The following is a 115,343-nucleotide window of genomic DNA, read 5'->3' as shown; positions in this document are numbered from 1 at the left end:
ATTTACTATTCGGCCAAGAGGCGCTTGACGACGCTGGCATCGCCCATTGGATATCGCCCGACTCCCAGAAACGCATGTTCAATATGGGGTGCCAGGGGCCTGATTTTCTTTTCTATCATCAATTTCTGCCATGGCAGCGCAATAAAGTAATGAACGAGCTTGGAAGCGCCATGCACAATAAGCAATGCGGTCCATTTCTGCTCGACTTGATCGATTCCGCGCCCAAGGGAGATATGCTATCTCGCGTATACGCCCTCGGATTTCTGCTGCATCATATCCTTGATCGGAACATGCATCCTTATGTATTTGTACGTTCAGGATTCCGCAAATGGGATCATCAGCGGTTCGAGGTGTTGATGGATACCCACGTGCTGCGCGCCAAGCGCAATATCGCCACATGGAATACACCGGTATGGAAAGAAATCGATACGGGCGGACAGTTCCCGAAAGCAATGGTCAGTGCACTGCATGCCTTAACGGGCCGATACTACCCTGAGCTGTCCAACCGAGTGGATACACGCTATTGGAACGACGCCAATCAAGCTATGGTGCGCGCACAGAAGCTATTCCATGACCCGTCCGGGATAAAGCAGCTTCTGACATGTAAACAAATTGAACCGTTTGTTTACAAGCGGACACCACCAGCCTATGATGTGTTGAATGAAGCACGAAGACCATGGCCAGATCCGACGGGCACAGGAGAAATTCGATCCGCGAGTATATGGGATATGTGGGAAGAAGCCCGTGAAGATGCGGCGCGTGCTGTATCGGCTGCCGCCGCCTACTGGAACATCAAGGAGGAAGCGAATCAAGATCCGCGTACAGTTGCTAACGCGTATGAGACTCTTCGAGCAGCAATTGGCAACCGATCTTATGAGACTGGTCTTCCTCTGGAGCAGGATCGACCCATCATCATCGAAGACCCAATTTGGGATGCGTAAATAACAAGGCTCTCTGAAGCAGAACAGCGATGTCCTCTGCCTCAGAGAGCCTTTTCCATTCGTTATCGTGATTGCGTAACATTCGCGACAATGACAAGATCCCGCTTGAAGCGCTTGCGAAATGCCGTGCGAACCGCATAGGCTTCCGATACTTCAAGCAGTGGCGGTGTCGAGGCGCGCACGTGAAATACGACTTCCTGCTCTTCAATATCACAGGCCACCAATTCTACATCTGAGGCTGCTCCGCGATTGAAGCTTATCGCAAGCCGCAGCAATAGGCTAAGTGTACGCACACCTTCTTTGTCTCCGGGAAGGAATAGCGCCTCATATTCACTCCATGCTTCGCCTGCCTTCAGCTTCTGATCAGCTGAGGCGATGAACGCACTGAGCACGAGCTCGCGAGGAGTCAGACCATATAAATCTGAATGGAGCAGCATATATAGCGCATGCCGTTCTCGTTCAAGCGGAGAAATGACGACTCCACAATCATGCAGCATCGCGCTCGTGTGCATGATCTGCGACCAGTCCCCTCCCAGTTCCATTAGTGCTCCCATATCTTCCACCAGTCGATTGAATAGGATATGGACTCGCTTGGCATGATCTCGCTGCAACCGAAACCGCCGCATCATATTCGAGATGGACAAAGACAGAGGATCATCGATCATCAGCCCTTCCCCCTGAAGCAAATCGAATAGAACACCTTCCCGAACACCCTTGGCGCTTACCGTCAATATAGGCATATCCAATCGTTCCATCACATACGTAATGAACGTAAAGGCTCCCATAAAAATGTCCGCCCGATCCTTGGATAACCCTTGAATCTTCTCTCTTTCCTCCAGCGACAACGGTCTCAGCTTCTCATGCCACTGTTCAACGTGTTCCCGGCTCAGCACGTAATGATGGAGCGAAGCAAGTGGAACCTTAGCCTGAGCCTTATCCATCTTCGCAATTGTCCGTATCGTTCCGCCCACACCAATAAGCGGATATCCCTCTGCTTGCTGCAGCCACTCAATCTGCCCCAGAAGCTTCCCCATATCGGCAGCAAGCCGCAGCCCCTCCTCTACTTCAAGCGCCTCTCTGACATGATATTGGCCTGCCAGCGTTAACGCTCCAATCGGAATGCTGATGCTCTCCTTCAAGGCCCGATCCTGAATGAGCACCATCTCCAAGGAGCCGCCTCCGATGTCGACCAGCAGCGCATCCTTGACATTCATGGTCGATACGACTGCCAGATAGTCCAAATAAGCCTCCGACTCTCCGCTAATTACTCGCACAGACAATTGTGTTGCACCTAGAATGCGGCTTAGGATTAATGCCCGGTTCGTCGCTTTGCGCAGTGCAGCCGTGGCAACCGCGATGATCTCACATGACTCATAACGGCTGCACAACTGCTTAAATAATAGGAGCGTTGAAATTAATTTATCAATTTTATATTCCGGAATCGCTCCATCTTCATCGTACTCATCACCAAGACGAACGACTTCCTTCCATTGGTCTACAATTTGAAATGTCAGATCCTCGCGAATTTCCGCAATCATAAGACGTACCGAATTGGAACCGATATCTACAATGCCCTGATGGCGATTCTGAGTCGGAACCTTGGTTTCTAGCGGCTTCTTAGGTCGCATCATATGGCATACTCTCCTTCCTTACTCATCGCAATACGTTGTGTGCACAGCATCCATCATCCACCTACGTCCGCGAAGAACGGCCTGCTGAGCTTATCATTGCTTACATTCCAAAAAAAAGAGTGACATCTCTTGAAATACTTGCAATATCTTTTCATTTTGCCATGCCCTGTATGAAAACTCCATCCGAAAGCGCGTAACATCATGTTAATCTTTTGTAAATCTATGACCTGTACCTGTCAAATCCATTACTCTAGCAGTAGACAGCAATGCCCAGTCTATTGGAAGCAGTATTCACACCATAAGCTGTGTTCATTCCTGCCCGTAAATCGCGAGCGATATAGGTGTGAAGGCATACATGCCGTCTATTTCATTCACTTGTAACGAAAGACAGGGGATATTATGGACAAACCGCTTATTGCCGCAGGCATCGACATTGGTTCGAATGCAATTAAAATGCTTATTGCCGAGCTTGCCGGACCAGGGCAGCTTCGCATTCTTGAGGATGTTAAGCTTACATCCCCGATCGGCGACGATACCTTCACCCATGGTCAGATCCATTCTAAAGCCACGTTCGAAGTATGCCGCGCGATGAAGCAAATGTCGCAGCTCATGAAAGATTACAAAGTGAAAACGTATCGCGCCTGTGCGACGAGCGGGGTTAGAGAGGCAAGCAATCGCGGGTACTTTCTAGATAACCTTCGCCGTTACACGGACATGGACATCGAGCTGGTTGATAGCTCTGTCGAACGATATTTGACCTATGTCGGACTGAATATCGGCGTTGAACAAATGCCGCAGCTGCGTGAGGAAGGATTGCTGGTCGTCGAAATTGGCAGCGCCGGTGTCCAGCTAAGCGTATATGCATCTGGAAGATTGCAATTTTCCGAATATGTTCGCATCGGTATCTTGAAGCTGAAGGAAGTGCTTGAGTCCTTGCGGGGCGAGTCGCTGCATTATTCCAACGTTCTTCAGCAATATATTGAAAGTCAACTGGACATGCTGCGTCGCCGTATGTCTTCCTATACCATCAATCATCTAATTGTCCTCGGGGGAGAAGCCTCCACCTTGGCGAACAAATATGGAGAGCGAGGGACAAGCTCAGTCGGTAGCTTGCCACTGCGATCCATCGCAAGAACAACGCTCCAGCGCCATTTGTTCGAATGGATGCAAGCAGGCACTGCAGAGCTATCGCACAAATTCCATATCGATGAAGAACGCGCCTCTCAGCTCATCCCAACAGCTATTATTATGTCAGAGCTGCTCAAAGCAACGGCAGCAGAGCGACTGCTTCTGCCGGATGTCTCCTTACGGCACGGCGTCCTTCACGAGATGTCACTCTCAGCACATGATCAGTCAGCTTCGCTGCAAGCGTTGTATATCGAAATATGACGGCGTCCGCCTTCCATGCTGCCGAACGCGTTCAGCTTGATACGGAGCACTCCAGACAGGTTCGAAGACTCGCAAGCAAGCTCTTTGATCGCTTGAACAGCTTATTTCGCATGGACCCATCTCACAAATTATGCTTGGAGCTGGCTGCTATCTTGCATGATATCGGCAAGACCATATCCCAGGAGGGCCATGCCGCCAATTCATACCATATGATTAAAGCGATGGACTGGCTAGGTCTGTCTGAGAAGGACAAGGAGCTTGTCGCAAGTATGGCACTATACCATCCGCGCAGTGCTCAAGTGCCTCTGAGACCGGATATGAGTGAACAGGAGCAGTTGGTACTATCCAAGCTCACCTCTATCCTCAAGCTAGCCGATGCGCTCGATATTGCCCACCAACAGAAAGTTAAAGATTTCACCATCCATATTAAAAAAGGCACTTACATTACGATGATTCCTACCTATGAGGGCAGCTTGGAGCTGGAACGGTGGGCCTTCCAACATGAAAGCTCATTCTTCGAGCAAGTGAGCGGGTATCCTGTCCTACTAAAAGGATAGCATCCCTCTCATCTCCCCAATGACCATGTCATGCTGAGCTACAATCGTTCATTGTGCAAAAAAGGAGAGGTTTCATGATGGCTCGAACATTTATTAACCGCGAATGGAGCCTATTGGCTTTTCATCGAAGAGTTCTTGAAGAAGCGTATGACAAAACGAACCCGTTGTTAGAAAGACTGAAGTTCCTAGCCATAAGCAGCTCCAATATGGACGAATTGTTCATGGTGCGTGCTGCGTCCGTCATTGATCAAATGATTGCAGGCTACGACAAACGCGACCGATCAGGCTGCACACCGCATGATACGCTCGAAGGCATCAAGTCTGGTGCTGCCGCAATGGTCGAGAAGCAAGCCTACATATACGGTCAGCTTCGAAGGAAGCTGCGCCAGCACAACATTGTAATCAAGCGGCCGCATCGATTGTCGATGAATGAGAAGCACTATCTTCGCAGCTACTTTATGGAGCAGTTGTTCCCTGTGCTCACTCCGATGGTCGTGGATCAAAGCCGGCCGTTCCCGCTCATCCAGAACAAGAGCTTGAATATTGGATTGATCGTCCGCAATACGGACGAGGAGGAAGATGTGTTCGCGACAGTAGCAGTGCCTGAAGTATTGCCTAGACTCGTAAGGCTACCGACAGGCACGGACAAGCAGGAGTTCATCCTGCTCGAAGACGTCATCAAGCTGCATATGGACATCTTGTTCCATGGCTATGACATTGTCGATATGAAGGCTTACCGCATAACGCGCAATGCGGATCTGGACATAGATGAGGAAGGCGCAGAGGATCTGCTCAAGGAGATTGAGGAATCGCTCAAAATGCGGAAATGGGGGAATGTGGTTCGGATTGAGGCGGAGGAAGGCATTAGTCATGAACTGCTTCAAATGATCACACAGGATGGAGAAGACGAGCCGCTCGGCGGCGTATACGAAATCGCCGGCCCTATCGACTATACATTCCTGTTCAAGCTGATCCAGCTCGTTCAGAAGCCAGGGCTTCTCTATCCAAACCATCAGCCGCATCAGCCCCTTCAGGACGGGGAGGATGTATTCACCTGGATTCGCCATCAAGATCGTCTGCTGCATCATCCCTTCGACAGCTTCGATACTGTCGTTCAGCTTGTAAGAGCAGCCGCACAGGATCAAGACGTATTGGCCATTAAGCAAACGCTGTATCGGGTATCTGGCAATTCTCCGATCATTGAAGCTTTAATCGCAGCTGCAGAGAATAAAAAACAGATTACGGTACTCGTGGAGCTGAAGGCCCGCTTCGATGAGGAGAACAATATTCACTGGGCGAAGCGGTTGGAGCAAGCCGGCTGCCATGTTATCTATGGATTGATAGGATTGAAGACCCACTTGAAAACACTGCTCATCGTTCGACGCGAAGAGGACGGTATCCGCAGATACGTTCATCTGGGTACAGGCAATTATAATGATGTGACAGCCAAGCTGTACACGGATATGGGGCTGCTGACCGTCAATCCCCAGATTGGCAGCGACGCCTCAGTGCTGTTCAATATGCTCTCTGGCTTCACCGTGCCATCCAGCTTAAATCAATTATGCGTTGCTCCTTTGTTTTTGCGCCATAAGCTGGAGCAATATATCGAATATGAGATTGAGGCTGCGCGGAAAGGCCGCAAAGCGCACATCATTCTCAAAATGAATGCGCTGGTGGATGAAAAGCTCATTTCACTGCTGTATAAAGCTTCGAAAGCCAGCGTACGCATTGAGCTCATCGTACGAGGCGTATGCTGCCTCCGCCCAGGTGTGCCGAATATGAGTGAGAATATAACGGTACGAAGCATAGTTGGGCGATTTCTGGAGCATACCCGCATCTTCTACTTCGAGCATGGCGGCAAGAACAAGGTACTGCTGAGCAGTGCGGACTGGATGCCGCGCAACCTCGATCGCCGTGTCGAGGCCATGTTCCCAATTGAGCATTCGGAGCTGAAGCAGCAGATTATTCAAATCCTTCATTGCTATTTGGCAGATCAAGCGAAAAGTCGATTCCTGCAGCCTGACGGCACGTACCGCAAGAAAGCCGCAAAAGGCATGCAGAAAATGCACGCGCAGGAACAACTGCTGAAGCGAGCTGGGGATCGAGCTGAGAAATCAATGAGCCCGGCCACCCTTCCCTTCCAGCCGCGAACACATTCAACAGACGAGCAGGCAATGAATGAAGTAGCCGCAACGTCACAATTCTAGAAAAAAGGGCTATTTGTATTGGAGAGCATCCCACGAGCTTATGTCGGGCGCTCTCCTTTTTTATCGAATGAGCATGCAATTCTATCGAGTTAGGCTGGAGCAGCAATCGGAACATACAATTTGACTTCGCAGTAATGTTCGTTAGCTACTGAGACGTCAATCGATTCGAAGAAGAAGGAATCCGCTCGGACATACCCCGAGTTCGGCAGCCACTCCTCATTGATGTATGACCAGATCTCCAAGTCAAAATTATTGAAGATAACGGGAACAATTTATTGCAGTATTATGAGCCTCATTCTTTCGAAGTCATTTCTTTCCATCATGCGATAAATGATATTATACAAACGATAATTGCAGATATCGAGGGTATCGATACCGTCAACAATAATTGGTGGGATATCGAGCCTCAATTACTTCAAGCTGTGATGAGCTATCACAATCGAGGAGAACTTCGAAAGGCAGCCTTTGAGCCATTCATCAACATTATCGATACCTGCATGAGGCTGTTGAAAAAAGGGGGCTATCTCATTTTTGACAACTGCACCTATGCTGGATATGAGCAAATGGGGTATTCTTCAGAGTTCCACAGTGCATATATTCAATTGGTCAGAGAGTGGATTGCTGAGTCGAACTTGGGACTGAAAGAGGTTGAGTTGGAATCGTATGACAAGCAATGGTGGATGATTATGACAACGTAAGCACGACTCCTTCTATTGGATGTGCTGCTCACGAACACAACAGCCCTATGCCGGCGCGAGATCGGCGTAGGGCTGTTGCTCATAGAAAAACTAATTATGTAATGCTAGGAAGCTTATTTCAGAAAACACACATCCGAAATGTTAATGCACAGGTATCCCCTTGCCCCCAGAAGCATCTGTATTCCAAGTATCCTCCTCCATCGCTGCTTCCTTGCGTCCTTTCTCAATATCTACAAATGCAAGCAAAATAATACCGATAATGAAGAAGACCAGGATAGACAAGATTGCCAGGCGTGTAGAACCGGTCATTAAGCCTACCATGCCAAAGACGGCCGGACCGATGGAAGCAGACACCTTGCTCGATAAACTGAGGAACCCGAAAAATTCAGATGCGCGGCTAATCGGCACCATCTGACTGTAGACAGAACGCGCCACTGCCTGACTTCCCCCTTGCACCATGCCAACAAGGAAGGCCAGGATGTAGAAATGGAGCGCTGTTGTCATAAAATAACCAAAGAACACGATGACGATATACGTACTGAGTGATACGTACAAGGAACGCTTAGAACCTAACCTGCGGGCGAACTTCGCAAACAAGTAGGTGAACGGGATTCCGACGAATTGGGTAATAAGCAGCGCAATAATGAGATGGCTCGTCTGAATGCCCATCCCAGCACCATATATCGCCGCCATTCCGATAATCGTGGAGATGCCGTCATTGAAAAACCAGAAGGACACCATATACTTCAATAGCTCAGGGTAATGCTTCACCCGCTTAATCGTTTGAGCTAGCCGGCCGAAGCCTTGCTTCGTGTAATAAGACACTGATTTCCGATCTGTACGGGCAGGATCATGCAAGTGGCGGAATATTGGCAATGAGAAGAGCAGCCACCATATTCCTACGGACAAAAATACGGTCTGCGTGGCAACGAGCTTATTCGGAAACCCTAGCATCTCCCATTTCTCAAGCATGACAATGTTTACCGCCAGCAGCACACCGCCACCGATGTATCCGTACATGTACCCTTTGGCAGATATTTCGTCCCGCTCATCTGGTGCTGCAATCTCGGGCAAAAGAGAGTCATAAAACGTATTGCCTCCAGAAAAGCCTATCGTCGCCAAAATAAACAGTACTGACACATACAGCCAATCTCCATTTCCCGCGAAGAACAGAAGCATACAAGCCACCGAGCCGCAAATCGCAAAGACGCGCAAAAATGCCATCTTGCGGCGTGATAGATCAGCCATTGCTCCCAATATCGGAGACAACAGTGCGACAAGGATCATGCCGATCGTCTGTGTAAAAGCCCAATAGCTCGTCGCCTCATGATTCGGAAGTCCTGAAGCAGCCACAGACTGATAAAAGATAGGGAGAACTGCCGCCAACATTGTTGTCGCAAAAGCGGAATTCGCCCAATCATACATCATCCAACTGCGAACCTGTTTCGAACGCATTGTTTTCCCCCTAAGCTATAACGTAACGTTGTTGAGAACGTCTTCATTTCATTGTGCGGCATGGCCTGCGCGGCGGTCAACTATTTCAATTATTAAGTTTTCATATAAGCTGCCGCATTGGTAAACATTGCTCATCGGCATAGCTTCCTTAACTAATCTAATGTATAATGAGAAAAACATTTTATTAGTACAACAAAAGCGATAAATTGTATTGAAGCTCCGTTCTCACACCCTATTTCGGATTTTACATATTCACCACCATGTACACATCTCACACCATATTTTAGTCCTATGTCAAAATAGGCAAGAAAGGGGGAAACAGTCATGAATTTAAGCCAGTTGGAAACACTAATTACCATTTCCAAGACGATGAGCTTCCGCAAGGCAGGCGAATTGCTTAACCTGACTCAACCTGCCGTGTCTGCTCAGATCAAAAGCTTGGAGGATGAGTTCAAAACGGTGCTTATTGACCGCAACCAACCTGTCACCCTGACAGACAGCGGCAAAGTATTTTTGGAGCATGCAACGCGCATCTTAGATATCGTCGACGAAGTTAAACAGAAGCTGAGTGATTTGAACCAAATTCCGCAAGGGCATATTGTTCTAGGTACAACGACTTCGATTGCTATTCAAATCCTGCCGCGGATTCTTTCCTATTTTCAGGATCAATTCCCACTCATTAAGACGACCATTATGTCCATGTCATCCTCACAGATCATGGCCCATATCGAGAATGGCACCGTTGATATTGGCATCGGATATTTGAACGAACCGAATCCGAATCTGAATACGTCTGTGCTCTACTACGATTCGTTCGAACTCGTCGTCTGTCCAGACCATCCGCTGGCCAAGCATGAGCATGCAACGGTTGATATGCTGAAGGAAGTTCCGCTCATTCTATTGTCGCCTGATACTGTAGGCCGCAGGTTCGCCGAAGAAACCTTCCGCCAATACAATATCACTCCTCATATCGTTATGGAGTTATCCAGCAGTGAGGAAGTGAAGCGGATGGCCGAGCTGAATCTTGGAGCGGGTATCATTTCCAAGCTATCAGTCAGCAGCGAACTGCGCCGCGGCACGTTGAAGATCGTTCAAATTCATGAACTCGAAACCGCTCATCCTGTTGGGGTTATGTATCGCTCAGGCCGTTACTTGAATTCTGCCATGCAGCAATTCTTAAATGATTTGAAGGGCATGCCTGAAACCCAGTTCATCGGCTCCGAGTAACGATACCGCTCACTTCGTAGATATGACACTACCATTCAATGAACAGGAGGGGAAGCTATGAAATTCGATTTGCACACTCATCATTTTCGCTGCGGTCACGCAGATGGCAACATCCGTGAGTATATTGAGGCAGGGATCGCCCATGGACTTCAAGTTATTGGTATATCCGATCACACGCCCTATTTCGGCCAGGATGAAGATCATCCGCACCCGAATATTACGATGGCCAAAAGTGATTTTCACAACTATGTAGACGAGGTGCTGCGCCTCAAAAAGGAATACGAAGGCCGCATCGACGTGCTGCTGGGCATCGAGTCAGATTATTTCCCTGAACATGCGGAGACCTATCGCAAGACGCTTGCAAAATATCCGTTCGACTACATTATTGGCTCCGTTCACAGCACAAATGGCGTCAGCATTTTCAATAAAAACAGATGGAAGAAGCTAAACGCCGAGCAGCAAATTGCTGAAAAACGGACCTATTATGAGATGATTCGTGATTCTGCTCGCACAGGCATGTTTCAAATTTTAGGCCATATTGACGCCATGAAGGGCAATTACCCCCCGTTCTCGGACATTCAAGCCCCTGACATTATCGACGACACCTTGAAGGTCATTGCAGAATGCGGCGTTGCCATCGAAATCAATACATCTGGGAAAACAAAGCTGAGCGGCGGCTGGTATCCAGCGGACGCCATCTTGGAACGTGCCCTTCATTTCGGAGTCGAAGTTAGCTTCGGCTCGGATGCACATAAGCCTTCCCGCGTCGGCGAAGACTGGGAGGAAGTCCGCTCCCGGCTGAAGGACATCGGATTTACGTACTGGGTGTACTATAAAGAGAAGCAGAAACAGGTCGTACCCATTGATTAACTTGTCAGGAGGCACGACCATAGTTCGATTATTATAGTTATATATCACGCGCTAAAGATGCTTCTGGGGCATAAGGAACTTCATCGGGATACGAAGTTCATGCAGTGCTCTGGCTGCATCTTTCTTTTATGATACGGAGTTAAGGACAAAAAAAAGGGATCTGTATCTCACAGATCCGTCTCAAGGGATATATATTCATCAAAAGGGGGTCTTGTTATTAATATACCCTCTGTACATTAACCAACGTTAACAGGAATATTACCATTGTGTAACAAATCATTAAGCCTGTGTTAAACCGCCCTCTGAACTCCCTTACGAGCAGACTTCTCTGCAGAAGATCGATTCACCACAATGATCCCTGCAACAACAAAGCCAAGTGCTGCCAATGTCCCACCATTCCAAGATTCATTCAACAGCCATGCGGATAATAGTACTCCAAACAACGGAATGAGGAAGAGGAACATCGATACTTTCCCTACCTGATTATATTTCATAATCAAATTCCACAAGCTGAATCCCGCTGCCGACAAGAAGGCCAGATAGAGGAGCAGCAGCAAGGATGAGGCATCCCATTGAAAGGGAGCGAAACCAGCACGCCATGCGCCTACCAGAATAAGCCCAATTCCCCCTAGGGCCATCTGGCGTCCAGTCAGCCACAATACCGGCAAATCACGCGACTCATGGCGCGCCAGCACATTCCCTATCGCACCGAACAATGCCGATAATATCAGGCACACATCACCAATGCCAAATGACATACCTGCGCCGCCTGTATTACTGAAGGTTACAATAATAACGCCCGCGAACCCCAAGCCTAATCCGAGTATCTTGCCGAATGTGAAGCTTTCACTGCGATCAACCATCCGTGCAATGACCATTTGGAAGAAGGAGGTTGCGCCAGTAATAATCGCGCCTTTCATTCCGGTACTTAAACTTAGGCCTATATAGAAGAAAATATACTGCAAAAAAGTCTGTATGACTGCAAGACGTGTGACTCGCCAGCCAACACGCCGAGACTGACCGTAATGAACCCCATCAGCTCGCGTTCCACGATTCATGCAAGCAGTCAATAGAATGAGCATAAGTCCAGCCAAAGCAAATCGATATCCTGCAAATACCCATTGTTCATAAGCCGCGTCCGAGCCAATCTTGAGTGCTTCATACCCAAGCTTAATCGCCGGCATCGCGCTTCCCCACAACAATGTAGCAATGATCGCACTTACGGTCATGCCTACAGGGTGAGTGAACCATTTCTGCGCTGTCACTGATGTATCCACCTTTCGTGCGGCTTCCGCCGCCTCTTGTCCATAATGCTGCGAGTAGATCATGCTCTGATCCGCTACGCTCACATTAAGTTCTAGTTGAATGTGCAACAATAATGCCGCCCTAATTAGGGCGGCATCGTCATTGACCTATTCTATCCTAGCATGAATGTACGCTGACAACAATCATTTCCAGTAATTATTCTTCGTTCTGTTGCAGCCCGCGATATACCCCGGTACGCAGCTCTCGCACGTACGGCTTCACTCCAGGCATATCACTCATTTCCGCAGCTCGAACAGCCTGCTCAATATCATAGGGAACTCGGTGGAAATGTATAGAGAACTCACTTTGCTGAACTTGCCCAAAATAGCCCTCCAGCATCACATAAGAGGCTTGCGTCATGTCCAGCGGGTTGCCAACACTACCGCAATTCACTAACGTATTCCCTCTAAAATGCTGCAAGAATGCATTATGAATGTCCCCATAAATGACCACGTCTGGTGATTGGCATGGATGGAGCGGTTCCGTCAATGATGCAGTGAAATCGAACATGGCCAGACGCTTTTCCGGTGCATCCCATGGTTGCACACGAGTGAACACACTCTGTGGGGAAGCATGGAACAGGCGAATATGACGCCCACTCATATTGAAGTCATAAGAGAAAGGAAGCCGTTCCAGACGGGCTAACCGCTCTGAACCAAGCCGCTGTGCATGCCAGCGGAATTGCTCGTCATCTTCAATCTGCCGAACAAGCTCATCCCAATTCCCTTTGACGATTACATCGCAATATTCAAACAACATATCAACAACTTCTACGGGGTTTGGCCCTTTCCCCACTAAATCGCCTAGGCAGTATATTTTATCAGCGCCTTGTCGCTGAATATCATTAAGCACGGCTTCTAGCGCCTGTAAATTCCCATGTATATCGGAAATGATAGCTATAGACTGCATGTCGCTTCGTCTCCTCCCTAATATCAGCATTATACACCCTAAGGGGATAAGCCGAATACTACTGATCATCACGAATAGCCATGTGACCCTACTCCTACTAATATATCTTTGCTATGCCTCAAACGGGCTACTTATGCATAAACCTTATCCAATTGATCGCAAGGTAAGCAAGGTCCATTCCGGCGGGCACAGCAAGCGAACGGGCAGAAACGTCGTCCCCAATCCTCTGCTCGTATAAATGTGAAGTGGGCGATCCGGTCTATCTACACGCTCTAGCATGTATAATCCATCTGGGTACCGCTCACCTAAAGTTGGAAGGAACAAGGGTCCCACCAGTGGCACACGAACCTGACCTCCATGACTGTGACCAGACAATTGAAGATCAACTTGATAGTTAAGGGCAACCGTTCCCCAATCCGGTTCATGGGCGAGCAGAATACAACACATCTTACCCGATATCCCTTGCATAGCACGCGTCATATCAGGAATCCCTTCCAATGCGTCGTCGATTCCCGCCAGAGCGAGCACTTCATGATTCCGCCTGAGTATCACATTGTCATTCCGCAGCACGCGGATTCCTGCCGTTTGCAGCGCATTCTCCACAGCTTTTGCGCCTCTTCCCCGATAGTCATGATTGCCAAGCACAGCATAGGAACCATATGGTGCACGCAGTTGGCGCAGGATTGGTACAATCTCGGCTGGAACCACATCCCCATTATCAACGATATCTCCTGTAATGCATATCACATCCGGTTGATTGGCTTGTACATCTTGGACAATGCTCGCAAGCTTCGATTCACTTAGATGATGTCCGTAATGGATATCTGATATATGCGCTATGGTCAGCCCATTGAAGGAAGCCGGCAGTCCGTGAATATCCAGCTCAAGCTTACGCTGCCGAATATTATTAGGCTCAATGAATCTGGCATAGCCCCCAACCGCCATAGGCATTGTTATTACTGCCCCTACCATCATGCGCAGTAAACGCCGTCTTCCCGGATTCGCAACTGAATTCGGATTCGTGTCTCTCGTCATTGGAGATTTTATAGCTATCCCCTACCTTTACCTCTTGCATTCAGTAAACGCCGATTCCTATGTATGACTATCCTGTCTCGTCCTTTTATTATGAATCAGCTCGGTATTCAATGCAAATCCTAGTGAGGGTCGATTTATCCATGTTCCCATTCGTTTGGAGTAAAGAGCCTGTTTGGCTATCAGAGCGTATTGTGTCACATCGCACCATTCCTATTTCGCTTCTTCTATACAACAACTGCCGACCACTATAATAGGGCCGGCAGTCCATTGCCTGTATCGCTCTCCACGAATTGATTGCGCTTCCATTATCCTGGTGAATAATACTCCACATACGGCTGAGCTGCATGCTCAATTAGTGAATCTAAACGCTTACAAAACATTGAAACACTCGTTCTCCAACGCTGAAGCCTTTCCCTCTCCATGATGGAAGGCCCAATTCCGAAATGCTCCTCCATGCATTGTTCCAGCGCCTCTTCCGTCATCTTCATGTCCGAGTTGGCAGCACTAAGCTTGACTATGTACGCGGTAAGGCAATCGTATTCATCGTCCGGCGCCCCAAGCGCCCGCAGTCCTAGTGGATCCCACTCGTCCACCAGCAGTTTCACCTTACTGAAGAGGCTGTTCTCGTACCAGCTGTTCGTGTCCTGTATTGGCAAATGGACTATCAACTCGGCACCCCCTAGTCATCTTCACAAGCTTCCAGCGCACATTCAAGTTGTTAACCAATACTATAATCGAAAATTCAGTTGTGGAATACAAATTTTTCTTAAAAATTTTATGCTTCGCTTTGACTTGTTTCACGCTTATAACGCCATACGTGGATATCCGAATTATCTGGTACAAAAAAGCGCCCCTATTCGGGGCGCTCCTACCTTACTTTATTGCATAAACCAGCGTTTGAACATCAGCTTCGTTGTGTCTTTATTCATCTCAGCAATAGATGTCGTAAGCGGAATTTCCTTCGGACAAGAACGGACACAGTTCTGGGAATTGCCGCACCCTTCAATACCGCCGTCCTCAAGCAATTGTTCCAAGCGCTCGTCCTTATTCATTTCTCCTGTCGGATGCGCATTGAACAGTCGAACCTGCGAGATCGGAGCAGGCCCGATGAAGCTCGTCTTCTCATTTACATTCGGACAGGCTTCCAGGCAGACACCACAGGTCATACACTTCGACAATTCATACGCCCATTGTCGCTTCGTCTCTGCCATACGAGGCCCAGGCCCGAGGTCATACGTACCGTCAATCGGAATCCATGCCTTGACTTTCTTCAACGCATCGAACATACGCTGACGGTTGATCACGAGGTCACGAACAACTGGGAACGTCTTCATTGGAGCAATTCGAATCGGCTGTTCGAGCTTATCGATCAACGCGGAGCAAGCCTGTCTCGGCTTGCCGTTAATGACCATAGAACAAGCTCCGCACACTTCTTCAAGACAGTTCGATTCCCAGCATACCGGAGCAGTTGATTTACCGGCTGCATCCACAGGATTTCGTTGGATTTCCATTAGTGCGCTAATGACGTTCATATTCGGGCGATATGGGATCTCGAATTCTTCCGTGTACGGCTGCGCGTCCGGCGCATCCTGACGCGTCACGATCAACTTGACTTTTTTGGATTGTGCCACAGCTTCCGCCATCGTTATTCCCCTTTCTTCTTGTTCGCCGTATAGTCACGCTTGCGCGGTTTGATAAGCGATACATCCACGTCTTCGTATGAAATTTCAGGTCCCTCTGGGGACCATGACGCAATTGTCGTCTTCAGGAACTGCTCATCATTGCGATCCGGGAAATCAGGCTTGTAATGTGCCCCACGGCTTTCGTTGCGAAGCAGCGCACTCTTCGTCATGGCTTCCGACAGCTCCAGCATATTCCACAACTGACGAGTGAAGGCTACCCCTTGGTTGCTCCAGCGAGCCGTATCCGTCATGTTGATTTTGCTGTAACGCTGCTTCAATTCCTTAATCTTGTTGATTGTATCTTCCAGCTTGTTATTGTAGCGAACGACAGTCATATTGTTGGTCATCCATTCGCCCAGTTCCTTATGGATGACGTACGCATTTTCCGTACCGTCCATCTTGAGCAAGTCCTCATACTGGGATGTTCTCAGCTTTGCTTCACGTTCAAATACGCTTGCCGATACATCCTCTGTCGCTTTGCTCAAGCCACGGACATACTCTACTGCTTTAGGTCCGGACACCATGCCGCCGAAGATCGCTGACAACAGCGAGTTCGCTCCAAGACGGTTCGCTCCGTGGTACTGGTATTCACACTCACCTGCTGCGAACAAGCCCTTGATATTTGTCATCTGGTTGTAGTCGACCCACATGCCGCCCATTGAGTAATGCACCGCAGGGAAGATTTTCATTGGTATCTTGCGCGGGTCGTCACCCATGAATTTTTCATAAATTTCAATAATCCCGCCGAGCTTCACGTCCAGCTCCTTCGGATCTTTATGCGACAGATCGAGATAGACCATGTTCTCGCCATTGATGCCCAGCTTCTCATCTACGCACACATGGAAGATTTCGCGAGTCGCAATATCACGCGGAACGAGGTTCCCGTAAGCCGGATATTTCTCTTCAAGGAAGTACCATGGCTTGCCGTCCTTATACGTCCAGATACGACCGCCCTCACCGCGAGCCGATTCAGACATAAGACGGAGCTTGTCATCTCCCGGGATGGCTGTCGGGTGAATTTGAATGAATTCCCCATTCGCATAACGAACGCCTTGTTGATACACTGCGCTGGCCGCAGTCCCGGTATTAATGACCGAGTTCGTTGTTTTGCCGAAGACAATCCCTGGTCCGCCTGTCGCCAAAATAACAGCATCCGCAGCGAAGTGCGTAATGTTCATGCTGCGCAAGTCCTGCGCTGTAATGCCTCGGCATACGCCTTCATCATCCACGATGGCAGAGAGGAATTCCCAGTGCTCATACTTCGTTACAAGTCCCTCTGCTTCCCAGCGTCGCACTTGCTCATCAAGCGCATACAGCAGCTGCTGGCCCGTTGTAGCTCCAGCAAAAGCTGTGCGGTGATATTGCGTCCCGCCGAAGCGGCGGAAGTCAAGCAAGCCCTCTGGCGTACGGCTGAACATAACCCCCATACGATCCATCAAGTGGATGATGCCAGGCGCTGCTTCACACATCGCTTTTACAGGGGGCTGGTTCGCCAGGAAGTCTCCCCCATATACCGTGTCATCGAAGTGCTCCCAAGGGGAATCCCCTTCACCCTTTGTATTTACCGCGCCGTTAATTCCGCCCTGCGCACAGACGGAGTGAGAACGTTTCACAGGAACTAAAGAAAAAAGGTCGACGTGAACGCCTGCTTCCGCTGCTTTGATCGTTGCCATAAGACCAGCAAGTCCTCCGCCAACGACGATAATGTTCTGTTTTGCCATAATGCGTCACCCTCCCTTAACCGATGAATGGAATAATAGATTGAACTGCTTCCGCTGCTTGAAACTCTGCAGAGCGGAATCCGATTAACGACAATGTGAACATGACTGCCATAATAATGAACAAGCCCATGCAGATTTTTGCGGATACATTTTGTGCGCGTGGTCCAACCGTAATGCCCCAGCTTACGAGGAAAGCCCACAATCCGTTCGTAAAATGATAGGATGCAGAAATCGCACCGACCAAATATATGATAAACATAACTGGAGAAGTAATTATGTCATGCATGTATGTGCCTAGCTGCTCATGCGTAATATTGCCAGTCGCAATTTGAACACGCGTTTCGTACACATGCCATGTGACAAATACGAATGTAATGACCCCTGTTATCCGCTGCATCAAGAAAGCTACGTTGCGGCCGTAATTATAATTGCCTACGTTGTTCTTGGATGTGTACGCAATGTACAACCCGTATACGCCGTGATACAGAAGCGGAAGCCAGATGCCGAACAATTCTAGGAAAAATATAAGCGGCAATTCATTCAAAAATTTGACACTGCCCTGAAATGCTTCCTTCCCGCCTTCGAACGCAGCGTAGTTCGTAAGCATGTGCTCGACAATGAAGAATCCGAGCGGAATAATTCCAAGAAGCGAGTGCAGCTTGCGCGAGTAAAAATATCCTCGTTTCATAAGCGTGCCGGTTCCCCTTTCCATTTGTGTCCCAGTAGATTTTGGTAATAAACATCCTCATTTTACCTGTGCATGTCGAAAGCGTCAATAATTTGTCACAACGAAAAACCACTGCCATGACGCGGTTGTTACCGCTTTCGACAACATTCGCGGTTCTTCCTGCAAACCGCTCTTCTGTAGTTATGTGAACAACTTGTGACACTACCATGTTACTCCGAATCCCCTTATAATGGAATTGCAATGTTTTTATATCTTTTATAACTAAAACGCATAAGAAGCCATTCATTTTTACGCTTAGCTCATCATTCATATCGTAGGAGGCTATGAAATATGCTCGATTTGTTAGAATCATTCGCAGCGGTTGTGGAACTGACGAGCTTGAATCAAGCAGCAAAGCGGTTGAATATCTCTCAGCCGGCTCTATCCAGGCAAGTAGCGAAGCTTGAGGAAGAACTGGGTGTAGAGCTGTTTATCCGGAATGGCAAGCGGCTGGAGCTAACTCGCGTTGGCCAGCTCACGTACGAATTTGCAATCGATATTCGCAATCGCCAGCTCGGTTTCTTGAAGTCCATTGCGTCCTTCAAGGCGGAAGGTCAATCGTCCATCACCATTGGGGCCAGCTTAACCACACTGCAGACGACACTGCCGCTGTTCATCTCCTCCTTCGTCGAGAAGCATCCTGACGCAAGACTCAAGGCTGTGACTGGCAAGACGCATGAAATCATCTCGCTTGTCCGCGAACAATCCATTGATCTTGGCATCGTCGCCGATGCGATTCGTGAGCCTGGACTGATGTGCATTCCATTGTTCGCGGATCATCTTCAGCTGGTGCTGCCACGCCGTCATCCACTTGCCAGCATCCGCAATTGGACGATGTCCCGCTTGGACGGTCTGCCTATGCTTCTCTTCTCTAAGGGAACCTGGTATCGCAAGCTCATCGATGATCTATTCCGCCGATATCGCATCATGCCTGATATTCGCATGGAGATCGATTCCTTCGAAGCGATAGTTCGCTTGCTCACGACCTGTCATGCAGCTGCTTTGCTGCCACGCTCCTATCTTCGGTTGGAATGGCTCAAGGATAATGATCTGATTGCCGTTCCCCTGAAGGAATTGAAGCAAACCGAACGTGTAACTTCCATTGTATATGGGGAGCAAGCACTGCTGAGTCCTGTTGCTACGCAGTTTATTGAGGAAATTATGGAAGCAGCATCATTATCACAGCTAGGGAAATAGTCATGGATAGAAAGGAAAAAGAAGGATTACACTCGTTTGCTGTCGAATAAAGTAAGCTTAGACAAAAAACATTCTCAACTAGGGGAGAATAAGGAGGAAATGGAAACCATGGTTGTATGTAATCGTTGTGGCAAGCCAATCAACGACAATGAATCCCATCAATGCAGTACAGGGTCTGTCCCACCGCAGCATGCTGGTTCCGCAGCAGAGGCATCTGTACAGCAAGTATCCGCCACTGCTGAGACAGCGTCTCACAAGACACCAGGCAGCACAGTGCCTGAATGGGCCAAGTCAATTGACAGCAAGAATATCCTTCAACTGCTGAAGAATCCGGCAAGTGCTCGCAATCTTACTGTCTCCGATTGGGTGTATGCGGTCATTGCCGCGTTAGTCTCCGCACTGGGGTTTGCCTTGTTCGGCTACACACTCTTTAGAAGCTTGTTCGCTTCACTAATGAGTCCACTTAGCATATTAGGCGGTTCAAGTTCACTGACCCCGCCATTTAGCTTTTTCATTCAATTGTTTATCTATCAGATTATTGGATTGGCCGCACTCTTTATTAGTATTTGGTTCATTAGCCGCTGGAAGGGCAGCAAGCCGCTTGACTTGAAGACGACATTTGTCCAATTGGCTGCTATGCAAATGCCTTTTGGCTTAGGATTTGTGCTCGCATTCCTTCTCGCGATCATTGGATTCAGTTCTTTATCTGTTGCAGTAGCAGCTTTCACTTGGTTCGTATCCGTTATTCTGGTCACGACCGAAGCAATGGAACAGACTGAAGTAGCACGTCCGAATCGCTTTCTATTCATCACAGCAAGCATGGGTGCCTACTTCTTCCTGACTTATATCGTTTTCAAAATTGTAGTCATGTAGAGCCATTTACATAAGCAATAAGCCTGCAGCTCGCTTCTCTATACAAGCGACAACTGCAGGCTTATTTATGACTTTCTACGGCAAGGAATTCTTTACGATTTTTTATCGTTCCCTTTCAACATAAAAGCTTCTTCAAAATCTTCGATTTGCGTATTCGTACCAATCATTACCATAATATCTTTCTCATCAAGCACATCTTCGGCTGATGGTGCAATAATTATGCCTTTCGGCTTATTCAGCGCCACGATGCTGCACCCGAACTTAGCTCTTGGATTCACATCCTTGAGCGCCATTCCTTGCATGCAGCCAGGCACGCTCAGCTCTGCAATGGTATATTCCTTGGACAATTCAATGTAATCCAGCAAGTTCGGTGATACAAGTTGATGAGCTACGCGAATGCCCATATCCCGCTCCGGGTAAATAACCCTATCCACACCAATCCGCTCCAGAACACGTCCATGCAATTCAGAAAGTGCTTTGGCGACAACCTTCTTCACGCCAAGTTCCTTCATCTGAATACTGACCAGAATGCTCGTCTGAATATCGTCACCAATGGCTACGATTGCGCAATCGAAGTTACGTATGCCGAGTGAGCGCAGCACCTCTTCATCTGATGCGTCCGCTACAACTGCATGGGTTACGAAACCCATAACATCCCCAATTACTTCCTCATCTTTATCAATGCCTAGCACCTGATGTCCAAGCTTGACTAGCTCCTTCGCGAGACTCGAACCGAAACGTCCCATCCCGATCACTGCAAACTGCTGCAACTCCATATCCCTGTATACTCCTTCGTCCGTTACAATCTAACTTGCTTATCCTATCGTTATTTTTCCTTCTGGGTGTCGGTATAATTCCCGCTCATTTTTCGGGCCTAACGCATAAGCCAACGTTAATGGACCAAGACGGCCTGCAAACATCGTCAGGCTCAGCAGCACTTTTCCGATATCTGATAAATCCGCCGTCAATCCCATTGATAACCCTACCGTTCCGAAGGCCGATGTTGTATCAAATAATATCATCAGGAAGCTATGATCTTCTGTTGTCGACAATATCATCGATACGATAATGACCAAGAACAATGACAGCAACGTTAGCGTAACTGCTTTGAAGATACGATCCTTGGCGAGTCGGTACCGGTAAATGACGATATCTTCTTTCCCGCGAATCATGGCAAATACAGCTCCAATGAGAATGGCGAACGTCGTCGTCTTAATACCACCACCAGTGGATCCTGGTGATGCCCCGATGAACATCAAAAGAACCATAAAAAATTGCGAGGCTTGGCGCATGGCTCCGATGTCAATCGTATTCGCTCCAGCGGTACGCGGGCTGACAGATTGGAACATGGATGCCCAGAACTTCTCCCAACCATTCAAACTGCCTAACGTGCGTGCATTGGTAAATTCAAATATAAATATAACGACCGTTCCGATTACAATGAGCAATCCCGTCATCGTTAACACGATCTTCGTATGCAGAGACAACTTGCGAGTACGCTTATATTCCACCAAATCGGACAAGACGATAAATCCAATTCCGCCGAGGATAATAAGCAGCATCGATACCAGGTTAATAATAGGGTCTCCGACATAGCTGGTTAAGCTCGAAAACGGCCCACTGACAGAGCCGAATAAATCAAAGCCTGCGTTATTGAAAAAAGAAACAGCATGGAAGATACCGAAATAAATGGCCTTGCCTAGCGGAAGATCAAATGCCCATCGCACGGAGAACAGTACAGCTGCCGTCCCCTCGATACATACCGCAAACAAGATCACTTTACGGATAAGGCGCACGATGCCTTCCATGCTGCCCTGATTAAGCGCTTCTTGCAATATAAGCCTTTCCTTCAGCGATATCTTCTTCTTCAGTGCTAATGCAAACAGCGTTGCCATTGTCATGAATCCAAGCCCGCCAATTTGGATAAGCAGCATGATGACCACCTGCCCGAATACGGTAAAATGAGTGCCCGTATCCACCACAATGAGCCCCGTCACACAAGTTGCTGACGTTGACGTGAACAATGCATCGAGGAATGGCAGCGGAATCCCATCCGCATTTGATATCGGAAGCATGAGTAGAAATGCGCCCAATAATACAATTGCTGCAAACCCTACAACCAGAATTCGCGGTGGTGTCAGATTGAATCGAATGGCCTTTTTTGTTCCCTCCACGGGAGTCACCTCTTTTTTTCCCCACGAAAAAAAGCACTGGAAATCCAATGCTATCGCTGGTATCCTGACGTACATGCCTACGAGGTTAGCTGTCGGATTCGGGCACGTTCAGGCTGCCCTAATCGCAAGTGGATTCTATGCATCCACAACTGCGATATTCACCCCATTTATCGGGTCCCCCGCTTTCGTTCATTCACGAAACTCGGCTTGTATGCAATTCATAACGAGATTATATACGTTTCCCCTGCAGCATACAAAGTCAAGGAATGAACAAATTAACCAGAATAAGACGAAAAACTTGAAGAAATAGCGCTTACAATCCCCCATTTTCTTCAATTGTATTCAAAACACTCATTTTCGCTAGGTGTTTCTTCATTTTCTCTGCTGGACTTTACAAAGTTGAAGTGGATAAAATGAACAAATAAGCAACCATACGCTAAATGTGTGATGGAATGGAGGTTCCAACATGTCCTATGTATCCAAGCCGCTTCTTCTTTCTTCTGTGGCCGGATTTCTATTATTCCTCATTGTTCAGGTATTCATTCCCTTTCAGCAGACAGAAGCCATGATGGAATCAGCAGCCAGCCAATCCCTCTTAACCAAAGAGAAAGCAGCGCAAAAGGCACTCACATTTGTACAGGACTTAAAACAGTTCCATATTTCAATTACACCTGAAGAAGATACTGCTCCAACCGTCATTTATCGCAGTCAATCAACGGTTTCCGGCTACATGAGCAAGGAGAAGCTGACCGCTTCATTTCAGAAATGGGAACCATCCAGTCCCTATGATACTTTTCAGGTATTATTGAATATGAATCGGGCTGGAAAATCCGGTGTCATGCGCATTGACGTTCACATGACAAGCGGTCGTATTATTGGATTCGAATGGGAGGAAAAGCCTCCTATCCCCTCCGACATAAACGGGGTTACGGGAAATCATGTGGATATGGCGTCAGCAGAAGATGCGGAGACTGCCTTGGATTCAGTGAACCGCAAGAAGCTTGCTGATACACTCTTGAAGCACATGGGATGGAATCCTGCCCAATTAAAACTAATCGCATCATCGGCGGAGCTAGACACGGTAGAGTATAACGTGCCTGAAGCACGACTTGGTGAAGCCGCATTGAACGTGAAGGCCGTCTTCTCCCAAGATCGCATTGTCATGCTGAAGCCCTACTGGGTTATCCCGAACAGCTATCTAGCTGAAGAACTGCATCAAACGAAGACTGCATCGTCCATTTACAATATCGGCTATATGTGGATGACGATCCTACTAAGTACATGTTCACTGATCGCTTGCATCGTCTACCGCCATGGCCTGAAGTTCGGATCGAAGACATTGTTCGCCCTTACTACCGTCTCATGCGGAATTTCTCTGCTGCATCTATGGAACGCGCTTCCGGGTCTCTTCGCTCTGGAACTCCGTACCCCTGTGGACGGGGTGAATATGGGGCTATCCTTTGCCATTCAAGGCGCAATTACAGTAATTCAAGGCGTTATCCTCTACTTCTCTCTCCATGCGGGAAAGCGAGCATGGGAGTTGTCTGCGTACAGAGATGTACTGCCTACATGGAGTGACCGCGCATTTGGCGGCAAGCTCATACAAGCATTATGGATCGGAATCGCGTACACAGGCGTATTGCTCGGCATGCAAACAGTTATATTTTTCATTTTGGAATCAGGGTTTCATGCGTGGTCATCGACCGATGCCTCACAATCACCGCTCAACCTGCGAATTACATCACTGTTCCCTCTTTTAGCTTGGGTTGCAGCTATTTCGGAGGAAGGGATATATCGTTTGTTCGGGGTTGGACTGCTGAACCGATTGTTCCGCAACCCATGGTTAGCCGGGATTATCCCTACCCTTGTATGGGCGTTCGGACATGTCACCTATCCAATCTATCCGTACTACTCTCGGCCGGTAGAGCTCCTGTTTATCGGCATGTTATTCCTGTTCATTATGCTGAAGCATGGCTGGTGGACGGCCATGTTCGCTCACCTTATGCTCGACAACTTCTTAATGTCCCTGTCATTCATGCTTGATGGAACAATAGTCGGTTTCCTAATCGGTCTTGTGTACCTCCTTTCTCCAATTGGGATTGTATATGCGCTCGCGAAGATTCATCGCAACCAAGATCACGCTTGAGCGATCACGACATGGACATAAACATCAACACCGTTGAATGCAGTTTAATCCATTTGTTCGTACAGAAATAGAACGAGTACATAAGCATATCTCCATACCTTATCATTTTGAAAAGCCAAGGGCCGTTCATATCGAAGGACGCATGTACGTAATGCGCCTCATCGAAGGAACGGCCCCGTTTATTTCTCATTATTACTTATTTCTTCTCAATAAATTTTTTCGCTTCCTTCACTGCCGTATCTAGCGCTTTCTGTGCATCTTCACCCAGCATGACTGAATCAACCGCAGTAGACAGGTGGCGGTTCATCTGGTTCCAGTTGCTGTTAAGCAAGAAGGCTGGCGTGTTGTCGGAACGCTCCAGCATGCGATAGAACGGTGCGTACAGCTCAGATGTATCCAGCTTCATTTCTTGCACGACGCTCTTACGAATCGGCAGGTCAGCATCGCTCTTCATCTTGACGGCTTCTTCCGAAATAAAGAACTTCACGAACTCCCATGCCAGATCCTTCTGCTTCGATTGCTTCGCAATCGATACTGCACTTACCGAAATTACGCCTTTCACAGGCTTGCCAGGGAACGCTGGCATTTCAACAGTACCGAAATCAACCTTCGCTTCCTTAAACCCGTCTAGCGGCCATACACCGCTCTCCCACATTCCGATTTTACCAGCTTTGAAGATGTCGTTACCGCCAAGCTGCGTTTTTCCTCCTACGAGGACTCCGTATCCGTCCTTCACCATATTCCCGAACATTTGAACAGCCGCTACCGTATCCGGCCCGTTCATAATGCCTTCAATCGTCTTGCCGTCTTCGCTGATGAAGCTGCCCCCATTACTCCAGATGAATCCTTGCAGGTCATACGGGTCGTTCTCAGCACGGACACCGAATCCATACTGCTTCTTCGATTTATCTGTCAGCTTCGTTGCAATATCCTTGAAGTCATCCCACGTCCAGCCATCTTTCGGATATGGGACTCCCATTGCGTCGAACACTTTCTTGTTGTAATACATAGCCCGTGTCGTGAAGCCCGCAGGCATACCATAGGTCTTGCCATCTACCTTCACATAATTGAACAAGCCATCGTATATATCGTCTAATTTCAGGCTTGCATCTTTCTCCGTAAAGGCATCCAGCGGCTCCAAGTTCGAATGGTATGTTGGGAAATCCCACATCAACATCACATCAGGCGGGTTGCTCGCACCGAACGATGCCGCCAGCTTCTGATCGAAGCCGTCTGCATAAGGTTCAATTTGTACTTTGACGCCTGTATGGGATTTTTCGAACGCCTTCGCGATATTTTCTTGAACCTTCAGCTTCTCTCCAGTATCCCATGTTGCAAAACGCAAAACGGTTTGTTTCCCCTTGTCTTCCCCGGAGGAGGAACCTTGTTCTCCAGATCCTCCGCCACAGCCAGCAAGCATAAGTGCAAAGACCGTTAACAGAATAACCAATCTTGACGTTCTCTTCATCTTGCTCATTCCCCCCAAATGGTTGCATCTCAAACATACCTTCACTTTAAAGACAATAAAGCGTTTTCAAAACGGCGAATTGTTCCGAATATGGGGTGATTTTGTTCGGTGAAAGGGCGTAATATCGTACGCCCTTCGTCATTTTTGAGCAAAATGTTCTCCCTTTTGTCCGCTTCGGTATTGACTCGGTGTCATTCCACAGCAGCGTTTGAACCATTTGCTAACATATTTTCCATCCACCATGCCGATCCGTTCTGCGATATCCTGCAGCGTCATCGTTGTATTCAGAAGCAAATCCTGCGCTGTCTTAAGCCGCATACGGTATAAGAAGGAGACAAAATTCTCTCCGGTTACCTTCTTAAATAAAGTACTGAAATGACTTCGACTCAATCCAACTCGATGTGCTACATCACTGACGGACCAAGGCTCACTCACATTCTCTGCTACCAAGAGCACCGATCGCATCACCGTTTCCGGCCATGAATTGACTCGCAGCTCAAATTTGCGCTCCAACTCCGCCGCTCGGTGCAGCTCCTGAACCGCCTCCAGCCAGCCGTCCATGCCCTTTAACGGGCCACGACTGCTCCAATGCAGCTGCGGACAAGATGCTTTGCTCTCTTTCAACAGCCGTTCCACCTTCAGGCGAGCTGTAGGACGATAGAAATAAAAACATCGATCTACACCGCAGGGAATATAGGCGCACGGGCCTTCCGTTTCTTGCAGCAGCTTATCGCCAAGATACTTCCAGTACTCCCCTCCACGGTTGGATGATTTGATAGCGGCAGGGAGCGATTGCTCGGAACTGTCGAATATTTTAACCAATATAATCTCATGAGGTTCATTCAACCAATACCATTGCGTCTCCCAGCGCAGCTTCAGCTCGCCTTGGAAGTTGTTGCGGAAGCCGCATAACCAGGCATAGAACGCCGCATTCCACTGTGCATCCTCTTCGTTAGAATTTGCAGTGCGAACCGCTGGAGGAGGCTCCGAACTCCCAGCCAGCTCCTCCCCGAACTTTTGAAGATAATAATCCAGTTCCTCATCTTCGAAAGCCGTTTTCAACAAATAGCCGGAAGCCCCAAGCATCATTCCCTTTTGTGCATATTCGAAATCTCGATGACAGCTCAGCAGCAAGACCCGAGTATGCGGCGACTTTTCCTTCACTCGCTTGGCGAGTTCGATTCCATCCATCTCCGGCATCACGATATCCGTAATGACAACCTCCGGCTCATGGAGAAGGAATGCTTCCCATGCCTTCTGACCATTTGGGGCATCGGCTACGACTACCATGTTGAATCTGCTCCAATTTACCGTTGCCATCAAGCCTCTGCGAACAATGCTCTCATCATCCGCGATCAGCACTTTAATAGGGTTGTCTGTCATTGGATTCTTCCTCCTTTTTGGGCCAGCGTATCGCAATCGTTGTACCGCTTCCTAACTGGGATTCTATGCTTAATCCATATTCGGAACCAAAGTGCAGCTTGAACTTCTGATCCACATTGTACATCCCGAGACCATGTCTCTGATTGTGGTCTTTCGGAGCTTGCAGCAGAGAGACTCGACGCTCTTCGCTCATCCCTTTGCCATTGTCCGATAAGGTTAAATGCAGCTCTGACCCAGTATCTACTAGGCGGAGTGTTATTGTGCCATACCCATCCTCGAAGGCGTAGAAAAAGATATTCTCAAACAGCGGCTGCAAGCTCATACGCGGGATGACTGCTGCCAGCGCACTTGGAGCAATTTCAGACTCATATATAAATTCACCTTCATAACGAACCTGCTGGATTTGCAGAAAATGATCAATAAGCTCCAGCTCTTTTGATATCGGAACCAGTTCACGCGTCACGTCTAAGTTGGCTTCTAACACGATTGTTAAGTGTGCGATCATTTTCCTTATATCATCATTGCCCTGCAGCCTAGCCTTCCACTGTATGGAGTTCAATGTATTGAACAATAAATGGGGATTGATCTGATAATGAAATGCTCGCAATTCAGCTTCCTTCTTGAGCTGCTCCTTAGCCGCTATTTCCTTCACAAGCTCTTCGATCTGTCCGATCATCTTATTGAAGCTATTCGCAAGCGTCCCCAGCTCATCCTCATCCTGAACTTGGATTCGGGTCTTCCAGCGACCAGCTCCTGCGGAGTTCATCGATTCCTTGATTCGCTTAATCCTGCCCGTTACACGAGTGGAGAACAAGTAAGCAAGCAGAAGAGCGAGAAAGCCTGACAAGCCTAAACCAAGTAAGGTATAAGACTTGATAACACTTGATGGCTGATTAAAATATTCATAGGGAAGTCTAGCTTCTATTGTCCAATCATTTATTTTCAAGTTCTGCTTCCACACGATATCATTTTCTTGCGCAGTATAATTGCCCGGCGAGTGATAGATCGTCTGACCACTTGCACTTTGCACCGTCACAATCGACTTCGTATCCTGTTCGAACATACGGAACAGTTCGATCAGCTTATCTGCCTTCATTTCAATAAGGATTTTGCTGTCCTGCAAAGGCCCTGCCTGATTGCGGATCGGCACAACCAAGCCAAGCAGCTTCTGATCCGGTGTATCCTTCTCATCGCGATAATGCAGTGGAGGGTAGAATCCTGCCCAATACTCTCCTGCATGATCGGCAGGTATCCGCTTCCACCATGGCTGTTCAACCAGAACATCCACATTCAAGATGCTGTCCCCGTAATAATAGCCAGATTTCGTAATAATGAATATCCCGCGATCATGCAGTCTTTTAAGCGCTTTCAAGAAATCTTCCATGTTGTTCTTATCCTGCACTTGCGAATACGTCTTCGGAATCTCCGCATTGATGACGCTCTTATATGGATTAAGCAAATATGAATAAATATAACCCGCAATCATGCTCATCTGATTTAATTCCGTATCCAGCTGATACTGCAGCTGATTAACACTGTTCTGACCGTATTTGCCGAACTGCTCTTGCAGAAGGCGTGAGGATTGTTGATAGGATAGCACGCCCTGAATCATGAGCGGAAGCAGTGATGCTGCCAAGAAGAACAGCACGAGCTTTAAGCGAAGGCTTCGCCTCGGATTGGGCGGCATATTGGCCATCCATTGCTGTAGCCGATGCAAGACACCCGATTGTGTCACATGGGTTAATCCAGTAAGAGTTTCACGTGGCGGTGCGATAGGAATCATCCCCTGTTGCTTATTGAACTAGTCATGATGCTGCGAAGCGTTGATGTATCAGAAGTGTATCATAACCAATTTTAATCTGACAATGGAGACGGAAGCACCGATTTGTCCTCATCCAGACATCGAATAGGCGGGAAGATGACAAAGATAACAAAACAGCTCCCTTACGCGCTAAGCGGCAGGGAGCCTGTTCCACCTCGTCTATTGAGCTGGCTGCATTACATATTCATTCGCTAGTATGAGGAACACACTCGACGTCCACGTAAATGCCCGATCACGAAGTCCGCACCCTGTCTGTGCATCAAAATTCTCTGCCATGCCGCTGCGAGCAGCCATGCGGCAGAATCGCGTTGCTGCTTCTTGTGCCACTCCACGCTCCCCACTGCGCTGCAATCCGTCGATCAGCAGCATCATGACTGGAGCCCAGATTGGCCCAAGCCAATAGCCGTCCGGTTCATAGAACGGACTGTTCAGGCTTTCTGTGGCGAATCCATTCGGACTGAAGAACCGCTCTTCATCGGCAACTGCCTTCACAAGCGCTTGGCGCACCGATTCCGGCAGACGATCACCTAGCAAGATCGGCATAAACGGAATCAAGCTGTCTCCTTGCGCCGGCTCATGTGTGCCTGAACGAACCGCCTTGAACTGGCCGTCATGCCAGAAATGCTCCAGCATGCGTCCGAGCAGGCTATCCGCAGCATTGCGCCATTCCTGCGCCTCGTATGGCTTGCCCAATTGATCGGCAATCTCCGCAAGAACCTCGAATTGGATAGTTAAATAAGCAGATAAATCCGGACTCTCAATAGGTCCCACACTGCGGAAAATCGTGCTATTATCCCAGCCGCTGTCATTGCCGTGATTGTACTGGGGTATCCCGTCCCGATCATCATCACGGCAATTCATCCACCATTTGCTCCACTGTGCAAGCGGTCCATAGATTTCACGCAAGCGATCGGCATGGCTGAACCACTCATTACGCTCCATCATCCAGCGCAGCGTCCAGCCATGGATAGGCGGCTTGCAGCAATTCCACAAGGCGTACTTGTCATTGACGAAGTCCGGAAGCTGACCAGATTCATCCTGCTTGTCGAACATGATCATGAACTGATCCCAAGCCAGCTCTGGCTGAATCGCCGCGAGCGCCATTGCATTAAAGCAATGATCCCAGCTCCAAATGTTCGTCATCCAATTTTTCGACATGTACATCGCGGGACGAGACAAATGACCGGCCTCAGGCACCACACAGGACCATGTGATGTATGCAGCCAAGATGCGCGCCTGTTCCAACTCTTCCAAGGCAGCAGGCAGACTCTTATCGAGCCATACAGCAAATTCCTTCTCCACGCTGGCAGCAGCCTCGTCGAAGGAAACCAGCGACTCGAATGGACGAATGGATGGCGGCTCTATCCGATACTCTTCAAGCATGAGCTCTGCTTCAGCTGCTTTGTCTTGGTTACCCCCACCTGGGAAGCATTCCACCACCGCATATTTGCATCTGGAACGTTCCCATGGAGCATCGACCGTAAGCCTCCCTTGAAGCGAAGTCAACATAAAGCGCATTTCCGTGGTAAAATGATTCACCTCGTAACGTCCATCCTGACGTGGAAGCACATAATCATAAGTACCCGCAACTAATGTCAGACGGATTCCCGCTTCGCGCACACGTATCCGCATCGCTTCCGGCTCCGACAGGCATAGTTCCGCCTTCCCTTGTCCGCCTTCTCCAATAAGGGTTAAGGAGGATGGCGCGCTATGAACTGAATAAGGTACAACCTCGCCGCCAGCTACCAGCTCTAGGCGGAATACTGCACCGCTCGTCTCGTCACCACCGCGAACGGTGCGCAAATACAAGCCTTCCTCTCGCTTGCCATTCTGCGGCAAATGCGATACCGTCAGAAAAGATCCAAATCGGCTAAATGGAATGTGCTGAATATCAAATGTAATCATTGCCGACATCCTTTACTCCTTATCCGGCAGACCATTCGCCTGTCCCGTCTTCTTCAAGTAAGCTCGCCATGTAATGCACCATTCAGCCGGTTCATCCAGCGATTCCTCGATATTCCGATGTACCGTGCTGTGATGTGGTGCTGACTTGACGATCTCCGGTACGCTGCGAGCTTCTTCTGCAATATGGGCTAACGCTTGAATATATTCATCCAAGTCATCCTTAGAGTATGATTCCGTTGGTTCCAAGGTGAATGGCTGCGGTACAATATAAGGATGATGACTCGTCCAGTAATGTAAGCCGAAATCACACATTCTGCGCTGAATGTCTTCGGTCGTTACTCCTGTCTCACGCGTCAGCTGCTCCCAGCTATAGCGTACCTGCTCAAGCCGTCCCCCTTTGACATATGGAGCGCTTGCGCCAGAAATCTGTAATATTTTATGGTACAAATAGTTATTGTTCAATACCGCAATTTCCGCAACATCCCGCAGTCCTCTTGCCCCCAAGCTGCGAATCCAAGCATACGCCCGAACAATCGTCTGCGCAACGCCATGGAAGCTTCTGACCTTGCCAATGCTCAGCTCTTGATTCGAGCGAAGCACGAATTGATCGCCAACACGTTCAACAATTGGGCCGGGCAAAAATGGCTTTAGCTGCTCAGTAACGCCCAGAGCGCCTGCCGCAGGGCCGCCGCACATATGAGGCGCCGCGAAAGTCTTGTGCAGATTGAAGAAGCACATATCAAATCCCGCTTCCTTCGCACGAGCGATGCCAAGAAGGCCGTTCGCGTTAGCTTGGTCGTAATAGCAAATGCCTCCTGCCGCATGTACAATGTCCGTGAACTCTTTAATGCGTGAATTAAAGATCCCTGTATCTTCAGGATTCGCTACCACGAAGCCTGCTGTTCGATTCGATACCGCCTGCTTGAGCTTCTCAATATCCGGGAATCCATCCTCGTCTGGATGCAGGGTAATGATCTTATATCCCTTCACCGCTGCGGTTGCTGCTTGAGAAGGATGAGAGAAGATCGTTGTAATAATCTCATCACGCTGCTCGCCTTCTCCATTCGCCTCATGATACGCACGTACGATGGAGGCCATTGCGAACAATGCTTGTGTTCCGCTTCCAGGCTGGAAGGAGAAGGAGTCCATGCCCGAAATCTCACGCATTGCCTCATCCAGTCGATAGGTGATTTCCAGCATGCCCTGTACCGTGCTTACATCCTGCAACGGATGCAGCTCCGTCAGCTGTGGATTGCGAACGAGCAGTTCATTAACGCGCGGAATATATTTCATCGTGCAGGTTCCCTGACCGATTTCTACATTTAGATCACTGCCGAGTGTCTCCTGCGACAAGCGCAAGTAATGGCGAAGCACCTTGGCCTGACCGATCTCAGGCAGCTGCGGCGCTTTGGCTCGCTGCATCGAGGCTGGAATGCTTGATACGACATCACCTACAGCTTCGACAAGCTCCTGCTCCGCTTCTGGAACGAGAACGCCTCGCTCTCCTTCTCGATGCAGTTCAAATATTACCGGTTCATCCCATTTCGCTTGATGAAATTGTCTGACTGTACGATCCTTCCGAACGATTTGTTGCATCGCTTGTCACACCCCCTCTGCCATATTCACTGTCTCCGAACTCCCTGCTGCAGCTACTCCTGCAAGCGAACCATTTTCCTGCTCAGCATCCGCACTCAGCACAGCTCGAAGCTCTTCCACCAGATGATCGATCTGTTCCTTCGACATGACCTCAGTGACACAGAACAACGCGCTCTGTCCAAGTTCAGGGAACGTACTGGACAAATCCAGACCGCCAAAGATGTTCTTGGTAAGCAAGTATTCATTGATCTCACTCACCGTCCGGCCTGTTGCGGTAAAGTCAATGACGAACTCCTTGAAGAAGGAATTTTCATAACGCAGATTTACGCCAGGCAATGCGTTCAATGCATTCGCTGCATAGCGGGATTTCTGCATAATCGTCTCGCCAACTTCGCGCATGCCATGTGGGCCAAGCAAGGCCAAATATACGCCTGCCGTAATCCCCCATAGTGCCGTCTGTGTGCCTACAGACTCCTTGCCCTGCTCGCGCTGTGCGAAGGAGGTACGTTCATAGGCAACGTCACCGAAGCCATACTCGCCTTCTACAACGGTCGGCACGATGCCGAACAGGCGGGATGGGTATTCCATGACGAACCGCTCATCATCATGAGTTGCGATAAATCCTGACTGGCCACCTCCGTAGTTCATACGAATACCGAGCGGCTGCAAATCGCCACATACGATATCTGCGCCATAGCCGCTTGGCGGTGTCAGAACCCCAAGTGATATCGGATCAACGCCTACTAAGCTGATAGCCCCATATTCATGAGCTAAGCGGCTAATTTCCTCGCCTTGCTGCTCAATAATACCGAAATAATTCGGGTTTTCTATATAGACAGCTGCTGTCTGATCAGACAGCTTGCTCTTTAGATCGTTCAAATCCAGAAGCCCGCTATCCGACTCGGCTTGAACTGTGATGACGCGGATTTGTGGATGCAAATAATTTTCAATAATCATGCGCTTATCAGGGCAGAGAATCTCCGGCACGAGCACCTCTGTACGCCCTGTCATTCTGGCAGCCATTCGCATTGCGGTCGAAGCAGCCTGCGGCCAGTCGAATGTCGGTACGTTGACGACATCCATATCAACCAGTTCAGCGACAAGACTCTGGTATTCGAACAAGGCCTGGAATCGTCCATGATCCTCGTAAGGCTCTCCCGCGTAGGCTGTTACGAATTCCGATCGTTGATTGATCTCATCGCATACAGCAGGCACGAAATGCTGCCAGCAGCCTCCACCCAAGAAACTCGTTGCCTGCGAAGTACTCACATTCGCCGCAAGCAGTCGTTCAATATGACGCTTCAGCTCATACTCATTCAATGCTGGCGGCATCTCCATCTTTGACTGCATCCGCAAATGCTCCGGAATATCCCGATACAGCTCGTCGATATTTGCAATGCCGATCTCCTGCATCATCTGAGCTTTGACTTCCGGAACCGTGTTCGGAATATAAGGGTGCACATTCGATTGACGTTCCTTCATGACCTACGTTCTCTCCCTTCATAATTCGGATCAAGTGTTACGCCAGTCCTCCGCCATCCACAACCAATACACTGCCGCTAACCCACTGGGACAGATCACTAGCCAAGAACAGCACAGCATTCGCAATATCCTGCGGTGTACCAATGCGCTCCAAAGGTCTTCCTACCGCGGAGGAAGCAAGGAATGCTCCTTCTTCAACAGCCAGCTGAACCGCCTCTTCACGCAGCAGCGGCGTATCTGTATCGCCCGGACATACGCAGTTGACACGAATATTGTCCTTGCCAAAGTCAATCGCCATCGCCTTGGTCAAGTTCACAACCCCTGCCTTCGCAGCACAATACGCCGCAGCTTGGTCGCCGCCCTTCAAGCCCCATCCGGAACCTGTATTAATAATGCTCCCGCCTCCTCCAGCAGCAATTACCGGAATCGCGTATTTAGACAGCAGGTATGCCCCCTTCAGGGACACGTCTATGACCAAATCCCAATCCTGTTCCTCCAGCTCAACGACCGTCTTGCGGCGAATGACGCCTGCATTATTAAACAGAATATCAATGCCTCCATACCATTCCTGCGTCATGCGAACTGCACGCTCACAGTCTTCGGCCTTCGTTACATTGCAGGACGCAAACTGTGCTTCTCCGCCAGCATTCCGAATCTCTTCGACTGTCTCCTGCCCTTGCTTTTCCCCAATATCAGCGATAACTACATTCGCTCCGAAGCGCGCCAAGCATTGTGCCGTAGCACGTCCGATACCGGATGCTCCTCCTGTAATGATCGCTGTCTTGCCTTTCAGGCCAAATACATCTATCTGCTGCGTCATTCATAATCCCTCCGTTATCTGCGTTATGTGCTCAAGTTGTTAGCCCTTCATGCCTGTTGTTGCAATTCCCGTTACGATATAACGCTGTGCTGCGAAGAAAATCGCAAGCGGTGGCAAGCAAATCATGCTTGTTACGGCCATGATCGCATCCATCTTCACCTCATACATCCCTTTGAACTGCGACAAGCCCAGCGTCAGCGTGTACTTGCTCTGATCGTTCAAGAAAATGAGCGGACCCAAATAGTCGTTCCATGTGCCGAGGAAGTTGAACACCGCAACCAGAATCAATGCTGGAGCCATGAGCGGCACAATGAGACGTATGAACGATTGCAGCGGATTAGCGCCATCGATACGGGCTGCTTCCTCTAGTTCCGGCGGAATCGTCATAATGAACTGACGAAGCAGGAAAATATAGAATGCTGAGCCGAAGAAAGAAGGAACAATCAACGGCTTCAACGTATTGATCCAACCAAGTGCGTTAAACTCCATATACAGCGGAATCATCGTCACTTCCCAAGGAATCATCATGGATGCTAGCAAAATAATGAATAATACTTTGCTGCCCTTGAACCGGAATCTGGCGAATCCATAAGCAACCAGTGCTGAGGATACAACCTGACCAATAAGTGACATAACCGATACAATCAATGAATTTTGTAAAAACACGTCAAACGGCTGTGAATTCCATGCTTTTGCAAAGTTGCCGAAATTCAAGGTACTCGGAATCCATTGCGGTGGGAACAAGAACAATTCTTCGGGCGACTTCAATGATGTTGAGAGCATCCAATAGAAGGGCGCCAAGAACAACACGGTAAAAAAGATGAGCAGTGCGTAAGTTATTATTTTTTTCATCAGAATCTCCCCCTCCTCAGCCTTTGCCGCCCTTCATTTCACCTTCGTAATACACCCATGCCGACGAAGAGCGGAACACGAGCATCGTCAGAACAAGCACAATCGCGAACATGAACCATGCATTCGCAGAAGCGTAGCCCATCTTGGAATATTTGAAGGCATTTTCGTACATATACATCGCATAGAAATACGTGGAATTGAGCGGGCCTCCACCCGTCAACACCAATGCGAGCGTCAATTGTTGGAACGCAGAAATAATCGTTGTAATCAAGTTAAATAAGATGGTCGGACTAAGCATAGGCAGCGTAATCCGGAAAAATTGCGATACCGTCCCTGCACCATCAATGGCGGAAGCCTCATACAGCTCACGAGGGATGTTCTTAAGCCCCGCCAAGAAAATGAGCATCATGGAACCCTGTCCCCACAGGCTGGCGAACACCATCGCTACGAGAGACCATTTCGGGTCGTTCAGCCAGTTCGGCCCTTCTACTCCAATCAGCGATAAGGCATAGTTCAAAATTCCATATTCTCCGTCGTACACCCACGACCAAATCATCGCCAGCGCGACACCGGAAATAACGGAAGGTACATAGAACGCTGTACGGAAAAATCCACTGCCCCGCACGTTGCGGTTCAGCAGTATCGCAAGTCCAAGCGCAATTAGAATGTTAACGGGCACAAATATAATGGCGAACTTCACCGTAACCGTCAATGATGTCCAGAATAACGGATCATCCGTGAACATGTTAATAAAGTTATCCAAGCCGACAAACGTCTTCTCCCCAACAATTGGCCAATCAAAGAAGCTGATAATGAAAGAAAAAATGAGTGGACCGAGGGTGAATGCGAGAAAGCCGATTATCCATGGCATGATGAATAAGTAAGGCACGGCAGAATGCATGCGAAGCGAAAACGATCGTTTTTTTCTCATTTCCATAGGGGCTTCGTTCCTTTCTTTGTTGTTCGTGATCATAGGTTGCAGTGCAACAGGCGCTGCCGTACGATAATGTTGAGACTGGATGATCGGCTCTTTCTATAGCACAGCTCGAATTGATGGGCACATCGTAGGTATCATTGTAGATGAGATGTAAGCGTTTTTACACGGAAGGCTGTTTCTCATTGGGGGGGACTTTGTTTGAACATCCTCTCGCTCATCCAGGTATGGGGGTGTATTTGTTCGCCAAGTGACGTCTTTTTGTTCGATTGCAAGAAGATTGGTATGAGGAAGATCAATTCACTCATGTTTCACTATCAACAAGATCACACTTGATCACTTGCGGGAAACGTGCGGGAAGTGCATCATTTAGCTATGTTGAGATAGGGGGTGTAGGTTGTACAATGGAAATTCGATATGAATCGGAACTTCCCACACCAGAGGAGATATATGAGTTGTATGAATATCTTCAATGGAACACTTATTTGGGGCTGTCACAAGAAAAGCTGTTAAAGGCGATGCAGCAAAGCTACTGCGCTATTTACGCCTATCATGAGGATCAGTTGATCGGCACGGGAAGAATTATTTCAGATGGGATAATAAATGCGTACTTGTGTGGGCTGGGCGTTCATCCAGACTATCGAGGCCAAGGGATTGGAACTGCAATCAGTCGGTTGCTAATGGAGCAGTGCAGCAATCATAACCTGCATCTTCAGTTTTTCTGTGAAGAAGAACTCGTTCCATACTATAAAAGATTAGGCTTTACCGTATTTGCCGTAGGGATGAAGCCTGCGAATAAGAGATAATGCGCAGTGGGTGCTTCGTTCGGAGAGCCCTCTACAAAAAAACATGACTGAGGCAGCCAGTGAGCCAAGGCCTCAGTCATGTTCCATACTTCTGATATCGTCGATCTTATTAGAGCATTTCAGCACATACCACCGAGGCTAATCGGCGCTATTGTTCGGTTCATGCTCACGCTCGCTTCCATCCGGCTGATCCTCTGTATCAAGGAGTCCATCAGGTGTAAGCTGAGCACTATCTGATCGCAAGGCATCCAGAATCGTTTGAGCAAGTTTCTCTCCGATCCCTGCCTCGCGCAATTGTTCGATCGAAGCCTCGCGAATCTTCTTCAATGATCCGAAATGCTTCAACAGATGCTTGCGCCGCTTCTCGCCTATACCTGGAATTGAATCGAGCGCTGACGCGACCATAGACTTCGCACGCCGCTCCCGATGGAACGAGATTGCGAAGCGGTGAACTTCCTCCTGAATGCGCTGCAGCATATAGAATTCTTGGCTGTCTCGTCCAAGTGCCACAATTTCAGGCGGATCACCCGCCATCAATTGCGCTGTCTTATGCTTATTGTCCTTCACCAGACCGCACACTGGTATCGTCAATCCAAGCTCGTTCTCCAGCACATCAAGTGCAGCGGACATCTGGCCTTTCCCTCCGTCCACAATAATCAGATCAGGCATGTCGAGCTGTTCTTTCAAGACCCGCTCATACCGTCTGCGGATGACCTCGCGCATCGTTTCATAATCATCCGGCCCTTGCACTGTGCGTACCTTGTACTTCCGGTATTCTTTCTTCGCGGGCTTGCCGTCGATAAAGACCACCATAGCCGATACCGGGTCTGAGCCTTGAATATTCGAGTTGTCAAAAGCCTCAATACGGCGGGCATTGTCGATGCTAAGCGCTGCTCCGAGTCGTTCAGCAGCACGCAACGTACGATCCTCATTGCGTTCCTGCATCTTGAACTTCTCATCGAGCGCAACACGCGCATTTTCCATCGCCATCGAAATCATCTGCTTCTTCAGCCCGCGCTTCGGAATGTGCACTTTGACGTTCAGCCACTGCTGAAGCTCCTCAGCACCCGCTATACTGCCATCAGAGCCGCTATCCGCTTCCTCATCGATAGACTCCGCCTGCATAGGTTCATGCTCATCCTGAATTGCAGCATCTTGCGCGTTCTCACCGGCATCAGGGTCTAAGCTGCCCGAGTCCTTCTCTCCTCCATCTTCCTCGCGAGAGAATAGTCCAAGGCGATCCGAATCAGGGAGCAGTATTTCCTTCGGCAGCGCAGGGTTCTCACTATAATATTGGGTAATGAACGACATAAAGTCTGCATAAGGTTCCCCATAGAATGGGAATTTGGTTGCATGCCGTTCGATCATTTTGCCTTGTCGAACATATAGAATTTGAACGCACATCCAGCCTTTATCTACGGCAAAGCCAAATACGTCGCGGTCAAGCTGATCAGACGTATTAATGTTCTGCTTTTCCATAATGGCACGAATCGCTATCAACTGATCCCGATATTCCTTAGCACGCTCGAATTGCATCTCTTCAGCAGCTTCTTCCATCTTCCGCTGCAGTTCCTTTTTAATCTCCTCATGTCCACCGCTTAAGAACTTCGCGATCTCCTGCACCATCTCTTCATACTGTGCCTCTGTTACCTCGTATACACAAGGCGCAAGGCATTGTCCAATATGGTGGTACAAGCACACTCGATCCGGCAATGTATTGCATTTGCGAAGCGGATATAAGCGATCAAGCAGCTTCTTCGTCTGCGTTGCAGCGAAGGAGTTCGGGTATGGGCCGAAATACTTCGCTTTGTCCTTCAGCACACGACGTGTAACCTCAAGCCGTGGATGGCGCTCATTCGTAATTTTAATATATGGGAACGTCTTATCATCCTTGAGCAGCACATTATATCTAGGATGATGCTGCTTAATTAGATTACATTCCAAAATGAGGGCTTCCATGTTACTGGAAGTGACGATATATTCAAAGTCGCGAATTTCCGAGACCAGCCGCTGCGTCTTGCCGTCATGACTGCCATTGAAATAAGAACGCACTCGGTTCTTCAACACTTTGGCCTTACCAACATAAATAATGGTTCCCTCATGGTTCTTCATAAGATAGCATCCTGGCGAATCAGGAAGCAAAGCCAGCTTATTGCGGATTCGTTCCAATGCCTGTTCCCGTTCTGCAAGTTCCTCTGGCGACAGCTCCTGCTGCTCGTCCGTTGAATAACGTTCGTTCCAACGCTCCTTCCAGCGAACTGCCCGCCAATTGGATTGGTTGTTGTCTATTTCGCTCATCGTCCTCCCCCTTTCTTCTATAATACGAATATATGATCCTATTGTATACGAGCGGAGACATAAGAAAAAGCCCTCCCACAACGGGAAGGGCTGGCAATCTATAGCTTGTGCTTCGACACATCAAGCTCATTCAAGCTGTTCCGCAACAGAACAGACCTTCTATAGGTTGTCCTCTGTGGACAAACTCGATTATTGATGCTTGCTGATCAAGTTCTTCAATGCATCCTTGGAGTTCAAGCCTACAACCTTATCAACAGGTTGGCCGTCCTTGAACACGATGATTGTAGGGATGCTCATTACGCCAAAGCGAGATGCGGATTCAGGATTCTCATCCACGTTCACTTTTGCAACAGTCGCTTGACCGTTTACTTCGCTTTCCAATTCATCAAGAATAGGAGCAAGCATTTTACAAGGGCCGCACCATGGCGCCCAAAAATCGACCAATACAACGCCTTGCTGACCTTCAACTTCAGTCTTGAACGTTTGGTCGGATACGTTAACGATAGCCATATTTGGTTCCTCCTTTATGTGAGAAGCTTACAATTTGAGTCAACATGTAAAGTATACCACAGTTCAAGGTTTTATGTGAAATGTGCACCTCATTTTTGCATCCAATTTGTCACATCCTAAGAGAGCGCTGTCTTTACAGTAACGACGCAGTTCGGTATACTAAAAACGATAAGAAATTGGGTGAAAATACCTGTCGCTGCCATGACATACGTCATTGCAACAGACATGTAAGATAGGAGGCCCCTTGATGGAAGCGAGAGCAATTGATCCGCGTGAGCATGTGAACGAGGAACCGCGCAACGATTTCTCCGATCTGATGTTCGGGTTCGGTGCAATGGCCGGATTTATGACGGTTGTCTTCTTCGGCATGGTTATCGTGAAGTTCATCATCTCCTAACCCTGGCTACGGTGCGTTCCCTTCATGGAACGCACCACAGTGGTATCCACAGCTCGTGAAATAAGCCCGGCTCGCACTAGATGCGGCCGGGCTTTATTGTAATTTGTATGGAGCCACTGAAACAAGGCTCGTATACAACATTCATTGGATATTCAACTTTACTTACCACGCTTGTTCCGACCTTGTACGTGCACCTCTTTGACAAATGGAGCAATCCGATTCATCAGTCGCTCGGCCTTATGGACATCCTCACCTTCACGAGTGAAGCTAAAGTGCTTCTGCAAGGCTTCCATATCATAATTCGACGTATAGAACGTAGGCTTGCGGTTCATCCGATAATTCAAGATCGAGCCAAGCACATGATCCCGAACCCATGGCGTTATATTCTCAGCACCAATATCATCGAACACGAGCAGATCGGTTTCCTTCATCATCTCAATGGTCTCACGCAGCCTTTGCGGCTCCTGGAACATCGACTTGAGCTCTTCCACGAACTCAGGCATATACACGATAACCCCCGTATAGTTGGCACGGGCAAGCTCATACAATACATAGCTCATCAAGAAGGTCTTGCCGGTTCCGAACGATCCTACGAGATACAGTCCCTCTGGCATTAAGCCTTCACTCTTCGTCTTCTCAATATATTCAATGATGCTCAAAACAGCAGGCGTCCGTTCAATATCATTCTCTAGTATTTCGGATGCCGAATACCCCCGCTTCAATGCAGTCTCGTCCACATAGAAGGAGCGTACTCGATTATGAATCGCCTGCTGGCGTTCACTTGCCAGCAGCTTCTTGCAGGGCACCTTCCGATCATAGATAAAATTGTGCCCATTCAAGTTGTCAGCGCTCAACATCGTGTAATGGCCATGGAAGTCATTTGGGCATTGATCCAAGCCCGGACAATGGGAACAATGGCCATATTCCGTTACATACTGATACAGCTTGTTCATATTGATGCGAAGGTCGCGTTCCGTCAGCTCTGGATACTTGGAGCGAAATTGCATGACCTGCGGATCAGTAAGCAGCTTTTCAATTTTTTGTTCCGCTTGAGCTCTGCGGGCATTAACCGGCAATTGCTTCAATATATCTCCGATTGATTCCATACTTCGCACCTCCATTCTGATTTAGCTCAATTATACGCGCCCTTCATCCAAACGTCGCGCTAACTCACGTGCGCGCTCCAGCTCCTCAGGCGACAATCCTGATCCAGCTCCCGCTCCACTAGGCTGCACGACCGGAATCGAAGGCTTGGCGGCTTTGTTATTATAACGGTTGCGCGAACGAGGCTGTCTGCTTGCATCTGCACGAGAGGCTTGTGTTCGGCCTGCTCCATTCACCTGCGTCTGCTCACGCGTATACGTAACTGCTTGTTCATACGTACGAATCTGCTTGACCAGCATATTGGACACAATCGCCTCAACGAAGTTCCGGTTCAATCTGTGCTCCGATCCGCTTACCAGCATCGTCATCAAATAATGAATAAGAACATTGATAACCTCATCAGGCATCTTATAATTCAAGTCCATCTTGGTAAACATATCAAGGAATGAGTCCGGAACAGCACCCGGGAAGAACTTCTCAAGCAGCTGCGTATACGGTGTATTGCGAAGCAGCATATTGTATTGATGAATATCGCATTTATCACGGAATTGCGGCGGCACTTCTACATAGAATTCCATTTGCACCGCGACTTCCTCTTCATGCTCTTCCTTCACTTGCTCCTTCTGCTCAATCCGATGCTGCACTCGCTCGCGATGTTCGCTTCTTCGCTTGTTCTGACGGAAGTGAAGGTGGGCTCGGTGCTGAAGCTCCTCCAGTGCAACTACCCCATCCTGCGAGAAGACACCGTCTTCATCCAGCAAGCGGCACAGCTCCTGCAGAGTCAGCTCGAACTTGCGGACAACGTAATTAATAGTGCCCATACTTTCTTTATTGTATCGAAGTTGTTCTACGAACTTCCGATTAAAGGATTGCTTCGGGAACCGCATAATAATATCTGCATAATTGATATCAACGGATTCTGGATCGGAATCTGAAATTATCGTTCTGCTCGGGGCTACTTCTTGAAGCGCCTGTTCCAGCTCGAAATCAATGACATGCGTATTTAATCGGAACAGTTCATAGAAAGGAACAGATATGTTCTCCCGCTGCATATTGGAGGCGACTCCTTCATAGGGATCATCCGTCGTAAACTGCTGGCGCAAGGATAGCACCGCATATTTGCCGACCTTATCCCGCAAGAGAAGCGTCAAATGCTGTGTCTCAAAAAATTCCTTCGGAGACAGCGGACACTGCATCTCATACTCATACATACAATCGTCCATATCAGGCAGCATCACTCTTGACGTGTTCAACAAACCCACAGCTTCAAGCTTGGAGGCTTGCTCTATAAAATACGTACGCCCCTTCTCACTTGGCTCCAATCCAAGAAGCAGGAACAACCGGCGCTGCGCATCTATTGCTGAATACCCCGTCTTGTCCGATGCTACATGCTGGCAGAGAAGCTGATACATGCCGATCGCAAATGCCCCCACCATTGGCTGATACACATGGGACAGCATCTTCTGATCCAACTCGCTTAAGCTAAATTCCCGGTAAGTCACATAACGATGATGTTCTGTAAAATGGTGCATATTCGACATCCGCATCGTCGTATCTTTCTCTCCTTCCGCTCTTATCAGTCCACCTATTGTAACATAAATGGGGTCTGCCCGTCCGACAAAATCGTGGTAAAAAAGACACGCAATACCGATCGAAAACAGCATCAAAAAAAGCGCAGAGAGCAAGTTATATGCTCATCTGCGCAGGTCGAAATATGAATATATTCTATTCATGATTCATGATTGTCTGCTCAAACAAAATCACGTTAAAAGGCGATCGATCGCTTTCAATGAACTCTCCTGGATTGTGTAATTACTTTATCACTCCGATATCCACTCATCGAAATGATCAGATACAAACTGAATTTCGCTTTCATAATGCGCTAAATGTCCTTCTTCCACCATTTTTTGAAAGGCAGGATTTCCATCAGCGGCACCCGTTCTCAATGTATGGCATAGCGCAGTCAAACGCTCAATAATCCACCGCCGCAAATCGTCAGGCACCGGAATACCATACGCTTCAAAAAACAAATGAATTCGCCGACGGCGCTCTACAGCGTGTATATCTGCTTGGTATGCTACTGTATTACCAATACAATGATCCGGCGCGAAACTGGAAAGCGGAACCGATGTGTATAGAGAATACGCAATGTCCCACATACGCGGACCAGGTCCGGCCATGTCAAAATCAATTAGCGCCACAGGCGCCTCCTGTTGAAAGACTACATTATACAATGCAGCATCATTATGACAGATTACTTCATGCTCTCCTTCATCAGGATAGCTAAGCTGCCATTTTCCCCCTCTTAGGAGAGCGAACCCTTCTGTCGCATCATGGAACCGGCGCTGAAGACGCGCCAAGCCTGCAAGCGTCTCGTCCGACCACATGTATGGTTCAAGGTCAGGGTAGTTGTTCCCTGAAACTTCTCCAGAAATAAATGACAAGATTTCACGATCAGAGTCATCGATTCCGAGAAATCTGGGCGCCCCCTCAAAACCTTGCTGCTCCAAATGTAGCAGCAGTTCATGTACAAACGGACTCCAATAGCCTGTGGGGCGGCGAACCGTGTTCGCCATGCGCACAATATGATTCACATTGCCGCCTGTTAATACTTCCTCCTGCGTCACTTGCTTCTTACCTCATTTCTTGTACGCTGCACATTGATGTGATCCATCCGTTTTAATAGATGGCAATGACCGCTATTCACGTTCTGGGTGTGATGAACTTTCTATAAATACGGTGTCCGCCTCTTCCTTCTCAAAGCAGAGATTGACCGTTCTTACCTTCGAACGTGTGCGATGCACGACGCCTGCTGGAATTTTCACAACCTCATTCGGGTAAACAGCAAGCGTGCTCTCATTCTGCAAGTCGATGAACAGTTCACCTTCTACCACCATGAACACTTCATCGGAGTCCGGATGCATGTGCCAGTCGTATTCTCCCGTAAACACCGCCAATCGGATGCAGTGATCATTCGTACTCTCCAGCAGAACATTCATATATTCCTCTGTTACTGCATTGGTGATCTGAGTAATCTGCTTCTTTTCTATGTTCATATTCACACCGCTTCTTGTTCATGATGTCGCTTCAGGAATTCGACGATGCCTCGATAGACACGCATCTCATTCTCTTTCTTAGAGAATCCATGTCCTTCATCATCCAGTACAATATATTCCACCTCGCGCCCAAGCTGGCGAAGTTTCTCAACAATCTGATCAGACTCTTCCTTCACAACGCGAGGATCATTCGCCCCTTGAATAACCAGCATCGGATTCGTCATGCTCTCCAAGTACGTAATCGGAGAATCCGTGATGAAGCGTTCCTTATCCTGTTCCGGATCCCCTACCCATTGCTTCATAATCGGCTTCCAATGATCCGGTACGGAATGATAGAACGTGAATAAGTTGCTGACACCGAAAATATCGACAGCAGCTCGGAAGTAATCGGCATGTCTTCCAGCAAGCAGAAGCGTCATATAACCTCCATAGCTGCCACCTACCACGAAGAGGCGCTCTTTCGAAGAGATGCCCTGCTCGAACAACCACTCCATCCCTGCCACACAATCGAGACGCGGCCCTTCACCCCAGTCGCCTTCGACAAGCTTGACAAAGGAGCTGCCGTAGCCCGTGCTGCCGCGGAAGTTCGGTGCGAATACATGGTACCCTTGTGCAAGGAAGTATTGGAACATACTGCGGAAAAAGCGGCGTTCCGCGGACTGAGGCCCGCCATGCGGCCAAAAGATCGTATAACCGTTCGCCAGTTCATCCTTTGCACGGAACAACAGAGCCTCAATCTCCATCCCATCGAAGGAGGAATAGGCCACAACCTCAGGATCAACTAATTGCTCAGATGTTAGACCAACCGGCATATTTTGCGTAAGCTGCACCCAAGTTGTGCCTTCTTCCAGCTTATAGATATTGGTCGGCGTAACCGCACCACGATTGAGGATGTACAGGGCTCCCGACTTCGCAACGTGAAGCTGATTCAAGATTGGCGTCGGCATCTCGATTGCCTCTGGCGTGCCTGTATCAAGAGGAATACGGTACAATCTATCCTCTACCCCGACTTCTGTCACGAGATAAAGCGTCCGTGTATCCTTATGCCACTTGAGTTCCATGCCGCTCTCATGATCAATTCGGCACAATTCAGCATATTGCTGGGTAGGAATATGGTAGGTAGCCACATAAGCGAACTCTGCCTTGTAGTCTGTCAAGAAGGCGACCGTATCCTCATCGACAAAGACCGCACTCAAGCTCAGATGCACCTCATCCGCCCCGGCTTGAGGAATAAGAGGGAAATCCCCCTCTTCCGTGCGTACGTAGCAAACTTGATAGGTGTTGCCGTAAGACTTGGCATACACGAACTGCTTCTCACTCGGACTTACTGCCTCCAGCTGATGCAGAGCATCCTGCCCCTCAATAAGCAGCTCATCCTGCTTCGTATGGAGATTGTATACACGAGCATTCAAAAAGGACGGGTTATTCCGGCTCGTGCAATAATAGATACGCTCCCCGTCATCAGACAAATGTGCAAAATAGAACTTATCTTTTTCATCTGCCTCAAGCAACGGCAGCGGATTTCCTCCCTCTGTCGGAAGCGCATACATATGATAGTTCTCATCGCCGTCTCTGTCGAAGCTGCACAGGATATGGCGCTGCTGCGGATCAATCGAGATAAAATTGCTTACTTGATTGTTATAAGTTAATGGATATGGGAAAGATGGCTTGTCTTGGTTCAAATCTATGGCCCACAAGTTGTAATGACCATTCAAGTTACTGCTGAATATAAGCCTTGTCTCGTCCAGGCTCACCGTGAACTGGCGGATGACTGTCGATTGAAAATATTGTTCAACATCAGGTGTTGGAAATTGCAACAACATGCTTCTTCCTCCTTATATGCCCAAACATTGGGTTAAGTGGTATATGAATATCCAAGATGTATAATAGTTCCATCATAACGTGTTCGTAGATCGAGGTAAAGCCCCCTACCTTGCACACCCAAACCGCAGCACCTCCTTGCAAATGCTGCGGCGGTTTGGGTTGTGTATGCTCCGCTGAATTGTTAAGCTCCTTGCTTATAGCTGCTTGCGCCGCTTAAGCAGCTCCGTATATTGCCGCTCCAACTCTTCGATGTTGTCTCCCTTGCGCGGAGCAGACAAACGTCCAATCAAGTCTGCCCATTCCAGATCCAGCTTCAATCGCTCCTCAGCCGACATCGATGTGAGCGATTGTTCATTTTTCAGAGCTTCCTGTGCAAGTACAAATTGTGAAGAGCCTCCTGCCTCAGCAGGTCGAGGGCGGTGTCGCTCACGATATGCTTCAATCGTCATCCATTCCAGCTCGCCGTCACGGAACACAATCGTATGGGTAGCCGTTCGATCCAGCAGCATGCGATCATGCGTCGCGAACAGGATCGTGCCTGGATACTCCAGCAGCACACGTTCCAGTTCCTCGCGCGTGTCGATATCCAAATAGTTCGTTGGCTCATCAAGCAGCAGCATATTCGCTTCGCTCATGAACAGTTTGGCGAGCTGTGTCTTCACCTTCTCGCCCCCACTTAGCTGCCATACCGGCTTCAACGCCTCATCCCGGCGCAGTCTAAGCCTAGCCAATACCGTCCGCACCATCGTCTGATCATAGACGCTCGACTTCAATACATTGTCCAGTACACTGGCCTGCAGATCCAAGGCATACAGCTTCTGATCGAAATATGCCATTCGCGCACTAGGAGAGAAGCGAATTCGCCCTTCCCCCATCGCCACATCTCGCTCTCCTGCAGTTCTCAGCTCATAGGCCCCCACTAATCGACGGAGTAAGGTTGTCTTCCCAGCTCCATTCGAACCGACTAAGGCGACACGCATATTCGGCCGAATGCTGAAGGAACTGCTCTGTAACAGCTCCCGGTCGCCTGCACGCAGCGCAAGCCCTTGAACCTCCAGAGCCTGCTTGCTGCGAATCGGAGCATGGCATTCCGCATTGAACAACACCTGCACCTGCTCAAATGGCTTTTCCACGACCTCCAGCTGATCAAGACGCTTCTCTATCGCCTTAACCGTCTTCTCTACCTTCGCCTGCTTGCGATTGAAGTGTGGACGCGCAAGCCTAATTTCCTTACTGGTCAATCCCTTCTTAGGCCTGCTGACCTTACTTGCCTGTTCCTTCTTCTCTACAATCGCTTCCTGCAATCGGCCTCTCTCCGCGACATAATTGTCATACGAGCGTTGGTGCTCCAGCCGCAGTCTCTCCTTTTCCCTGCGATAGTCCTCATATCCACCAGTAAAGACATGAATCTGTTCGTTCTCCACTTCCCAGATTCTCGTTGCCACATGATTGAGCAGCGTTCGGTCATGCGAAATGAACAATAACGCGCCGGTTCTGGAATATTCGATCATTTGATCCTCCAGCCACTCCATTCCATCCACATCCAAATGGCTTGTCGGTTCATCGAGCATCAACAGTCCTGCACCTGCGTTCATGGCCTCATTCAATCGACGCTTCGTCCGTTCGCCACCGCTTAATGTCACTTCCTCTGCTTCTTCCTCCCGCACATCATCCAACTGTGGCACGAAGGATGTTACCACATTGCAGACTACGTTTCCTTCATCCGGCTCTACCATGCCAGCCAATATGCGCTGCAATGTCGTCTTCCCGACTCCGTTGGCGCCAATAAGTCCGATTCGATCTCCTGCATAAATGCGAAGTGAACCGTCCGTTCGGAACAAGCGGCGATCAGCTACATAGGCTGCCAATTGGTGGGCTTCCAATACAAGATGGCCCGATTTATTTTTGAATTGTGCTATATGGTTGTTAGTCATAAAAAAACCTCCCTGGGTAACCCAGAGAGGATAGTGTGCATACGGCTGCAAGCTTGCGCTTCACTTATGGCATGGAATCGAACAAGTATGCTAAGCACGTGCCTATACACACATATGCCACAGCAAACCGTCCTAAGAAGCGATGCATCTCTCCCCGATTCTCCTCATTCAAAATTGACACTGAGGTAATGAGTACAAGTGCAGCACCGTAAGTTATTCCATTACAAAATAAGTGATGAATGATGCAAGCTAAAATATAACGGCCGATATCAATCTGCGAAAATGGGCAGACCTATCCTCTCTGAACGTACATTTTGAAATATAAAGCTGTCAAAATGACTTCTATCAGATCAGATTAGTTCTCCATCGCAGTAGATACCTTGCCCTTTCATTCGAATAAAATCTTACGCATCGAAAAGTTCTGATGCGATCTGTATCATTGTATGCCAATTTACTCAGATTTATCAAGTACAATTTGACATTAGAACATCTGATATCCGCTCTTGCGCAAGAAATGAATCGTCTTTCCGCTAATATATGCCCCTGCAAGTCCAGCTATCGCCGTTAAATATCCCTGCAAGCCAATGCCCGCCAAATTGTCCATAATCGATACATCCTGCTTCCACAGCATAATGACCATTGCTGGCAGCAATACGACTAAATAGATGCCGATCGGGAACCACGTTGTCTTCATCAGCATGTTCAAAATAAAGCCAATGCCGAACATCATCACGAAGAATAGCACCATTAAAATGAAGACCATTATCCAGCCCAACATGTTGCAACCCGCCTCCTGCTTCGCTTCGTACAATCTATTATTATCCAATTAAATATCCATATTTCGCTAATTCCTGAATAGTCTTAGTGTACTTGTACCAGGGCCAAAAATCAACGAACATTCAGTGACATTTATCACCTCTTAGTTGAATGCACTGCAAATAATAGCTACAATGACTTTAGTATGGCGATTTACACAAAAGTGGTTGTGGTACACAATCTTTTACGATAACGGAGGATAACGCGATATGAATGAAGCAGCTTTAACGCTCGACGGTTGGTATGCACTCCATGATTTCCGCACGATCAACTGGGCTCAATGGAAAAAAGCGGACGATGAAGAGCGTGCGCATGCGCTTGAGGAATTGCAAACGTTATGGTCGGAATGGTCCGAAACGGAAGCAGATAAGAAGGGCAGCACTGTCGTATACAGCATCGTAGGCCAAAAAGCCGACTTTGTCATTTTCCACCTTCGTGAAACACTCGAAGAGCTTAACGCGCTTGAAAATGCGCTGAATAAAACGTCTTTCGCTCAATTTACAACACCAACTTATTCCTATGTCAGCATCGTTGAATTAAGCAATTATATGACGAAGCCAGGATCGACCGAAGATCCAATGGAGAATCCGGAAATTATCGCACGTCTGAAGCCAACCTTGCCGCAGAGCAAGCACATCTGCTTCTATCCAATGAACAAGAAGCGTGACTTGGCCGACAACTGGTATATGCTGTCCATGGAGGAGCGCCGCAATATGATGCGCAGCCATGGCATGATCGGACGAGGCTATGCGGGTAAAGTGAAACAAATCATCACAGGCTCGGTAGGTCTGGATGATTGGGAATGGGGCGTTACGTTATTCAGTGACGATCCGCTTCAATTCAAGAAGCTCATTTATGAAATGCGCTTCGACGAAGTGAGCGCCCGCTTCGGCGAGTTCGGCTCCTTCTATGTAGGCAACCTGCTTACACCAGATACTCTGAATGATATGATGAAAATTTAAGATAAGATTTTGAGATTCATCCGTATGGAATGCCAATTCCGGCATCGAAAGGCCTGTATGATTGCGATCATGCAGGCCTTTTGCGTCTCTGCTTGTCATATGGCAGCAAACAAAAAGCCGCTGGTATCCCCGATCAAAGACCGAAGATGCAGCGGCATATATTTGATTTAACACTTACCAATCAACCGTAAAACTGGTCACGTTCTTCTTACAGGAATTTACCTTTGCGAAGAGCAAGAGAAATTCCGCCAATGATGAACAACCAACGGATATCGATGACTTTTTTCAATTGAGCAGCCCAGAAGCCTTTCAGCTTCTTCTTACCCACTACGCCGATCGCTTCGCCTTTACCCAAGGAAGCAACTGTACCTTTGTTGTGGTACTCGAACTTCTTAAGCGGCTGGTTGCGAATTGAAGCAACGATGTTGCTCGCGCATACCGGACCTTGCTGCATCGCCATTTGCGCTGTAGGCGGATATGGACGATCAATTGCCGGATTAATCATGAGCGAGTTGTCCCCAATAATGAAGACATTATCATGACCTGGCGCTCTCAAGAATTCATCAACCTTCACACGACCGCGCATTGCCTCGAAGCCTGCTTGCTCGATGAGACGGTTACCACGAATACCACCTGTCCATACAACAGTGGAAGACTTGATTTCTTCTCCAGTTGCAAGGAGAACTCCTTCAGGTGTGCATTCCTTGATCGCTGTTGCCAGCTTGAATGTAACGCCTTTTTTCTTCAATACGTTCATTGCATATTCAACAAGCTCAGGATCGAAGCCTGGAAGTGCTGTTGGCGCCGCTTCCACGTTATAAATATTGACCAATTTTGGATCGACATCAAACTGCTTGCACAGCATAGGAATGCGATCGGACAATTCACCGATGAATTCGATGCCTGTGAAGCCTGCGCCACCTACAACGAAGTTCAGACGATCAGCACGAGTCTCATCTTGCTTATATAGAGCAAATTGATGTTCGATATGCTCACGGATTACGCGAACAGAGTTGATGCTGCGAATGCTGAACGCATACTCGCCAAGTCCAGGAATACCGAATGTTTCAGGCTCCCCACCGACACCGATCACCAAGTAATCATAAGACAAAGTTCCGTCTTCAAGAATGACCTTCTTATCTTGAATACGAATTTCCTTCACCGAAGACTTCACAAAGTCAATTTTGAACTCATCGATCAACTTCGAGATAGGCACTCGAGCATTCTCATAGGAATCCGTACCAGCAGCAGGCATATGCAAATGAGTTGTGAAGTAATGATAGTCATGTTTGCTGACTAATGTTACGTCTGCTTCATTATAGTTTAATTCTTTCTGAAGACGTTGCGCTGCCATGATGCCGCCGTAACCCGCGCCTAGGATTACGATTTTAGGAATGTTACTCATCTTTCATTAGCTCCTTCCAAATCGGGTCAATCATTTTGTGTAGGTTGGTAATAACATGTTACAACTTGAATATGAATACCCTTGTTCTAGAAACCCGCGTATATACATCAATCTTGTGAAGTTGTGAAAAACCCCACAAAAAACAACAAACGAAATCTAGGTACCTATACATTATACAACTGGTAATCATTTTTATTATGGTCCAAAAGATTGAAAGTAACTCATTCAAATAGATCCATAATCACGTGCACATCGCATTATGCCCAACATCGACAAATTGTCGACAATTTACATACAATTCAACTGCAATGATATCGAGTTTCCAATTAAATTACAAGCACCTTTTTTGTAGAACAATGTATGAAAGCGTTTAATTTTGATAATTTTCACATTTATATCGAAATCCCTGGAAAATGTACGGTTTCCTTCTTGTCGAGCACCGTTTATAATGATAGATGTGCCAAAACACACAATGACCATGATCACATGGTCAGACATCGCCATTGGAGGTGCTCAGCCTTGAATTCACAACTTGTATCACAACAAGATGTAGTAGATATTTTAATTATTGGGGGCGGGCCTGCCGGCATGTTCGCTGCATTCTATGGCGGCATGCGACAAGCTTCCGTTCGTCTTATTGAAAGCATGCCTCAACTAGGAGGCCAATTAGCAGCATTATACCCGGAAAAGTACATCTATGACGTTGCCGGATTCCCGAAAGTAACAGCGCAAGAACTTGTTGATTCCTTGAAAAAGCAAATGGAACATTTCAATCCTGATGTTCGCTTGGAAGAGAAGGTTCAGGGAGTAGAGAAGCTCGACGAGCGTCTATTCGCCGTTACTACAGATAAAAGCGTTCATCACGCAAAATCCGTGATCGTAACAGCTGGTGTAGGTGCATTCGAACCACGCCGCTTGGAGCTGCCTGAAGCAGCCCAATACGAGAAATCGAACCTGCACTACTTCGTTAGCGATCTGCAGCAGTTCAAAGGCCAGCGCGTGCTGATCAGCGGCGGCGGAGACTCTGCTGTCGATTGGGCACTCATGCTGGAGCCTATTGCTGAACAAGTCACACTTATTCATCGCCGCGACAAATTCCGCGCGCATGAACATAGTGTTGAGCAATTGATGAATTCCAAGGTTCAAGTGATTACGCCTACAGAAATTACCGCTTTGCATGGTGATGCTAGTCGAATTGAGCGCGTAACACTGACTAACACCAAATCAAAAGAAGCAACAGATATCGATGTCGATGCAGTTATCGTCAACTTCGGCTTCGTGTCCTCCCTCGGACCAATATCTGAATGGGGCCTTAACATCGAGGGCGGTTCCATCGTTGTTGATTCTCGTATGGAGACGAACATTCCAGGCTTGTTCGCTGCTGGCGACATTACGACTTACCCAGGCAAGCTGAAGCTCATCGCTGTCGGTTTTGGCGAGGCACCAACAGCTATCAATAACGCTAAGGTGTATATTGATCCATCAGCTAAGCTGTCTCCTGGACACAGCAGCAGCATGAAAATGTAACTAAATAAACGAAAGAAAGGGTATCCTATCTCCAACATCTTTATCTAACGGAGGAGGATACCCTTGTTTCATGTTTGTCCACTATGCAACGGCATGATCAGTCCCGAATTTCAATGTCCGAACTGTTTGAACCCAACCACTGACAGCGGCAAACTGGAAGATTATGTTGGACCTTACGCCCCATATCAGCCAGACGATTCCGTATCCCATCAAACGATGCTGGATGATAGTTCTGTATCTAGTTCTGTATCCATGCAGTGCCTGCATATAATCTATTGTGAGCACTGCCAAGCAACCACTTATGTGAACGGATTGGCTTGGGAGTAAAGCCTCGGCATGCCGGTCATCTATGTGCACACCGGTATTCGGAAGAGGGTCGGACAAAGGCAGCGCCTTTTCATTTCCTCAAGCAGCAACGCGATGAATTCTTCATCCAATCGGAGCCTGATTGCCTGCTCATAGGAATCGATAAGCAGTTCATCGGAAAGCAAAGCCATCTGCATCACAACCTTTCCTAAACTTTCCTGCCGCATTCATCATATCACGGCCTCAGAAAGCAGAACAAGCGTTCCAATATCCACAGGTGTTTGTGGAAAAATTGTGAATAATTTGTTGATAAACGTAAAAAAACGCTATCTATCAGTGGGGATGATGTGGATATGGTTATTCACATCTTTTTGGATTGTTTTTCTAATAAAAATGTTTAATCATTTCACAATCTCTAGTAAATCTAATCTATCAAATCCCACTTCCAACGCTGATTGCCCCTTACTGCGGTCTTGTGTTCACCTCGAATATCCAGATATGACCGGAGCGATCAATGCCATAATCGAAGCCTAACTGGCCAATCCCCGGATATTTCCTCTCTAATAGCGATGTGCAGATCCGTGTCAAATATCTCATCTTACCCTTCTTGGCGCGGACGCTCTGTCCAGAGAGCGATCTTGCAATTCCTTGTGCTGCGGTTACCATCGTACCTCCTTTGCACAAGTTCGTCACGAACAAGCCTCTTCTCGCCAAGCGCCCAACCATCGAGCGTACACCCCATTTGCCATTTGACTTCACTACTTTAACCCGGTAATCGATCGGTCTTCCATTAATCGTAGCTAGATGGATTCCCCGCTGAATCAGGTAGGTACGCTTCTTTTTCGTACCGGACAATGATCGCACCATGGCATCGAAATCTCCAAAGCTGCGTGTATTGGCCTGATACGTATATCGATAAGTCGATCCGCTCTTCGTTACTTTAATAACACCGGCACCGCCAGAACCAACGACAGGCTTGATGACGACGAAGCCGTGTATGTTTAACATTTCATGGAGATTAGACGTATTGTATATACGCGTTGCCGGAATATGCCCTGCTACACGTGAATCCGATATTAGCGCCGCGGTTTTCAACCATTTGCTGGCTAACTGTCTGCCTTCCATTCGCCACTCCCCTTTCGTCCTTAATACTTATACATACTCATGGCTCCCATCCGATTCTTGTATGATTGTCCATGGCATGTGCCTGATTTGCACAAGACTGGATCAAGTTGGACGCATAGTGCTTGTCTTTTTCAAGATTGGGATGGTATCGTATAAGGGATAATAATGGATGGATATAAAGGATGGGAGCGACCGTCATGTCAACTGCAGCTGTATATGAAGCGTTGTACTGGATTGCGATCGTATCTATGTCTGTCGTACTCGTGCTTGCCAATGTAGGTATACTTGCGATCGGTTTTCAATTTTGGAGAAAGCATAGACGGGTACTTGGAACAGCGTGCTGGCTGTTTTCAGTATTTTGTTTTTATTTGATCTCCATCATGATCAACAAGACGTTCTTATAATTGTCAGTTCTGATCATTTAGGAAGACTTGATCGACTCCCGCAAGACGGACAATGGGGCAAAATCCTTGGACTTCGCGCTTGGCGCCTGCTCCAGGGATTTTTGTTTTTGTGCTTTTCCCCTCATAATTAGACCTGATCACTCCCCACCTTGGAATGGAGGTAAATCGCATTGATCATTCATGTACTCGTTGCGGATGATGACCCGAATATTGTAACGATGCTGCGGCTTGTGCTCGAATCTGAGCAGTATCATGTGTTCGACGCGAGTGATGGACAAGCTGCAGCACAACTATTGGAGCAGGAAACCATTCATATTGCGATCGTAGATGTCATGATGCCGCTGAAGGATGGCTGGACATTATGCGCCGAAATTAGACAGCAATATGATATCCCGGTGATTATGCTCACCGCGCTCGGCGAACTTGAAGATAAGGAGCAAGGCTTCGCAGCCGGCACCGATGACTATATGGTGAAGCCCTTCGAGCCGAAGGAGCTGCTATTCCGCATGAAGGCGCTGCTTCGGAGGTATCAGATCGTATCTGACAGCCTCATACGCCTTGGTGCAACAACTATCGACCGCAAGAGCTATACCGTTGCAGCCTCCGGCGAAGAACTGACTCTTCCCCGCAAGGAGTTTGAGCTGTTAGCGCAGCTTGCTTCCTATCCAGGGCGCATCTTCACACGCGAACAGCTGCTGGCTTGGATATGGGGTACTGACTACGAGGGGGACAGCCGAACCATTGACGTGCATATTAAGCGTCTTCGGGAGCGTTTTCCTGAGAATGCAAGTGGATTCCGCATCACTACAATCCGAGGCCTTGGCTACAAATTGGAGGTTCTTGAACCTTGAAGACACTGTATACCCGAATCGTGTTTTTCTCAGCTGTAATCGTATTTATCAGCTTCGTATGCGGCGTCTTTCTTGCGAATATCGCGCACAATCAAGCGATCTCCAGTCATTACGAGCAGAAGATGGAGAAGGTTGGGCAAGCGCTGGCGCGCATGAACAACATGTTATCGTCTGGTGAAGACACGGCTGACGAGGCGTTAACGAATCTCGCTGAACTGGGCTATCAGCTGTACCTTATCGATCCTGATCATCATGTGAAGACATTCGGCAGACCATTCAAGCATGCTGATCTTGCTCCCGAAGCGATTGACAGCGTTCTTCAAGGGAATACGTATCGCGGCATGCTCCAGCAAGGAACATGGAGCAGCTTATTCGTGCCCGCTATATTCGAGAATCGACTTGAATTGAGCCATGGTATCCCGCTTACCGTTAATGGCGTGCAGCACGCTCTGTTCATTCGCCCAGATATGGTGCAGCAGACCGAAGAAGTGCGTGTTCTCATTGCGGTACTACTCGTCTCTACCTTCGTTATCAGCCTAGTGCTCATTTCCGTGAAGACACGCTATCTCGTTAAGCCGCTGCAGCGGTTAACCCGAGCCACTATGGAACTGGAAAAAGGCAATTACGAAGTTAAGCTGGATCTCCACCGCAATGATGAAATTGGTGAGCTTGCAAGACGATTTACCGTAATGGCTGAGGCTCTCGGGCAGCTGGATGCCGTACAGAAGCAGTTCGTCGCGAACGTGTCCCATGAGATTCAATCACCCTTGACTTCGATCCAAGGATTAGCGCAACAGCTCATGGATCACCCGCTGCCGCCCGAACAAGAACGACGCTATTTGCACATCATTGCGGATGAGTCGCGGCGGTTATCCGGGATAAGTCGGCAATTGCTGACGCTCGCCTCCTTGGAACGAGGAAGCGAGATGATGAAGCAAGCCTCTATCCGTCTGGATGAACAATTGCGAGAAGTCATCATCCTACTTGAGCCGCAATGGAGCGTGAAAGGCATCGAACTGGATCTTCAGCTTGATAGCGTGAAGTTAACGGGAGATGCAGGATTGCTGTATCAAGCATGGACAAATCTGCTAACGAATGCGATTAAATTCACTGCGTCGCAAGGAACCATCGGGATACAATGCAAACAACAAGGAGAAGACATTATCGTAGTTGTATCCGACACGGGGAGAGGGATTCCAGAGGATGTACTGCCACATATCTTCGAGCGATTTTACAAATACAGTGAGCTTGCTGAACCAGGACAGAGCCAGCATGGAACAGGGCTTGGCTTAGCCATCGTAAAGCGAATCATTGAATTGCACAACGGAACGATCCGCGTGTCTACCGAAGTAGGACAAGGAACCATATTCACGATCCGATTCCCTAAATAGCGTATAAGCAGAACATGACCCCGTTGTCATGTTCTGTTCATATTGGGTTCATACAACTGCGGTACACTCCTAACATCCATGCGAATGACGAAACAAAGGAGAGAGTTTACTGTGAAAAAACTGTATTACACTTCATTCTTCTATGCCATTCTTGGCCTCATATCGGGTATCTTTTACCGGGAGTTTACCAAAATAAATGATTTCACGGCTTACACAGCATTAAAACCGCTGCACACCCATATTCTCGTTCTCGGCTTCCTGTTCTTCCTGCTTCTGACCTTGCTTGCGAAGCAGTTCCGCGTGCATGAAGTCCGTTCATTCAAAGGTTGGTACTATGTATACAATATCGGCCTGGTGCTAAGTCTTGCAGCGATGACGGTTCGCGGCATCCTTCAGGTTAACGGAACAGATATGAAGGGCTTGAGCCACATGGCAGGCCTTGGACACGCAATCCTCGGAGCAAGCATCATTTGGTTCATGATCTTGCTAGGCAAACGAGTGAAAGAATAAACTGACCCTAAAAGGTAATCCGAAGGCTGCACCTGCTCTTCCTATAAGAGTAAGGGCAGCCTTCTTCAATAGAGCAGAATAGATGGCTGCACAGCTTCTGTGTTCTGTGTTCTGTATTCTGTATTCTGTATTCTGTGTTCTGTATTCTGTGTTCTGTGTTCAATTCGTTCTATCCCCATGCAAATTAACAGCTGCCTGAGCTCTCAATAACGGTAGCTCCCGTGGTTCCTGCATGGTACGTATTGTTGTGATTCTGGGCATCCCTCGTTGAATCTTGACGGGATTCATAGCAAGTCCCATGCCACCCTCCTGGACATTCCGAGCAATACGCTCTATAAGACACCAGCAGTGTACGGTCTACATCAGTGGATTGCTGTACTTGATGTGCATCATGATGTTCATTCATAGGTATCACCTCCTGCTCGTTATAAGGTTCGCCGAAACAATTTGCAGTATGATTAGAAATATTAGGATTAGCACTATAGACGCCAAAAACAGCAAAAAAACCTCTTACAAGGTAGCGATGTTCAACTCTACCGTAATAAGAGGTCTTCTATATTTCATTATCATCTAATCACGAAGTCTAGTCGCAATTATCGAATCGAATGGAATCAGAATGTATCATTCATCTATATAAGGTATCATGCAAATAAGTGGAGACTAGTCGTCGCACTTCTCCGCTTTTCCCTCATTTGTTGCTGTACGGAAGCTGGAGCCGCAGCCGCAAGTTGCTACCGCATTCGGGTTGTCGATCGTGAAGCCCCCAGACATGCCGGATTCCTTGTAGTCGATTGTAAGTCCACTCAGATGAGGAACACTTTCCTTATCGATGACGACCTTCATGCCGCCAATCTCCAAATGCACATCTTCCTCAGTCTCTTCATCGTCAAATCCCATACCATAAGAGAATCCACTGCAACCGCCTGGACGAACACCGACGCGCAGGAACATATTTTCATTTTCCTCTTGCGCAATCATTTCCTTTATCTTCTCAATCGCTTCATCGCTGATTGTAATCATTCTAATCACCCTCCTCGTATTACTAAGTATAACCATCCCCTTCGGCATATACAAGAGAACATCGCTGCTGGTAATTTGCACCTTTACTTCCTGTAGACGTATTGCCCCACCTCTTATGCGAATGTATAATGGAACTGACATCAATTAATGTGATTCGTTTCACTGCAATCTCCGACGGAACTTATCCGCCGCGGAGTTTTTTATTTGTCAACAACAGCATATTGTGCTGAATTGTAAAAAGATACCTTACCTGAAGGGGGCCTGTGTATGACTACAGTCATGACGCGTCATGCCGATCCACGTATGGCCGAAATCGCAGATAAAGTCGAACGCGGTGAGCGCCTGACGCTTGAGGATGGCGTTTACTTGTATGAAACGGACGACCTGTTGACCTTGGGTCAATTGGCAAATCTTGCGAACATGCGCAAGAACGGCAAAAATGTTTATTTTATTGAAAATATGTCCCTATACTTCACGAATGTATGCGAAGCGCACTGCGCATTCTGCAACTTCCGTAAAGATCAAGGAGACGAAGGTGCTTATACATTATCCGGTCAAGAAATGATTGACTTCGTAGATCAGCACATCCATCCGGGCGTACGCGAGTTCCATATCGTTGGCGGACACAACCCGCATGTACCGTTCTCTTATTATGTAGATTCGCTTCGTGCACTGAACGAGAAGTATCCGGACGTCACACTTAAGGCGTACACAGCAGCTGAAATTGATTTCTTCACACGCATCAGCGGCTTGAGCATTGAAGAGGTGCTTAAAGAGCTAATGAATGCCGGACTGGAATCTCTGACAGGTGGAGGAGCAGAAATTCTATCCGATGAATATCGGAAGAAGATGCGTGTCGAGAAAGCTGGCGTTGAGCGCTATCTCGAAGTTCACCGTACGGCACATCAACTTGGCATGAAGACACATACAACGATGCTGTACGGCGCAATCGAATCGCATGAGGATCGTATTCGCCATATGATCTCGATCCGCGAACTTCAAGATGAGACGAATGGCTTCCAAGTATTCATCCCATTGTCTATGCAGCCGAAGAGTCCTAAAGCCAGCATCAAACGCCGCAACTCCGCTTATGAAGACTTGAAGACAATTGCGATCAGCCGCCTTATGCTGGACAACATTCAACATATTAAAGCGTACTTCATCAATATCGGAACCCAGTTAACACAAGTTGCACTTACGTTCGGTGCTTCCGACGTGCACGGCACGCTTGTGAAGGAACGCATCAGTCATGCAGCCGGCGCGCTTACACCGGAAGGTTTGACGCGCGATGAACTCGTATGGCTCATTAAGGGAGCAGGCCGTACGCCAATCGAACGCGATACGTTCTACAATCCGATAAAGATATATGAGTAATGTCGATGTAATTGATCATTGAGCATATTAGAGAGATAGAGGTAATGCATGACCCTATTGGATAATACAACAGAGAATCAGCAACCGCGGGCACGATTCATAACACCGAAGACATGGCTTCCAGCTGGCTTCACGGAATCGCGTCCCAGGCAAATGAGTGGAGCCATACGACGTAATCGCCGCTTGCGGCGCAGCACCTACCATCTTAATTTTTCGGCAACATGGGGGGAGTCGAACAGATGAAACGATACGTCATACTCGGTGGCGGCTACGGAGGATTGGCCATCATTAGTCGGTTGTTGGAGGGCGAGCTGCCTTCCGATGTACAACTTGTATTAGTTGACCGCATGCCTTATCAAGGCCTCAAGACGGAATATTATGCACTAGCAGCCGGAACGGTGTCTGATATGGACATTCGCGTGTCCTTCCCGGATGATCCGCGCGTGCACCTTCATTATGGGAATGTACTATCCATCGACTTGAACGGGCAGATTGTCCACTTCACAGATGGAGATGCACTCGCCTATGATCATCTAGTCATCGGTCTGGGTTGCACGGATAAGTATCATGGCATTCCAGGCGCCGAGCAGTTCGGCAACAGCATTCAATCACTCGCCAGTACAAGACGCACCTATCAATTGCTAAATGACATCCGTCCATACGGACACGTAAGCATTGTGGGCGGTGGGCTTAGCGGTGTTGAAATGGCGGCAGAGCTGCGTGAGAGCCGACCTGATCTCAATATCCGGATTCTGGATCGGGGATCGCGCGTGCTATCTGCGTTCCCGGAGAAGCTCTCTCACTTTGTCTCTGGATGGTTCCTTGAGCATCATATTGAGCTTCGTTCCTTCGTGAATGTAAGCCACCTCGAGGAAGGAGTAATCTATAACCGGAAAGAAGATACCGAAGAAGAGATTTTGTCGGACGTTACCGTATGGACTGCCGGCATTCAGCCTGTTGCTCCGGTACAGCAGCTCCAAGTTGCAAAGGATCCACAGGGCCGTGTCATCATTAACGAATACCATCACATTCCTGAATATCCGAATGTGTTCGTTGTAGGAGATTGCGCGAGCCTCCCGTTCTCGCCTAGCGCACAAGCAGCAGGCGCCCAAGGAGAGCAGATCGCGGATGTCATTCGGGCAAGATGGAACGGGGAAACTCCTCGCTTAGGCAAAATTAAGCTGAAGGGCGTGCTAGGTGCATTAGGCAAAAAATCCGGCTTCGGCGTTGTTGGCAAGCGTGCCGTTGTAGGGTATGTGCCTCGCGTCATTAAGAGCGGAGTATTATGGATGTCTAAGAACCATTTCGGATAAAAACCTGCAATCATTCTCTATGATTAACGAAAAAATGGGAGCAGCGACATCAATCGATGTCCAGCTGCTCCCATGCTTTTATTTCCTCTATTTTGATCATAATTTTGTCATATAACTCATCTGCCGTTTCCCCAGCAACGATTTCACCATTTACTAATGCAAACGGAAACATGTAGCACTCCCCGCAGTTCCCTAGACAGCCATACTCTAGCACGTCATACTCCGGGTTGCCTTCTAGGCGCTTCATGACATTATCTGTCCCGTGATGCATATTATTCACACAAAATTCTATGATTGGCCGCATTGACATTATCCCCCGCTTTCATGTTGCGCCTTTGAATTCGGATAGCTTTATAATATAATAAAATCAGCATGGATGAAAGGAGTTGTCATAGATGAGTGAAAATGCACAAAGCACAGTTTACGATGAAGTGCTGGAAGTGTTGGATAAACTGCGCCCGTTCTTGCAGCGTGATGGCGGCGACGTTGAATTGGTTGATGTTGAAGACGGCATCGTTAAGCTTCGCCTGATGGGCGCTTGCGGCAGCTGCCCAAGCTCCACAATCACATTGAAAGCGGGTATTGAGCGCGCTTTGGTGGAAGAAGTGGAAGGCATTACAGAAGTCGTACAAGTATTCTAAATTGAATAATTGGACTTCATAAGAAGGAAGGCTGTCCACCAGCAGTTGAATCTGGCGGGGACAGCCTTTTTTCAATCCCGAATCATATCATTGCGCTAACTCATCACTGCTAAATAATGGATACAGCAACATTGCTGGATAGCTGCTACTGCTAAGGCTGCTTCGCTTAACTGCTGCTTCTTCCCCATCATTCTTCCGTTATTTCAACTGAATTCCGAACTTCAAGGCCATGCCGATATTATAGGCAGTACGTTCCATGTTGTCCGCCGCCTGACGCAAGGCTTCCTCCAATGTCGTAACTCCCGGAACAATCGTGAACACCATATCAATACCGTGCTGATGAACCACTTCATGTCCAGCTGCAAGCGTGCCCGCAATACCGATAACTGGGACTCCATGCAGCTTTGCGGTCTTCGCTACGCCGATTGGCGTCTTTCCATAAATGGTCTGTCCATCAATCTTGCCTTCACCGGTAATGACCACATCTGCGTCAGCTGCATGATCCACTAAGCCGGTTGCGTCGATGACAATATCTACTCCTCGCTTCAATTCAGCTTGCAGGAAAGCCACCACGCCTGCCCCAAGCCCTCCGGCAGCCCCCGCGCCTGGCATATGGGCGACATCACAACCGACGTCCTCCCGCATCTTCGCCGCGTAGTGCGCCAAGTTCGCATCCAGTTGCTTCACCATCTCCGGCGTAGCTCCCTTCTGGGGGCCAAATACTGCCGATGCTCCACGCTCTCCGATAAGCGGGTTGTCAACATCGCAGGCCGCTACGAATTTCACCTTCGCAAGCCGAGGGTCAACACCGCCCAAATCGATGTGTGAAATGCGGCCGACTTCTCCGCCTCCGTCACCAATTTCCTTTCCGTCCTCAGCTAACAGCCGTACACCAAGCGCTTGAGCCATCCCAGCGCCGCCATCATTCGTAGCGCTGCCTCCAAGCCCCAGGATAATCGTCTCTACTCCCTCATTCAATGCGGATAGGATCAGCTCTCCCATCCCCCGCGTCGTCGTAACGAGTGGATTCCGCTGTGCCGGTGGAACAAGCGCCAGTCCCGATGCCGCAGCCATCTCAATAACTGCGGATTTGCCATCGCCTAAGACGCCATAGAATCCTTCCACAGGTGTTCCAAGCGGCCCTGTTACTGTTGTCCGTACAATTCGGCCGCTTGTCGCATCTACAAGCGACTGCACGGTCCCTTCTCCGCCATCTGCCATCGGTACATATACGAGTTCCGCCTCCGGGAATACCCGCCCCAAGCCGCGGCCAATCGCCTGACATGCTTCCCACGCAGACAAACTTTCTTTAAAAGAGTCTGGAGCAATTACGAATTTCATACTGATCCACTCCTATCCATGCAATCTGACTTTCTCTCTTTCTCGCCGAGTTGTGCATTAGCTGTTTCTCAGTTATACCTGACTTGCGAAATTTACGGCCTTGTCCCAGCACATTGTATTGTCCTTGTCCTTGGCTTACATGAACCAGCCGAAGACACCGAATACGAGCGTAGATACGATAGCGAGCACGAGACCAATTAGCGTTTCATAGGGGATAAGACGAAGACGTTCCTTCATCGCCATATTCACGCTGCCGCCAGTGGCATGGAAGAAGCTGCCGTGCGGCATATGGTCGAATACCGTAGCACCCGCATGTATCATTGCTGCTGCCCCTAAGGATGCGACGCCAAGCTCCATAATGGTCGAACCGAATACCGAGCTTGCTACCGCAGTACCTGCAGTTGTGGACGCTGTCGCCAGAGACATCAAGGCACCACTGATTGGTGCAAGTAAATAGGCTGGCAAGCCTGAAGCCGTCAAGCCATCGATAATAACATCCTTCAATTGTGAGTTCGAAATAATTCCGGCAAGTGTCCCCGTCCCGATAAGCATGACGGCAACACCCGTCATTTTGCCAAGTCCAGAGGTTGCATATCGGTTAATCTGTGTAATGCGTCCCATACAGAGTGCCCCTACTAAACCACCAACAGGGAGAGCGATAATGGGGTCAATGGCGATGCCTGCAATCGGGCGCAAGGCCAGCAATGCAATTGCTGTTATTGGCGCCATCATTGCAGCAAGAAAGCTAGGAAGCTGCTCCTTGCTATCCTCCACCTGCTCTACACCTGCTACCTTCGTTCCTTTATGAGACAACTTTTTCGCAAACCAATACGTTACGAACAAACCAATCAATGCTGGGATAATTCCTGCTGCCATTATCGAAGTCAACGGGATATGGAAAGCATCCGCCGCAGAAATTGCATTCGGGTTCGGCGACATAATGTTGCCCGCTTTGCCTCCCCCAATCATAGCAAGCAATATCGCCATACGGGACAAGTCTGCACGCTGTGCAATCGCAAGTGCGATTGGAGCTACCGTAATGACCGCCACGTCGATAAATACACCAACGGCTGTCAATACCATCGTTGCAAAAGCTAGTGCGAACAATGCACGAGTCTCGCCTACCTTGCGTACTAATGTCTCTGCAATCGTCTTTGCTCCGCCTGATTCAATCAATACGCCTGCAAGAACACCTGCTGCTAATATTCGCAGCACTGCTGGAATCATCGTCTTGGCTCCGTCCATCATTAGCGTTACGGAGTCAACTAAGCCAATTCCTCCGACTACGCCGCCTACCAGCGCGCCAATCATCATACCGTACGCCGGTGGGACTTTTCGTAAAATAAGCACGATAGCAACCACTAAAGCCGCCAGTGCACCAAGTACAGATACCGTTACTGTCATAGTCCCCATCCTCCTTGAAGATGCAGTGTTTCGTTGTTGTACCTTTACTTTACCTCCAATATGAAAGCGCTTCATCATGCATAAACATGAAATGAAGCGCTTTATAAAGTGTATTTTTTGTTCAAATGCACAATACAAGATCAATCAACCTTTGTCTTGCTGCTATCAGGCCGATGAAATAAGATACATGAAATAGACATGCTCAGCCTTTCCAATGTTAACTGGCTAAGACTCACTACTGCGCAGCATCGCGTGAATCCACCACGCCGACATTAACGTATACAAATCGCGAAAGCTCTTGGGATCCTTGCCTGTCACATCCGCAATCCGCTGAAGACGATAACGGAGCGTGTTGCGATGGATGGCCAGCCGCTGTGCAATCCGCTGCTGCTCGCCGCTTTCCTCATAATACACCTGCAGAGTCTGCCTCAATTCCCCGCTTCGATCCTCTTGGATGAATCGCTGCCACATCTGCTCCATCTCATCCGTAACCCAGCTGCGGCCCACATTCGCCAACACCGTCTCATTTGGCATATCCTCACTATAATAGACCGTATGCTCAGGCAGGATCGCTTGACCCGCGCGCATCGTATCTTGAGCAGAGCGATAGGATGCTATGAGCCCATCGATTCCTGAATCAGCCTTGCCCACCGCGATACGAAGAGGTGCAATCTGCTTCTCTTCCAGCAACTTCCGAATTTGCCGTATTCCCTCGCATATATCCATATTCGGCTTCCGTGGGTGCAAATGCGGCTTGAATAGGACGATTTGCCGCGTATTCCGAATCGCGATAAGATCAATTGTCGGCCGCCCTTCCAACAGTTCTACAACTCTGCGCAGTGTAGGTACCGAATCCGCATCCTGTTCATCCGTAAGCTCCAGAATACAAGCAACACGAGGCTTGTCCGGCTTCAGGCCAATTCGTTCCGCCTGCAGGCGAAGCATGGCTTGATCTCCCGGTTCCGCATGAATGACCGATAAGAGGAAATCCTCCTTCATCCGCTTATCCCAGCGCGCCTTTTCCAACAAATCCGCCTGCTCCAAATACATCTCAGCTGTCATCTTGACAAGTTCCCCATACTTCGTCACTTCAGCAGGATCTCCCGTAATCCCGATAACGCCGACAACTTCTCCGCGAAATTGAATAACAAGATTCGTCCCCGGCATAACACCATGAAGATTGCGTGCACTCTCCTCATCGATCTCGAACCTTCCCTTGCGCTCAATGGCAATGAGTGCCCCTTCATGCTTTTGATTAATGCGGGACAGGTCACCCGAGCCAATGATCCGCCCACGCTCATCCATCACATTTACATTGTACCCAATGACCTGCATCGTCCGTGAGACGATTGCTTGCGCCAATTGCTTGGTCAGCCAACTCATATCTTCATACCACCTATCACGCGAAATTAGAAAGAGTATAGGACATCCCGCATCCTGTCCATCCTTCTTCTCCAAAATATGAAAACGCCCTCGTTCCAACAGGGCACAGCAACCGCTGTGTCTGTCAGCCGACGGGCGTACATGCAGCATTAGGATCTCGAGCTAATCGTTGTACGAATAGGATCGAGTCCGCCTGAGACATTAATAATATTACCAGTTATAAAGTCAGAAGCATCCTCACATAAGAAGCGAATAACTCGGGTCACATCTTCACCACTGCCGGGACGGCCGCGCGGCGTTTCGTCATCAGTTAGATGAAGTACATCCTCGATCTTACGCTCCTTGTTGTCACCACGAATATCGCCAGGGCAAATCATATTCACCGTAATGCCATTTTGTGCTTCCTCTACCGCCAGTGTCTTCGTGAAAGACACTAGTCCCACCTTGGCTGCGGCATATACCGCCCGATGCGGCCAAGAACGCGCCTCAGACGCATGGCCGAAGCCATAATGGATAATGCGCCCCCATCCCTTCTTCCGCATCGATCCGAGCAGCAAATGATCGAGCAGTATGACACCGCTTAGATTCCCATTCAATAAATACATAATGTCCTCTTCCGAGTAATCCGCGAACAATCTCCGCTCTCTAATGAACGGCCCAGCATTGTTCACCACAATATCAGCCATACCGATGCGTTCATTCATTTCAGTAACGAGCCGCTTTACTTCCTCCGGCTTGGAAATATCCGCGCGAATGGCAATACACCGTATTCCCGTCTTCTCGAGCTGGAGCCGCAGTGCTTCAGCCTCTTCCTCGCTATGTACATAATTTAAGACAATATCATGCCCGGCTTCGGCCAATGTCATAGCTGTCATCTTCCCGAGGCCTTTGGCGCTCCCCGTAATAAGAGCAATTTTACGCTGCTGTTCCACGTCGTAATCCTCCTTTTGAGCGCTTCAAAGAACTTCCACGTTCAGTATAAGATATTTGCCTTGGCAGAACAACTTTGCATTGGACACTGATGTAGACAGACTGTCCCGCTCCGCAATGCACTTGAATCCCTTCCACCTAGATTACAAAGAAAAAAGCCCTAGCAGCAAGCTCCACCTTTCTTATCGAAAGGCAGCTTGCCTCTAGGGCTTCTCTCATTGAAAGTATTCTACAATTAGAATGCAGGTACGATCGAACCTTGGTATTTATCTTCAATAAATTTCTTCACATCGTCAGACTGCAAAGCTGCAAGCAATTTCTTCACAGCATCACTATCCTTGTTGTCCTCGCGAGCCGTCAAGATGTTCGCATACGGAGAATCCTTATCTTCAATGAACAACGCATCCTTCGTAGGATTCAAGTTCGCTTGCAGTGCATAGTTCGTATTGATAAGCGAGAAGTCAACTTCATCCAGCGTACGAGGCAGCATTGCAGCTTCCAGCTCTTTGAACTTCAAGTTCTTCGGATTCTCAGCAATGTCGTTAACCGTTGCTTCCAGACCTACGCCATCCTTCAACTTAATAATGCCCTGCTTCTCCAGCAAGAGCAGCGCACGTCCGCCATTTGTTGCATCGTTCGGAATCGATACCGTTGCGCCATCTGCAATTTCACTAACCGACTTAATCTTCTTGGAGTAACCTCCGAAAGGCTCAACGTGAATATTGCCTACAGTTACAAGGTTGTATCCCTTCGTCTTCACTTCATTGTCCAAGTACGGCTTATGTTGGAAGAAGTTCGCATCAAGCTGCTTCTCGTGTACTTGTACGTTCGGCTGAACATAATCCGTGAACTCCTTAACTTCCAACTCAATCCCTTGCTCAGCCAGCTTCGGCTTGATATGATTCAGTATTTCTGCATGAGGCACCGGTGTTGCACCTACGACAAGCTTCACTTTTTCTGTGCCAGACTTGCCTGCCTCACCAGATGCGTTCGTGTTATCGCCTGCTGTATTCTTGTTGCCGCAAGCAGCGAGTACCGCTACGAGTGTAATAAGCGTCAATACAAAAGTCCACTTTTTCATGTCATTCACTACTCCTTCCAAGATCCCCATTTTAATTGATGATTGTGTATAAGTTGAAGCTCCTAAGAGCATGCTTCCTATGCCTATTAGGTTTTGATTCAAATGTTCATTTCATCCAACTCGTAACTACCGATAATTCCAATTGAATTACTGGGATTATATCATATTTTGTGCTGCCGTCAACCATGAAATGACCGACTCAGCACAATATTTTTTTATTTTCTTGTATAGCGGCGAACAAATGCATCGCCAATCCATTGCAGCACCTGTACGAGTATAACCATAATAACGATCGCCACGATCATCATTTCAATCTCATAGCGATGGTATCCGTAGCGAATCGCTAGGTCACCGAGACCGCCGCCGCCAATGAGACCTGACATCGCTGTATACGATACGAGCGTAACCGCCGTTATCGTCGTCCCTGCAATCAAGCCTGGCATAGCTTCGGGCAGTAGAACCTTATATACAATCTGCCAAGTGGATGCTCCCATTGCCTGTGCTGCCTCAATAACGCCCCGATCAACCTCACGCAATGACGTCTCCACGAGACGAGCGAAGAATGGTGCAGCCGCGATAACGAGCGGCGGGATTGTTCCTTCTACACCGATAGATGTGCCTACTACAATTCGTGTAATCGGTATGATCGCAATCATTAGAATAACGAACGGTACTGAACGCAGCACGTTCACAATGAATGACAAGATACTATATACGATCTTCCCAGCTCTGCTACCCGTGCGCCCAGTTAAATACAAGAGCACGCCTAGCGGCAAGCCAACAAGGAAGGTGAATAGTACAGAGAACAGCATCATCTGCAATGTTTCTCCAGTAGCCGAAGACACGTCGCTCCAATTGACAGTAGAGAAATCGAAATTCATCACGCAATCACCTCCACTTCAAGACCCTGCGCCCGGAGAGAAGATAATGATTGCTCTACAGCACTTGTGTCGCCATCTAGACGAACGACCAATTGGCCGTAAGGAGTATCCTTCATCCGAGAGATCGTTCCCTGCAGTATTGCGAAGCTGACGCCCGCTTCCGTAAGGACACGATGCAGCACCGGCTCATACGTGACATCACCCAAATAGTTGATCTTCACAACACGGGAATGCTCAGCAGCCTGGCTCTTGAATGCCGCCCAAGGCTGAATATCCGCATCGCTGCGCTCTTCAAGAATGAATTCGCGCGTTACCGGATGCTGAGGCTTCAAGAACACGTCTACAACCTTGCCTGCCTCAGCAATCTTCCCGCCATGAATAACGGCAACTTTGTCGCATATCGCTTGGATGACGTGCATCTCATGGGTGATTAGCACGATCGTAATTCCGAACTTGCGGTTAATATCGAGCAGCAGCTCCAAGATCGCATTCGTCGTCTGCGGATCTAGTGCCGAGGTTGCTTCATCACAGAGCAGCACCTTCGGATCATTCGCAAGCGCACGCGCAATCCCTACGCGCTGCTTTTGTCCACCGGACAATTGAGCCGGGTATTTATGCTTGTGTTCTTCCAAACCAACAAGCCTAATCAACTCATTTACTTTCTTCTCTACTTTATCCTTGGATGTTCCCGCCAGGCGCATCGGAAATGCAATATTGTCATATACCGTTGCTGAACTGAGCAGGTTAAAATGCTGAAAAATCATTCCGATTTTGCGCCGCTGCTGCTGCAGCGCCGACTTCGACAGCTTCGTTAAGTTAACACCGTCTACCTCAACTACGCCTGCCGTAGGCCGCTCAAGCAGGTTAATGCTGCGCAGCAGCGTACTCTTCCCTGCACCTGAATGGCCGATAATTCCATAAATCTCGCCAGATTCAACCGACAGACTCACATCATCCAGTGCCAGCAGCCCTTGCACCTTGCCGTTAGCACCATATTGCTTACTTATATGTTCCAACCGAATCAACGGAATCGTCACCTTCCTTCATGCTAGCCACATTCTAGAATAGATAGGCGCTACAGCCTTATCTTCATCTATTCGTATGCTGTATCCTCTCAATAACTGTCGCCAAATATACCACATTGCCTTGGCTGCCTTCACTTCTCCATTTTGGGGCCGCACGTTCATGCAAAAAGCCCCCTCTTGGCAGATGCCAAAAGGGGGCGAACGTTCGGTATTCTGTGAAGAAACCAGATGAAAAATCGACTCTCCCTTTCTTATCTGCCAGAACATTACGTTCTGAAGGAATTAGCACCATTGACATCTTGCAATCGCATAACTTATTGTTATGCATCCGGGTTGCAAGATCGGTTGCCGGGCTTCGCAGGGCCTGTCCCTCCGCCACTCTTGATAAGAAAACAGTTATGAAATTAAGTTGAGTATAATGCAGCAGGTGAAAGTTGTCAATTAACTTTTATTCCCTTTTCAATTCCATTACTTGACGGGAAGCAGTCGAAACACATGGATTAATGCGCCACACACCATCTCCAGACCATGCTGCAAATCTGCCACATTGGCCTGAATATCCTCAAGCTTAATTTTGTCATTCAAGCTGCGATGCCGCTGCCATAAATCATCCTGCATTTCTGGGTTCATATGATGAATCTCCATATTGCGTCGCTTGCGCAGCCGCTGAAGCGCATCTTCATGCTGCTCCTTCAATGCCAGCAGGGCATGTTCCAATTCAGGATGCTGTCCCTTGAAGCGCAATTGGCGAAGCACCGTAAAGTAAGAGAAATGATGCTTCACCCTCTCGGTCTCCAAGGACAGCACTGTATTCAGCAGCGTTCCAAGCTTGTCCAAGATCGAGAACACGCGAATAAATCCATTTTTATAAAAATAGACGTACCGGTAATAATCATCCTGCTCCGATTCAGACATCTCGGCCTCATAATGCTTCGACACACGATCGGCGAACTTATCAGACGCATATACGCTTTGTTCCAGTTCATCCAAGGAGGTCTTCAGTCCGACTGTCCATACTTCTATCTTGCGCCAGAAGTGATCGGGATCGCCTGTTCCCTCCATGCGACTGCGTATTGCTTCCAAATAGTTGTCCATCCCCGCCATTGCATCCTTCAACGTTCCGCTGTCAACACGGGGCGGCTCCCCGAACAAGCTGCGCAGCATGGAACTCACCCCCGCTTAATTCCGTTTGGGAAATAGTCTTTCCAACGGCGGTCGACCAATTCCACAATATCCTCACGCGGGAATAACTCATCTGGGTAGCCTGGCTTCATGCGGGCATCGATAACAATTGGCAATTTATACGAGAGATGGTGATTACGGACTTCCATTGCCGCGTATATATCTGATGCGGGGTTAAATCGCGTAAACACCGTCCACAAGAACGACAACTGCGTATTGGCAACCTGAGCGTCGTCAACGAGAAAGACGAGCGGCCACTTCGTCTCTTGTGCAGCAAGACGATGTAGCAATCGTTCCGCCAGCTGTGGTTCTGCTTCATACGAAGCACCTGACATTGTCAAGCAGCCACGGCAAAATACAGCCACATCGTTAATCTCATCGATGGGGCCTTCTTCGTACACGCCAGGCAATTCACGGACTACATCGCCTACACCGAGCAATATCCCCTTGCTGCCATGGTTCAGTTTATGCCCCGTATAGTCAAGTGTGTCATGGGACGTATTATTAATCACGTACAGATCCGTCTCTGGCTTGAAGCGCTCTAGCACCGCTTCCGTAAGCTCTGCAAAGTTCTCTAAGTCAACCGGCTGATCCGTCAACATCAAGAACTTCGTCAAGCTGAGCTGCCCTTCGCCAAGAATACGGAAGCCAGACAGAAGCGCCTCACGAGAGTAGCTTTCACGTACAACAGCTGCGGCAAGCGAGTGAACGCCTGTTTCTGGATATGGATGTACCTTGCGTACCGCCGGCATAACCATCGGGAACGCTGGCGACAACAATCTAACCAGATACTCGCCCAAATAGTAGTCTTCCTGACGCGGCTTGCCCACGATTGTAGCTGGGTAGATCGCATTCTTGCGATGGTACATGTGCTTCACATTCAGGAACGGGAACTCATGCGCCCATGAGTAATAGCCGTAGTGGTCGCCAAATGGCCCTTCCATGCGGCGCTCATGTGGTGGAACGTACCCTTGGATAACGAATTCTGCTTCCGCTGGGATGCGATGTCCTTCGAATCCGCTGTCTACCACTGGAAGACGCTCACCCATGACGAATGATGCCATCAACAGCTCAGGGAGCTTCTCCGGCAGTGGAGCGATCGCAGCCGCAATCAGCGCAGGCGGCCCGCCCACGATGACGGATACCGGAAGCGCTTCATTGCGCAGCTCAGCCTCATGATGATGGAGGCCGCCGCCCTTTTGAATTTGCCAATGCACACCTGTCGTGCTGTCATCGTAAATTTGAATTCGGTACATACCGAGATTGTGATCAGCGCTCTTCAGCTCCGGATGTTCGGTATAGACCAATGGAAGCGTAATAAATGGACCTCCGTCCAGCTGCCAGCTCGTCAATGCCGGCAAGCCCTGCATCGGCTTGTCTGTACGCTTCACCTGCATAATTGGAGCTTGCGAAGAAGATATATCCTTCATGCCAACCTTCATAAGGCTAAGGAGCTCTTTCACCGTCGAACGCTCTTGCCACAGCTTCTTCGGCGATGGAGGCATTAGACGGTTTACGGCCTCTACGCACTTATTCGCGAGCTGCTCAGGACGCGTTCCGAAGGCCATATCCACCCGGCGCATCGTACCGAACAGGTTCGTCGTCACTGCAAAGGGGCTGCCCTTCACATTGGTGAATAGAAGCGCAGGGCCTCCCTCTTCAATGACGCGTCGATGAATTTCTGCAATTTCCAAATACGGATCAACTTCCGCTTCAATAACGACGAGGTCATTCTCACGCTTCAGCGTGTCGACAAAGTCGCGTATATTCGTAAATGACAACTACGAGCCCTCCTTGAAAAAAATAAGCGTATCTGTGTTGCTGTACATGAACAGTTACATGGATGCCGCAGGATGTCTGCAATAATTGCGTTCACAACCGGGCATTGATGACAAACGAAAACTTCCTCTTCTGTAGTATAGCTGTTTTTTTGATGAACCTAAAGCCTGACCGAGCAGACAACTTACGACATTATTACGACATTGTAAGATAGCCGTAAGCCGATTACATGGTACGAGCAGAATGTCTACAGGTATAATGAGGTCATCAAAGGGAACACATCAAAAATAATTGGAGGTAGAATGATATGAAAAACAACAATCAGGTTATCGTACGCAAGCCGTGGAATGTTCGCTGGTTGGCAGCAGCAAAGGCTGCCGCATCTATCGTATTGCTCGGTGCGCACTCGAATGAAACACAGCAAGTAAAGGAAGGCGCCTAATCCAATGAATGTTTCTCAGAGAAAAAGAAGCAGCTCGCTTGCCTCTCGTTGACAATCTCCATTGTCCAACAGTAAGCGATCTGCTTCTTTATTTATAACCACTGAATCCATTCTATAACTCAAACTCAATCTTCTTCGGTTCTTCTTACCACCATCACAGCCAGGAGAAACGATCCTTATTTTTGCCGCAGCTGCCAGACACGGATGCTCATATAACAGAGTACACTGAACAGTCCACAAATCAATACCGTATGTAATAAGCTTGCAAATAGGAATAAGTCAGGATTCGTGATCGTACTCGCAACGACCGCGCCGCTTGCAATCTGTGCTGCACATAGGATAAGCGCCCAAATGCCGCACAACTGAATCTCGCGATTGTCTTTGTGTTTGTGGTAAGCAAAATGTGACATAATCGCGATTACAACAAATAATAGTGCTGCTGCCACACGATGCATGAAGGCAATTCCTGTCCCTCCCGACAGCTCCGGAATCAACTCCCCGTTGCACAGCGGCCAGCCCATGCATGCTCCTGAAGAGTCCGTGTGCCTAACAAATGCCCCTACGTATATTACGATATACGTATATAGAAGTGTGAACCATACCCCATACCGAAATTCTGCGCGAACGGAGTTTACAACAGATGTAGAATCGATGCCGCGTTCGTAGCGCCTTGCCACTACACTCATCATGAAGGAAGAAGCGAACGCCAGCAGCGAGAATCCGAAGTGAAGCGCCATAACAGGCGGAGACTGGGTAAAGACTACCGCAAGCGCTCCCATAATTGCTTGTATAATAGTAAATAATAAGGTGAGAGAAGAGTAATATAGAGCCTCACGATGATGCTTCGCATAGCGAAGAACGTAGATGAACAAGGCCAGAACAAGCAATCCTACAACACCCGTCACAGATCGGTGAGAGTATTCGATCATGGATTCGATCGTATATGCCGGAACAAACTTGCCATTGCATAGTGGCCAATCCGTGCCGCAGCCACTTCCGGAGCCTGTCTTCGTTACAAGCGCCCCGTTTAACACTACGATAAACATACCGATGCAAACCGCGTAAGATAACCGCCTCAATATCCGGTAGATGCTCGCGTTCACTAGTTTCACCTGACCCGTTGTTCAATTTTTTGCCATTACAAATTATGAAAACAGTTCCAATCGTCCTCCATTATACAAGATTTCCTAGCTGAGTGTACGGCTAAATTGTGACAAATATTACATCTTTCTTCTCTGAAATCGATCATCCAGCCCCCTTACCTCATGTACAAGATTGACTTCTAATTTCGGATTGCTTCAGCTGTAAATCGCTCTACATCCTTTCAAGGCAATAAAAAAACCGCCCCACCAGCGGGACGGTTCTCATATGTGCATCGAGTGACTATTCACTTATTATACAGCTGCAGAAACTGCAATTGCCCGATCAACGAACTGCTCGATTTCAGGACGAGTCTTGCGCAGCTTGTTGACGAAGCGAATGGTTTCCTTGCCGCCCTTGAAGGCTACGAAGCTTGGAATACCAAGAATGTGGTATTGCTGTGCAACATCAAGGAGCTTCTCCGAATCGATTTCAACGAACGTCACCTTACCTGCATAATTCGTCTCCAATTCAGGCATGAAAGGATCGATGAAGTGGCAATCTGGGCACCAGGATGTCTTAAATACCGCTACAACTGGCTCCTCTTGTGCAATGATCTCATTGAACCGCTCAACTGTTTCTATTCTTTCCATACACGCTTCACTCCCTACTAAGTTCACAGAATCTAACATGGAACTTCTCTTATCCAACATCCAGCAGATGTATTCTGATACTTCTGCTTTCTTGAACTTATAACATTTGGAGAATGGAAAAGTCAAACCCCACACATGAACGTCTACGGCTGTTTTTGGGCATACTATGAAGAAAATCAATGAAATCGGTCACGTATCGTCGTCTCGAAATGGAGGGGAACAATCGATGCTGTCCAATCTATCCAAGCGCATGCGCCACGCGATACAGCTGATGCGCCACTCGTTCGATACGGCATATAGTGTCGTACGTTCAACTTGGAATGAACTTTATCAACAACTCTTACAATGGCGGGAACGCCCGTCGTTTGATTGGAATCGCGCCGCAGCGAAACGTGCGGAAGAGCAGGCCAGTAGACTGCTGAACGAGAAAGTACGTCAGCAGGGTACAGTCAGCAGCTTTCGAGAGCGAGGAGATACGGAATTCTCAGCAGAGGAATGGCGGATCATCCGGCAAATTCAGAGCTCTGTTCGTACAGCCAATCGCAACAATATTACACGCACTGCAGCCTATGCGCGAATCTATCAGTCTTATCCAGAGCTGCATTGGGCCCTGCTCGCGCATATGGTCTCACGAAATGGCGGCTGGAGTATGACTGATTTGCAGGGAGAATGGCTACCCCGCATTATGAGTGCGAACCATAGATTGTGGACCTACCGAGTGCTGGAACGATCAAATGCACTCATATTCCATGATGCCTATCCGCAGCTGCTGCTGTATGCAGCCAGCCGCCGAGCCGGCAAAAGCCTGTTCCATCTGCTTCCTGCTTTTGGCGTATCTGCCTTCATGACCCCATTCTGGGACGGCTTCTGGGTACAGCAGACAAGTTCGCTGCTCACGACAGCACTTATTATTAACGAACAGAACGTCATTGAAGGCAGAGTCATGCGCAATCCCACCTACCGGGCGCATGTGCTTAATGAATGGGATTTCCAATTGCATGGTTGGCTGCAGATGAATCAAGTCATTTTCCCGCTTGGTGTCCCATCTCCACGAGAGGAAGAAGCGATTCCGCTCGTTGGGCTTAATTTAGAGAACTTTACTGACTTGGATGAACGCATAGCGTTCGGAGAGAAGCTGTATGCGCTGCTGTTCCATACGCCCCATATTTATAATCATGCTGTTCGTTTCATGCGCGCGGCCCCTCATACGGGATCGAGAGCAGACTATTGGCCGCACCGCTTTGTGAAGCAGGCGATCCCGCCCGATCGAACCGAACTTTCTGTTACATACCGCGCCTACAGTCCAGCCTTAACTGATGTCTGGAAGGACGAGCCGGCACGGCAAATTGAAGAAGGCGATTGGTTCATAGATGAGCGAATGTATCGGCATCTCCAGCCGATTTCAGCTCCGCTGCAGGCTGACATGACCAGCTCTCATGATCGGTTGTGGAGAGAGACTGCCTCGCTCGCTGGGTTCATTCATCCGAGCAAGGGATAACGAAGCAGATATATAGGATTGCAGTCAAAGAAGGACACTTCTCCAGTAAGTGTCCTTCTTCATTCAGCCTGCCGATTCCATGTATTCATCCGGCTTAATGCCTTCATATCGTGTAAACGCACGTTTGAACGAATATACGTTTTCGTAGCCTACTCGGCGTGCGATGTCATCAATGCCGCATTTCTTTTCTCGCAGCAATTCCTTAGCCATTTCAATGCGAAGCCGGCATAAATAATCGTAGAAATTGATTCCGGTGACTTCCTTAAATAGTTTAGACGCCTTGGAGACCGACATCTGGAAGATTTCAGCAAGCTGTTTTAAGGATACGTCGGCACTCGTATAATTTTGGTTTACGTACTGCAGCAACTGACTTCCAGCTTCAATCGTCGATGACGTATTGGAATACCGATTTCGCTCGCATAGTAACGTTCCCACTTCAAACACATAGCCCCACATTTCCTCCGTATTTCTGCCCTTTGCTCTATTGGCAAATTGTTTCGCGTAAATGCCCGTATCGAGATTGAGCTCATGCAGCACTCTTAGCAGCGTTTCCATCAATAATGAAACGAGCTTGATCGTACTTGCCTCAGACAGGTTTCGTTTCCCGTTTTCCGCGCTGATTTCATAAAGAATCTGCATCGAGGTATCTAGGTTCCCTATTTTCAAGTTATTAATCAACTGAACCTCCCAATCTGTCGGATAATAATAGTCAACGATGCTTGGAATGGTCTCCTCCGGCACGACCTGTAGATGTTCCCGTGAAAACAACGTATACTGCAAACTTTCATTAGCCGTATAGTACGACTTACTAATGCCAACGAGCCCCTTCTCCATCGTTCCATACAGGACAAAAGGCTGGAAACCACATGTATGTTCAATTTCTTCCGTAATTCCGGCAGCAATTTGTTCCATCATGCCATCTTCTCCAAATCGGTTTGTGGAGGATAGGATCAAAGCTTTGTCCGCATTCGTCACTTCGAATAGCTCATAGTCCAGCCGATGACAACTCATTACTTTTTCGATGATTACCATCGTCATCATTTCGATTTTCCTGATCTTATCCAGATCGGAAAAATCACGGATGGCATGAAAGCTGATCAACATCGTGCAATAATGCATTTCCTCGGTATAGCCGATACCGAATTTCTTCAACCCGTTCAAGTGCTGATCATCGGCGAAATACCCTTTAAGCAGCTGGAGGAACAAATTCGACTTCGCCGCTTTTTCGTAGTCCTGCATAGATTGCTGAAGCACCTGATTTTCACTCAACAGCCGGTCGAACGATTCCTCAATGTAATTGTATTCAGAGCCGGATACGGGACTATTTTTACCCTCCTCGTAACGAATCCCTGCGGAGAGCTTGTGAAGCAAGGTTCCTAGAGGTCGGTAACTGACCTTGGCCAGGACAAAAGCCGACAACGTGCCGACCGCAATGGAGATCAAGATAGCCAGCAGTGAACTGAATAAGTTATTGATACCGATGACACTGTTATCGAAGTAAGAGATTTTATATTGCAGACTGCTCTCTTGGGAAGGCACAACAAGCTCATAGGTCTGCTCATTTTCCTGAACCCCGTTATCCGGATTCCGGCTCTGCTTGAAAATAGGCGTCCCATGTGTCGTAATTAAGATGTCTTTGGATTCCACACTCCCGAAACGACGCATGTATTCCGAGAAGTAATCGCTGTCAATAAATAGAGCCAGTACCGCCCGCGGGTGATTGACCACCTCCAGACTTTGAAGGACAGGAATAACCCTCTTACTGCTGCCCCACAAATTGACCGTTGCTGGCGCCATTACTTTGAAATACTGTTGCTCCCGAAGAGCGCTTTGCATCATTTGCCGTGTATCTCCATCAAATACAGCAATATTAGAGAAGAAGTGGTCTTCCGAAAATGTCCCCCATGTCGATAACATCTGTTGTTTATCTGGAAAAATGACTGTGCCGAAAGATAGTACATTTGTAGAGTTAATTGAATTTTCGAAATTCCTTCGGATTTCGAGCATCTTCAACAAATCAAATTCATCATCATAAACATCCGTATTCTGCATCATCTTCCGAAGCCATGATTCAATGCTAATCATCTTCGCAATATTTTTGAGCTCACTTAATTTATTGTCCACAACCGCCGCAATCCGATTTGCATCCGATACATGCTTCTCATGCAGCTTCTGACGCTCCTCCATGATGTTCCGCTGTACATTTAAGGTGCTGAATACGATGATGGGGATGATCAAGATCGCAGTATAGGATAGAAAGATCTTTCGAAACGTCCCGCTCCCAAAGCTCCAATGTCGCATAGTCTGCACCTCCTTCGGTTTGAAGACCACATTGCATAATGAAGCAATATGAAGAAAACGGCGAACTCCTCTATGGAAGCCGAGGAGAACGCCAATTTTCCGTATTATTGATGCAATGTTATTGGATGCTGTTGTATCTATCGAGCAGCTGCTGATCGATTTCCATTAATTCATCAAGTCCGAGCTTCTTCAGTTCGGAGATATATTGATCCCAATCGTCAAGCGATTTTTGGCCTAGAGCAAGCTTGGTCGCAAGCTCCTGAGAATACGTAGTCAAGTTGGTTAAAATTTTTGTTTTCTTCTCGAGCTGCTGATCATCAGGAATGGCCAGATAGTTCAGGTTCATATTCACAAAATATGGTTTGTAATTCAAAATATTCAGTTCATGATCAGCTTTTGCTTTGGGCACACCAGAGAGCTCGAATTCGAGATTGGCGAATTGAATACGTGGAAAAACCGTGTCCCCGAATAACGGACGCCCAGTAATTTGACCCGATTTAGCCAACTCTTCGTCTGAGCCATTATTAATAAATACCTTCGCGCCGTTGCTGTCCTTCTTGTAAGTTTGCCCTTCGATTCCCCAATACAGAAGATCTGCATATTTTTCCGAGTAAATCGTATCGAAAAACTTGATGGCTGCTTCCACGTCTTTGCAATCTTTTGTAATTGCATACTTCTGCCACACAAGGAATGGAGGTTCCAACTGTGCTGCCGGAGTGATACCGTCGACCGCCTTGAGCGGCATCAATGGGAGGAACTCCCCTCCACCGTTAATGGTAGGCTCCTGATAAGTTTCCAGATTATAATCACTCAATGAAGCAACCTGGTTTTCTGTCATTTTTTGTTGCTTTTGCTCCCCTGTTGCCCCAATCAGGCTTGTGTCGAGAATGCCCTCTTTCGTTAACTGCTGCAAGTAGCGGAAGTAATCTTTAATTCCGTCTTGATACCAAGGGGATACTACCTTTTTGTTCTCAACATCTATTGCCGTGATATCTGTACCAAGCCCGAACCATTGCGCGATAGCGCCTTCAAATTTGCTTGGATCGTATACGAGCACTTCGTTTTGCTTGCCGTCTCCGTTGGCATCCTTCTCCCGGAACGTCTTCAATGTTTGCAAATATTCTGCAGCTGTGTTAGGAACCGGGAGCTTCAGCTTATCAAGCCAGTCTTTACGAAGCAGCATCGTCAATGCAACCGGAGCTGGTGTTTTTTCCTGATATGTTTTTTTATGAAGATTGCTGAACCAGTACATTTTGCCGTCAGGCGATGTTGTCGTCTTTTTGGCGTATGGGAATTCTTCATTGTACATTTTCTTAATGTTGCCGTTGCTGTACTTCTCGATCAGAGGATTCAGATCAAGCAGGACACCCTGCTTCGCCAAATTCAACACCGTCGTGTTATCTAGTGCCGAAATGTTCACGATGTCAGGAAGTGAGGAACCAGATGCCATTCTCGTTTGAACGACCACTTTATATTGCTCGCCTGGAACCATCTCGTAGTCCAATTGCAAACCGGCATCTGTGAGCATCTTATCGACTTCTTTCCATACCGGATATTTTTCTCTCTCATCGAATTTGATATATTTGTTCGAACCTTGCGGCCCGAGCAGTTTCAACTTTTTGACTTCGGCAGAAGCAGATCCTCCCGCTTCCTCCTTCTTGTTATCACCGCTGTTGGCGCTGTTACTGGAGGTGCTGCATGCCGTGATCGACCCAATCACGAGAATTGCCGTTAATACGGAGATCAGTGTTCTTTTCCATTGTTTCATTTTTAGATTCCCCCTCGAATCGATAAAAACGAATTTCAAAATGATTTCACCGAAATCTGGCCCTTGTAGCTGAAATGCTAGAATCTTATCCCAAGATATATTGTAAACGCTTTCAATCTGTAAAAAACATTCTTTATAGTCCAGACCGCAATGCCCTTCGACGTTAATTCGATCTGTTCCCTCAAAGAGTATAGTCCTACTCTTTTAAAGAACCAAGAAGCGCTCCCTTGATGAAATACTTTTGAAAAAATGGATACGTAAATATGACAGGCAATGCCGTAAAAACGATAATCGCGTATTTTAACTGGATGTTGGTCAACATGTTCGCCACCGCATTTTTGGTATCTTCCAGCGATAACATCTTTAGATCCACCGACTGTTGAACGACGACACGGTATAGATACATTTGCAGCGGATGAAGCTTTTCGTTCGGCAGATAGACAAGCGCGTCGAACCAGCTGTTCCAAATGCCGACAATCGAATAAATCGCAATAACGGCAAGAATCGGCTTAGAAATCGGCAATATAATCTTAAACAGCAGCTGCAGATGGGAGGCCCCGTCGATAAAAGCAGATTCCTTCAGACCATCTGGAATCGTCATAAAAAACGTCCTGACGAGGATAATATTCCAAATACTGACCATCCCGGGGATAATAACTGCAAACATGGTATTGTACATCCCGAGCTTATTCACGAGCAGGTAGGAGGGAATTAATCCACCCCCGAAATACATCGGAATTAGTAGAAATACAACGATCCATTTTCGCCCCTTCAGATTGCGCACCGTTAACGGGTATGCACCCAATACAGCCATTAAGCAGTTCAAAAGCGTGCCTGCGACGACATAAATCAAAGTGTTCGAATACGCCCACCACATTTTCGCATCTCTTACGATCAATTCATATGAGCTTAGGTTAAAGCCTTTCGGAAACCAAACAACATTCATGGCGGCTACTTCCGAAGGCGAACTGATCGACATGATGATGACGAAATAAAACGGATACAGGGTGATTAAGCAAATGACGAGCGCGATCGCGTACAAGATAATGTCGACCACGACAGAGCCTTCCCTGATCTTGTTCGGATTTTTCCTGACCGAGGCCATTGTACTCCTCCTTACCACAAGGCATAATCTGAATATTTACGGCTTAGCGTATTTGCGAAATACAGCAGCGTGAAGTTGATGACCGATATGAACAGCCCAACTGCCGTTCCTAAGCTGAATTGTCCTCCAAGCAAGCCATCGCGGTACAAATAGGTGCCAATGACATCCGCCGTTTCATATACCATTGGGTTGTAGATCAACAAAATAAACTCGCTGTTCGCTGAAAACAGACTGCCAATCGCGAATATAAGCAGGAATAAGATGGTCGGACGAATGGATGGCAACGAAATATGGAGGATTTGTTTAAAGCGGTTGGCTCCGTCCATCTTGGCAGCTTCGTATAAATGAGGATCAACAGAGGACATGGCTGCCAAATACAAAATACTGCTCCAGCCAAATGATTTCCATATGCTCGTAATCGTATAAATGGCCGGAAAATACCCCGCTTCCGTGTTTATCGCGACCGGTGCCCCGCCGAACATCTTCACGATGGTATTAATGATTCCATCTGTATTAATGAATGACAACACCATGCCCGCAACGACGACGTTCGAAATAAAGTGAGGCAAGTAGCTTGCGGTCTGTACGTACTTCTTGAAGATGCCACTCTTCAGTTCGTTAAGCAGTACCGCAAACAGAATGGGCACCCAGAAGCCAAACACCAGAAAATAAAAGCTGAGCGAGAACGTATTACGCATCAATCTCCCAAAATACGGACCATTAAAAAATTCAATAAAGTGTTTAAAACCTACCCAATTCGTATCTGTAAATGAGAAAAAAGGTTTTCCCGGGAAATAATCTTGAAATGCGATGATTATCCCGTACATCGGAATATAACTGAAGATAAAAATATGAAGTAGAACGGGAAGCATTATAAGGTAGAGTTGAGCATTTTCACGCAAGTGAAATGATCGGCGTCCCCCCGGTTGACTGTTCGTCTTCATGATCTTCCCCTTTCCATATCGATTGCGGTAATTTTTGGGCCCCTTCCGCAATTTCATGATAATCTCGCCCGGTTTTGTAAGGCAAGCAACATTTTTTGATAGCGCTCACAATATTTTCGCTGCCTTGAAAATCACCTAGAACAGCCATTGCAGACGCAGGTGATGGAGGCGAAGCAGCAATAAAACAAAAGGTCGAGTTAGGGTACCAACGTACCCCTTACTCGACCTTTCACATTACCAGTTATCATCTTACAGGCAGTAAATCAGCCTCAGCTTATGAGACAGTCTCTATAACAGTCCATGACAGTCCCTATCGGAACAGATCCTCTCCCATCCATTTCAGCTGTGGACTAATGCGAGGCACGATGTCCATATTGGCTAGAATATCTGCTTCCAGCGATAGTCCCTGTGCCATCTCGATAAGTTCTAGTTCCCCTGCATGCAGCCGGAATACTGCGCGCTCTGTCACATACAGCACTTCGATGCCACGTCGCTGTGCATAATCTGCGCAGAAGGTGAGTTGCTCTACCTGCCGAACGAACTTCCGGAAGCGTCCCTCTTGAAGGATACGAAGGCCCCCATCAGCCATCTCCATCTTCAGACCGCCAGCCGTAAAGGTGGAGCAGAAGACAAGCTTCTTCGCATTTTGGCTTATATTAATGAAGCCGCCGCAGCCTGTCAGCTTGCCTCCGTACAGACTCACATTCACGTCTCCTCTGCCGTCTGCCTCTGCCATCCCCAGACAAGCAACATCAATCCCTCCTCCATCGAAGAAGTCGAATTGAGCTGGCTGATCAAGAATAGCCTCCGCAAACGCAGATGCGCCGAAGCTTAACCCGCGTGCAGGTATGCCACCAACAGGGCCGGATTCAAGCAGCAGCGTCATATCTGTTCGTCCCGCTTCAAGTGCTGCATATCCAACTCCCTCAGGCAGTCCGATACCGAGATTAACAACACTGTGGGAGGGGATTTCCTTAAGGGCTCGCCGTGCAATGACTAGCCGTTCATCTCTTGCCATTGGAGGCACATATGCGGCGGACGATTCCTGCTGTATCTCCCCAGCATATGCGGGGTTGTATACCTCTGCGAACGTCATTGTATGCTCCTCTGGCCTAGCGACAACGACAGCATCGACCAGCATGCCTGGGATGACTACCTGCTTCGAATGCATGGTTCCGTGCGGCACGATGCGCTCTACCTGCGCAATTACAATTCCTCCGCTGTTCCTCGCTGCTTGAGCAAGTGCCAGCATTTCTAATGTTACTGCCTCTCGCTCCATGGAGATATTGCCGCGCTCATCAGCAGTCGTGCCGCGCACGAAAGCGCAATGAATTGGAAAAGCTCGATAATAGAGCTGCTCTCGGCCTCCAAGCTGCACCAGCTCTACAAGCTCTTCCACCGTGCTTGCATTCAGCCTGCCCCCTCCATTCCTCGGGTCGACAAAGGTATGAAGGCCGACATGGGTCAATGTCCCCGATCGGCCTGCAGCAATATCACGATAGAGATGTACAATCACACCCTGCGGAAAATTGTAGGCTTCTATCCGGTTATCGAGCGCAAGCGCACCCAAACGCGGAGCAAGTCCCCAATGCCCTCCAATGACCCGCTTCACCATGCCTTCATATGCAAGATGGTTCACGCCGCGAACAACGCCATCCCCTTGTCCGGCTGCATACACAACTGTAAGCCCTGTCGGCGCCGCCTCTTTCAAGAAACGGCGCTCCAACGCTGACGTAAGCGCTTCTGGGTGAGCACATCCAACGAAGCCTCCCACAGCAACCGTTGCATCATTCGCAATAAGCGCCACCGCTTCATCCGCGCTCATAACCTGAGCGCAGCGGCGCGGGACAAGCGGTTGATTCAGCCGCTGATCGAATCCGCTATCTACAGTGCTGTGACGAGCATCTAGTCCATTCAAATGGACAACCCTCCGTTCACTTCCAGCACTGTTCCATTTATATAATCAGCTGCATCCGAAGCGAGGAATAAATACGCTTGTGCAACTTCATCCGGCCGTCCTAATCGGCGCAGCGGTACTTTTTCACGCATGCTGTCAATAATCTTGTCCGGCATCTTGGCCACCATCTCTGTTGCGATGAAGCCTGGGGCAACCGCGTTCACACAGATCCCCTTATATCCTAGCTCCCGAGCCCATGTACGCGTCATGCCAATGACGCCTGCTTTGGTCGCAGCATAGTTCGTCTGTCCAATATTGCCTTGAACGCCAACAATCGATGAAGTATTAATGATTTTACCCTTGCCTTGCGCCGCCATATAAGGAGCTGCAAGACGCGTGCATAGAAACACTCCATTCAAGTTCACATTGATTACATCCTGCCATTGCTCTGGGGTCATCTTCAGCAGCATTGCATCACGTGTAATTCCAGCATTGTTGATCAGAATGTCGATACCGCTAAATGTTGCAACCGTCTGCTCCATCAGTTGCCGCACGCTTTCTTCATCCGCTACATTCGTCTTCACGAATAACGCGCGATCACGCTGTTCACTTGCCAGCTCATCGATCACTTGCTGTCCCGCCGTCTCATTGAAGTCAGCGATGACAACATTCGCCTCTGCCTCAAGAAACAAGTGTACCGCTGCAAGCCCTATGCCGCTTGCTCCGCCTGTAATGATTGCCGTTTTCCCTGTAAGCTTCATCGTCATCGTCTTCCCCTGTCTCCCTTCAATCTGTATGGCCGGCCGATGCAGTTGACCCGCTAGGAGCTGCTTCTGATGAATCTCTCCCCAAGAAGGACTCAATTGCATCCAGCAGCTGCGGAAGATCGTCAACTAACGGTGAGTGACCGCATCCTGTCAATGGAACGAACTCCGCAATGTCTCCCAGATCGGCCAGCGTCTCTCTCGTCATCGCCTCAGTAATAACTAAATCCTGCATGCCCCGCAGAACCAAAACGGGGGCTTTAATTCGTTTCACAGCCCCGCTTCCCGGAGATGCTTCATGATCAAATACACTCACGTTAAACGTGTTCAGCGCATGATACACATCCATCAGATTTCGTTGCGTCAAAATATCGTCTATATAGGTTTCGTATCTTGCCTCTTCCGGTTGATTCCGATCATAGATAACGGCCTCATACAATTGCTTCATAAACCGGCGATCCCGACGTATGTTTGCAGATTCGATGAGGGTATTGCGAGCCAATGATCGAATACCTTCTATTGTCGTAATCCGGCGCGTAACATCTGGCAAACCATCCGATCCGTCCTCATAGAATGGATATCCACGAGTCGAGACGCTTGCCAACAGCACTAGCCGCTTTACCTCATCAGGATAAGCGGCAGTATACTCCATTGCCACCCCGCCGCCAGTCGACCAGCCAATGAGGGTAAAACGAGTTAGACCGAGTAAATCGACCCATTGCTTCACATCTGCAGTGAAATCAGACAAGGACTCAATCGGCGTATGATAGGTAGAAATACCAAATCCCCGCAGGTCGACCGCATACAGCTTATACCGAGCATCCATCTGTTCCAGCAAGACGTCCCAATGACAGGACGAATTCATGTTGCCATGAATCAGCACAACTACCTCATCGCCGCCATCACGTTCACGGTATCCGAGTGTTTCCCCATTTGGCAATTCAACGGATTTTAAATGAATCTTCATGCTTCATCCCCCCATCTTAAGGTGAGAGCTCCCCACGCATATCCGATGCCCGCAGCTGCCAATACAACAATGCTGCCCGGTTGAATTAATTTCCGATTTACGCCTAATTCAATACATAGAATCGGATCAAATTGACCGATATGTCCGTAGTCCTCCAAATAAACGGAACGTTCTTCGGGAATCCCCAAGGAACGCAGCACGAATTCATGTGCAGATCGTTTCATATGAAGTAAGCCGATAAAATCAATATTCGAGATCGTATATCCACTACCCTGAATAGCTTGTTCCACCACCTGAGTGAATCGCTGCATCGACACCGCATCCAGTCGCGACTTCATCCGTTCTGGATCTGGGACTCGGAAGCAAGCCTGACCTTGCGCCAATAGCTCAGCCGTCAATGGCTCCTTCGTTCCCCCTGCTTGAATGATGACATCCTGCGCAAATGATCCATCCGTAATAATTGCTGAATCCAGCACCTCTGGATACGAAGGGCCCGCCCCACGCTGGAGCAGCATCGCTCCGCCGCCAGCACCCAAGTTCGCCATGAAGCGAGTGTTCGGGTCCGTTAAGTCAATCAGGTCGCCGTTGCGATAGCCACCAGCAAGCAGCACAGTGCGAATACGAGCATCCCCCAACATCATCGACTTCGCTGTCTGAGCGGCCATAATTGCCGTACAGCATCGGGAGCCCATATCGAAACCCCACGCATTTACAGCTCCAATCTCATGCTGCAGTTGAAGAGCCGCCGTCCATACCGGGTATTCCTTGTATTCTTCACCGATATATATAATGAGATCAATTTCCTCAGGCGCGATCTGGGCACGACGAATCGCTTCCTTCGCTGCTGCAACCCCCATCGCGCAGGGATGATCATCAGGCCCTGGTACAGGCTTCTGCCGGATGCCCAGCTTCGACTCCACAATATGCTGAGGAATGCCTGATGCTTCTGCAATATCGCTGCTAGTCATTTTCGGTTCAGGGATATAAGTTCCTACGGACAACAGACGGACGATCGACTGCTCATTCTTTTCTCTTTCATTCATTCCGTTCTCGTTCATACACGTCATTCCCCCGCTTCATCATCAGCTGCATATAGCCAACCGCTTCCTCCCATGAAGCAACGGTCTGCTCTTCCTGGCCCTGTACATAGGTAATTCGGATTCGCCAATCGTCCACCCCCTCGGTCTCCTGCCGCACCCGGCAGCGGACGACAAAGGAACCAACCACAGAGGTATCCTCAACCAAATGATGTCGATTGTACTGATTTCGACTGTCATGAGCCTCCAAGTGCACATCCTCATCCAAGTGCTCCGCAGCCGAGTCCTTCTGCCTGCGAGAAGTCATCCTGCCTCCTCCTTCCCATGTCGAGATGCTGTCTCTGTAGGAGACGAAGAGGCTCTCCTTCCTCTCCGCTTCATCCACCACAATCGGAGCGTTCCGGTTATACCTGCTGGGAAGACGAGCACGACGACAATATAGAGAAGGCCAAAGAAAATAATCCATCTCTCGAATATGGGGTGAAACTTTGCCAGCTCAGTTAGGCCATGGTGCGCCCATTCAATAATCGCTGAGCCAATAATCGCCCCGAATAGCGTCCCAACGCCGCCAATAATCGTCATCAGAAGCGCGTTCAAGGTCATATCCATCGCGAACACCGTCGTATTGACGAATCGTAGTGTCAGCACATACATGGATCCGCTAATGCTGGCGACTACACCTGCGACTACACTTGCAAACACCTTGTAGTGGATGATCTCATAGCCGAGCGAAGCGGTTCGCTGCTCATTTTCACGTATCGCAACCAATACACGACCGACGGGGGATTGCGTGAACCTTCTGAGCAGCATATAGATGACAACCATCACAGCGAGCGATACTATGTACAGCACCGTCCGATCCTTCAGCTCTGAGGGAATCGGGAACGTGAAGCCGTCATTTCCTCGCGTCAGAGACCTCCACTTCTCCGCCAAGACAAGCAGCAATCCGGAAAAGGCCAGCGTAAGCATTGCGTAAAAGTGATTCTTCAAACGCAAAGACAACATGCCTACCAGATAGCTGAGCAGCGCCGACAAGATCACACCTGCTGCAATCGACAGCAGCAAGACTCCGATGTTAGCCCCCATCCGATCGAGCATGACCCCACTTGCGTACGCACCAATACCGAAGAACATACAGTGACCGAATGAGACAATGCCTGTATAACCGAGCAAAATGTCGTAACTCATCGCAAAAACGGCGAAGATGCAAATTTGCGTCATAATAATAAGGAAGCTGCGCGAGTCATTGATCCACGGCAGCACGGCAAGTCCAATGACGAGCAGAAGGAACCATTTCGTTCCGATGTTTATATGTCTCATTACGCTCCCCCCTTCGCCCCGAACAAGCCTGACGGCTTAATGAGAAGGACAACCACCATCAACAGCATATTGCCTGCAAGCGACAAGTCCGGCACATAATAGGCCATAAATGCTCCCGACAAGCCAACTAACAGTGCAGCCAGTACAGAGCCTTGGATGCTCCCCATGCCGCCAATGACAACGACGATGAAGGCAAGAATGGCAAATTGCATGCCCATTTCGGCAAATATCACTCCTGAGTATGGAGCAAGCAGTACGCCTCCCAGTGCCGCCAGACCTGCCCCAACCATAAATACAAGCGTGAATACACGCCGAATCGGAATGCCTAGCGCTTGAACCATTTCCGGATTCATAACGCCTGCGCGCACGATTAGACCAATCTTCGTACGCTTCAATATGAACAATAATCCGCCGTACACGAGCGCACCAATTACGATGATGAAGATTCGGTATTTAATTAGAATCACTCCGCCAACTTCCCAGCTTCCGCTGAGTATAGGCGGGGCATCCGCCTTAAGTGGATTCGGGCCGAATACAACTTTGAGCAATTCACTTAACACGAGCATAACGCCTAGCGTGACCAGAATCTGCTGCACATGATTGCCGTACACGGGCCGAATGACAATGCGTTCCATCATGAAGCCAAGCAGCATTCCAACAAGAATTGCTCCCACAATCGCCAAGACGAATGAGCCCGTTGCCGCATACAACCACACCCCGCTATAGGCACCCCAGGCAAACAAGCCGCCGTGCGCGAAGTTGAGCACGCTCATAAGCCCGAATATAAGTGTCAGCCCCGACGCGAGCAGGAAGACGAGCATTCCGGTCGCAAGCCCATTAACAATCAGATTGATGAACCCGTTCAATACATACTCCCTCCTCTTTGGCGCATCGGTTATGCAATGCCCAAATACTTCCGCCGTGTCTCCTCGTCATAACGCAGTTCATCCATCGTTCCTGCCTTCACGACGCGCCCTTCGTCCATCATGTAGTACGCGCTTCCAATGCGGCTCGCCATAAGGAAGTTCTGCTCAACTAGTAGCACGGTCGTTTTCTCCTTCATCTGCTGGATAGCTTCCATCAGCTTCTCCACCATAATCGGGGCAAGACCTTTGCTAGGTTCATCGATGAGGAGCAATTCATTGTCGTTCACATATGCCCGGGAGATCGCCAGCATCTGCTTCTGCCCTCCGCTCAAGAGTCCACTCTTGCGGTTCCAGAAGCGACGAAGATCTGGGAACAGCTCCATTGTCCATTCCAGCCTAGCAGCAGCCTCTCCGCTATTCCCTCTCATCGCAATACGCATCGTTTCTCCTACCGTCAGATCAGCGAAGATTCCCTGATCCTCTGGAACATAACCGACCCCTTTACGAGCAATGAGATGCGTCGGAAGCTGATCCAATCGTTCTCCCTTATAGCGGATTTCTCCCTTGGATGCCGGATTCAATCCCATAATGGAACGCAGTGTCGTCGTCTTGCCCGCCCCATTGCGGCCAAGCAGTACGGTAATCCCACCAGACTCCACTTGGAAGGTGACCCCTTGCAAAATATGAAACTGTCCGATATACGTTTCAATTTCATTCACCTGCAGCAGTGTCATCATACAACCCTCCCAAGTAAGCAGACTGTACCAATTCATTATTCATAATCTCATCCGGATGCCCATCTGCAAGCAGCTTCCCATTAAACAGAACGGCGATCGTATCGGATAAATCCAGAACCATCTCCATCTTGTGCTCAATGAGTAATATCGTTCGATCTTTGGCATCCCTCACCCGACGGATCACTTCCATAATCGCTGGAACCTCTTCCACCGATATGCCAGCAGTCGGTTCGTCGAGCAGAAGAAGGGACGGCTGGAGCGCCAGCAGCATCGCTAGCTCCAGCTTGCGCTTCTCTCCATGCGCCAAGTGCTTCGCTGTAGCACTGCCTCTTCCTCCAAGCAGCACCATATCGAGCCAATGCTCCGCTTCTTCCTCAAACTGACGATACGCTCGCAGTGATCGATACCAATTCATGCGAACACCATGTCTGGATTGGACAGCAAGCCGTACATTCTCCATCACCGTCAGATTGGGGAATACATTCGTGATCTGAAAGGATCGCCCCATCCCAAGCCTTGTCCGTTCGAATGGGGGCAGCAACGTCACGTCGCGCCCCTCGAATTGGACCTGGCCAGAAGTTGGCCGCAGCTCGCCGCTTAACAAGTTGAACAAGGTCGTCTTACCTGCACCATTTGGGCCAATGATTGACTTGAAGCGATTTCGCTCAACGGTGAGGTTCACTTCCTGTACTGCGATATGTCCGCCGAACGCAATCGTCAAATCTGTTGTGCTCAAAATTTTATCCACTGCTTGGGACGAATGGGAGCGGCGAGCTCTATTCGTCCCCTGTTCAATCGGCAGCGACTCGGCCGTCCTGAGGTTGTTCTCCGCTCCGCTCATGTCCCGACCTCCTAGTTAACGTTTGTTGCGAATCGGCGGTGCCGTCTCTTCTGGCGACAGTTCACGGATAAGCACAGGAACCGGATAATCGGTACCATCCTTCTTCTCCAGCTTCACCGCATACATCGTCTGCAGTGCTTGATGATCCTCCGCTCGGAACGTCATCTTGCCCTTCGGCGCATCAAATGTCATTCCTTCCATCGCTGCAATCAGCTTGTCGGCAGTCGTGTCCCCGCCCGTCTTCTTCACCGCTTCCACGATCGCGATCGCTGCTGACATGCCGCCAGGTGTGAACAAATCTGGCAAATCTCCATTGAATCGCTTCGTATGTTCTTCTACGAGCCATTTATTCACATCATTGCTCGGAAGTGAATAGTAGTACACCGAGAAGCCTTCCATCCCCTCCAGCTCCTGCATTGTCTTCAGAGCTGCGATATCCGGAGCTCCAGTAGACAGTTTGATGCCTTGCTCCGTTACCTTCATATCCTTGAGCTGCTTCCACGGCGTGTTCGCCCCCGCCCATACTACGAACAAGTAATCCGGTTTTGCACTTACAATTTTCTGAATGTTCGCGGTAAAATCCGTTGCTGTAGCGTCCGCGTACTGCTCTTCTACAATTTCCGCACCAAGCTTGATCGCTGCTTCCTTGAACGCCTTAATGCCATCGCGGCCGAACGCGCCATCCGGTGCGAACGTTGCAATCTTAACGCCCTGCTTCGCTATCGCCGCCGCGCCTGCAACCGCGTCCTGCGAGGAATTGCGTGCAGTGCGGAATACATATTTGTTCCACAACTCGCCTGTAATGCTATCCGCAACAGCCGGCTCGACGACCATAATCTTCTCGTATTCCTCAGCAAGCGGAAGAACCGCTAATGTATCCCCTGAGCTGGATGAACCAACAAGGAAATCAACCTTATCGGTTTCAAGCAGCTTGGTTGCCTTCTTAACGGCAACGTCCGGCTTCGTTTCCGTATCTTCTACGATGAATTCAACTGGCCGTCCATCAATCGTCCTCGTACCTTGTGTGGCATAGTCGATGCCAAGCTCGAATCCGCGAACCGTCTGTTTGCCGTAACTCTCAAGCGCCCCCGACATGGAAGCAAGCACCCCGATCTTGATTGGCGTCTTATCTCCATCGGAAAATTTCTTTTCTTCCGTTTGATTATTCTTGTTCTCTGTCGATGCTGCACCATTATTCTCTTGCTTCGCGGAGTTCCCTCCCGCATCACTTCCACTGCTTCCACAAGCAGCTGTCAGCAGCAGGAGAAAGGACATGAAGCTGAGCAGCAATAGTCTTGACATCTGTATGCGAACCACCCGTTGCTTATCATGGCTGCGATGCAATTTTTCCTTCTGATTGCTTGTTTCACGAATAAATAACTGTGTCATAGACACCAAAAACCCCCTTACGAATCATTTCCCATTCATCATAAGAGGGTATAGTTACAAATGAGTTGCATCGGTTAGGAAACCGCAGCACGACACACTGCCAGCTTAATCAACAGATAAGCAAGCAACATTCCGCAGCAGTCCCCTCTTACTCGGCATCAACCAGAATTACACTCGATATGTCCTGAACAAGTTCTCGGATATCTTTCATCGGCTCAATCCCTAGCTCTTCCTCCAACGCCTTGCGGCATTTGTTGTACCAGCGCAAAGCTTGATTGCGATTATTCATTTGAAGATGACAAGCAATCAGGATTCGGTACGCCTCTTCCCAGCAGCGATCCTTCGCTACAATCGATTCCGCCCAGCGGATCGCCTTGTCGAAGGTATTCATAGCCGCATAGTGGCAAGACAATCTCTCTGCTCCACGCATGAATAACACTTGCAAGCGTTCCCGTTCCTCAATGCACCAATCCTCGTAACGGCGTTCAGGCATATAGTCGCCTTCATAGATAAGGAGCCCTTCTTCCAGCAGTTTGATTGCATGTTCCACATCGCCAGCTTCAAGCCCTTGTTCGATCGCCATCTCGAAGCGATTGGCATCGAGCACCCAGCCCGCAGTCGGATTCAATTGATAGGTGGTTCCCCGTCTAATGATGTAATAAGGGTTCGAACGAACACGACGATGCGGTTCCAAAGCCGTATTCAAGGCATTTAGCGCCACCTTGAAGTCTCTATTGGCTGCCTTCTCGTCTGATTGAGGAAACAGAGAATCCAGCAGTTCTTCCTTCGTCAACGAACAAGTCCGTCTGGTCACAAGAAGCTGGAACAGCTCTTTTGCCTTGCCACGCTGCCAGTCTTTGTCCGACAACTCAATATCGCCAAGCTGGACAGAAAAATTCCCAAGCGTATGTATATACAAAGTATATCCAGGATGGTACGTAAGCTGATCTAGTCCTAACTCCGTAAGCAGCGTCGATGCGTAGGAACGGCAAATATCAAGTCGTACCGCTTCAATAAGCAGCGGAATGAGCTGCTGCGTGTCGCTCGGCCCGAACAATGTACGCCGCGTGATCAGGAACGAGTAGCCTTCCCGCTCCGTCCGCGCCAAAAAGCGTTCCATCGCAACCGCGAACTTGCTGTCCTGCTCTGTCCGATAGGCGCATAATGCGAGCCACATCTCAACAGCAGCGCTGCCGAAGCCATCACCGCAAGCGAGGAAACGTTCACTACATTCACGGAATACATCCTCGGCTTCGGCATACCGATTCGCGTTGAACAGTGCAATGCCCATGCTCAGCCTAATTAGCGAGGTGAGCCAGCCATCATTCGCGAATTGCGTCTTCTCCCAAGCATTATGCCCGTATCGTAGAGCCGTATCTGCTGAACGAGCTCTGCCGAAGAGCAAGCAGAGTCCCATATAGGGCTCTGCGCTGCCGCGCTTCACTTCCAGCCGTTCCATGATAGAGAGCGCCGCCTGATAGCAATCAGCAGCTACCTTCGCATCATACTTCCCAGTCAGCTGCGCAGCATGGCCCATTCGCATCCATCCGCAAGCCTCTACGAAGGGCGCCTTGAGGCGAATGCCCTGCATCATTCCCGCTTCTGCCGCCTCCTTCGCCGCAACCGGCTCTCCGCACATACTGCTAATAAGCGAGAGCAGCAGATCAATCTCGCGGTGCGAGCGGGATAATGTCTTGGAATGGTAGCTAAGTCCGCGGAAGAGCGAACCCTGTTCCTGTTCCATCATCTGGGCATGCATTAGCTTCGACTTCGCCTTGTGCAGTCTGCCGGTGCGGAGGAACAACCGCGCTTCAAGCAGCCAGTCTCTTCCCTCTGCGTGAATATGAATAGCCCGATCATACCAGAGCTGCGCTTCTGTTCCTCTACCCGCATTAAGCATATTTTCAGCCATTAATGTATATAAGCGGCCAAGACGCTCACGCTCGCCCGTTCGAACCCTTCCACCTGATTCATAGCTTGAATGCCGCAAGTGAACGCTTTCAATTCGATCTACATGCATGATCCGGCCTCCATAGAGCGACTCTGCAATTGCAATCGCACGCTCCAGCAGAGGCTCTGCCTTGCCAGGTTGTATCGTATCCAGAAATAAGAGAGCTTGCCCTTCAAGGGCCATCATCTGAACAATGCGATTGCTGGCACTATCTGCTTCATATTCGGCTATGCGGTATTGGGCTGACGCCTCTTCATACTGGCAGCGATAACGCATAATATCCCCATGCAGCACATGCAAATATGGGTATCTTCGCTTCGTACGCTCCGGAATCGTCAGCAAGGAGGCATGGACGAATTCCAAATGACCGCCCTGTATCAACTCTTCGCCCCCATCCTGCAGCAGCAGTGCCGTCTCTTCGCCATCCTGCAGCACCATCGCCTGTGCCATCGCCAGATCATAGCGGCCGCGCGACGCGAAGATGTGAATGGCCTGCTTCGCCAAAGACACGTAACGATCATGCTGTCTTCTCAACTGATCGAGCAGGAATTCACGGAACAGGGCATGATAGCGGAACTGTTTATCATCGACTGATGACAAGAAGCCGCTGCCGCACAGCTCAAACAACAGCGCATGTGAACCGCTTCGCCCGCATACGGCATCACACCAGTCGCCGGTAAGCTCGTCAAAGATACTCGTCTCCAGCATGAAAGAGCGCATCGACAAAGATTGCTTCTGGAACAGCTCCAATGCCAGAAACTGAAACAACTCCTCCATCGTATCTCTTGGCGCCTGCAGAAGTTCTTCTAGCGAGCCATTGGAGGACAGCAGCCGCTGCCATATAAGCTGTACCGCAATAATCCAGCCTTCCGTCTGCTTATAGATCCGCTCAAGCTGCTGCTTCGTAAGCGGGTACCCGTAATAATCGCTGTACAACACTTCAATTTCTTCTTCATTGAATGCAAGCTCTTCCTTGCCAATTTCCAGTACATGGCCTCGAATGCGCAATGCAGCTAGACCATCCCACTGAGGCTTGGCGCGTGAGGAAATGACGATGCCCATCTTGTCGCAATCAGGCAAATAGGACACAACATACTGCATCCATTCGTCAATGCTTGTAGTCGGTTCGACGAGGTGGTAATCATCAATGATTAATATCGTCCGCTCTGAAAGCGATACCAACTCATTCAAAAATAAGTCTGCCAAGGCAATGATATCTTCACTGCTGTTCCGATTTCCACCGCTGTGCAGCTCAGCAAGCAGCGATTCCCCGAAATCGGGAACCGATTGCCGCAACGTATAAATGATATGGGATACAAATGGGATAAAGTCATTGTCTTGGGGAGATGCTCCGTACCATGCATACGTCATGTCCGAGGAGCGCAAATAGGCGGAAAGCGCCGTCGTCTTGCCGAATCCCGGACCAGAGGTCAATATGGTGAGCGGGAAATCTGTAATTCGGGTTAGCACCTTAGCAAGACGAGGACGGTGGAGCAGCTGCTTCTTTAGAGGGGGCGGCATTAATTTCATTTTAAGCACGCGGCCTTCTTTCATGCAGAACCTCCAATTCCTCCATTTTCCAATGTTGTCCTGTATATTGTATCACAGTTATACCTGCTTCAAGCACTTTTACAAAAAAATGAGCGGCTGACCTCGGTCAACCGCCAAACCATGCTTTCATTGCCTTTTTGTCCAGCTTGCCCACTACTGTCTTTGGAAGCTCTTCGGTGAGAATAAAGCGTTTGGGCACTTTATACTTCCCAATCCTCGCTTGACAGTATTGCTTGAGTTCTTCTTCCGTCAAGGAGGAGATCTCTCCTGTACTGACAGCAGCAACGACAACTTCGCCCCACTTCAAATCTGCTATGCCAAGCACCGCCGCTTCCAGCACCTTCGGATGACTCTCGAGAATATGCTCCACTTCAAGTGGATATACATTCTCTCCTCCGGTAATAATCATATCTTTCTTCCGGCCAACAATATAGTAATAGCCGTCCTCATCCCTTCGAGCCAGATCCCCCGTCAACAACCATCCATCCTGCATCGTCTCTTCTGTTGCCTGCGGATTGTTCCAATAATGCGAGAACAAATGACCTCCCCGAAGCGCCAGCTCTCCGACTTGACCTGCTTCCAGCACGCGCCCGTCAGATCCAATAATTCTTGCTTCTCCGAGCAGCATCGGCACACCTACCGATCCGGGCTTCATTCTAGCCGCTTCCGGCTCGATTACGAAATTGTTTGGACCGGACTCTGTCGCGCCGTACCCTTCCTTGAAAGGCAAGCCTCTAACATGAAATGCTTCATATACGGATAATGGACATGGGGCACCTCCCGAGAGAAAGGTTCGCATATCCGGAAACATCTCATTCTGAAATGAATCGCACTGAACGAGCAGATGATACATCGTCGGCACCATTAACACAATCGTACATCGTTCTTCCCGAAGGAGCCGGATCATGTCATCCGCTTGAAAATTACGCACGAGCACGACCGTTCCCCCAGCCATAAGTACAGGGACTGTCAGTGCATTAATGCCTCCAGTATGGAACATAGGTAAGATGGTCGGCGTAACGTCCGATTCGTTCAACTGCCAGCTAATTACCGTGTTCGCTGCATTCCAGAATACAGAGCCATGCGACAGGACAACCCCCTTCGATTTCCCTGTCGTTCCCCCGGTATAGATCATAAGCCATGGATCATCGAGGCAGATTGCTTCCTGTGCCAATATGTCACGAGGTTGTGCAAGCTCATCTGCCGTTGCCCCGGCTGCAATCTCAGCAGCAGCATCTTCGATTGCCTTGCCTGTCGGATTCCCCAGTTGTTCACATTGGGCCTCCGCCTGTTCATGCATCAGCGCAGACACGTCCAATACTTCTACGCTTCTCTCTTGCAGTGCTTCAGATAGAGCAGCAAGCGAAGGATCCGTTCGATCATAGAGCAGCACCTTCGGCGAACAGTCCCGTACAATTTCATGCAGCTCTGACTCCGCGAGCCTCCAATTCATTGGGGCGGCAATCGCGCTCAACAGTCTGCAGGCAAGCAATGCATCCAGCATCTCAGCCTGATTTAGCAGCAGGACAGCAACCCGATCCCCAGCGCTAACACCATGATGCTGCAGTACAAACGCCAACTTCCTTGCACGACGTGCAAGCTCTCGATACGTGTATCGATTCCCTGTATGAGCGTCTACGACCGCGACTTTATCCGGCGTCTTCTCGCAGCGATGCTCGAACCAGTATGCAGCACTGTCCACCGTCTCAAAGCTTCGCCATGAATGCTGTCGTTCCGATTCAGCCCCGTTCGACGATGACAGCGACACCATGACCGCCTCCTACACAGAGCGCAGCCGCGCCGTATTTCGCCTTTCTTCGCTCCATCTCGTGGAGCAGTGTCACAAGCACTCTTGTCCCGCTGGCACCAATCGGATGTCCGAGCGCAATCGCGCCTCCGTTCACATTGACGATCTCTGTATCAATGCCCAGTTCCTCGGTAACAGCCAGCGCCTGTGCCGCAAAAGCTTCATTGATTTCGAACAGTTCAATATCCTGCATGCGCAGGCCTGCCTTGTCAGCAGCCTTCCGCAGCGCAGATACAGGTCCGAGTCCCATCCATTCCGGCTCCACGCCTACTGCTGCATAACCGCGCACCACCGCAAGGGGGGATAAATTACGCTTCACAGCTGCTTCCGAGCTACATAAGACAACAGCAGCTGCCCCATCATTAATCCCGGACGAATTGCCCGCTGTAACTGTGCCATTGCTAAGGAAGGCAGGCTTCAGTTTGCTTAAATTGTCCATGGTCATGCCATGGCGAGGGTGCTCATCCGTATCCACCGTCCGGTATGCCCCCTTGCGTTCAGGTACTCGGATTGGAACGAGCTCAGCTTCGAATCTTCCTTCACGCATCGCTGATTCCGCACGTTGTTGGCTCATCAGTGCAAATGCGTCCTGCATGTCACGTGTGATATGATACCGTTCCGCTAATTTCTCTGCGGTAATGCCCATTGGCTGCTGTAGAAAGGCACAGGTCAGTCCATCATGCAGTACAGTATCCAACAGCTCCCCGTGCCCGTACTTATATCCCTGTCTTGCCTGCTTGAGTATATAGGGAGATTGGGTCATATTCTCCATTCCGCCAGATACGACGATATCTGCATCACCCGCCCTGATGTTCTGTGCCCCCAGCATGACAGACTGCAGCCCTGAACCACAGACTAGGTTGACCCCCGTCGCTGGCGCATGGATAGGGATACCCGCCTGCAATGCCGCTTGTCGTGCCCCATTTTGCCCAACTCCAGCTTGCAGCACCTGTCCCATCCATACTTGATCCACATGTTCTCCCATGATGCCAGCGCGGCTGCAGGCCTCTTGAATAGCTGCTGTGCCCAGTTCCACTGCAGTAACACCCCGATAATTGCCTTGAAATGAACCGATTGGCGTGCGTGCTGCACTCATTATCCACACTTCATTCATCTATTCCACCCCACGTTCAGGATTTATGGCTGCCGCTTGCAGATATGTCCTGCAATGTTCAGAGGCTGACCACCTCCCCAAATGCCCGTTCACCCGCAAGCCTGTATATCCACCATTTCCAGTAAACGCGATGACAGTTGCAAATCAGTTGCATAACGGTACAGACATGAACGCACTCCATGATCTTGCTCTGCACATGGGGCTATTTCGAAATAGATGCGGCCGGGAAGAAGTGAACTGGTAAGATAACAAAAAAAAGCACTCGAACCGCGGCGCGGTTCAAGTGCTCTCCGTTATTTGTATATCTATATGCATCCGTAACGCCGCACCTAGCAAGGCAAGCTATGCCTTGAACTTCGCAGACAACTGCTGCAAATCATCAGCAATGGTAGCCAAGTGGTTCGCGTACGAAGCCATTTCCTGCATAGCCGCATTTTGCTGTTCACCCGCTGCCGCCACATTTTCCATTTCAAGCAGCGTTGTATTAGTCATTTCACTCGCTTCATCGAACGAAGTGATCATCGTACCATTGGCACTGGTGAGTTGGGTGCTCATTTGTGCAATATGACTCAGTTGTACGTTCATTTCATCAACTGCCGCGAACATGTCGGCGAAGCTGCTCGTCACCGTCTTCGTCACCTGCTGACCTTCCTCTACCGAGGCTGAACCGTTCTGCATTGCTGTCCATACCGCTTCAGAACGTTCATGAATATGCTGAATCATGCCTGTAATTTGCCCAGCCGCTTCATTCGTCTGCTCTGCCAGCTTGCGAACCTCATCAGCTACAACTGCGAATCCACGGCCATGCTCACCCGCATGTGCAGCTTCAATCGCCGCATTCAGGGCAAGCAGCTTCGTTTGTGCAGACAACTCTTGAATGAATACGACAATCCGGCGGATATGCTGGGACTGCTCAATTAACTGCTCCGTTTCCTTGGTCGCCAGCTCTGTATGTTCTGTAATTGCATTCATTTGCGAGCGTACACTGCTCAACGCCTGCTCTCCTCGTACTGCCCATTCACTCATATCATTAGCAGCCTCGGAGGACAGATTAACCAGTTCGGTAACTTCCTTCAACTGGCGGCCTGACTGATGCGCATCAGAGCGAACCGCTTTGAGACGATCATTAAGGAGCGATGATTGTGCAGACACCTCCTGATAAGAAGCAGCCACCTGCTGCAAAGACGCTACATTCTCCTCTGTATTAGCGGAGAGCTCCTCAGCAGAAGCCGCAACCGTCTCGGACACCTCACGAATGCGAAGCAGAACATCAGTCAAGGACTGTGCCATCGTGTTGGAGTTTTTCTCCAAGCGTCCAATCTCATCGCTGCGATCCGACTCCGGAATCCGTTCTGTGAAGTCACCCGCAGCAATCCGTTCCGTCAGCTGCTGCACGCGGAGAACGGGACGAATAATGCTCTTTACAAACCGCCATAAAAATAGTCCCATTAACGCGATAAGAACGACTAGGAAGATGGATGCGACAATAAAAATGTAGTTGGCTTGACTGTTGATTTCCGACAAGGCGATGACCGAGACGATGCTCAGGCCCATTTTGTTGCGTTTGTCGTAACTGACGAACTCATTACGTCCTGCCGCATTCGACTTGTAGGCGCCGTGATCTTCCGCTGTCGCCAGCTCTCCGTACGTGGCTTCGTCCAGAATTGTTCCTTGCTTGTACACCGGGTGGGTTACGACCTGATTATCCTTGTCAACCAGGCTAATATAACCGCTTTTCCCTACTTTGTATTTCTCTACAGCCTTGTTAATCCGATCGATTGCCACATCAATGGCAACAACTCCATTCTTCCCTGGGAGCTCTTTAGCGAACGTAACTACCAAATCATTCGTTATCGCATCGCGATACGGCTTCGTCACAATTACTTTCCCGGCACTTTTCTTTGCCTGCTGATACCAGTCCCGCTTCATCGCATCAATCGTCTCATCACTGTCATTAGAACTGTGTATGTATTGATTATTTACAAAGACATATGCCGCATATATATTGTCAATATCTTTGGCAATCTCCAGCATGCGATCACGGATCCAGTCCTTTTGTTGCGACTTCTTACTAATGCTGTCAGCCAGGCTGTTTACCGTATAGGCATTAGAATCATACATGTCATCCAGCATACCGACAATGGATTGGGTAGCCCCATTCACTTGATTGTAGACCATGTCTTTCGTATTGCTTGCTGCCGTACCTGTCAGGATAATGATAAGAATAATCGTAGGAACGACAATAAATAACGCAAGTAAGCATATTATTTTCTTTTGTAAGGATTGTTGTATTCCTGTAGTCCACTGAATAAACCTCTTCATGTTGACACCCCTTTGCTTGCCAAGTCTCGTTGCCAAAATACGTTTGGTATATCGGTATAAAACGGTAAAAGTTTATACATTGTTACAAAATCAACATATGGTAATTAACACCATATTATCCTTGTATCCTCCCGTATCGCTTCCTTTCCCTTGTGCACCCTGGTGTACGACAAAAAAAGCTCCACGAAGGAAGTGCATCGCTTGCGCTTCCTTCGTGGAGCTTGTCAATTTTTTTATTCTCACTACGCTATAAATAGCGCGTATGTGAATTAACCACGTTCTCCCTGCAATCGCATCAATGGACGCAGTACCTTCTGAACCGCACGCGGATAACCCGACAGCTCATCATATCGAATAACGCGGAAAGCAACCAGCCCAACAACGAACAGAGCTACTACCCCCACGCCTACAACACCTGCCGTGAACATGAAGGCAAGCTTGGCCGGCAAGATGCCCACTAATTGCTCGCCCAACCATTCGCAGCCATATCCTACGCCACCCGACAGCACGATGGTCATCAGGAAGCCTATCCAGCGATTGCCTAGTACCGAGAACGGAACAACCTTCTTCATGACACGAAGATTGAGCCATGTAATAAGCAGGAAGCTTAATGCTGTTCCTCCAATAATGCCGTAAATACCAAAGAAGTGAACAAGCGAGAAGCTGGCAATAAGCTTAATAATAATACCTAATGTTACACTGATCATAGCAATATAAGGCTTGCCAAGTCCAATTAGAATCGAGCTTGACGTCATCATCGTAATTTGGAATATCGTACCGAGCGTCAACGCTGCAATAATGCCTGCACCGTCCAACGTACTGAACAAGAAACCGTTCACGGAATATGCTGCAACCGCTAGAGCCAATACGATCGGCATGCCACTCAATACGGAAATGCGCATTGCCATTGTAGTCTGCCGCTTCAAGTGAATCATATCCCGCTTCGCAAAGGCAGCGGAAATGACCGGGATGAGCGACGTGCTTAACGCAATCGCCAGAATTGGCGGAATGCCAGCGATCGATTGTGCACGCTGACCAAGGATACCATACAGATGCTTCGCCTCATCTACCCCAACTTCCGGTGAGAGAAGTGGAATCGTGATGGACGTATCAATAAAGTTAACAGCCGGTACGGCAAGTGAAGACAATACAATCGGTACGGACATCGCGAAGATTGAACGGAAAATATCGCTAAGCGGTACTTTCTTCGCACCCCTGCGGCGTGCGCGTACTCCAGCTTCCCGATCTGCCTGACGGAGCTTACGCAAGTAATAGATCATAATAATGAATGCGCCGACACTCCCTAGCACACCGCCGAAGGAAGCACCCGCTGCGATCCACTCTTGGTTCTGCCCCGTGCTCATCAGGATATAGGCAAGTCCGATCGCCGTAAGAACACGTAAAACCTGCTCTACGATCTGCGATACACCGCTTGCCTGCATCATATTGCGCCCTTGCGTATACCCGCGCATCATGGCAATGACCGGGAACAACAGCAGCGCAGGTGCTAATGCACGAATAGCAAGTGCAGCCTCAGGCAGCTGAATCATATCCGCATACACACCTGCGAACGCGATGAGCAGCAAGGTTGTAATCACACCAGATATGAGTCCGAACAGCAGCGCAGCATAATAGACCCGCTCCGCTTCGCGCACCTTATTCAGTGCGTAGCGTTCGGATACCATCTTGCTTAATGTACTCGGAATACCTGCTGTCGCTATTGCAAGTATCATCAAATAGACTGTCTGTGAGGCAGCAAAAGAGGCGTTGCCCACAGAACCGAGCATATGCTCAAGCGGAACGCGCTGAAAGAGCCCTAAGACGCGAGCGACGAGGGTAGCCGCTGCAATAATGAGCGTTCCTTTAATAAATGATTCCTTTGCCAAACGTTTCCCTTCTTTCTGTATGCTAGCCCGTATCCTAATATCCCGTCCGAACATACTACATTCAATTCTATTCATCATGGCAAAAGCCACCGTATTTTCTCCAAAGAGCAGGAAGCCGCTCCATAAGACAGCCCTAGTCTATATCAGACCGTCTTATGGACACCTTTTCTATTAAAACATTTACAACCAAAGGAAGAACAGGACAATCATCACGATTTGCAGTGCAAATTTTACGACAATGCTCGTAAATAGTCCGACAACCGCACCAATGGCCGATTTTGTCGATTTGTCCACACTCGCCCCTGTCATAAGTTCCCCGATAAACGCGCCTAAGAGAGGCCCAAGTATAAGACCGAACGCCGGAATAACGAACGGACCGATGATGACCCCTATTGTACTCCCAATGATCGAAGCCTTAGAGCCTCCGAATCGCTTGACGCCCCAGGCATTGACCACGTAATCGGCAATAAACAGCACAGCTACAATAATCGTCTGAATCGCCCAGAACCAGAACCCGAAGGGTTCAAAGCTAATGCATAATCCATACACAAAGAAAGCTGCATAGATTGCCAGCGCACCTGGTAAAATCGGATAGATAGCCCCTGCCATACCGACAAGAAACAGGACTATCACACTAATCCAACCGAAAATAACCATCCGTTACACCACCTTGCACGAGAATAAACGCTCGTGAACAATCGATTACAGCATATACTCCCTAATGACTTGGGCAACACCATGCTCGTTGTTCGTTCGTACGACGATGTCCGCAGCCTGCTTCACTTCGTCCTGCGCATTCCCCATAGCTACACCAAGCCCCGCAGCTTGAATCGCGGCCATATCATTCAAGCTGTCGCCTACAGCAACCACTTGCGACATCTCGCAGCCAATAAGCTCGCATACAGTTTGTATTCCCGTTGCCTTGTTGACTCCTCCAGGATTAATCTCAATATTATGTGGCGATGAATTGGTCAATTCCAATCCACCCATGGCACGCAGTTCGCGCCACAGAATTTCGCGCACACGATCATCCTTCGTAAAGTAGCCGAACTTCAGCCATTCCTCAGCCTCGATATCGGCTCCCCAATTCTCTTTGTTGTACAATCGTTCCGTCGAATAAGCCCAGAACCACACATTATGCTCCTCGGACATCGCGTGCATACGCTTCACCGCCTCGCGATCCAAGAGATGACGCAAGTGCAGCTCACGTGTATTCTTCCACACTTCACTCCCATTGACTGTTATCATTGGAGCATTCAATCCTAGTTCTTCCGCATAAGGAAGTGCATTGACGAACGCGCGGCCAGTGGAGAAGATGACCGTAATTCCCGCATCGCAAGCACTGCGAATGGCATCGGCATTTTCCTTGGAAATGCGCTGATCATCATCCAATACTGTCCCATCCATATCGAGAGCCAACAACTTATATTTACTCATCTCATCCGTCACTCCTGTCTCTGATGCGTTCCGCTTCAGACGAGTTGTGATTCGTTATTTGTCGAAGCTTGTAACACTCTTTGTCAATCATTGTCGTGCACAAATTTGCATAACGCCATTGTATCATATGCAGGCATTTACAACAAAGAATTCCTTTCCTTTACAAAGAGGCCGCTTACGCAGTGGTTCCTATGTGGCAATAACAAAAAACACCCCGCTCCATAATCAGGAGCAAAGGGTGTTCCTAAGCTGCTTCTAAGCAGTCATCTCTGCAATCCGACGACGCTTCAGCACGCGTGCCAGCATTCCATGAGTCGGGGACAACAGAAAGGCAAGTATGAACAATGCACCCGCTACCGTGACCATCATTCCCGCTATTGACGCATCCAGTAAGGAGGACAAGTAGTAGCCAGCTATTGCACATCCAATTCCAATGGCCACACTGTACACAATCATGAGACTCAAGCGCTCCGTTAGCAAGTAGGCGGTGGAAGCTGGAACGATAAGCATGCCGACGACAAGGATAGCTCCTACACTTTCAAATGAAGCCACTGTCGTCATGGACACGAGCCCCATCAGCAAATAATGAAATAACGCAACAGGTATGCCGCAGGCGATAGCCATCGCCGGATCAAATGCACATATTTTGAACTGCTTATAGAACAACCCGATAACGAGCAATATCACTAGCAGTGTAAAGCCGAGTATCCATACGGCCTTCGGCACCATGTCGATGCCGAACAAGGTCATTGTATTCCAATGGACATAGGCGATTTCACCAAACAGAACACAATCCAAATCCAGATCCACATTGCGTGCATTCAAGCTTACGAGCACAACGCCAACCGCGAATAACGCGGTAAATACCACTCCAATTGATGCATCCGATTGCACGCCGCTATTTTGAAACAGCTGAATGAGAAATACCGTTACTAAACCTACTGCGGACGCACCCAGTAGCATGACGAACGAATCACGCGAGCCGCTTAGCATGAAGGCTATAACGATGCCGGGAAGCACGGAGTGGCTGATGGCATCCCCGATCATGGACATTTTGCGAAGCACGAGGAAGCAGCCCAATATCCCACAAGTTGCAGCGACAAGCGCACCGGTCAGTATAATCCATAGGTCTGTCACAACGACGCCTCCTTTCGCAATCGAGGTTCCGTCTCCTCTAGACGAATTCGCTCCTCCACCCGAATCGATTGATGATTACGGATCCGACGAATCCATTTCGCAAGCACACCGCGGCGCGGGGCAAATACAACCGAGCAGCAGAAGACGAAGGTTGCAGCTAATACACTGAGCGGGCCAGTAGGCAAATTGCTCGTCGTCGTACTAACAAGTGTGCCAATAATACCGCTTACTGCTCCAAACAGCCCGCTGAGCAGCACCATCAATCCGAGTCGATCTGTCCAATAGCGTGCAGATACGGCAGGAGTAATCAACAGTGCCGCAACAAGCACAACGCCGACTGCCTGAATGCCAACAACGACGGCAATTACGGTAAACAGCATAAGCAGTTGCTCCAGCACGCCAACCGGAAACCCGAGTCCGCGCGCAAAGCCAGGATCGAAGCTGAGCAGCTTGAATTCCTTGAACAGCAGGCTGCATGCCACAATAATAAGCAGCGACACGCCTGCCATCGTATAGACATCACTCTGCATCATGGAAGCTGCTTGGCCGAAAAGAAACTTGTCGAGTCCGCTTTGGTTACCGTAGCTGGAATGCTGAATTTGCGTCAGCAACACAATGCCAACACCGAAGAACACCGACAGCATAATCCCCATTGCCGCATCCGCTTTGATGCGCGTATAGCGAGTCACGACTGAAATTCCCGCTGTTGCCAGCATACCGGACAAGAAGGCCCCTAGGAAAAATAATGGCAGTGATTTGACCCCAGTGAGCATAAAAGCAATGCATATGCCTGGTAGCGCAGCATGCGCGAGCGTATCCCCAACCAGGCTCTGCTTCCGCAAATAAGCGAAGCTGCCCACAATGCCGCTCATGAGACCGAGCAGCAAACAGCCGACGAGAATCCATTGCGTATTCGGATCACGCAACACGTCCCAAGATATTCCGAACATTGCACTCACCTCGTTCCTACCATGACGGCGCCCGCATTTTGATCCAACACGGTAAGTCTGCCGCCATAGGTTTGCTGCAGCATGCTTGTGTTAAATATTTTTTCGGTTTCTCCACAAGCAACCAATTCTACATTCAAAAGCATTACCCAATCGAAGTATTCCTTCACTGTTGCCAAGTCGTGATGGACGACAAGCACGGTCTTCCCCTGACGCTTCAATTCATTTAATAATGTAATGATCGCCTTCTCCGTCATCGCATCTACACCAACGAACGGCTCATCCATAAAATAGATATCCGCATTTTGGGCAAGCGCCCTTGCTAGGAATACACGCTGCTGTTGACCGCCAGACAGCTGACTAATTTGCCGATCTGCAAAATCCGCCATCCCCACCTTGGCCAAGCAATCGAGCGCAATCTCCTTCTCCTTCGCGCCCGGTCGTTTGAACCATCCTAAGTGTCCGTAACGGCCCATCATTACAACATCGAGTGCGTTCGTGGGGAAATCCCAATCTACCGATTCGCGCTGTGGGACGTAGCCTACCCGTTTACGGCTTTCCGAGTAAGGCTTGCCGAATATGCTCACCTCTCCACTTACTCGAGGTATCAATCCGAGAATGGATTTAATTAGTGTCGATTTCCCCGCTCCGTTCGGGCCGATAATGCCGATCAAATTGCCCTCCGGTATCGTAAAGCTAACATTGCGAAGCACGGGCTTCTTCTGGTATGCAACAGTTAAGCCACTCACACGAAGCGGCGTATTCCCCTTATCCATCATGCTCATTACGCTCCTCTCCTACCGTGTTATATCTCTCGAAGTTATGTACATTACTTCAGTGCATCGACGATCGTATTGACGTTAAAGCGAACCATGCCAATATAAGTTCCCTCTTCTGTCCCCGGCTCGCCCATTGCATCCGAGAATAATTCACCGCCAATGACGACCTCATGGCCTTTTTTCTTCGCTCCTTCGATGACCGCCTCAATTGCCTTCTTCGGTACACTCGATTCAATAAAAACTGCCTTAATCTGATTGTCCACCAGATAATCGCGAAGATCGGATACATCCTTGCTTCCGTACTCAGAAGCCGTGCTGATTCCTTGAAGCCCCATAACCTTCATGCCGTACGCCTTGCCAAAATATCCAAACGCGTCATGCGCCGTCACGAGCACGCGGCTCCCTTCCGGAATCTCTTCTATCCGCTTGTGTACATACGCATCAAGCTCTTGCAGCTTGCTTACATATGCCTCAGCGCGCTGCTTATAGGCTTCTGCATGTGCCGCATCATATTCCACCAGCGTGTCACGAATGACCTCCGTCGCCTTGATCCAATTCTGCACATTGAACCAAATGTGCGGATCATGCGATTGTGCTAATGTCGGATCTGCGAGCAGCTCAGATTCCGAAATTGTTCTGGAGACGGGAACCGTCGTCTTGCTGCCGCTCATTTTCTCCAAAATATCGACCATCTTCCCTTCCAAATGCAAGCCGTTGTAGAATACGATGTCCGCATCATCCAACTTCTTAATGTCTCCTTGGGACGCCTTGTATAAGTGAGGGTCAACCCCTGGCCCCATCAACCCAATCACATCAACACGGTCTCCTCCTACCTCTTTCACCACGTCAGCGATCATACCAATCGTAGTTGTTACCTTGATTGGATTAGCATCGGCAGACGTTGCAGTTCCCTCTGTCTTGCCCTCGTTTGTGCTGCTGCCACATGCTGCTAATCCTACAGCTACGCTTAAGAACAATATCGTCATAACCAACCGCTTCAACGCCGAATTCATTTTGAACTTCCCATTCGGTCTTTCAGCTGCCTTCGTCATCTTTCGTTCCCTCCCACATGAATACCCAATGTTTTTTTGTAATGATTACGTTTATCACTGATCATTGTTTAATATACACAAATATGTTTCCCTAATGCAACTATTTTCGTATAAAAAAAATTCTTTCCCTAGACATATAGTTTTGCAAAAAGAAAAGACTTTTCCATATCGTATGCGATGTGCTCCCTGATCGGTGACACCATGTACGATATGAAAAAGTCTTTATTTGAGGCTCGCAACGCTCAGAAATGCATCATTGCCACTGAACGCAGCGACTCCTCCTGCTTATTGATTGTTGTTAGCTGCATCCGTAGATTCGCCGCCTGTGGCTTGCTTCTTCTTCGGCGTACCCGTAAGTCCGTATACCTCATCATACGCATCGAACATAGCACGCGCGATCGGAGCCGCCCCGTAGGAACCATATCCGCCCTCTGGGACGACAACCGCAACCGCAAGCTTCGGCTTATCCGCCGGCGCATAGGCAATGAACACGGCGTTTTCTAGTCTTTTCCCTGCTATATCTTGCTGCGATGTACCCGTCTTTCTATAGAACGAGTATGGGAATCCATCAAAACCGTGAACGTTAACCTTCGACATCCCTTCTTCAACGACACGCCAGTGCGTGTTATCGAAATTCGTCTCATTTAACACTTCACGACCGAATGACTTGACTACCTTGCCATCCCCATCTGTAATCTTGCTTACGAATTGCGGCTTAATGCGCTTACCATGATTCGCTAGGGTAGCTGCATATTGAGCGAGCTGCAAGGTTGTATACTTCCCTTGCTGACCAAAGGAGGCGTATACGAGAGCGGACTGTGCATTGTTGCGCTCCGCCTCTACCAGATAGTCCTTCAATCCTGCGGATTCACCAGGCAAGCCGCTATCTGTCTTCACGCCAAGGCCAAAGGCCTCCATGTATTTATCCCACAATTCCAAACCGTTTCTGTCAGAAAGGGAGAAGAGTCTCTTACCAATCATATCCACCATAAAGGCGTTAGAAGATACTTTCAAGGCTTTTGCTGCATCCATGTAACCGTAAGACGTTTTGCTTGAGTTCCATACCTTCGTCTCATGACCGCGGCGTCCGAATTCACCGTAACCTTTGTCATAGTAATCTTCCCATGGACCGAACAATCTTTCTTTCAACCCGACGAGAACCGACAATGGCTTCATCGTAGATCCAAGATAGACAAGGGAAGTTGGATGACGTCCGCGCTCCTTGTCATCATTATACGGACCATAGACTTCGCGAACGGCCCCATTTCCCATATAAAACTGGATCTTCTCATAATCCTCGACGCTGATTTGGCCGTTGCGCCATACATTCGGGTCATAATCCGGCATACTGGCAATCGACACGATATTGCCCGTGTCCACTTCCATCGCAACTGCATAGCCTGTGCGTGCATTTGGTGCATACTCGGTGCGGTTCGAGGAATTACGAATCTTCTCCAGCGTTTTTACGATGGACTCCTCTGTTGCCTTTTGGATATCGCGGTGGATCGTCAGATGAATGTTGTTCCCGCGCTCCGGCTTCGTCAGCTGCATCGGACCGATAATACGACCCGCCACGTTGACCGGGAACTTCTTCACCCCGTTCAAACCGCGCAGCTCGTTCTGATACATCAATTCGATGCCGTCAACGCCAACATCCTCGTATTCCAAGTATTCCTTCTCCGTAGGAAGCTGTTCCTGCTTCTCATACTGTTCCTTGTAGAACGGCATCCGCTCGCGAACACCCTTGAACTTTTTCAAATAACCGACCGTCTGTACTGCGATCGTATCCTTATCATAGTTACGGACACTATCCTCGACGATATCGATGCCTTTGAACTGCGATTTATGCTCCAGGAAGTAAGCAACCTCTTCCTTCGTCAATCCTGATTTAATGAGCCTGGGAACGAAAACAAAATTCATCTTCCCACCCAAGTCCATTCGCTTCAAAATTTCTTCAGCTGTTAATGGCTTGTCTTGAGGACTGCCTATCTTCTTGAATATTTCCTCGAGCTGCATCGCAAGCTGCTCTACTTCAGCTCGATTCTTCTTCTGGTCATCCGTCATCTTCTTGCTCGGATCCCCGTAATTTTTCACCACATTGAAGTAAAGAGATTGCGACGCTGTAGAATAGGCTAGCCGCGTATTCGAAGCATCATAAATAGTTCCCCGAAGCGGCGGTACCGCCGTTTCCCGGAATCCAAGCTGGGACTCCTTCTCCTTCAGGGCGGGACCTTCAACGAATTGCAAAATGGCCAGTCTCACGATAAGCACGGTGAAAATCAAAAATGTAATAAAAAAGAATAAGTTCAACCGAAACGAAAACGTACGCCGGTTCTGTACTTCCCGCTTCTGCGGATCATCCGCATTTGGATGACTCAATGCCAATCATCCTTTCTTGCTAACTTTTGCTGTACAATCTTATTTATTTTACCATACTGATTTGCCTATATTCAAAGGTTGTGCAGCTTCTAATCGCCATCGCCGCAAATTATCTTATCGTCAATGGCTTGTCTGGAATATGAGTGGTGTCGAACTTAGGAGGATTGAACCAATCTCCCGATGATGCCCATGTGCTATCTAGCGGCACCCATTTCTTCTGTTCGCTTAGCCAGACCTGATTCCAGGCATGCGGTCCATAGCCGCCATTGCCATTGTATCCAAGACCGGTCACAACCTTGACTTGAAGCCCTGAGGAACGAGCCATGACTGCATACAGACGTGCATAATCGATACATACCCCCTGCTTCGTAGCGAAGGTATCTTCCGGGGTCTGCTCCTTCCAAATCCGCTTCGTCTCGTATTGCTTGGCCTTATCCCAATCATACTGAACCCGGGAACCGACCCAATCATACAAGCGTCGCGCCTTCTCTTCATCGGTCGATGCTCCTGCCGTCACATCACGCGCGGCTTGCTTCACATCGGAAGAAATCTGATTATCAATGACTTCATATCGTCGCTGCAGAAGTTCTCCGAATTCTTGCCCCATTTGGGAGGTGAAAACAGGCAGACTCTCTGTAATTAATGACCCCGCAAGCGGCTCGATCACTTGGTTAGCCACCGTACGATAAGCAGAAGAGGATTGAATGATATCGCTTGCCTTCGTAGCAGGCTGAAGGGCAACATATACGAATAACACCATAATAATGATGAAGGCGCGCACACCACCAATTAGCACACCAATTGCACCACCCGTTAGCCAATTGGCCATACGGCCAATCACTTGCATGAACCCTGAGCGAGAAGATGAGTTTCCTTCTTCTTGACTCGCCACAGAAGCCCCGCTCCAGATCAAAGATACGAGCCAACCCATTATTCCTCGAACGAGCATATAGATGATGCCGAACAAGATTGCAACGCGCAGCAGGGCGAAGTCCCGTATCCCTGTCACGAAGGTATAATAGATCTGCTCCCACCAAGCCAGTGCATGGGAGGGTATAACAATATTCCAATCAACGAACTGACGCTGTACCATGGGCGAGAGCCACATCGCAGCAGCAAAGGACAGGATAAGCGATACAATGGTGCAGGCCGACTGAGCAACAAATAGAAAGAGGTGACGCATGGACCCCGAAGCGCCTCTCGCCACCCCTTGAACTGCGGAAAGAAGCACGACCGCAAGCAGTACTAGCGTTATCGCGTTCCATTCCCACTGCAATCCAGTACTCATTTGTTCTGCTTCGCTTCCTTCACGAAATCGCGAATCGTATCGTTCATGCTCCATTCACCAAGGGAGACTCCATTGAACGATAATTTCACTTTGTCACTGTTAGGAGTGCCTGTAAGCTCCAAATTCGGCGACTTGATCGTATAAGTCCCGTCCTCATTGCTCTTGAACGTCGCCTTCTTCGCTTCCTCCATCATGGAGTTCATCGCTTGATCCTTCAGCTTCAGCACCGTCTCATCCTTCACTGTCGTCACTACGTTGTTCACGTCGTCCCACGTAATTCCGCTATAGACGGCTACAGCAGCGACAATTACGACGACCAGCGCCCATTTTATCATCGTTTTCACGAAACTAACAATTGCGAGCAGTACGATGAGTGCGATTAGGAAGACAAGCCAATTTTGCTTAATAAATTCAAACCACATTTCGAGTTGACTCACTTCTTCAATCACCCTTTCCAAAGCGTATTATACATCATTCCCATATGATGCAACAGTCAGACCATCTAACATCTTCAGCCAAATTCGGGTACTAAGTTCGTCCGCTAATACGTACAAGTATACCATAGCGATCTGGAGGTGACTTGGCTTGCGTTCTGTCTTTTGGCTCTACCTGTTTTTATTCGTTGCGTTTTTCGATTTGCATGCGCAGTACCCCATTCTGACCCCATTTGCAATCTCTCTTGGTGCTGCTCCATCCTTCATCGGATTAATGATGGGTATGTACTCGTTCACCCATCTGCCTGGCAACGTCATGGCCGGTTACGGAGTAGACCGCTTCGGCAGCCGCATCTTCATCGTGTTCAGCCTCATTGGAGCCGGCATTATTCTCATGCTTCAGGCCCATGTCGTCAACCCATGGCAGCTGCTTATTCTACGCTCCATAAGCGGATTCGTGCTGGCGTTCCTCTCCCCTGCTTGCCTGTCTCTGCTTGCACGAATGGCACGCGATCATGTTCATCAAGGCAAGTTGATGGCAGGCAATGGGCTCGTCCATACATTGGCTTCTGTTGTCTCTCCTGCCGCTGGCGCTTATCTCGTGTCCCAAATCGGATTCGTCATGGCGTTCCAAGCGCTGGGCATTGGCCTTATCCTTGTTGGTATGTTGGCATGGCTGTTTATTCAAGATGTTCAAGAAAGTGAAAGTCCCTCCTCTAAGACGACAGCACCAAGCATCCCTACTTCAACACCAGCTGCATCTTCTGAGCATGCACCTGCTATCCCATGGCGCTTCTACTTTATGCCGCTTGCCATTGCCTGCTCGCAGGGCATCTTATTTTTTGAGTTGCCATTTATGGCTGACGCATTAACCTCAATAATGAAAACAGGCGTATTGTTCTCGGCCATCAGCCTCGGGGCGCTCCTTACCTTAAGCATGTTGTTCTTGAATCAATATTCTGCTTATATGCGCACATGGCTCGGCTCCTTTTCGCTAGCGATTCTGTTCTTTCTATTGGCAATTCACTGGTCTGTGCCTTTACTTCTCTCCTTATTTCTTATCGGGATGACGAAGGGAATCATTTTACCGGCTTTATCAGCTCATCTCTTGCTGCTGAGCGGCGGAGCCAGATATGGTCGAATCTTCTCTATTTTATCGATTGCTTCTTCTATCGGCTCCTTCATTGGACCGATGATTGCCGGGCAGCTCCGTGGGCAATTATCGCCGTACTTCATCGCATTTCTCGTCCTTATGACAGCCGTTACGCTGCTCCCGCCAGGCAAGCCTACATCGTTAGTGAAGAAGACTGTCCACAGCACGCATCCACCTTCGACGAACCCAACTACATAAGAACAAGAGCTGAATGTCCTGTCCCGGCATCTTGATGCCTTCACATGGTTTGCGCCCATATTCCCAAATATGGGTGAATACACAGAACAGGATAATTCCGCGAACATACTATAATGATGAGAAATGACTACCGACGAAAGCAGGTGAACCTAGTTGGGGTATTATACTGAGCCTGGCGGTGGGCCAGAGCTGGCGTTCGGCGCACGCTTCTGGACAATAACCACCGTAATTCTCGCCCTGTTCATCCTGCTCGTCATCATTCTGCGTGCTCCTCTGCTGTAACCCCCCATCTTGCTCTCTCCTTATACGGCTTGCCTCCGGGCAAGCCAATTTTGTCATGCGCTTCTCGTTGCATCGCCGCAATGGATTTCATCATTCGTGGTACACTATTGATAATGGGAGAATTACTGGCCGGATCATTTCCATCAGATTCGGAATGCTTCCCATACCGCATAGAGGAAGAAGGTGAACACGCTGGAAATCGCTCTCATCGTAGAAGGCAAAAACGATCGCAGCCGCTTGCGAAAGCTGTTGGCTGACGAAGTTGACATCATGTGCACATATGGGACATTGAATACCGATCGCACAGAAAAACTGCGTAAGCAGGTTGGAGATAAGCCCGTATACTTATTTATGGATAATGACTCTTCTGGGAAACGTATTCGAGCTATTCTGCGAGATACGTTCCCAGATGCAGATCATCTCTATACGCG

General features: G+C 48.7%; 102 protein-coding genes and 2 riboswitches (2 of these 104 cut by a window edge). Of the genes, 27 read left to right on the top strand and 75 right to left on the bottom strand.

Going from position 1 to position 115,343, the window contains the following annotated elements; all coding sequences use genetic code 11:
* A protein-coding gene (locus M3661_RS17905) for a zinc dependent phospholipase C family protein (protein ID WP_065291529.1) crosses the window boundary here: on the top strand, positions 1-941 show its 3' portion. Its footprint begins 19 nt before the window's first position; 941 of the gene's 960 nt are visible here — the last part of the coding sequence; its start codon lies off the left edge, out of view; the stop codon is at positions 939-941.
* A gap of 62 nt (positions 942-1,003) precedes the next feature.
* Here M3661_RS17905 and M3661_RS17900 read toward each other — a convergent pair whose 3' ends face one another.
* Positions 1,004-2,572 carry a Ppx/GppA phosphatase family protein gene (locus tag M3661_RS17900; RefSeq protein ID WP_251487137.1) on the bottom strand — a complete coding sequence of 523 codons (1,569 nt, stop codon included), beginning with the start codon at positions 2,570-2,572 and terminating at the stop codon, positions 1,004-1,006.
* Positions 2,573-2,971: 399 nt separating this feature from the next.
* On the opposite strand from M3661_RS17900, the gene M3661_RS17895 reads away from it, so the two are divergent.
* The 4 genes from M3661_RS17895 to M3661_RS17880 all read left to right on the top strand — a co-directional run bounded on the left by M3661_RS17895 (position 2,972) and on the right by M3661_RS17880 (position 7,423).
* Positions 2,972-3,961, top strand: coding sequence for a Ppx/GppA phosphatase family protein (locus tag M3661_RS17895; protein WP_251487135.1), 990 nt, complete (start codon positions 2,972-2,974; stop codon positions 3,959-3,961).
* Entirely contained in the window at positions 3,958-4,518 is a 561-nt protein-coding gene (locus tag M3661_RS17890; RefSeq protein WP_251487131.1) for an HD domain-containing protein, read from the top strand. The genes M3661_RS17895 and M3661_RS17890 overlap by 4 nt, the downstream gene beginning before the upstream one ends.
* Before the next feature lie 74 nt (positions 4,519-4,592).
* Positions 4,593-6,725: an RNA degradosome polyphosphate kinase gene (locus M3661_RS17885; RefSeq protein ID WP_083189189.1), complete on the top strand. Its 2,133-nt coding sequence runs from the start codon at positions 4,593-4,595 to the stop codon at positions 6,723-6,725.
* A gap of 275 nt (positions 6,726-7,000) precedes the next feature.
* Positions 7,001-7,423: a hypothetical protein gene (locus tag M3661_RS17880; RefSeq protein ID WP_251487129.1), complete on the top strand. Its 423-nt coding sequence runs from the start codon at positions 7,001-7,003 to the stop codon at positions 7,421-7,423.
* A 141-nt stretch (positions 7,424-7,564) separates the two neighbouring features.
* On the opposite strand, the gene M3661_RS17875 is transcribed toward M3661_RS17880, so the two are convergent.
* The gene (locus M3661_RS17875; protein WP_251487124.1) at positions 7,565-8,878 is read right to left on the bottom strand and encodes an MFS transporter; all 1,314 of its coding nucleotides are present in this window, start codon (positions 8,876-8,878) and stop codon (positions 7,565-7,567) included.
* Between the two features lie 324 nt (positions 8,879-9,202).
* Here M3661_RS17875 and M3661_RS17870 point away from each other — a divergent pair, with 324 nt between their 5' ends.
* Positions 9,203-10,105 (top strand): LysR family transcriptional regulator, encoded by a 903-nt coding sequence (locus M3661_RS17870; RefSeq protein ID WP_065291536.1) that lies wholly within the window; start codon positions 9,203-9,205, stop codon positions 10,103-10,105.
* Between the two features lie 57 nt (positions 10,106-10,162).
* Positions 10,163-10,975, top strand: a complete 813-nt coding sequence (locus M3661_RS17865) for a histidinol-phosphatase (RefSeq protein WP_251487121.1) — start codon at positions 10,163-10,165, stop codon at positions 10,973-10,975.
* Positions 10,976-11,265: 290 nt separating this feature from the next.
* Here M3661_RS17865 and M3661_RS17860 read toward each other — a convergent pair whose 3' ends face one another.
* From M3661_RS17860 to M3661_RS17830, 7 genes are all read right to left on the bottom strand, one after another.
* Positions 11,266-12,348 carry a DMT family transporter gene (locus M3661_RS17860; RefSeq protein WP_251487117.1) on the bottom strand — a complete coding sequence of 361 codons (1,083 nt, stop codon included), beginning with the start codon at positions 12,346-12,348 and terminating at the stop codon, positions 11,266-11,268.
* Positions 12,349-12,436: 88 nt separating this feature from the next.
* Positions 12,437-13,189 (bottom strand): metallophosphoesterase family protein, encoded by a 753-nt coding sequence (locus tag M3661_RS17855; protein ID WP_065291538.1) that lies wholly within the window; start codon positions 13,187-13,189, stop codon positions 12,437-12,439.
* 144 nt (positions 13,190-13,333) lie between these two features.
* A complete protein-coding gene (locus tag M3661_RS17850) occupies positions 13,334-14,224 on the bottom strand; it encodes a metallophosphoesterase (RefSeq protein ID WP_021252668.1) in 891 nt (296 codons plus the stop codon).
* Positions 14,225-14,529: 305 nt separating this feature from the next.
* On the bottom strand, positions 14,530-14,892 hold the full coding sequence (locus M3661_RS17845) for a hypothetical protein (RefSeq protein ID WP_021252667.1): 363 nt from the start codon (positions 14,890-14,892) through the stop codon (positions 14,530-14,532).
* 210 nt (positions 14,893-15,102) lie between these two features.
* The gene (gene sdhB / locus M3661_RS17840; protein ID WP_021252666.1) at positions 15,103-15,867 is read right to left on the bottom strand and encodes a succinate dehydrogenase iron-sulfur subunit; all 765 of its coding nucleotides are present in this window, start codon (positions 15,865-15,867) and stop codon (positions 15,103-15,105) included.
* 2 nt (positions 15,868-15,869) lie between these two features.
* Entirely contained in the window at positions 15,870-17,627 is a 1,758-nt protein-coding gene (gene sdhA, locus M3661_RS17835; RefSeq protein ID WP_021252665.1) for a succinate dehydrogenase flavoprotein subunit, read from the bottom strand.
* A gap of 16 nt (positions 17,628-17,643) precedes the next feature.
* Positions 17,644-18,315: a succinate dehydrogenase cytochrome b558 subunit gene (locus M3661_RS17830; protein WP_021252664.1), complete on the bottom strand. Its 672-nt coding sequence runs from the start codon at positions 18,313-18,315 to the stop codon at positions 17,644-17,646.
* A 330-nt stretch (positions 18,316-18,645) separates the two neighbouring features.
* On the opposite strand from M3661_RS17830, the gene M3661_RS17825 reads away from it, so the two are divergent.
* Both M3661_RS17825 and M3661_RS17820 read left to right on the top strand, forming a co-directional pair.
* Positions 18,646-19,551: a LysR family transcriptional regulator gene (locus tag M3661_RS17825; protein ID WP_021252663.1), complete on the top strand. Its 906-nt coding sequence runs from the start codon at positions 18,646-18,648 to the stop codon at positions 19,549-19,551.
* Positions 19,552-19,659: 108 nt separating this feature from the next.
* Positions 19,660-20,424, top strand: coding sequence for a hypothetical protein (locus tag M3661_RS17820; protein WP_251487114.1), 765 nt, complete (start codon positions 19,660-19,662; stop codon positions 20,422-20,424).
* A 92-nt stretch (positions 20,425-20,516) separates the two neighbouring features.
* On the opposite strand, the gene M3661_RS17815 is transcribed toward M3661_RS17820, so the two are convergent.
* Both M3661_RS17815 and M3661_RS17810 read right to left on the bottom strand, forming a co-directional pair.
* Entirely contained in the window at positions 20,517-21,200 is a 684-nt protein-coding gene (locus tag M3661_RS17815) for a potassium channel family protein (RefSeq protein WP_021252661.1), read from the bottom strand.
* 39 nt (positions 21,201-21,239) lie between these two features.
* A complete protein-coding gene (locus M3661_RS17810; protein WP_065291541.1) occupies positions 21,240-22,598 on the bottom strand; it encodes a TrkH family potassium uptake protein in 1,359 nt (452 codons plus the stop codon).
* A 59-nt stretch (positions 22,599-22,657) separates the two neighbouring features.
* Positions 22,658-22,816, bottom strand: a riboswitch (cyclic di-AMP (ydaO/yuaA leader).
* A gap of 248 nt (positions 22,817-23,064) precedes the next feature.
* Between M3661_RS17810 and M3661_RS17805 the strand changes: the two genes are divergently transcribed.
* The gene (locus M3661_RS17805) at positions 23,065-24,744 is read left to right on the top strand and encodes a CPBP family intramembrane glutamic endopeptidase (RefSeq protein ID WP_251487111.1); all 1,680 of its coding nucleotides are present in this window, start codon (positions 23,065-23,067) and stop codon (positions 24,742-24,744) included.
* A 196-nt stretch (positions 24,745-24,940) separates the two neighbouring features.
* Here M3661_RS17805 and M3661_RS17800 read toward each other — a convergent pair whose 3' ends face one another.
* The 9 genes from M3661_RS17800 to M3661_RS17760 all read right to left on the bottom strand — a co-directional run bounded on the left by M3661_RS17800 (position 24,941) and on the right by M3661_RS17760 (position 37,009).
* Entirely contained in the window at positions 24,941-26,212 is a 1,272-nt protein-coding gene (locus M3661_RS17800; RefSeq protein ID WP_072730657.1) for an ABC transporter substrate-binding protein, read from the bottom strand.
* Positions 26,213-26,350: 138 nt separating this feature from the next.
* On the bottom strand, positions 26,351-27,595 hold the full coding sequence (locus M3661_RS17795) for a response regulator transcription factor (RefSeq protein WP_251487108.1): 1,245 nt from the start codon (positions 27,593-27,595) through the stop codon (positions 26,351-26,353).
* Positions 27,576-29,330 carry a cache domain-containing sensor histidine kinase gene (locus M3661_RS17790; protein ID WP_251487106.1) on the bottom strand — a complete coding sequence of 585 codons (1,755 nt, stop codon included), beginning with the start codon at positions 29,328-29,330 and terminating at the stop codon, positions 27,576-27,578. The genes M3661_RS17795 and M3661_RS17790 overlap by 20 nt, the downstream gene beginning before the upstream one ends.
* A 246-nt stretch (positions 29,331-29,576) precedes the next feature.
* Positions 29,577-31,331, bottom strand: a complete 1,755-nt coding sequence (locus M3661_RS17785) for an amylo-alpha-1,6-glucosidase (protein WP_251487103.1) — start codon at positions 31,329-31,331, stop codon at positions 29,577-29,579.
* 3 nt (positions 31,332-31,334) lie between these two features.
* Positions 31,335-32,918: an aminomethyl-transferring glycine dehydrogenase subunit GcvPB gene (gene gcvPB, locus M3661_RS17780; protein ID WP_251487100.1), complete on the bottom strand. Its 1,584-nt coding sequence runs from the start codon at positions 32,916-32,918 to the stop codon at positions 31,335-31,337.
* Positions 32,919-32,924: 6 nt separating this feature from the next.
* A complete protein-coding gene (gene gcvPA / locus M3661_RS17775) occupies positions 32,925-34,400 on the bottom strand; it encodes an aminomethyl-transferring glycine dehydrogenase subunit GcvPA (RefSeq protein WP_251487097.1) in 1,476 nt (491 codons plus the stop codon).
* A gap of 37 nt (positions 34,401-34,437) precedes the next feature.
* Positions 34,438-35,220, bottom strand: coding sequence for an SDR family NAD(P)-dependent oxidoreductase (locus M3661_RS17770; protein WP_251487094.1), 783 nt, complete (start codon positions 35,218-35,220; stop codon positions 34,438-34,440).
* A 39-nt stretch (positions 35,221-35,259) separates the two neighbouring features.
* On the bottom strand, positions 35,260-36,072 hold the full coding sequence (locus tag M3661_RS17765; RefSeq protein ID WP_021252651.1) for a carbohydrate ABC transporter permease: 813 nt from the start codon (positions 36,070-36,072) through the stop codon (positions 35,260-35,262).
* A gap of 16 nt (positions 36,073-36,088) precedes the next feature.
* Complete coding sequence (locus tag M3661_RS17760; RefSeq protein WP_065291550.1) at positions 36,089-37,009, bottom strand: carbohydrate ABC transporter permease; 921 nt, start codon at positions 37,007-37,009, stop codon at positions 36,089-36,091.
* Between the two features lie 401 nt (positions 37,010-37,410).
* On the opposite strand from M3661_RS17760, the gene M3661_RS17755 reads away from it, so the two are divergent.
* Positions 37,411-37,812, top strand: a complete 402-nt coding sequence (locus tag M3661_RS17755; RefSeq protein WP_251487091.1) for a GNAT family N-acetyltransferase — start codon at positions 37,411-37,413, stop codon at positions 37,810-37,812.
* Positions 37,813-37,950: 138 nt separating this feature from the next.
* Here M3661_RS17755 and uvrC read toward each other — a convergent pair whose 3' ends face one another.
* Together uvrC and trxA are read right to left on the bottom strand one after the other, a co-directional pair.
* A complete protein-coding gene (gene uvrC / locus M3661_RS17750) occupies positions 37,951-40,110 on the bottom strand; it encodes an excinuclease ABC subunit UvrC (RefSeq protein WP_285853081.1) in 2,160 nt (719 codons plus the stop codon).
* Positions 40,111-40,299: 189 nt separating this feature from the next.
* Entirely contained in the window at positions 40,300-40,620 is a 321-nt protein-coding gene (gene trxA, locus M3661_RS17745) for a thioredoxin (protein ID WP_005551049.1), read from the bottom strand.
* Between the two features lie 247 nt (positions 40,621-40,867).
* Here trxA and M3661_RS17740 point away from each other — a divergent pair, with 247 nt between their 5' ends.
* The gene (locus tag M3661_RS17740; protein ID WP_005551050.1) at positions 40,868-41,017 is read left to right on the top strand and encodes a hypothetical protein; all 150 of its coding nucleotides are present in this window, start codon (positions 40,868-40,870) and stop codon (positions 41,015-41,017) included.
* 158 nt (positions 41,018-41,175) lie between these two features.
* On the opposite strand, the gene dnaI is transcribed toward M3661_RS17740, so the two are convergent.
* From dnaI to M3661_RS17705, 7 genes are all read right to left on the bottom strand, one after another.
* The gene (dnaI, locus tag M3661_RS17735; RefSeq protein WP_251487088.1) at positions 41,176-42,123 is read right to left on the bottom strand and encodes a primosomal protein DnaI; all 948 of its coding nucleotides are present in this window, start codon (positions 42,121-42,123) and stop codon (positions 41,176-41,178) included.
* Between the two features lie 30 nt (positions 42,124-42,153).
* Positions 42,154-43,668, bottom strand: coding sequence for a DnaD domain protein (locus tag M3661_RS17730; RefSeq protein WP_251487085.1), 1,515 nt, complete (start codon positions 43,666-43,668; stop codon positions 42,154-42,156).
* Positions 43,669-43,941: 273 nt separating this feature from the next.
* Entirely contained in the window at positions 43,942-44,748 is an 807-nt protein-coding gene (locus M3661_RS17725; RefSeq protein WP_251487082.1) for a phosphotransferase, read from the bottom strand.
* A gap of 72 nt (positions 44,749-44,820) precedes the next feature.
* Positions 44,821-45,177: a cupin domain-containing protein gene (locus M3661_RS17720; protein ID WP_397376529.1), complete on the bottom strand. Its 357-nt coding sequence runs from the start codon at positions 45,175-45,177 to the stop codon at positions 44,821-44,823.
* 2 nt (positions 45,178-45,179) lie between these two features.
* Positions 45,180-46,997: a S9 family peptidase gene (locus M3661_RS17715; protein WP_251487242.1), complete on the bottom strand. Its 1,818-nt coding sequence runs from the start codon at positions 46,995-46,997 to the stop codon at positions 45,180-45,182.
* Between the two features lie 198 nt (positions 46,998-47,195).
* Positions 47,196-48,935 (bottom strand): ribosomal protection-like ABC-F family protein, encoded by a 1,740-nt coding sequence (gene abc-f, locus M3661_RS17710; protein ID WP_251487079.1) that lies wholly within the window; start codon positions 48,933-48,935, stop codon positions 47,196-47,198.
* 481 nt (positions 48,936-49,416) lie between these two features.
* The gene (locus M3661_RS17705) at positions 49,417-49,710 is read right to left on the bottom strand and encodes a YuiB family protein (RefSeq protein ID WP_036590368.1); all 294 of its coding nucleotides are present in this window, start codon (positions 49,708-49,710) and stop codon (positions 49,417-49,419) included.
* Positions 49,711-49,960: 250 nt separating this feature from the next.
* Between M3661_RS17705 and hemQ the strand changes: the two genes are divergently transcribed.
* On the top strand, positions 49,961-50,713 hold the full coding sequence (gene hemQ, locus M3661_RS17700) for a hydrogen peroxide-dependent heme synthase (protein ID WP_021252641.1): 753 nt from the start codon (positions 49,961-49,963) through the stop codon (positions 50,711-50,713).
* Positions 50,714-50,921: 208 nt separating this feature from the next.
* Here hemQ and M3661_RS17695 read toward each other — a convergent pair whose 3' ends face one another.
* Entirely contained in the window at positions 50,922-52,118 is a 1,197-nt protein-coding gene (locus M3661_RS17695; protein WP_065290634.1) for an NAD(P)/FAD-dependent oxidoreductase, read from the bottom strand.
* 519 nt (positions 52,119-52,637) lie between these two features.
* Between M3661_RS17695 and M3661_RS17690 the strand changes: the two genes are divergently transcribed.
* Complete coding sequence (locus M3661_RS17690; RefSeq protein ID WP_021258539.1) at positions 52,638-53,645, top strand: NAD(P)/FAD-dependent oxidoreductase; 1,008 nt, start codon at positions 52,638-52,640, stop codon at positions 53,643-53,645.
* 63 nt (positions 53,646-53,708) lie between these two features.
* Positions 53,709-53,972, top strand: a complete 264-nt coding sequence (locus tag M3661_RS17685; protein WP_251487077.1) for a hypothetical protein — start codon at positions 53,709-53,711, stop codon at positions 53,970-53,972.
* A 20-nt stretch (positions 53,973-53,992) separates the two neighbouring features.
* Here the strand turns inward: M3661_RS17685 and sda are convergent, their stop codons facing one another.
* Together sda and M3661_RS17675 are read right to left on the bottom strand one after the other, a co-directional pair.
* Positions 53,993-54,142 (bottom strand): sporulation histidine kinase inhibitor Sda, encoded by a 150-nt coding sequence (gene sda / locus M3661_RS17680; RefSeq protein WP_028533731.1) that lies wholly within the window; start codon positions 54,140-54,142, stop codon positions 53,993-53,995.
* Between the two features lie 271 nt (positions 54,143-54,413).
* The gene (locus tag M3661_RS17675; RefSeq protein WP_251487074.1) at positions 54,414-55,076 is read right to left on the bottom strand and encodes a YheC/YheD family protein; all 663 of its coding nucleotides are present in this window, start codon (positions 55,074-55,076) and stop codon (positions 54,414-54,416) included.
* A gap of 197 nt (positions 55,077-55,273) precedes the next feature.
* Between M3661_RS17675 and M3661_RS17670 the strand changes: the two genes are divergently transcribed.
* From M3661_RS17670 to M3661_RS17655, 4 genes are all read left to right on the top strand, one after another.
* Positions 55,274-55,480, top strand: a complete 207-nt coding sequence (locus tag M3661_RS17670; protein ID WP_028533730.1) for a hypothetical protein — start codon at positions 55,274-55,276, stop codon at positions 55,478-55,480.
* 170 nt (positions 55,481-55,650) lie between these two features.
* A complete protein-coding gene (locus tag M3661_RS17665; protein WP_021252635.1) occupies positions 55,651-56,331 on the top strand; it encodes a response regulator transcription factor in 681 nt (226 codons plus the stop codon).
* Positions 56,328-57,722: a sensor histidine kinase gene (locus M3661_RS17660; RefSeq protein ID WP_251487072.1), complete on the top strand. Its 1,395-nt coding sequence runs from the start codon at positions 56,328-56,330 to the stop codon at positions 57,720-57,722. The genes M3661_RS17665 and M3661_RS17660 overlap by 4 nt, the downstream gene beginning before the upstream one ends.
* 111 nt (positions 57,723-57,833) lie before the next feature.
* Positions 57,834-58,232: a DUF2871 domain-containing protein gene (locus M3661_RS17655; RefSeq protein ID WP_021258544.1), complete on the top strand. Its 399-nt coding sequence runs from the start codon at positions 57,834-57,836 to the stop codon at positions 58,230-58,232.
* 184 nt (positions 58,233-58,416) lie between these two features.
* On the opposite strand, the gene M3661_RS17650 is transcribed toward M3661_RS17655, so the two are convergent.
* Both M3661_RS17650 and M3661_RS17645 read right to left on the bottom strand, forming a co-directional pair.
* Positions 58,417-58,638 carry a hypothetical protein gene (locus M3661_RS17650; protein ID WP_251487069.1) on the bottom strand — a complete coding sequence of 74 codons (222 nt, stop codon included), beginning with the start codon at positions 58,636-58,638 and terminating at the stop codon, positions 58,417-58,419.
* A gap of 254 nt (positions 58,639-58,892) precedes the next feature.
* The gene (locus M3661_RS17645; RefSeq protein ID WP_021258546.1) at positions 58,893-59,252 is read right to left on the bottom strand and encodes a HesB/IscA family protein; all 360 of its coding nucleotides are present in this window, start codon (positions 59,250-59,252) and stop codon (positions 58,893-58,895) included.
* 267 nt (positions 59,253-59,519) lie between these two features.
* Between M3661_RS17645 and mqnE the strand changes: the two genes are divergently transcribed.
* Together mqnE and M3661_RS17635 are read left to right on the top strand one after the other, a co-directional pair.
* On the top strand, positions 59,520-60,626 hold the full coding sequence (gene mqnE / locus M3661_RS17640; RefSeq protein WP_021252630.1) for an aminofutalosine synthase MqnE: 1,107 nt from the start codon (positions 59,520-59,522) through the stop codon (positions 60,624-60,626).
* 239 nt (positions 60,627-60,865) lie between these two features.
* The gene (locus M3661_RS17635) at positions 60,866-61,939 is read left to right on the top strand and encodes an NAD(P)/FAD-dependent oxidoreductase (protein ID WP_251487066.1); all 1,074 of its coding nucleotides are present in this window, start codon (positions 60,866-60,868) and stop codon (positions 61,937-61,939) included.
* A gap of 49 nt (positions 61,940-61,988) precedes the next feature.
* On the opposite strand, the gene M3661_RS17630 is transcribed toward M3661_RS17635, so the two are convergent.
* The gene (locus M3661_RS17630) at positions 61,989-62,243 is read right to left on the bottom strand and encodes a YuzB family protein (RefSeq protein WP_021252628.1); all 255 of its coding nucleotides are present in this window, start codon (positions 62,241-62,243) and stop codon (positions 61,989-61,991) included.
* A 91-nt stretch (positions 62,244-62,334) separates the two neighbouring features.
* Between M3661_RS17630 and M3661_RS17625 the strand changes: the two genes are divergently transcribed.
* Positions 62,335-62,580: a NifU family protein gene (locus M3661_RS17625; protein WP_021252627.1), complete on the top strand. Its 246-nt coding sequence runs from the start codon at positions 62,335-62,337 to the stop codon at positions 62,578-62,580.
* Between the two features lie 198 nt (positions 62,581-62,778).
* On the opposite strand, the gene M3661_RS17620 is transcribed toward M3661_RS17625, so the two are convergent.
* The 10 genes from M3661_RS17620 to M3661_RS17575 all read right to left on the bottom strand — a co-directional run bounded on the left by M3661_RS17620 (position 62,779) and on the right by M3661_RS17575 (position 73,588).
* Positions 62,779-63,921 carry a glycerate kinase gene (locus M3661_RS17620; protein ID WP_251487063.1) on the bottom strand — a complete coding sequence of 381 codons (1,143 nt, stop codon included), beginning with the start codon at positions 63,919-63,921 and terminating at the stop codon, positions 62,779-62,781.
* A gap of 135 nt (positions 63,922-64,056) precedes the next feature.
* Positions 64,057-65,325 (bottom strand): GntP family permease, encoded by a 1,269-nt coding sequence (locus tag M3661_RS17615; protein WP_251487060.1) that lies wholly within the window; start codon positions 65,323-65,325, stop codon positions 64,057-64,059.
* Between the two features lie 225 nt (positions 65,326-65,550).
* The gene (locus M3661_RS17610; protein ID WP_251487057.1) at positions 65,551-66,708 is read right to left on the bottom strand and encodes a sugar diacid recognition domain-containing protein; all 1,158 of its coding nucleotides are present in this window, start codon (positions 66,706-66,708) and stop codon (positions 65,551-65,553) included.
* 149 nt (positions 66,709-66,857) lie between these two features.
* Positions 66,858-67,640, bottom strand: coding sequence for an SDR family oxidoreductase (locus M3661_RS17605; RefSeq protein WP_311279588.1), 783 nt, complete (start codon positions 67,638-67,640; stop codon positions 66,858-66,860).
* Between the two features lie 233 nt (positions 67,641-67,873).
* Entirely contained in the window at positions 67,874-68,719 is an 846-nt protein-coding gene (locus tag M3661_RS17600; RefSeq protein WP_021252622.1) for a MetQ/NlpA family ABC transporter substrate-binding protein, read from the bottom strand.
* 215 nt (positions 68,720-68,934) lie between these two features.
* Complete coding sequence (locus tag M3661_RS17595; RefSeq protein ID WP_021252621.1) at positions 68,935-69,600, bottom strand: methionine ABC transporter permease; 666 nt, start codon at positions 69,598-69,600, stop codon at positions 68,935-68,937.
* Positions 69,600-70,625, bottom strand: a complete 1,026-nt coding sequence (locus tag M3661_RS17590; protein WP_021258552.1) for a methionine ABC transporter ATP-binding protein — start codon at positions 70,623-70,625, stop codon at positions 69,600-69,602. Before M3661_RS17590 ends, M3661_RS17595 begins: the two co-directional genes overlap by 1 nt.
* An 18-nt stretch (positions 70,626-70,643) precedes the next feature.
* Positions 70,644-70,787 carry a hypothetical protein gene (locus M3661_RS17585; RefSeq protein WP_161627349.1) on the bottom strand — a complete coding sequence of 48 codons (144 nt, stop codon included), beginning with the start codon at positions 70,785-70,787 and terminating at the stop codon, positions 70,644-70,646.
* Positions 70,788-70,873: 86 nt separating this feature from the next.
* Positions 70,874-71,016: riboswitch (SAM riboswitch) on the bottom strand.
* Between the two features lie 77 nt (positions 71,017-71,093).
* Positions 71,094-71,789 carry a Cthe_2314 family HEPN domain-containing protein gene (locus M3661_RS17580; protein WP_021258553.1) on the bottom strand — a complete coding sequence of 232 codons (696 nt, stop codon included), beginning with the start codon at positions 71,787-71,789 and terminating at the stop codon, positions 71,094-71,096.
* Between the two features lie 5 nt (positions 71,790-71,794).
* Positions 71,795-73,588, bottom strand: a complete 1,794-nt coding sequence (locus M3661_RS17575; protein ID WP_021258554.1) for a UbiD family decarboxylase — start codon at positions 73,586-73,588, stop codon at positions 71,795-71,797.
* Positions 73,589-73,893: 305 nt separating this feature from the next.
* Here M3661_RS17575 and M3661_RS30305 point away from each other — a divergent pair, with 305 nt between their 5' ends.
* Positions 73,894-74,028, top strand: coding sequence for a hypothetical protein (locus tag M3661_RS30305; protein ID WP_265332122.1), 135 nt, complete (start codon positions 73,894-73,896; stop codon positions 74,026-74,028).
* Between the two features lie 176 nt (positions 74,029-74,204).
* Here the strand turns inward: M3661_RS30305 and M3661_RS17570 are convergent, their stop codons facing one another.
* Complete coding sequence (locus M3661_RS17570; protein ID WP_083189075.1) at positions 74,205-75,131, bottom strand: COX15/CtaA family protein; 927 nt, start codon at positions 75,129-75,131, stop codon at positions 74,205-74,207.
* 291 nt (positions 75,132-75,422) lie between these two features.
* Positions 75,423-75,761 carry a thioredoxin family protein gene (locus M3661_RS17565; protein WP_065290644.1) on the bottom strand — a complete coding sequence of 113 codons (339 nt, stop codon included), beginning with the start codon at positions 75,759-75,761 and terminating at the stop codon, positions 75,423-75,425.
* A 226-nt stretch (positions 75,762-75,987) separates the two neighbouring features.
* Between M3661_RS17565 and M3661_RS17560 the strand changes: the two genes are divergently transcribed.
* Complete coding sequence (locus M3661_RS17560; protein ID WP_065290645.1) at positions 75,988-77,259, top strand: DUF2515 family protein; 1,272 nt, start codon at positions 75,988-75,990, stop codon at positions 77,257-77,259.
* A gap of 63 nt (positions 77,260-77,322) precedes the next feature.
* Here M3661_RS17560 and M3661_RS17555 read toward each other — a convergent pair whose 3' ends face one another.
* From M3661_RS17555 to M3661_RS17420, 28 genes are all read right to left on the bottom strand, one after another.
* A complete protein-coding gene (locus tag M3661_RS17555) occupies positions 77,323-79,560 on the bottom strand; it encodes a helix-turn-helix transcriptional regulator (RefSeq protein WP_065290646.1) in 2,238 nt (745 codons plus the stop codon).
* A 118-nt stretch (positions 79,561-79,678) separates the two neighbouring features.
* Positions 79,679-81,328 carry an extracellular solute-binding protein gene (locus M3661_RS17550; RefSeq protein WP_065290647.1) on the bottom strand — a complete coding sequence of 550 codons (1,650 nt, stop codon included), beginning with the start codon at positions 81,326-81,328 and terminating at the stop codon, positions 79,679-79,681.
* A 196-nt stretch (positions 81,329-81,524) separates the two neighbouring features.
* Positions 81,525-82,433 carry a carbohydrate ABC transporter permease gene (locus tag M3661_RS17545; protein WP_065290648.1) on the bottom strand — a complete coding sequence of 303 codons (909 nt, stop codon included), beginning with the start codon at positions 82,431-82,433 and terminating at the stop codon, positions 81,525-81,527.
* A gap of 11 nt (positions 82,434-82,444) precedes the next feature.
* The gene (locus tag M3661_RS17540; RefSeq protein ID WP_251487054.1) at positions 82,445-83,434 is read right to left on the bottom strand and encodes an ABC transporter permease; all 990 of its coding nucleotides are present in this window, start codon (positions 83,432-83,434) and stop codon (positions 82,445-82,447) included.
* Between the two features lie 253 nt (positions 83,435-83,687).
* Positions 83,688-85,295: an acyl CoA:acetate/3-ketoacid CoA transferase gene (locus M3661_RS17535; protein ID WP_311279587.1), complete on the bottom strand. Its 1,608-nt coding sequence runs from the start codon at positions 85,293-85,295 to the stop codon at positions 83,688-83,690.
* Positions 85,292-86,035: a 3-oxoacyl-ACP reductase FabG gene (fabG, locus tag M3661_RS17530; protein ID WP_036619097.1), complete on the bottom strand. Its 744-nt coding sequence runs from the start codon at positions 86,033-86,035 to the stop codon at positions 85,292-85,294. The genes M3661_RS17535 and fabG overlap by 4 nt, the downstream gene beginning before the upstream one ends.
* A 25-nt stretch (positions 86,036-86,060) precedes the next feature.
* Positions 86,061-87,005 carry an intracellular short-chain-length polyhydroxyalkanoate depolymerase gene (phaZ, locus tag M3661_RS17525; protein WP_251487051.1) on the bottom strand — a complete coding sequence of 315 codons (945 nt, stop codon included), beginning with the start codon at positions 87,003-87,005 and terminating at the stop codon, positions 86,061-86,063.
* A complete protein-coding gene (locus tag M3661_RS17520; protein WP_251487048.1) occupies positions 87,002-88,063 on the bottom strand; it encodes a 3-oxoacyl-ACP synthase in 1,062 nt (353 codons plus the stop codon). The genes phaZ and M3661_RS17520 overlap by 4 nt, the downstream gene beginning before the upstream one ends.
* Complete coding sequence (locus M3661_RS17515) at positions 88,041-88,349, bottom strand: hypothetical protein (RefSeq protein WP_021258565.1); 309 nt, start codon at positions 88,347-88,349, stop codon at positions 88,041-88,043. Before M3661_RS17515 ends, M3661_RS17520 begins: the two co-directional genes overlap by 23 nt.
* The gene (locus M3661_RS17510) at positions 88,346-89,362 is read right to left on the bottom strand and encodes a branched-chain amino acid ABC transporter permease (RefSeq protein WP_021258566.1); all 1,017 of its coding nucleotides are present in this window, start codon (positions 89,360-89,362) and stop codon (positions 88,346-88,348) included. The genes M3661_RS17515 and M3661_RS17510 overlap by 4 nt, the downstream gene beginning before the upstream one ends.
* Entirely contained in the window at positions 89,362-90,228 is an 867-nt protein-coding gene (locus M3661_RS17505; protein WP_065290653.1) for a branched-chain amino acid ABC transporter permease, read from the bottom strand. Before M3661_RS17505 ends, M3661_RS17510 begins: the two co-directional genes overlap by 1 nt.
* Before the next feature lie 29 nt (positions 90,229-90,257).
* Positions 90,258-90,962 (bottom strand): ABC transporter ATP-binding protein, encoded by a 705-nt coding sequence (locus M3661_RS17500; protein ID WP_021258568.1) that lies wholly within the window; start codon positions 90,960-90,962, stop codon positions 90,258-90,260.
* Positions 90,940-91,806, bottom strand: coding sequence for an ABC transporter ATP-binding protein (locus M3661_RS17495; protein WP_021258569.1), 867 nt, complete (start codon positions 91,804-91,806; stop codon positions 90,940-90,942). The genes M3661_RS17500 and M3661_RS17495 overlap by 23 nt, the downstream gene beginning before the upstream one ends.
* Positions 91,807-91,821: 15 nt before the next feature.
* Entirely contained in the window at positions 91,822-93,201 is a 1,380-nt protein-coding gene (locus M3661_RS17490; protein WP_251487045.1) for a substrate-binding domain-containing protein, read from the bottom strand.
* Between the two features lie 142 nt (positions 93,202-93,343).
* Positions 93,344-96,700: an AfsR/SARP family transcriptional regulator gene (locus M3661_RS17485; RefSeq protein ID WP_251487042.1), complete on the bottom strand. Its 3,357-nt coding sequence runs from the start codon at positions 96,698-96,700 to the stop codon at positions 93,344-93,346.
* Positions 96,701-96,803: 103 nt separating this feature from the next.
* Positions 96,804-98,468: a class I adenylate-forming enzyme family protein gene (locus M3661_RS17480; protein WP_251487040.1), complete on the bottom strand. Its 1,665-nt coding sequence runs from the start codon at positions 98,466-98,468 to the stop codon at positions 96,804-96,806.
* Positions 98,437-99,618: an acetyl-CoA C-acetyltransferase gene (locus M3661_RS17475; RefSeq protein WP_251487036.1), complete on the bottom strand. Its 1,182-nt coding sequence runs from the start codon at positions 99,616-99,618 to the stop codon at positions 98,437-98,439. The genes M3661_RS17480 and M3661_RS17475 overlap by 32 nt, the downstream gene beginning before the upstream one ends.
* A gap of 342 nt (positions 99,619-99,960) precedes the next feature.
* Positions 99,961-101,940 (bottom strand): methyl-accepting chemotaxis protein, encoded by a 1,980-nt coding sequence (locus tag M3661_RS17470; RefSeq protein ID WP_251487034.1) that lies wholly within the window; start codon positions 101,938-101,940, stop codon positions 99,961-99,963.
* Between the two features lie 269 nt (positions 101,941-102,209).
* Positions 102,210-103,880: a putative polysaccharide biosynthesis protein gene (locus M3661_RS17465; RefSeq protein WP_065290693.1), complete on the bottom strand. Its 1,671-nt coding sequence runs from the start codon at positions 103,878-103,880 to the stop codon at positions 102,210-102,212.
* 126 nt (positions 103,881-104,006) lie between these two features.
* Positions 104,007-104,483 carry a DUF456 domain-containing protein gene (locus M3661_RS17460; protein ID WP_138184524.1) on the bottom strand — a complete coding sequence of 159 codons (477 nt, stop codon included), beginning with the start codon at positions 104,481-104,483 and terminating at the stop codon, positions 104,007-104,009.
* Positions 104,484-104,528: 45 nt separating this feature from the next.
* On the bottom strand, positions 104,529-105,263 hold the full coding sequence (locus tag M3661_RS17455; RefSeq protein ID WP_065290660.1) for a Cof-type HAD-IIB family hydrolase: 735 nt from the start codon (positions 105,261-105,263) through the stop codon (positions 104,529-104,531).
* A 255-nt stretch (positions 105,264-105,518) separates the two neighbouring features.
* Complete coding sequence (locus tag M3661_RS17450; RefSeq protein WP_065290661.1) at positions 105,519-106,400, bottom strand: metal ABC transporter permease; 882 nt, start codon at positions 106,398-106,400, stop codon at positions 105,519-105,521.
* Positions 106,397-107,350 carry a metal ABC transporter permease gene (locus M3661_RS17445; RefSeq protein WP_021258579.1) on the bottom strand — a complete coding sequence of 318 codons (954 nt, stop codon included), beginning with the start codon at positions 107,348-107,350 and terminating at the stop codon, positions 106,397-106,399. The genes M3661_RS17450 and M3661_RS17445 overlap by 4 nt, the downstream gene beginning before the upstream one ends.
* A 5-nt stretch (positions 107,351-107,355) precedes the next feature.
* Positions 107,356-108,126, bottom strand: coding sequence for a metal ABC transporter ATP-binding protein (locus M3661_RS17440; RefSeq protein WP_094183130.1), 771 nt, complete (start codon positions 108,124-108,126; stop codon positions 107,356-107,358).
* 50 nt (positions 108,127-108,176) lie between these two features.
* Entirely contained in the window at positions 108,177-109,178 is a 1,002-nt protein-coding gene (locus M3661_RS17435) for a metal ABC transporter solute-binding protein, Zn/Mn family (RefSeq protein WP_065290662.1), read from the bottom strand.
* A gap of 285 nt (positions 109,179-109,463) precedes the next feature.
* Positions 109,464-111,557 (bottom strand): peptidoglycan D,D-transpeptidase FtsI family protein, encoded by a 2,094-nt coding sequence (locus M3661_RS17430; RefSeq protein WP_065290663.1) that lies wholly within the window; start codon positions 111,555-111,557, stop codon positions 109,464-109,466.
* A 109-nt stretch (positions 111,558-111,666) separates the two neighbouring features.
* A complete protein-coding gene (locus tag M3661_RS17425; protein ID WP_251487232.1) occupies positions 111,667-112,845 on the bottom strand; it encodes a transglutaminase domain-containing protein in 1,179 nt (392 codons plus the stop codon).
* Positions 112,842-113,282, bottom strand: coding sequence for an ATPase (locus M3661_RS17420; RefSeq protein ID WP_065290665.1), 441 nt, complete (start codon positions 113,280-113,282; stop codon positions 112,842-112,844). The genes M3661_RS17425 and M3661_RS17420 overlap by 4 nt, the downstream gene beginning before the upstream one ends.
* 148 nt (positions 113,283-113,430) lie before the next feature.
* Here M3661_RS17420 and M3661_RS17415 point away from each other — a divergent pair, with 148 nt between their 5' ends.
* The 3 genes from M3661_RS17415 to M3661_RS17410 all read left to right on the top strand — a co-directional run.
* Positions 113,431-114,630: an MFS transporter gene (locus M3661_RS17415; RefSeq protein ID WP_251487031.1), complete on the top strand. Its 1,200-nt coding sequence runs from the start codon at positions 113,431-113,433 to the stop codon at positions 114,628-114,630.
* Between the two features lie 153 nt (positions 114,631-114,783).
* Positions 114,784-114,912: a hypothetical protein gene (locus M3661_RS30300; RefSeq protein ID WP_260612440.1), complete on the top strand. Its 129-nt coding sequence runs from the start codon at positions 114,784-114,786 to the stop codon at positions 114,910-114,912.
* A gap of 192 nt (positions 114,913-115,104) precedes the next feature.
* Positions 115,105-115,343: the 5' portion of a toprim domain-containing protein gene (locus M3661_RS17410; RefSeq protein WP_065290695.1), read on the top strand. The gene runs 112 nt beyond the window's last position; the window shows 239 of its 351 coding nt (coding positions 1-239); its start codon is at positions 115,105-115,107; its stop codon lies off the right edge, out of view.

Origin of the sequence: Paenibacillus sp. MER 180, assembly GCF_023713665.1 — a bacterium.
Lineage (GTDB): Bacteria > Bacillota > Bacilli > Paenibacillales > Paenibacillaceae > Paenibacillus_B > Paenibacillus_B suaedae.
This window is presented reverse-complemented; position numbering and strand designations above follow the sequence as displayed.

Coding starts and splice junctions, on each gene's coding strand:
- M3661_RS17900 (WP_251487137.1), bottom strand. CDS start 2,572: ATGATGCGACCTAAGAAGCCGCTAGAAACCAAGGTTCCGACTCAGAAT.
- M3661_RS17895 (WP_251487135.1), top strand. CDS start 2,972: ATGGACAAACCGCTTATTGCCGCAGGCATCGACATTGGTTCGAATGCA.
- M3661_RS17890 (WP_251487131.1), top strand. CDS start 3,958: ATGACGGCGTCCGCCTTCCATGCTGCCGAACGCGTTCAGCTTGATACG.
- M3661_RS17885 (WP_083189189.1), top strand. CDS start 4,593: ATGATGGCTCGAACATTTATTAACCGCGAATGGAGCCTATTGGCTTTT.
- M3661_RS17875 (WP_251487124.1), bottom strand. CDS start 8,878: ATGCGTTCGAAACAGGTTCGCAGTTGGATGATGTATGATTGGGCGAAT.
- M3661_RS17870 (WP_065291536.1), top strand. CDS start 9,203: ATGAATTTAAGCCAGTTGGAAACACTAATTACCATTTCCAAGACGATG.
- M3661_RS17865 (WP_251487121.1), top strand. CDS start 10,163: ATGAAATTCGATTTGCACACTCATCATTTTCGCTGCGGTCACGCAGAT.
- M3661_RS17855 (WP_065291538.1), bottom strand. CDS start 13,189: ATGCAGTCTATAGCTATCATTTCCGATATACATGGGAATTTACAGGCG.
- M3661_RS17850 (WP_021252668.1), bottom strand. CDS start 14,224: ATGACGAGAGACACGAATCCGAATTCAGTTGCGAATCCGGGAAGACGG.
- sdhB (WP_021252666.1), bottom strand. CDS start 15,867: ATGGCGGAAGCTGTGGCACAATCCAAAAAAGTCAAGTTGATCGTGACG.
- sdhA (WP_021252665.1), bottom strand. CDS start 17,627: ATGGCAAAACAGAACATTATCGTCGTTGGCGGAGGACTTGCTGGTCTT.
- M3661_RS17830 (WP_021252664.1), bottom strand. CDS start 18,315: ATGAAACGAGGATATTTTTACTCGCGCAAGCTGCACTCGCTTCTTGGA.
- M3661_RS17825 (WP_021252663.1), top strand. CDS start 18,646: ATGCTCGATTTGTTAGAATCATTCGCAGCGGTTGTGGAACTGACGAGC.
- M3661_RS17820 (WP_251487114.1), top strand. CDS start 19,660: ATGGTTGTATGTAATCGTTGTGGCAAGCCAATCAACGACAATGAATCC.
- M3661_RS17815 (WP_021252661.1), bottom strand. CDS start 21,200: ATGGAGTTGCAGCAGTTTGCAGTGATCGGGATGGGACGTTTCGGTTCG.
- M3661_RS17805 (WP_251487111.1), top strand. CDS start 23,065: ATGTCCTATGTATCCAAGCCGCTTCTTCTTTCTTCTGTGGCCGGATTT.
- M3661_RS17800 (WP_072730657.1), bottom strand. CDS start 26,212: ATGAAGAGAACGTCAAGATTGGTTATTCTGTTAACGGTCTTTGCACTT.
- M3661_RS17795 (WP_251487108.1), bottom strand. CDS start 27,595: ATGACAGACAACCCTATTAAAGTGCTGATCGCGGATGATGAGAGCATT.
- M3661_RS17785 (WP_251487103.1), bottom strand. CDS start 31,331: ATGTCGGCAATGATTACATTTGATATTCAGCACATTCCATTTAGCCGA.
- gcvPB (WP_251487100.1), bottom strand. CDS start 32,918: ATGCAACAAATCGTTCGGAAGGATCGTACAGTCAGACAATTTCATCAA.
- gcvPA (WP_251487097.1), bottom strand. CDS start 34,400: ATGAAGGAACGTCAATCGAATGTGCACCCTTATATTCCGAACACGGTT.
- M3661_RS17770 (WP_251487094.1), bottom strand. CDS start 35,220: ATGACGCAGCAGATAGATGTATTTGGCCTGAAAGGCAAGACAGCGATC.
- M3661_RS17765 (WP_021252651.1), bottom strand. CDS start 36,072: ATGAAAAAAATAATAACTTACGCACTGCTCATCTTTTTTACCGTGTTG.
- M3661_RS17760 (WP_065291550.1), bottom strand. CDS start 37,009: ATGGAAATGAGAAAAAAACGATCGTTTTCGCTTCGCATGCATTCTGCC.
- M3661_RS17755 (WP_251487091.1), top strand. CDS start 37,411: ATGGAAATTCGATATGAATCGGAACTTCCCACACCAGAGGAGATATAT.
- uvrC (WP_285853081.1), bottom strand. CDS start 40,110: ATGAGCGAAATAGACAACAACCAATCCAATTGGCGGGCAGTTCGCTGG.
- trxA (WP_005551049.1), bottom strand. CDS start 40,620: ATGGCTATCGTTAACGTATCCGACCAAACGTTCAAGACTGAAGTTGAA.
- M3661_RS17740 (WP_005551050.1), top strand. CDS start 40,868: ATGGAAGCGAGAGCAATTGATCCGCGTGAGCATGTGAACGAGGAACCG.
- dnaI (WP_251487088.1), bottom strand. CDS start 42,123: ATGGAATCAATCGGAGATATATTGAAGCAATTGCCGGTTAATGCCCGC.
- M3661_RS17730 (WP_251487085.1), bottom strand. CDS start 43,668: ATGCGGATGTCGAATATGCACCATTTTACAGAACATCATCGTTATGTG.
- M3661_RS17720 (WP_397376529.1), bottom strand. CDS start 45,177: ATGAACATAGAAAAGAAGCAGATTACTCAGATCACCAATGCAGTAACA.
- abc-f (WP_251487079.1), bottom strand. CDS start 48,935: ATGACTAACAACCATATAGCACAATTCAAAAATAAATCGGGCCATCTT.
- hemQ (WP_021252641.1), top strand. CDS start 49,961: ATGAATGAAGCAGCTTTAACGCTCGACGGTTGGTATGCACTCCATGAT.
- M3661_RS17695 (WP_065290634.1), bottom strand. CDS start 52,118: ATGAGTAACATTCCTAAAATCGTAATCCTAGGCGCGGGTTACGGCGGC.
- sda (WP_028533731.1), bottom strand. CDS start 54,142: ATGGCTTTGCTTTCCGATGAACTGCTTATCGATTCCTATGAGCAGGCA.
- M3661_RS17675 (WP_251487074.1), bottom strand. CDS start 55,076: ATGGAAGGCAGACAGTTAGCCAGCAAATGGTTGAAAACCGCGGCGCTA.
- M3661_RS17670 (WP_028533730.1), top strand. CDS start 55,274: ATGTCAACTGCAGCTGTATATGAAGCGTTGTACTGGATTGCGATCGTA.
- M3661_RS17650 (WP_251487069.1), bottom strand. CDS start 58,638: ATGAATGAACATCATGATGCACATCAAGTACAGCAATCCACTGATGTA.
- M3661_RS17645 (WP_021258546.1), bottom strand. CDS start 59,252: ATGATTACAATCAGCGATGAAGCGATTGAGAAGATAAAGGAAATGATT.
- mqnE (WP_021252630.1), top strand. CDS start 59,520: ATGACTACAGTCATGACGCGTCATGCCGATCCACGTATGGCCGAAATC.
- M3661_RS17635 (WP_251487066.1), top strand. CDS start 60,866: ATGAAACGATACGTCATACTCGGTGGCGGCTACGGAGGATTGGCCATC.
- M3661_RS17630 (WP_021252628.1), bottom strand. CDS start 62,243: ATGCGGCCAATCATAGAATTTTGTGTGAATAATATGCATCACGGGACA.
- M3661_RS17625 (WP_021252627.1), top strand. CDS start 62,335: ATGAGTGAAAATGCACAAAGCACAGTTTACGATGAAGTGCTGGAAGTG.
- M3661_RS17620 (WP_251487063.1), bottom strand. CDS start 63,921: ATGAAATTCGTAATTGCTCCAGACTCTTTTAAAGAAAGTTTGTCTGCG.
- M3661_RS17615 (WP_251487060.1), bottom strand. CDS start 65,325: ATGACAGTAACGGTATCTGTACTTGGTGCACTGGCGGCTTTAGTGGTT.
- M3661_RS17610 (WP_251487057.1), bottom strand. CDS start 66,708: ATGAGTTGGCTGACCAAGCAATTGGCGCAAGCAATCGTCTCACGGACG.
- M3661_RS17600 (WP_021252622.1), bottom strand. CDS start 68,719: ATGAAAAAGTGGACTTTTGTATTGACGCTTATTACACTCGTAGCGGTA.
- M3661_RS17595 (WP_021252621.1), bottom strand. CDS start 69,600: ATGAATTTCGATTTCTCTACTGTCAATTGGAGCGACGTGTCTTCGGCT.
- M3661_RS17585 (WP_161627349.1), bottom strand. CDS start 70,787: ATGAACGTGCGGCCCCAAAATGGAGAAGTGAAGGCAGCCAAGGCAATG.
- M3661_RS17580 (WP_021258553.1), bottom strand. CDS start 71,789: ATGCTGCGCAGCTTGTTCGGGGAGCCGCCCCGTGTTGACAGCGGAACG.
- M3661_RS30305 (WP_265332122.1), top strand. CDS start 73,894: ATGAAAAACAACAATCAGGTTATCGTACGCAAGCCGTGGAATGTTCGC.
- M3661_RS17565 (WP_065290644.1), bottom strand. CDS start 75,761: ATGGAAAGAATAGAAACAGTTGAGCGGTTCAATGAGATCATTGCACAA.
- M3661_RS17560 (WP_065290645.1), top strand. CDS start 75,988: ATGCTGTCCAATCTATCCAAGCGCATGCGCCACGCGATACAGCTGATG.
- M3661_RS17555 (WP_065290646.1), bottom strand. CDS start 79,560: ATGCGACATTGGAGCTTTGGGAGCGGGACGTTTCGAAAGATCTTTCTA.
- M3661_RS17550 (WP_065290647.1), bottom strand. CDS start 81,328: ATGAAACAATGGAAAAGAACACTGATCTCCGTATTAACGGCAATTCTC.
- M3661_RS17545 (WP_065290648.1), bottom strand. CDS start 82,433: ATGGCCTCGGTCAGGAAAAATCCGAACAAGATCAGGGAAGGCTCTGTC.
- M3661_RS17540 (WP_251487054.1), bottom strand. CDS start 83,434: ATGAAATTGCGGAAGGGGCCCAAAAATTACCGCAATCGATATGGAAAG.
- fabG (WP_036619097.1), bottom strand. CDS start 86,035: ATGAAGCTTACAGGGAAAACGGCAATCATTACAGGCGGAGCAAGCGGC.
- phaZ (WP_251487051.1), bottom strand. CDS start 87,005: ATGAAGATTCATTTAAAATCCGTTGAATTGCCAAATGGGGAAACACTC.
- M3661_RS17520 (WP_251487048.1), bottom strand. CDS start 88,063: ATGAACGAGAACGGAATGAATGAAAGAGAAAAGAATGAGCAGTCGATC.
- M3661_RS17515 (WP_021258565.1), bottom strand. CDS start 88,349: ATGACTTCTCGCAGGCAGAAGGACTCGGCTGCGGAGCACTTGGATGAG.
- M3661_RS17510 (WP_021258566.1), bottom strand. CDS start 89,362: ATGAGACATATAAACATCGGAACGAAATGGTTCCTTCTGCTCGTCATT.
- M3661_RS17500 (WP_021258568.1), bottom strand. CDS start 90,962: ATGACACTGCTGCAGGTGAATGAAATTGAAACGTATATCGGACAGTTT.
- M3661_RS17495 (WP_021258569.1), bottom strand. CDS start 91,806: ATGAGCGGAGCGGAGAACAACCTCAGGACGGCCGAGTCGCTGCCGATT.
- M3661_RS17485 (WP_251487042.1), bottom strand. CDS start 96,700: ATGAAAGAAGGCCGCGTGCTTAAAATGAAATTAATGCCGCCCCCTCTA.
- M3661_RS17480 (WP_251487040.1), bottom strand. CDS start 98,468: ATGGTGTCGCTGTCATCGTCGAACGGGGCTGAATCGGAACGACAGCAT.
- M3661_RS17475 (WP_251487036.1), bottom strand. CDS start 99,618: ATGAATGAAGTGTGGATAATGAGTGCAGCACGCACGCCAATCGGTTCA.
- M3661_RS17470 (WP_251487034.1), bottom strand. CDS start 101,940: ATGAAGAGGTTTATTCAGTGGACTACAGGAATACAACAATCCTTACAA.
- M3661_RS17465 (WP_065290693.1), bottom strand. CDS start 103,880: ATGTTCGGACGGGATATTAGGATACGGGCTAGCATACAGAAAGAAGGG.
- M3661_RS17460 (WP_138184524.1), bottom strand. CDS start 104,483: ATGGTTATTTTCGGTTGGATTAGTGTGATAGTCCTGTTTCTTGTCGGT.
- M3661_RS17455 (WP_065290660.1), bottom strand. CDS start 105,263: ATGAGTAAATATAAGTTGTTGGCTCTCGATATGGATGGGACAGTATTG.
- M3661_RS17445 (WP_021258579.1), bottom strand. CDS start 107,350: ATGTTCGGAATATCTTGGGACGTGTTGCGTGATCCGAATACGCAATGG.
- M3661_RS17440 (WP_094183130.1), bottom strand. CDS start 108,126: ATGATGGATAAGGGGAATACGCCGCTTCGTGTGAGTGGCTTAACTGTT.
- M3661_RS17435 (WP_065290662.1), bottom strand. CDS start 109,178: ATGACGAAGGCAGCTGAAAGACCGAATGGGAAGTTCAAAATGAATTCG.
- M3661_RS17425 (WP_251487232.1), bottom strand. CDS start 112,845: ATGAGTACTGGATTGCAGTGGGAATGGAACGCGATAACGCTAGTACTG.